The 113,279-nt window shown below is 62.0% G+C and carries 113 protein-coding genes and 1 pseudogene (2 of these 114 cut by a window edge); 70 read left to right on the top strand and 44 right to left on the bottom strand.

All coding sequences use genetic code 11. The features are described from left to right. From prfB to rimI, 7 genes are all read left to right on the top strand, one after another. Positions 1-309, top strand: a protein-coding gene (gene prfB, locus SR908_RS05955; RefSeq protein ID WP_097022208.1) for a peptide chain release factor 2; it begins 790 nt to the left of the window's first position. Within the gene, positions 1-309 belong to an annotated coding region that runs on past the window's edge; the region does not span the whole gene. Positions 310-407: 98 nt separating this feature from the next. Then, positions 408-1,916 (top strand): lysine--tRNA ligase, encoded by a 1,509-nt coding sequence (gene lysS, locus SR908_RS05950; RefSeq protein WP_246919154.1) that lies wholly within the window; start codon positions 408-410, stop codon positions 1,914-1,916. Between the two features lie 170 nt (positions 1,917-2,086). Further along, positions 2,087-2,473, top strand: a complete 387-nt coding sequence (locus tag SR908_RS05945) for a hypothetical protein (RefSeq protein ID WP_246919156.1) — start codon at positions 2,087-2,089, stop codon at positions 2,471-2,473. A gap of 106 nt (positions 2,474-2,579) precedes the next feature. Next, the gene (locus SR908_RS05940) at positions 2,580-3,959 is read left to right on the top strand and encodes an MFS transporter (RefSeq protein ID WP_246919158.1); all 1,380 of its coding nucleotides are present in this window, start codon (positions 2,580-2,582) and stop codon (positions 3,957-3,959) included. Between the two features lie 67 nt (positions 3,960-4,026). Then, positions 4,027-4,338, top strand: coding sequence for a BolA family protein (locus tag SR908_RS05935; RefSeq protein ID WP_097022205.1), 312 nt, complete (start codon positions 4,027-4,029; stop codon positions 4,336-4,338). Between the two features lies 1 nt (position 4,339). Next, positions 4,340-5,173: a hypothetical protein gene (locus SR908_RS05930; protein WP_246919159.1), complete on the top strand. Its 834-nt coding sequence runs from the start codon at positions 4,340-4,342 to the stop codon at positions 5,171-5,173. Further along, a complete protein-coding gene (gene rimI / locus SR908_RS05925) occupies positions 5,157-5,633 on the top strand; it encodes a ribosomal protein S18-alanine N-acetyltransferase (RefSeq protein ID WP_246919161.1) in 477 nt (158 codons plus the stop codon). The genes SR908_RS05930 and rimI overlap by 17 nt, the downstream gene beginning before the upstream one ends. A gap of 18 nt (positions 5,634-5,651) precedes the next feature. Here rimI and SR908_RS05920 read toward each other — a convergent pair whose 3' ends face one another. After that, entirely contained in the window at positions 5,652-5,861 is a 210-nt protein-coding gene (locus SR908_RS05920; RefSeq protein WP_097022202.1) for a cell division protein ZapB, read from the bottom strand. Positions 5,862-5,984: 123 nt separating this feature from the next. Then, the gene (gene rsmD / locus SR908_RS05915) at positions 5,985-6,764 is read right to left on the bottom strand and encodes a 16S rRNA (guanine(966)-N(2))-methyltransferase RsmD (protein WP_322527389.1); all 780 of its coding nucleotides are present in this window, start codon (positions 6,762-6,764) and stop codon (positions 5,985-5,987) included. On the opposite strand from rsmD, the gene ftsY reads away from it, so the two are divergent. The 4 genes from ftsY to rpoH all read left to right on the top strand — a co-directional run bounded on the left by ftsY (position 6,742) and on the right by rpoH (position 10,902). Next, positions 6,742-8,220: a signal recognition particle-docking protein FtsY gene (gene ftsY, locus SR908_RS05910; RefSeq protein ID WP_246919165.1), complete on the top strand. Its 1,479-nt coding sequence runs from the start codon at positions 6,742-6,744 to the stop codon at positions 8,218-8,220. The two genes, rsmD and ftsY, sit on opposite strands and share 23 nt — an antisense overlap. A gap of 4 nt (positions 8,221-8,224) precedes the next feature. Continuing rightward, on the top strand, positions 8,225-8,893 hold the full coding sequence (ftsE, locus tag SR908_RS05905; protein WP_040243093.1) for a cell division ATP-binding protein FtsE: 669 nt from the start codon (positions 8,225-8,227) through the stop codon (positions 8,891-8,893). Continuing rightward, positions 8,890-9,882 (top strand): permease-like cell division protein FtsX, encoded by a 993-nt coding sequence (gene ftsX, locus SR908_RS05900; RefSeq protein WP_246919168.1) that lies wholly within the window; start codon positions 8,890-8,892, stop codon positions 9,880-9,882. Before ftsE ends, ftsX begins: the two co-directional genes overlap by 4 nt. Before the next feature lie 153 nt (positions 9,883-10,035). Further along, the gene (gene rpoH, locus SR908_RS05895; protein WP_097022199.1) at positions 10,036-10,902 is read left to right on the top strand and encodes an RNA polymerase sigma factor RpoH; all 867 of its coding nucleotides are present in this window, start codon (positions 10,036-10,038) and stop codon (positions 10,900-10,902) included. Between the two features lie 93 nt (positions 10,903-10,995). On the opposite strand, the gene slmA is transcribed toward rpoH, so the two are convergent. From slmA to coaBC, 5 genes are all read right to left on the bottom strand, one after another. Continuing rightward, complete coding sequence (gene slmA, locus SR908_RS05890) at positions 10,996-11,613, bottom strand: nucleoid occlusion factor SlmA (protein ID WP_246919171.1); 618 nt, start codon at positions 11,611-11,613, stop codon at positions 10,996-10,998. Between the two features lie 104 nt (positions 11,614-11,717). Further along, positions 11,718-12,635: an acetylglutamate kinase gene (argB, locus tag SR908_RS05885; RefSeq protein ID WP_097022197.1), complete on the bottom strand. Its 918-nt coding sequence runs from the start codon at positions 12,633-12,635 to the stop codon at positions 11,718-11,720. 51 nt (positions 12,636-12,686) lie between these two features. Beyond that, positions 12,687-14,099, bottom strand: coding sequence for a phosphomannomutase/phosphoglucomutase (locus tag SR908_RS05880; RefSeq protein WP_246919174.1), 1,413 nt, complete (start codon positions 14,097-14,099; stop codon positions 12,687-12,689). Between the two features lie 72 nt (positions 14,100-14,171). Then, on the bottom strand, positions 14,172-14,648 hold the full coding sequence (gene dut / locus SR908_RS05875) for a dUTP diphosphatase (protein ID WP_097022196.1): 477 nt from the start codon (positions 14,646-14,648) through the stop codon (positions 14,172-14,174). A 13-nt stretch (positions 14,649-14,661) separates the two neighbouring features. Continuing rightward, the gene (gene coaBC, locus SR908_RS05870) at positions 14,662-15,936 is read right to left on the bottom strand and encodes a bifunctional phosphopantothenoylcysteine decarboxylase/phosphopantothenate--cysteine ligase CoaBC (RefSeq protein WP_246919177.1); all 1,275 of its coding nucleotides are present in this window, start codon (positions 15,934-15,936) and stop codon (positions 14,662-14,664) included. On the opposite strand from coaBC, the gene SR908_RS05865 reads away from it, so the two are divergent. The 11 genes from SR908_RS05865 (at position 15,935) to SR908_RS05815 (ending at position 25,635) form a co-directional block, all read left to right on the top strand. Continuing rightward, entirely contained in the window at positions 15,935-16,114 is a 180-nt protein-coding gene (locus SR908_RS05865) for a hypothetical protein (protein WP_246919180.1), read from the top strand. The two genes, coaBC and SR908_RS05865, sit on opposite strands and share 2 nt — an antisense overlap. Positions 16,115-16,228: 114 nt before the next feature. After that, positions 16,229-16,903: a RadC family protein gene (gene radC, locus SR908_RS05860; RefSeq protein WP_097022193.1), complete on the top strand. Its 675-nt coding sequence runs from the start codon at positions 16,229-16,231 to the stop codon at positions 16,901-16,903. A 170-nt stretch (positions 16,904-17,073) separates the two neighbouring features. Beyond that, complete coding sequence (gene rpmB / locus SR908_RS05855; RefSeq protein WP_075367734.1) at positions 17,074-17,310, top strand: 50S ribosomal protein L28; 237 nt, start codon at positions 17,074-17,076, stop codon at positions 17,308-17,310. Between the two features lie 30 nt (positions 17,311-17,340). Then, positions 17,341-17,496 (top strand): 50S ribosomal protein L33, encoded by a 156-nt coding sequence (rpmG, locus tag SR908_RS05850; RefSeq protein ID WP_011508261.1) that lies wholly within the window; start codon positions 17,341-17,343, stop codon positions 17,494-17,496. 98 nt (positions 17,497-17,594) lie between these two features. Continuing rightward, positions 17,595-18,410 (top strand): bifunctional DNA-formamidopyrimidine glycosylase/DNA-(apurinic or apyrimidinic site) lyase, encoded by an 816-nt coding sequence (gene mutM, locus SR908_RS05845; RefSeq protein WP_246919183.1) that lies wholly within the window; start codon positions 17,595-17,597, stop codon positions 18,408-18,410. A 40-nt stretch (positions 18,411-18,450) separates the two neighbouring features. Beyond that, positions 18,451-19,641: a class I SAM-dependent rRNA methyltransferase gene (locus SR908_RS05840; RefSeq protein ID WP_246919186.1), complete on the top strand. Its 1,191-nt coding sequence runs from the start codon at positions 18,451-18,453 to the stop codon at positions 19,639-19,641. Positions 19,642-19,643: 2 nt separating this feature from the next. Beyond that, the gene (locus SR908_RS05835) at positions 19,644-19,976 is read left to right on the top strand and encodes a putative signal transducing protein (RefSeq protein ID WP_246919189.1); all 333 of its coding nucleotides are present in this window, start codon (positions 19,644-19,646) and stop codon (positions 19,974-19,976) included. 186 nt (positions 19,977-20,162) lie between these two features. Then, positions 20,163-21,278 carry an alanine dehydrogenase gene (gene ald / locus SR908_RS05830; protein ID WP_246919192.1) on the top strand — a complete coding sequence of 372 codons (1,116 nt, stop codon included), beginning with the start codon at positions 20,163-20,165 and terminating at the stop codon, positions 21,276-21,278. 99 nt (positions 21,279-21,377) lie between these two features. Then, on the top strand, positions 21,378-22,391 hold the full coding sequence (locus SR908_RS05825) for a tryptophan--tRNA ligase (RefSeq protein WP_246919195.1): 1,014 nt from the start codon (positions 21,378-21,380) through the stop codon (positions 22,389-22,391). A gap of 179 nt (positions 22,392-22,570) precedes the next feature. Continuing rightward, complete coding sequence (locus tag SR908_RS05820; RefSeq protein ID WP_246919198.1) at positions 22,571-23,794, top strand: YeeE/YedE family protein; 1,224 nt, start codon at positions 22,571-22,573, stop codon at positions 23,792-23,794. 155 nt (positions 23,795-23,949) lie between these two features. Next, positions 23,950-25,635 carry an NAD-dependent malic enzyme gene (locus SR908_RS05815; RefSeq protein WP_246919201.1) on the top strand — a complete coding sequence of 562 codons (1,686 nt, stop codon included), beginning with the start codon at positions 23,950-23,952 and terminating at the stop codon, positions 25,633-25,635. Between the two features lie 88 nt (positions 25,636-25,723). Here SR908_RS05815 and acnA read toward each other — a convergent pair whose 3' ends face one another. Next, positions 25,724-28,456 (bottom strand): aconitate hydratase AcnA, encoded by a 2,733-nt coding sequence (acnA, locus tag SR908_RS05810; RefSeq protein WP_246919204.1) that lies wholly within the window; start codon positions 28,454-28,456, stop codon positions 25,724-25,726. 332 nt (positions 28,457-28,788) lie between these two features. On the opposite strand from acnA, the gene SR908_RS05805 reads away from it, so the two are divergent. The 5 genes from SR908_RS05805 to SR908_RS05785 all read left to right on the top strand — a co-directional run bounded on the left by SR908_RS05805 (position 28,789) and on the right by SR908_RS05785 (position 34,832). Next, complete coding sequence (locus SR908_RS05805) at positions 28,789-28,998, top strand: CPXCG motif-containing cysteine-rich protein (RefSeq protein ID WP_246919207.1); 210 nt, start codon at positions 28,789-28,791, stop codon at positions 28,996-28,998. 162 nt (positions 28,999-29,160) lie between these two features. Beyond that, positions 29,161-29,763: a peroxiredoxin gene (locus SR908_RS05800; RefSeq protein ID WP_097022185.1), complete on the top strand. Its 603-nt coding sequence runs from the start codon at positions 29,161-29,163 to the stop codon at positions 29,761-29,763. 161 nt (positions 29,764-29,924) lie between these two features. Next, a complete protein-coding gene (trxB, locus tag SR908_RS05795) occupies positions 29,925-30,878 on the top strand; it encodes a thioredoxin-disulfide reductase (protein ID WP_097022184.1) in 954 nt (317 codons plus the stop codon). 118 nt (positions 30,879-30,996) lie between these two features. After that, the gene (locus SR908_RS05790; protein WP_246919209.1) at positions 30,997-33,219 is read left to right on the top strand and encodes a tRNA(Met) cytidine acetyltransferase TmcA; all 2,223 of its coding nucleotides are present in this window, start codon (positions 30,997-30,999) and stop codon (positions 33,217-33,219) included. Between the two features lie 149 nt (positions 33,220-33,368). Continuing rightward, the gene (locus SR908_RS05785; protein WP_097022182.1) at positions 33,369-34,832 is read left to right on the top strand and encodes an aminoacyl-histidine dipeptidase; all 1,464 of its coding nucleotides are present in this window, start codon (positions 33,369-33,371) and stop codon (positions 34,830-34,832) included. Position 34,833: 1 nt separating this feature from the next. On the opposite strand, the gene SR908_RS05780 is transcribed toward SR908_RS05785, so the two are convergent. Both SR908_RS05780 and SR908_RS05775 read right to left on the bottom strand, forming a co-directional pair. Next, positions 34,834-35,928: an App1 family protein gene (locus SR908_RS05780; RefSeq protein ID WP_245846345.1), complete on the bottom strand. Its 1,095-nt coding sequence runs from the start codon at positions 35,926-35,928 to the stop codon at positions 34,834-34,836. Positions 35,929-36,020: 92 nt separating this feature from the next. Next, the gene (locus SR908_RS05775) at positions 36,021-36,584 is read right to left on the bottom strand and encodes a type 1 glutamine amidotransferase domain-containing protein (RefSeq protein ID WP_097022180.1); all 564 of its coding nucleotides are present in this window, start codon (positions 36,582-36,584) and stop codon (positions 36,021-36,023) included. A gap of 234 nt (positions 36,585-36,818) precedes the next feature. On the opposite strand from SR908_RS05775, the gene rmuC reads away from it, so the two are divergent. Next, positions 36,819-38,297: a DNA recombination protein RmuC gene (rmuC, locus tag SR908_RS05770; RefSeq protein WP_246919212.1), complete on the top strand. Its 1,479-nt coding sequence runs from the start codon at positions 36,819-36,821 to the stop codon at positions 38,295-38,297. A 57-nt stretch (positions 38,298-38,354) separates the two neighbouring features. Here the strand turns inward: rmuC and SR908_RS05765 are convergent, their stop codons facing one another. Beyond that, a complete protein-coding gene (locus SR908_RS05765; protein WP_097022178.1) occupies positions 38,355-38,828 on the bottom strand; it encodes a Dps family protein in 474 nt (157 codons plus the stop codon). A gap of 216 nt (positions 38,829-39,044) precedes the next feature. Further along, a complete protein-coding gene (locus SR908_RS05760) occupies positions 39,045-40,193 on the bottom strand; it encodes a glycerate kinase (RefSeq protein ID WP_246919215.1) in 1,149 nt (382 codons plus the stop codon). A 174-nt stretch (positions 40,194-40,367) separates the two neighbouring features. Here SR908_RS05760 and SR908_RS05755 point away from each other — a divergent pair, with 174 nt between their 5' ends. Both SR908_RS05755 and SR908_RS05750 read left to right on the top strand, forming a co-directional pair. After that, entirely contained in the window at positions 40,368-40,913 is a 546-nt protein-coding gene (locus SR908_RS05755) for a hypothetical protein (RefSeq protein ID WP_246919218.1), read from the top strand. Beyond that, positions 40,910-41,281 carry a hypothetical protein gene (locus SR908_RS05750; protein WP_246919221.1) on the top strand — a complete coding sequence of 124 codons (372 nt, stop codon included), beginning with the start codon at positions 40,910-40,912 and terminating at the stop codon, positions 41,279-41,281. The genes SR908_RS05755 and SR908_RS05750 overlap by 4 nt, the downstream gene beginning before the upstream one ends. 38 nt (positions 41,282-41,319) lie before the next feature. On the opposite strand, the gene SR908_RS05745 is transcribed toward SR908_RS05750, so the two are convergent. Continuing rightward, on the bottom strand, positions 41,320-41,736 hold the full coding sequence (locus tag SR908_RS05745) for an HIT domain-containing protein (RefSeq protein ID WP_246919224.1): 417 nt from the start codon (positions 41,734-41,736) through the stop codon (positions 41,320-41,322). A 111-nt stretch (positions 41,737-41,847) separates the two neighbouring features. On the opposite strand from SR908_RS05745, the gene SR908_RS05740 reads away from it, so the two are divergent. Beyond that, positions 41,848-41,979 (top strand): entericidin A/B family lipoprotein, encoded by a 132-nt coding sequence (locus SR908_RS05740; RefSeq protein ID WP_097022173.1) that lies wholly within the window; start codon positions 41,848-41,850, stop codon positions 41,977-41,979. 137 nt (positions 41,980-42,116) lie between these two features. Further along, a complete protein-coding gene (locus SR908_RS05735; protein WP_011508238.1) occupies positions 42,117-42,248 on the top strand; it encodes an entericidin A/B family lipoprotein in 132 nt (43 codons plus the stop codon). A gap of 134 nt (positions 42,249-42,382) precedes the next feature. Here SR908_RS05735 and SR908_RS05730 read toward each other — a convergent pair whose 3' ends face one another. The 4 genes from SR908_RS05730 to osmF are packed head-to-tail and all read right to left on the bottom strand — an operon-like array spanning position 42,383 to position 46,362. After that, a complete protein-coding gene (locus SR908_RS05730; RefSeq protein WP_246919227.1) occupies positions 42,383-43,153 on the bottom strand; it encodes an ABC transporter permease in 771 nt (256 codons plus the stop codon). Beyond that, complete coding sequence (locus tag SR908_RS05725; RefSeq protein ID WP_246919230.1) at positions 43,150-44,199, bottom strand: ABC transporter ATP-binding protein; 1,050 nt, start codon at positions 44,197-44,199, stop codon at positions 43,150-43,152. The genes SR908_RS05730 and SR908_RS05725 overlap by 4 nt, the downstream gene beginning before the upstream one ends. Before the next feature lie 9 nt (positions 44,200-44,208). Beyond that, positions 44,209-45,420 (bottom strand): ABC transporter permease, encoded by a 1,212-nt coding sequence (locus SR908_RS05720; RefSeq protein ID WP_246919233.1) that lies wholly within the window; start codon positions 45,418-45,420, stop codon positions 44,209-44,211. A gap of 9 nt (positions 45,421-45,429) precedes the next feature. Then, positions 45,430-46,362, bottom strand: a complete 933-nt coding sequence (gene osmF, locus SR908_RS05715; protein ID WP_246919235.1) for a glycine betaine ABC transporter substrate-binding protein OsmF — start codon at positions 46,360-46,362, stop codon at positions 45,430-45,432. 152 nt (positions 46,363-46,514) lie between these two features. Between osmF and SR908_RS05710 the strand changes: the two genes are divergently transcribed. Beyond that, positions 46,515-46,826, top strand: coding sequence for an I78 family peptidase inhibitor (locus SR908_RS05710; protein WP_097022168.1), 312 nt, complete (start codon positions 46,515-46,517; stop codon positions 46,824-46,826). Positions 46,827-46,837: 11 nt separating this feature from the next. Here the strand turns inward: SR908_RS05710 and SR908_RS05705 are convergent, their stop codons facing one another. Further along, positions 46,838-47,443: a LysE family translocator gene (locus SR908_RS05705; RefSeq protein WP_246919238.1), complete on the bottom strand. Its 606-nt coding sequence runs from the start codon at positions 47,441-47,443 to the stop codon at positions 46,838-46,840. 163 nt (positions 47,444-47,606) lie between these two features. Here SR908_RS05705 and SR908_RS05700 point away from each other — a divergent pair, with 163 nt between their 5' ends. Beyond that, entirely contained in the window at positions 47,607-48,644 is a 1,038-nt protein-coding gene (locus SR908_RS05700; protein ID WP_246919241.1) for a hypothetical protein, read from the top strand. A 12-nt stretch (positions 48,645-48,656) separates the two neighbouring features. On the opposite strand, the gene SR908_RS05695 is transcribed toward SR908_RS05700, so the two are convergent. The 6 genes from SR908_RS05695 to SR908_RS05670 form a co-directional block, all read right to left on the bottom strand. Beyond that, positions 48,657-49,661, bottom strand: a complete 1,005-nt coding sequence (locus SR908_RS05695) for an ion transporter (RefSeq protein WP_246919245.1) — start codon at positions 49,659-49,661, stop codon at positions 48,657-48,659. A gap of 82 nt (positions 49,662-49,743) precedes the next feature. Further along, positions 49,744-50,256: an acyl-CoA thioesterase gene (locus SR908_RS05690; protein ID WP_097022164.1), complete on the bottom strand. Its 513-nt coding sequence runs from the start codon at positions 50,254-50,256 to the stop codon at positions 49,744-49,746. A 46-nt stretch (positions 50,257-50,302) separates the two neighbouring features. Next, the gene (locus tag SR908_RS05685; RefSeq protein WP_246919248.1) at positions 50,303-51,649 is read right to left on the bottom strand and encodes an MATE family efflux transporter; all 1,347 of its coding nucleotides are present in this window, start codon (positions 51,647-51,649) and stop codon (positions 50,303-50,305) included. A gap of 124 nt (positions 51,650-51,773) precedes the next feature. Continuing rightward, positions 51,774-52,022, bottom strand: a complete 249-nt coding sequence (locus SR908_RS05680; protein ID WP_097022162.1) for a YfhL family 4Fe-4S dicluster ferredoxin — start codon at positions 52,020-52,022, stop codon at positions 51,774-51,776. Positions 52,023-52,034: 12 nt separating this feature from the next. Continuing rightward, positions 52,035-52,538 carry a pantetheine-phosphate adenylyltransferase gene (gene coaD / locus SR908_RS05675; protein WP_097022161.1) on the bottom strand — a complete coding sequence of 168 codons (504 nt, stop codon included), beginning with the start codon at positions 52,536-52,538 and terminating at the stop codon, positions 52,035-52,037. A 79-nt stretch (positions 52,539-52,617) separates the two neighbouring features. After that, complete coding sequence (locus SR908_RS05670; protein WP_246919251.1) at positions 52,618-54,561, bottom strand: beta-ketoacyl synthase; 1,944 nt, start codon at positions 54,559-54,561, stop codon at positions 52,618-52,620. Between the two features lie 254 nt (positions 54,562-54,815). On the opposite strand from SR908_RS05670, the gene trmB reads away from it, so the two are divergent. The 3 genes from trmB (at position 54,816) to dacB (ending at position 57,455) form a co-directional block, all read left to right on the top strand. Next, a complete protein-coding gene (trmB, locus tag SR908_RS05665; RefSeq protein ID WP_097022159.1) occupies positions 54,816-55,499 on the top strand; it encodes a tRNA (guanine(46)-N(7))-methyltransferase TrmB in 684 nt (227 codons plus the stop codon). 34 nt (positions 55,500-55,533) lie between these two features. Beyond that, positions 55,534-55,863: a DMT family transporter gene (locus tag SR908_RS05660; protein WP_097022158.1), complete on the top strand. Its 330-nt coding sequence runs from the start codon at positions 55,534-55,536 to the stop codon at positions 55,861-55,863. Between the two features lie 113 nt (positions 55,864-55,976). Next, positions 55,977-57,455, top strand: coding sequence for a D-alanyl-D-alanine carboxypeptidase/D-alanyl-D-alanine endopeptidase (dacB, locus tag SR908_RS05655; RefSeq protein WP_246919254.1), 1,479 nt, complete (start codon positions 55,977-55,979; stop codon positions 57,453-57,455). A 13-nt stretch (positions 57,456-57,468) separates the two neighbouring features. Here the strand turns inward: dacB and SR908_RS05650 are convergent, their stop codons facing one another. After that, on the bottom strand, positions 57,469-58,446 hold the full coding sequence (locus SR908_RS05650) for an MDR family oxidoreductase (protein WP_097022156.1): 978 nt from the start codon (positions 58,444-58,446) through the stop codon (positions 57,469-57,471). Between the two features lie 228 nt (positions 58,447-58,674). On the opposite strand from SR908_RS05650, the gene SR908_RS05645 reads away from it, so the two are divergent. From SR908_RS05645 to SR908_RS05615, 7 genes are all read left to right on the top strand, one after another. Continuing rightward, a complete protein-coding gene (locus SR908_RS05645) occupies positions 58,675-59,046 on the top strand; it encodes a diacylglycerol kinase (RefSeq protein ID WP_246919257.1) in 372 nt (123 codons plus the stop codon). A gap of 56 nt (positions 59,047-59,102) precedes the next feature. Beyond that, positions 59,103-59,282, top strand: coding sequence for a hypothetical protein (locus SR908_RS05640; RefSeq protein WP_246919260.1), 180 nt, complete (start codon positions 59,103-59,105; stop codon positions 59,280-59,282). 2 nt (positions 59,283-59,284) lie between these two features. Beyond that, positions 59,285-60,763: a sodium:solute symporter family protein gene (locus SR908_RS05635; RefSeq protein WP_246919263.1), complete on the top strand. Its 1,479-nt coding sequence runs from the start codon at positions 59,285-59,287 to the stop codon at positions 60,761-60,763. Between the two features lie 97 nt (positions 60,764-60,860). Beyond that, positions 60,861-63,905, top strand: coding sequence for a bifunctional [glutamate--ammonia ligase]-adenylyl-L-tyrosine phosphorylase/[glutamate--ammonia-ligase] adenylyltransferase (glnE, locus tag SR908_RS05630; RefSeq protein WP_246919266.1), 3,045 nt, complete (start codon positions 60,861-60,863; stop codon positions 63,903-63,905). Positions 63,906-64,119: 214 nt separating this feature from the next. After that, a complete protein-coding gene (locus SR908_RS05625; RefSeq protein ID WP_246919269.1) occupies positions 64,120-65,703 on the top strand; it encodes a peptide MFS transporter in 1,584 nt (527 codons plus the stop codon). Positions 65,704-65,706: 3 nt separating this feature from the next. Continuing rightward, a complete protein-coding gene (locus SR908_RS05620; protein ID WP_246919272.1) occupies positions 65,707-67,524 on the top strand; it encodes an aminopeptidase P family protein in 1,818 nt (605 codons plus the stop codon). A 143-nt stretch (positions 67,525-67,667) separates the two neighbouring features. Further along, complete coding sequence (locus SR908_RS05615; RefSeq protein WP_246919275.1) at positions 67,668-68,474, top strand: potassium channel family protein; 807 nt, start codon at positions 67,668-67,670, stop codon at positions 68,472-68,474. Positions 68,475-68,741: 267 nt separating this feature from the next. On the opposite strand, the gene SR908_RS05610 is transcribed toward SR908_RS05615, so the two are convergent. The 5 genes from SR908_RS05610 to SR908_RS05590 all read right to left on the bottom strand — a co-directional run bounded on the left by SR908_RS05610 (position 68,742) and on the right by SR908_RS05590 (position 76,042). Beyond that, complete coding sequence (locus SR908_RS05610; protein ID WP_246919277.1) at positions 68,742-71,585, bottom strand: valine--tRNA ligase; 2,844 nt, start codon at positions 71,583-71,585, stop codon at positions 68,742-68,744. Positions 71,586-71,686: 101 nt separating this feature from the next. Beyond that, entirely contained in the window at positions 71,687-72,139 is a 453-nt protein-coding gene (locus SR908_RS05605) for a DNA polymerase III subunit chi (RefSeq protein WP_246919280.1), read from the bottom strand. A gap of 304 nt (positions 72,140-72,443) precedes the next feature. Further along, positions 72,444-73,184 carry an SDR family oxidoreductase gene (locus SR908_RS05600; RefSeq protein WP_246919282.1) on the bottom strand — a complete coding sequence of 247 codons (741 nt, stop codon included), beginning with the start codon at positions 73,182-73,184 and terminating at the stop codon, positions 72,444-72,446. A gap of 112 nt (positions 73,185-73,296) precedes the next feature. After that, a complete protein-coding gene (locus SR908_RS05595) occupies positions 73,297-74,397 on the bottom strand; it encodes a branched-chain amino acid aminotransferase (protein WP_246919286.1) in 1,101 nt (366 codons plus the stop codon). 121 nt (positions 74,398-74,518) lie between these two features. Then, positions 74,519-76,042, bottom strand: a complete 1,524-nt coding sequence (locus tag SR908_RS05590; protein WP_246919289.1) for a leucyl aminopeptidase — start codon at positions 76,040-76,042, stop codon at positions 74,519-74,521. A gap of 208 nt (positions 76,043-76,250) precedes the next feature. Between SR908_RS05590 and lptF the strand changes: the two genes are divergently transcribed. Then, on the top strand, positions 76,251-77,333 hold the full coding sequence (gene lptF, locus SR908_RS05585) for an LPS export ABC transporter permease LptF (protein ID WP_246919292.1): 1,083 nt from the start codon (positions 76,251-76,253) through the stop codon (positions 77,331-77,333). Beyond that, on the top strand, positions 77,330-78,394 hold the full coding sequence (lptG, locus tag SR908_RS05580) for an LPS export ABC transporter permease LptG (RefSeq protein WP_097022143.1): 1,065 nt from the start codon (positions 77,330-77,332) through the stop codon (positions 78,392-78,394). Before lptF ends, lptG begins: the two co-directional genes overlap by 4 nt. Positions 78,395-78,516: 122 nt before the next feature. Here lptG and SR908_RS05575 read toward each other — a convergent pair whose 3' ends face one another. Both SR908_RS05575 and SR908_RS05570 read right to left on the bottom strand, forming a co-directional pair. Continuing rightward, the gene (locus tag SR908_RS05575; RefSeq protein WP_246919295.1) at positions 78,517-79,323 is read right to left on the bottom strand and encodes a hypothetical protein; all 807 of its coding nucleotides are present in this window, start codon (positions 79,321-79,323) and stop codon (positions 78,517-78,519) included. A gap of 231 nt (positions 79,324-79,554) precedes the next feature. After that, positions 79,555-80,517, bottom strand: coding sequence for an AraC family transcriptional regulator (locus SR908_RS05570; protein WP_246919297.1), 963 nt, complete (start codon positions 80,515-80,517; stop codon positions 79,555-79,557). 228 nt (positions 80,518-80,745) lie between these two features. Here SR908_RS05570 and exaC point away from each other — a divergent pair, with 228 nt between their 5' ends. Both exaC and adhP read left to right on the top strand, forming a co-directional pair. After that, a complete protein-coding gene (exaC, locus tag SR908_RS05565; RefSeq protein WP_246919300.1) occupies positions 80,746-82,266 on the top strand; it encodes an acetaldehyde dehydrogenase ExaC in 1,521 nt (506 codons plus the stop codon). Positions 82,267-82,398: 132 nt separating this feature from the next. Beyond that, the gene (adhP, locus tag SR908_RS05560; protein WP_246919302.1) at positions 82,399-83,427 is read left to right on the top strand and encodes an alcohol dehydrogenase AdhP; all 1,029 of its coding nucleotides are present in this window, start codon (positions 82,399-82,401) and stop codon (positions 83,425-83,427) included. Between the two features lie 129 nt (positions 83,428-83,556). On the opposite strand, the gene fabF is transcribed toward adhP, so the two are convergent. Then, complete coding sequence (gene fabF / locus SR908_RS05555; protein WP_246919306.1) at positions 83,557-84,822, bottom strand: beta-ketoacyl-ACP synthase II; 1,266 nt, start codon at positions 84,820-84,822, stop codon at positions 83,557-83,559. A gap of 147 nt (positions 84,823-84,969) precedes the next feature. Here fabF and SR908_RS05550 point away from each other — a divergent pair, with 147 nt between their 5' ends. Further along, positions 84,970-86,127, top strand: a complete 1,158-nt coding sequence (locus SR908_RS05550) for a transposase (RefSeq protein WP_246919309.1) — start codon at positions 84,970-84,972, stop codon at positions 86,125-86,127. Between the two features lie 174 nt (positions 86,128-86,301). Then, a complete protein-coding gene (locus SR908_RS05545) occupies positions 86,302-87,045 on the top strand; it encodes a TetR/AcrR family transcriptional regulator (RefSeq protein WP_246919312.1) in 744 nt (247 codons plus the stop codon). 197 nt (positions 87,046-87,242) lie between these two features. Here SR908_RS05545 and SR908_RS16750 read toward each other — a convergent pair whose 3' ends face one another. Beyond that, positions 87,243-87,395, bottom strand: a complete 153-nt coding sequence (locus tag SR908_RS16750; protein WP_378075560.1) for a phage integrase N-terminal SAM-like domain-containing protein — start codon at positions 87,393-87,395, stop codon at positions 87,243-87,245. A gap of 186 nt (positions 87,396-87,581) precedes the next feature. On the opposite strand from SR908_RS16750, the gene SR908_RS05540 reads away from it, so the two are divergent. From SR908_RS05540 to SR908_RS05525, 5 genes and pseudogenes are all read left to right on the top strand, one after another. Further along, on the top strand, positions 87,582-88,175 hold the full coding sequence (locus SR908_RS05540) for a hypothetical protein (RefSeq protein WP_246919316.1): 594 nt from the start codon (positions 87,582-87,584) through the stop codon (positions 88,173-88,175). Positions 88,176-88,259: 84 nt separating this feature from the next. Continuing rightward, positions 88,260-88,832, top strand: a complete 573-nt coding sequence (locus tag SR908_RS05535) for a pYEATS domain-containing protein (protein ID WP_246919319.1) — start codon at positions 88,260-88,262, stop codon at positions 88,830-88,832. Positions 88,833-88,918: 86 nt separating this feature from the next. Beyond that, complete coding sequence (locus SR908_RS05530; RefSeq protein WP_246919321.1) at positions 88,919-89,401, top strand: hypothetical protein; 483 nt, start codon at positions 88,919-88,921, stop codon at positions 89,399-89,401. Next, positions 89,382-89,585, top strand: a pseudogene (locus SR908_RS16745) (hypothetical protein); the annotation flags it as partial. The gene SR908_RS05530 and the pseudogene SR908_RS16745, both read left to right, overlap by 20 nt. A gap of 109 nt (positions 89,586-89,694) precedes the next feature. Next, positions 89,695-89,829 (top strand): hypothetical protein, encoded by a 135-nt coding sequence (locus SR908_RS05525; protein WP_281504709.1) that lies wholly within the window; start codon positions 89,695-89,697, stop codon positions 89,827-89,829. Between the two features lie 215 nt (positions 89,830-90,044). Here the strand turns inward: SR908_RS05525 and SR908_RS05520 are convergent, their stop codons facing one another. Beyond that, positions 90,045-90,299, bottom strand: coding sequence for a site-specific integrase (locus SR908_RS05520; RefSeq protein WP_246919324.1), 255 nt, complete (start codon positions 90,297-90,299; stop codon positions 90,045-90,047). A 791-nt stretch (positions 90,300-91,090) separates the two neighbouring features. Between SR908_RS05520 and SR908_RS05515 the strand changes: the two genes are divergently transcribed. The 7 genes from SR908_RS05515 (at position 91,091) to bfr (ending at position 96,712) form a co-directional block, all read left to right on the top strand. Further along, entirely contained in the window at positions 91,091-92,107 is a 1,017-nt protein-coding gene (locus tag SR908_RS05515) for a Kiwa anti-phage protein KwaB-like domain-containing protein (protein WP_246919327.1), read from the top strand. A 108-nt stretch (positions 92,108-92,215) separates the two neighbouring features. Beyond that, positions 92,216-92,659 carry a hypothetical protein gene (locus SR908_RS05510; RefSeq protein WP_246919330.1) on the top strand — a complete coding sequence of 148 codons (444 nt, stop codon included), beginning with the start codon at positions 92,216-92,218 and terminating at the stop codon, positions 92,657-92,659. 459 nt (positions 92,660-93,118) lie between these two features. After that, the gene (locus SR908_RS05505; RefSeq protein WP_246919333.1) at positions 93,119-93,925 is read left to right on the top strand and encodes a TIR domain-containing protein; all 807 of its coding nucleotides are present in this window, start codon (positions 93,119-93,121) and stop codon (positions 93,923-93,925) included. Between the two features lie 363 nt (positions 93,926-94,288). Further along, the gene (locus tag SR908_RS05495) at positions 94,289-94,849 is read left to right on the top strand and encodes a GNAT family N-acetyltransferase (protein WP_246919336.1); all 561 of its coding nucleotides are present in this window, start codon (positions 94,289-94,291) and stop codon (positions 94,847-94,849) included. A 31-nt stretch (positions 94,850-94,880) separates the two neighbouring features. Then, the gene (locus tag SR908_RS05490; protein ID WP_246919339.1) at positions 94,881-95,429 is read left to right on the top strand and encodes a nucleotidyltransferase family protein; all 549 of its coding nucleotides are present in this window, start codon (positions 94,881-94,883) and stop codon (positions 95,427-95,429) included. Positions 95,430-95,713: 284 nt separating this feature from the next. Next, positions 95,714-95,917: a (2Fe-2S)-binding protein gene (locus SR908_RS05485; RefSeq protein WP_040243348.1), complete on the top strand. Its 204-nt coding sequence runs from the start codon at positions 95,714-95,716 to the stop codon at positions 95,915-95,917. 315 nt (positions 95,918-96,232) lie between these two features. After that, the gene (gene bfr / locus SR908_RS05480) at positions 96,233-96,712 is read left to right on the top strand and encodes a bacterioferritin (RefSeq protein ID WP_246919343.1); all 480 of its coding nucleotides are present in this window, start codon (positions 96,233-96,235) and stop codon (positions 96,710-96,712) included. A gap of 81 nt (positions 96,713-96,793) precedes the next feature. On the opposite strand, the gene SR908_RS05475 is transcribed toward bfr, so the two are convergent. From SR908_RS05475 to SR908_RS05455, 5 genes are all read right to left on the bottom strand, one after another. Next, positions 96,794-97,888 carry a 5-(carboxyamino)imidazole ribonucleotide synthase gene (locus SR908_RS05475; protein WP_246919345.1) on the bottom strand — a complete coding sequence of 365 codons (1,095 nt, stop codon included), beginning with the start codon at positions 97,886-97,888 and terminating at the stop codon, positions 96,794-96,796. Beyond that, a complete protein-coding gene (gene purE, locus SR908_RS05470) occupies positions 97,889-98,398 on the bottom strand; it encodes a 5-(carboxyamino)imidazole ribonucleotide mutase (RefSeq protein ID WP_246919348.1) in 510 nt (169 codons plus the stop codon). 157 nt (positions 98,399-98,555) lie between these two features. After that, positions 98,556-98,786 (bottom strand): DUF1653 domain-containing protein, encoded by a 231-nt coding sequence (locus tag SR908_RS05465; protein WP_040242985.1) that lies wholly within the window; start codon positions 98,784-98,786, stop codon positions 98,556-98,558. Further along, on the bottom strand, positions 98,783-99,607 hold the full coding sequence (tcdA, locus tag SR908_RS05460; RefSeq protein WP_246919351.1) for a tRNA cyclic N6-threonylcarbamoyladenosine(37) synthase TcdA: 825 nt from the start codon (positions 99,605-99,607) through the stop codon (positions 98,783-98,785). Before tcdA ends, SR908_RS05465 begins: the two co-directional genes overlap by 4 nt. Positions 99,608-99,621: 14 nt before the next feature. Next, the gene (locus tag SR908_RS05455) at positions 99,622-100,407 is read right to left on the bottom strand and encodes a pseudouridine synthase (RefSeq protein ID WP_246895729.1); all 786 of its coding nucleotides are present in this window, start codon (positions 100,405-100,407) and stop codon (positions 99,622-99,624) included. Between the two features lie 65 nt (positions 100,408-100,472). Between SR908_RS05455 and SR908_RS05450 the strand changes: the two genes are divergently transcribed. The 4 genes from SR908_RS05450 (at position 100,473) to SR908_RS05435 (ending at position 104,013) form a co-directional block, all read left to right on the top strand. Continuing rightward, positions 100,473-101,360: an EamA family transporter gene (locus SR908_RS05450; protein WP_097022125.1), complete on the top strand. Its 888-nt coding sequence runs from the start codon at positions 100,473-100,475 to the stop codon at positions 101,358-101,360. A 59-nt stretch (positions 101,361-101,419) separates the two neighbouring features. Next, a complete protein-coding gene (locus SR908_RS05445; protein ID WP_246919354.1) occupies positions 101,420-102,148 on the top strand; it encodes an SIR2 family NAD-dependent protein deacylase in 729 nt (242 codons plus the stop codon). A 100-nt stretch (positions 102,149-102,248) separates the two neighbouring features. Beyond that, on the top strand, positions 102,249-103,199 hold the full coding sequence (locus tag SR908_RS05440) for a bile acid:sodium symporter family protein (RefSeq protein ID WP_075368352.1): 951 nt from the start codon (positions 102,249-102,251) through the stop codon (positions 103,197-103,199). A gap of 55 nt (positions 103,200-103,254) precedes the next feature. Next, a complete protein-coding gene (locus tag SR908_RS05435; protein ID WP_246919357.1) occupies positions 103,255-104,013 on the top strand; it encodes a tRNA-uridine aminocarboxypropyltransferase in 759 nt (252 codons plus the stop codon). Between the two features lie 128 nt (positions 104,014-104,141). On the opposite strand, the gene SR908_RS05430 is transcribed toward SR908_RS05435, so the two are convergent. Next, positions 104,142-105,125 carry an aldo/keto reductase gene (locus tag SR908_RS05430; protein ID WP_246919360.1) on the bottom strand — a complete coding sequence of 328 codons (984 nt, stop codon included), beginning with the start codon at positions 105,123-105,125 and terminating at the stop codon, positions 104,142-104,144. An 87-nt stretch (positions 105,126-105,212) separates the two neighbouring features. Between SR908_RS05430 and SR908_RS05425 the strand changes: the two genes are divergently transcribed. The 4 genes from SR908_RS05425 to SR908_RS05410 all read left to right on the top strand — a co-directional run bounded on the left by SR908_RS05425 (position 105,213) and on the right by SR908_RS05410 (position 109,858). Then, positions 105,213-106,115 carry a LysR family transcriptional regulator gene (locus SR908_RS05425; RefSeq protein ID WP_322527388.1) on the top strand — a complete coding sequence of 301 codons (903 nt, stop codon included), beginning with the start codon at positions 105,213-105,215 and terminating at the stop codon, positions 106,113-106,115. 57 nt (positions 106,116-106,172) lie between these two features. After that, the gene (locus tag SR908_RS05420; RefSeq protein ID WP_143748567.1) at positions 106,173-106,367 is read left to right on the top strand and encodes a hypothetical protein; all 195 of its coding nucleotides are present in this window, start codon (positions 106,173-106,175) and stop codon (positions 106,365-106,367) included. 119 nt (positions 106,368-106,486) lie between these two features. After that, the gene (locus SR908_RS05415; RefSeq protein WP_246919363.1) at positions 106,487-108,040 is read left to right on the top strand and encodes a BCCT family transporter; all 1,554 of its coding nucleotides are present in this window, start codon (positions 106,487-106,489) and stop codon (positions 108,038-108,040) included. A 264-nt stretch (positions 108,041-108,304) separates the two neighbouring features. Next, positions 108,305-109,858: a BCCT family transporter gene (locus tag SR908_RS05410; RefSeq protein ID WP_246919367.1), complete on the top strand. Its 1,554-nt coding sequence runs from the start codon at positions 108,305-108,307 to the stop codon at positions 109,856-109,858. Positions 109,859-109,962: 104 nt separating this feature from the next. On the opposite strand, the gene SR908_RS05405 is transcribed toward SR908_RS05410, so the two are convergent. The 3 genes from SR908_RS05405 to SR908_RS05395 all read right to left on the bottom strand — a co-directional run. Then, positions 109,963-110,823 (bottom strand): glycine betaine ABC transporter substrate-binding protein, encoded by an 861-nt coding sequence (locus tag SR908_RS05405; protein WP_246919368.1) that lies wholly within the window; start codon positions 110,821-110,823, stop codon positions 109,963-109,965. A gap of 124 nt (positions 110,824-110,947) precedes the next feature. Next, positions 110,948-111,949, bottom strand: coding sequence for an isopenicillin N synthase family dioxygenase (locus tag SR908_RS05400; RefSeq protein ID WP_246919372.1), 1,002 nt, complete (start codon positions 111,947-111,949; stop codon positions 110,948-110,950). Between the two features lie 56 nt (positions 111,950-112,005). After that, positions 112,006-113,279 carry the 3' portion of a M24 family metallopeptidase gene (locus tag SR908_RS05395; RefSeq protein ID WP_246919374.1) on the bottom strand. Its footprint extends 4 nt past the window's final position, so the window shows 1,274 of its 1,278 coding nt (coding positions 5-1,278); the start codon falls outside the window, past its right edge; the stop codon is at positions 112,006-112,008.

Here is a 113,279-nt window from a genome sequence, read left to right as displayed (position 1 = left end):
ACCCACGAACCCACGGGGATCGTGGTGGCATGCCAAGGCCAGCGCAGCCAGCATGCCAACCGCGACTTCGCCATGAAGCAGCTCAGGGCGAAGTTGTGGGAGCTGGAAATGGACAAGCGTAACGCCGCCAAGCAGGAAGCCGAGGACAACAAGTCGGATATCGGCTGGGGCAGTCAGATCCGCTCCTATGTGCTCGATGACCAGCGCATCAAGGATTTGCGCACGGGGGTGCAGTCCAGCAACTGCGAGAAAGTGCTCGACGGTGATCTGGATCAGTTCATCGAGGCAAGCCTGAAACAAGGGCTGTAGCCTCGCGCTTCGAGTCACGGGCGGTGAGCGATAGTCGATCCGCTTGCGCCCGTGGCCCATCGCTCGCAGCCCGTAGTTAATTCTTTACAGGTAACGATATGGCCAACCAAGACTCCTCTCAACACGACGAGAATCACCTGATCGCGGAACGCCGCGCCAAGTTGGCGGCACGTCGCGCCCAAGCCGCAGAAGAGGGCGGTAGCGCCTTTCCCAGCGATTTTCGCCGTGACAGTCTCGCTGCCGAATTGCAGGCCGAGCTGGGCGACAAGGACAAGGCCGAGCTGGAAACGCTCGACCGTCAGGCCTCGGTCGCTGGGCGCATCATGCGCCAGCGCGGGCCGTTCATCGTCATCCAGGACGTTTCCGACCAGATTCAGTTGTATGTCGACAAGAAAGGCCTGCCCGCCGAGGTGCTGGAGGACGTCAAAAGCTGGGACATCGGCGATATCGTCGCGGCGCGCGGGCCGGTGCACAAATCCGGCAAGGGCGATCTGTACGTGATGATGGGCGAGGCGCGCTTGCTGACCAAGAGCCTGCGCCCCCTGCCTGATAAGTTTCACGGCTTGACCGACACCGAAGCGCGCTATCGCCAGCGCTACGTCGACCTGATCATGAACCCCGAGTCGCGGCGTGTCTTCGAGGTGCGCTCGCGGGTGATCAGCGGCATTCGGCGCTTTTTGGTCGATCGCGGCTTCATGGAAGTCGAAACGCCGATGCTGCAGCAGATTCCCGGCGGCGCCACGGCACGGCCGTTCGTTACGCACCACAATGCGCTGGATATCGACATGTATCTGCGCGTTGCGCCGGAGCTGTATCTCAAGCGGCTGGTCGTCGGCGGCTTCGAGCGAGTCTTCGAGATCAACCGCAACTTTCGTAACGAGGGCTTGTCGACGCGTCATAATCCCGAGTTCACCATGCTCGAGTTCTACTGGGCCTATGCCGATTACCGTGACCTGCTCGACCTGACCGAGGCGATGATTCGCGACGTCGCCCACGACGTGCTTGGCACGACGACGGTCGAGTACCAGGGCACGAGCTACGAACTCGGCGAGCCTTTCCAGCGGCTTACCCTGCGTCAGGCGATTCTGGAATACGGCGACGGTATCGGCGAAGGCGATATCGATACCTTCGACGGTGCTCAGGCGACCTGCGAGCGTTTGAGGATTCCCGTCAAGCCGAACTGGGGCTTGGGCAAGCTGCAGACCGAGATCTTCGAGGCTGTCGCAGAAGACAAGCTCGATCAACCGACATTCATCACCGAATATCCGGCTGAAGTCAGCCCGCTGGCGCGGCGCAACGATACCAATCCTCACGTCACCGACCGCTTCGAGTTCTTCGTCGGTGGCCGCGAGATCGCTAACGGCTTCTCCGAGCTTAACGATGCCGAAGACCAGGCCGAGCGCTTCGCTGAGCAGGCGGCCGAGAAGGACGCGGGCGATCTGGAGGCGATGTACTACGATGCCGATTACGTCCGCGCGCTGGAATATGGCCTGCCGCCGACGGCGGGTGAGGGCATTGGTATCGACCGTCTGGTCATGCTGCTTACCGATAGCCCGTCGATCCGCGACGTGTTGTTGTTCCCGGCGATGCGTCCTTCCGCCGAGTGAAGGCGTTTTGCTAGTTTGGCATGGTACGTCACCTGCGCTTAGCATGGGCGGGCGAGAGTCGCCCATGGCGGGGCTGTTCGGCCGGGGTGGAAATTGTTGGTAAGGGGCGCTTCGAGCGCCCATAATGGCGGCGTTTTGGCGTCGCGCCCCGTCTGTCCAGGAGAATCCCGATGAAACTGCTTAACCGCTCCGCGCTGAGCGTCAAGCCGACCCAAGCGTTCGTTGACTGGATCAACTCGCTGGAGCCCACCGTCGGTGAGGACGATTTGACCCTCGACGATGTCGAGCGTGAGAGCACCATCTACCTTATCCCGGAAATGGACACACCCGAGGTGCTGGCCGACTATGTGCGCGAGCGCCACCTCGATCTGCTCGAGAACGAGCTGAGCGCTTGGGAAGAAGACTCGCGTCAATGGCCGGAACCGCTCGACTGGTCGTTATTCGAGGCATTTCTCATCGTCGAACACAGCTATCTGGCGCTGGATCTCGATGATGAAGTGCCGCTCGAGATTTCCGAGATCGACGATGGCTTGCTGCTTGAAACCGAAGAAGATTGACGCGTTCGGTGAGCGGTGTAGAGAGCCAGTACGCGGCGGCTATTGAACCGCCGGTGTGTCGCGGGACAAGAGCGTCGGTGAGGGCCAAAGGCGTGGCGACGTGCTGATGCGGCGTCTTTTTGTGACACGTCCCGGCGATGAAGGTTTGCCCGGTCCCCAGCGCCGCCAGGCGATGCTGGTGATGGTGCTGGGCACGTTGATGTCGGTACTCGATAACGGCATCGTCAATATCGCGTTGCCCACGCTGGCGCAAGAACTGGTGGTGAGCGAGTCGCGTGCAGTGTGGGTCACCAACGTCTATCAGTTGGTGTGTGCGGCTCTGTTGCTGGGGTTTGCCGCCTTGAGCCGGCTTATTGGGCGGCGACGCCTGTACTTGGGCGGCTTGGCGCTGTTCGTGTTGGCCTCGCTGTGCTGTGCGCTGTCGCGCAGTTTCGAGTGGCTGGTGGCATCGCGCATGCTGCAAGGCATCGGCGCCGCGGCGATGTTGAGCATCGGCCCGTCCATGTACCGCTTGATCTTCCCCTCGCGCCTGCTGGGCTCGGCCATCGGCATAGGCGCCCTGGTGGTGGCCTTCGGCATCGCCTTCGGCCCATCGCTGGGCGGCATCATCCTGCATTTCGCGAGTTGGCCGTGGTTGTTCGCCATCAACGTGCCGCTGGGGGTGCTGGCCCTGGTCCTGGGGATCCGCGCGCTACCGAGCGAGACGATCAAATCCCGGGGGTTCGATTGGCTGGGGGCTCTGCTGTCGGCTTCGATGCTCAGCGGTTTCGTGTTTTCGCTCGATCATATCGGCCACGGTGCGCGCGGTACGAGTGCCTGGTTGCCGTTACTGCTCAGCGTGCTGTGTCTGGTGCTGTTCGTGTGGCGTCAACGTCGTGCGGATGCACCTTTGGTGCCGTTGCCCATGTTTCGCGCCACGCGCTTTAGCATCGCCGCGATGATCTCGTTGATGGCCTTCGTCGCCCAGGGGATCACCTTCGTGGGGCTGCCGTTCATGTTCCAGACGGTGATGGGCGCGACGCCGCTCGAGGCCGCTCTGCTCTTTACCCCCTGGCCGTTGGCACTGATGCTGATGGGGCCGCTTTCGGGAAGGCTCGCCGACCGCTTCAATCCAACGTTGATCTCGTCGCTCGGCCTGGCGATCTTCCTGCTCGGGATGTTGAGCCTGGTAACTTTGACGGCCGAGTCCGGCGCCGTGTCGATTGCTTGGCGGGCAATGTTATGCGGGGTCGGCTATGGGCTGTTTCAGGCGCCCAACAACCGCGAAATGATCGGCAGCGTGGCGTTGACCTACAGCGCCAATGCCTCGGGCGTGCTGGCCTCGGTACGGACCTTCGGCCAGGCTTTGGGGACCGCCTCCGTGGGGCTGATGCTGGCGCTTTCCTGGGGGTCGCTGACGTATGCGCTATGGCTGGGCTGCGCCAGTGTGGTGGTGGCGTTGGCACTCAGCGTGTGGCGGATTCCACTGGCGCGTACCGAGGCGTGAGCGATGTTTATTCCTCCTCGCGGGAAAACGTTACAATAAAGCGCATCCGACATAGGAGGAAGGCGCCATGAATGTTCAGGCCCGTATCGAAGAGAAGCTGCAGTCACTCGACCCCGAGCATGCGGCGGTCGAGAACGAAAGCCACATGCACAATGTGCCGCCGGACTCCGAAACGCACTTCAAGGTGACGTTGGTCGCCGAGGGCTTCGCGGGTCTGATGCCGGTCAAACGCCATCAGCAGGTCTACGCGTTGCTCGCTGACGAGCTTTCCGGCCCGGTGCATGCCTTGGCTTTGCACCTCTATACACCCGAGGAATGGCAGCAGCGTGCCGCGGCGCGCCCGGACTCTCCTAATTGTCGAGGCGGCGGCGCAGGCTGATATGGTAGGCGACGTCCAGCGGTTGCAATATCTTGAGGCTATGGGGCTTGGCGCCTGGACCAGCCGTTATCGGCTGCCCAATGCGCTGCCTACGCCCGCGTGCGAATGGGAAGCGCCGCCGGTCGAAGCGCCGACGAGCCATGGTGCGCGCTTGCACGCGCTGCTCGATGATGCGGCGAAGGTACCGCCGACGCCACCTCCGGGGGAGACATCGTCGGGGGCGACGCCATCGCGAGATACCGACAAGCCGGCCGTGAATGCATCGGCACGGGCATTGCTGCTGGGCGATGCGTCGCCCTCGGTACCGGAGCCTGCCGCCGAGCCGGCAGCGCCGACCGCTGACACCGGCAAGGCCAAGGCGCACGCGGCGCTGCGCTATGACCTGCAAGTCGCGGCCTTGGAAGGGCGCTGGTTGCTGCTGGTGCCTGAGGTGAATGCGCCTGATCGTGCGGCGCGTGAGCTACTTGGCAACCTGATGCGTGCGGCCGGCATTACCGTGGACGCGGCGCTCGAGTTTCGCAGTTTTCAATGGCCGCTCGTCGATAACGCGCCGTCGACGGCGCCCCTGGACGAGGCGCGTGACGGCCTGCGTGCCTATCTCTCGGGTCAGGCGCGGCGCGGCTGGCGTCCCGAGCGGCTGTTGGTGTTCGGTCAGGACGCGACGCTGAACGAAGTGCTGGCCCTCGAAGAAGCGCGCAGCGAGACCTTAAGCTTGCCATGCTGGACGCTGCCGTCGCTGGAGGCACTTAAGTCATCTGCCGCCGCCAAGCGCGCATTGTGGCCGCAGCTCGCGGTTTGGCGCGAGGCCTGGGCCGGACATGACGATGCGTCTTGAGCGTCTCGCTGTGGCGCATCTGGATGCCGTGGAGGCGCTCGAGGCAGCGGGGCAGGTGCACCCCCGGAAGCGAGCGACCCTCGCGCGGGCACTCGCCGACGACACTCTGGAAGTCTGGGGGGCGTGGCGTGACGCAGCACTACTGGGGCATGCGGTGCTTGCCTGGTTGCCCTTCGAGGCCGAGCTGCAAGCGATTACCGTGGCGCCGCACGTGCGCCGCCAGGGCGTAGCAGGCATGTTGCTTGCGCATCTCGTGGCGCGCGCCCGGCAAGGCGGTGCCGAGCGCTTACTACTGGAAGTGCGCGCAAGCAACGCACCCGCCCTGGCGCTGTACCGTCAATACGGTTTCGACGAGGATGGGTGTCGGCACGGTTACTATCCCCCCGTCGAGACGAGGGGAGGCGAACGCGAAGCGGCGGTGCTGATGTCGACGTCTCTCAAGGCTCAAGCAGTCGACTGACGGCGCTTCCGTCTGTGGTTACTGGTTTTGAGAGTTATCGCTGGCGTCGTCTTCGATATCCTGGAACTTGCCTAGCAGGCCGTTAAGGCGGCGTTCCCATTCGTCACGCTCCTGCTTGAGGCGCGTGTTCTCTTCGCGCAGCTCTTCCGCCTCCATTTTCAGCATCTCGATGGTCTCGACAGCGTTCTGCACCTTCTGCTCGAGCTGGTTGAAAAGTTCGAGGCTCATGGACTTCTCCTACACGGTGGATGAGGCGATGCGGGTGGCACGGGCGAATCTTGCCGAGCCGTTGGCGGCTAGCGTACGCGCGCGGCGCGCGCGCGACAAGCGTCTCCAGGTCCCGACAGGGGGTCAGGCAGCGCGGTGGCGGCGATAAAGACGCCCGATGCCATCACCGGCGCGCACCTCGCGGTGCAGTTGCCAGTTCGCGGGCACTCGAGGCTCGCATTCATGCTCGATTTCCAGATAGATCAACGCCTCCTCACTTAGCCAGCCGTGTTCCTCCAGCGCTTGGCAGGTGTCGACGGCGTGGCCCTGACGAAAGGGGGGGTCGAGGAACACGATATCGAAGGGCGTGACGGGGCCGGCGAGAAATGCCATGGCGGCTTGGCGACGTACATGGCCGTTGGCGCCCAGCGTGGCGATATTGGCGCTCAGGCTGGCGGCGACGTCGCTGTCGGTCTCCACGAAAAGGGCCTGGGCGGCGCCGCGTGAGAGTGCCTCCAACCCTAGTGCACCGGTGCCGGCGTACAGGTCCAATACATGCGCACCGGCGAGCTCGAAGGCCAGCCAGTTGAACAGCGTCTCGCGGATACGGTCCGGTGTGGGGCGTAGGCCGGGCCGTTCGAGCACGGGCAGCTGTCGGCGGCGATAGTCGCCGCCGATGAGGCGTAAGCGCCCGCTCGCGCGTGACGGCGAGACGCGGCGTGAGCCATGGGCGGGACGCTTGGAGGAGGAACGACGTCGATTCATGATCGGCGGATTGTACCGCCACCCGCCGCACAGTGATAGGATGTGGCGATTCAGACACTTCAGGACGCCGGGCGTCATTCCCGCCGTGTCGCGGGGAGCGTGGCGCACGTCGTCCGCGTAGACGTAGATCACGCCCATGTTCGGTTTTTTAAAGCGCAAGAAGAAGCAAGAGTCTCCCTCCCAGGACGTCGATGAGTCGCAAGAGAACGCGGCGGCGCTCGACAATGAAGAGGGCGGCACCGGTCACGAGGAAGCGACCGACGACGAGACGCGCCGCGCCGTTGGAACGGTCGATCCCGACTCGGGCGAAGCGACCGAGATTGTCCCCGAGCCGTACGAAACTCAGGCCGCGCGGGAAGCCTTGGATGACCCCGAGGTAACGCCCCGCGACGGTGCCATGGGCGACGCCCGGCCGCTTGACCCCAATGCCGAGGCACTCGCCGAGGACGTCGCCCCCGATGCCGAGGCGACGCCGGCGTCTTCTCAGCCGGCTGCCGAATCGGAGACGATTGCCGAGCCCGAGCCCGAGCCCGAGCCCGAGCCCGAGCCCGAGCCCGAGCCCGACAAAGAGGATGAGGTGCGCACCGACGCGGCCGACACAGCGCCGCAGGCACCGACATCGTCGCAGGTTGATGAGCCGGCAAGCGTGGCGCAACCCCGGGAGCGCCCCAAGAAGAAGAGCTGGTTCGCGCGCATCAAGTCGGGACTCGGCAAGACACGCGCCAATTTCACCGAAGGGCTGGCGGGTCTGTTTCTGGGCAAGAAGCAGATCGACGATGAGTTGATGGAGGATCTCGAGACCCAACTGCTGATGGCGGATGTGGGGATCGAGGCGACCACCGAGATCATCGATCGCCTGACTGAGCGCGTCTCGCGCAAGGAATTGAAGGATCCGCAGGCGCTTTACTCAGCCTTGCAGGAAGAACTGCAGGATCTGCTCGACCCGGTCGCCCAGCCACTGGAATTGCCGCCCAAGGGCCAGGGGCCGTTCGTGATTCTGATGGTCGGCGTCAATGGCGTCGGCAAGACCACCACCATCGGCAAGCTGACGCAGCGTTTTCAGAACGAGGGACGCAGTGTGATGCTGGCCGCGGGCGATACCTTCCGTGCGGCGGCGGTGGAGCAGCTCAAGGTATGGGGGGACCGTAACCAGGTGCCGGTGGTGGCGCAGCATACCGGCGCCGATAGCGCTTCGGTCATCTATGATGCGCTCTCTGCCGCCAAGGCGCGCGGTGTCGACGTGCTGATCGCCGATACCGCCGGGCGTCTGCATAACAAGGGCCATCTGATGGAAGAGCTCAAGAAGGTGCGCCGCGTCATGGCCAAGCTCGACGAGCAGGCCCCGCATGAGGTGATGCTGGTGCTGGATGCCGGAACGGGCCAGAACGCGCTCTCCCAGGCCTCGACCTTCAACGAGGCGATACCCGTGACCGGCATCACCTTGACCAAGCTCGACGGTACCGCCAAAGGCGGTATCATCTTCGCCCTGGCTAAGCAGCTGGGCACGCCGATTCGTTTCATCGGTGTGGGCGAGACCCTCGATGACTTGCGACCGTTCGCTGCCGAGGATTTTGTCTCTGCGTTGTTCGAGCGCGACACGGGCGGAGACGCGTAGCGGTATGATCGTCTTCGAGCATGTCGGCAAACGTTACGGCGGGCGCTCCGAGGCCCTCGCCGATATCAACTTCCGGGTGGGGCGGGGCGAAATGTTGTTCCTCACCGGGCACTCGGGGGCTGGCAAGAGCTCGTTGCTGCGCTTGATCATGCGCTTGGAAAAGCCCTCGCGCGGTCGCGTACTGGTGGCCGGTCACGACCTCGATCGTTTTCACCTCAGTCAGATCCCTTACTACCGCCGCCAGATCGGAGTGGTCTTTCAGGACCACCAACTGCTCTTCGATCGCAGCGTTTTCGCCAATGTGGCGTTGCCGTTGGAGATTCAGGGCGTGGAGCCCCGCGAGTCGGCGCGGCGCGTGCGTGCCGCGTTGGATAAGGTGGGCCTGCTGTACCGGGAGACAGCGCTGCCCATCGAACTCTCGAGCGGTGAGCGCCAGCGCATCGGTATCGCGCGGGCGGTGGTCAACAAGCCATCGTTGCTGCTCGCTGACGAGCCCACCGGCAATCTCGACCCGCAGCTCTCCGCAGATATCATGCGGCTGTTCGAGGACTTCAACCGTATCGGCACCACGGTGATGGTCGCCAGTCATGACCTGGCCCTGATTACGCGCCTGCGGCACCGGGTCTTGCGCCTGCGTGAGGGTCGGCTGGTCGGCGACGAGGAGGCGGCATGACCCGACGAACGACGTCTCCGGAAAGCCAGCGTCCTGCGCGGCGTGGCGCCCGAGCCTCGCAGGTAGGTCTGGAAAGCCGCACGCGGGCATGGCTGCGTCATCATCGCGCGATGTTGCTCGATAGCGCCCAACGGCTCGCCAAACGCCCGCTGAGCAGCCTGTTGACCATGCTGGCGATCGCCATCGCCTTGGTGCTGCCCAGTGGGTTGTGGCTGGCGCTGGACAGCGCTCGATTGCTGGATGCCGAGCTCGATGAAAGCGCGACAGTAACTGTCTATCTCGATACGCGCCTCGATGAGCGCGCGGCGATGGATGTCGCTGAGCGACTGCGCGATCAGACGCCCGTGGCGGGGGCGCGGCTGGTGACTGCCGCCGAAGGCCTGGCCGAATTCCAGCAGGGTGTCGGGCTCGAGGATGCGCTGGCCTCGCTGGAAGACAACCCGCTGCCCGCGGCCGTGGTGGTCACCCCGGCCGACACCGATCCCGATTCGGTGCGTGTGCTGGCGAGCAATCTCGAAGCGGTCGATGGCGTCGATGAGGCGCGCGTCGATCTCGCTTGGCTGGAGCGCCTGCGGCGTCTGGCTGAATTGGGTCAACGTTTGGCCCTGGCGCTGGCGGGACTGTTCGGGTTGGGCGTGCTGCTGGTGGTTGGCAATACCATTCGCCTAGCAGTGGAGAGCCGCCGTCAGGAGATCGAGGTGGTGACCTTGATCGGGGCCACGCATGCGTTCGTACGCCGCCCGTTCCTGTATAGCGGTGCTTGGTACGGTCTGGGCGGTGGCGTGCTGGCGATCGTATTGCTGGTCCTGGGCGGCCACTGGCTGTCGGCGCCGGTCACCGCCTTGGCAGAAAGCTACGGGGCGCACTTCACGCTGCCGCGGCTAGGCCTCGGGGGATCGGCTTTGCTATGTTTTTGTAGTACACTGCTTGGCTGGCTGGGTGCTTGGTTAGCCGTCGGCCGTCATCTTGCCGACATCAAACCCCGCTAGTCTTGACAAGCCTGATGGCATGTATTGAACTTTCGTTCAAGTTAGCCTTCTAATGGGTTATGCGTGCTATCAGGCACATGATTCCTTTGCCGTGCAGCCGTGGATGTTGGATACGCCACGCAAGCAGGGTGAACAACCGATGGAGACATCTGCATGAGCAACAGTCTTCAGCCCGTGGGTCATCTTTCTCCCGGTCATGACCTGAATGGTTACATTCAGGCCGTCAATCGCATTGCTGTGCTGTCCTCCGACGAGGAGCGAGAGCTGGGCTTCCGTCTGTACGAACAAGGCGATCTCGAAGCGGCGCGGCGTCTGGTCATGTCGCACCTGCGTTTCGTGGTGCACATTGCGCGCAGCTATTCCGGCTATGGGTTGCCCCAGGCCGACTTGATTCAGGAAGGCAACGTCGGTCTGATGAAGGCCGTCAAGCGTTTCGACCCGAATCAGGGAGTGCGCTTGGTCTCGTTCGCCGTGCACTGGATCAAGGCCGAGATTCACGAATACGTGCTGCGCAACTGGCGCATCGTGAAGATCGCCACCACCAAGGCCCAGCGCAAGCTGTTCTTCAATCTGCGTGGTGCCAAGAAGCGCTTGGCGTGGCTCAATAACGATGAAGTCGATGCCATCGCCAAGGATCTCGACGTCAAGCCGCAGGTGGTGCGCGAGATGGAAGGCCGTCTCTCGGCGTTCGATGCCGGCTACGATGCCTCGCCCTCCGAAGATGAAGATCAGGGCTATCAGGCGCCGGTCCATTACCTCGACGATGAGCGCTACGATCCTGCCGCGCAGCTCGAAGCCGCAGACTGGGAAGAGGACTCTTCGCATCGCCTGCAGTCGGCGCTGGGTGAGCTCGATGAGCGTTCGCAGGATATCCTGAAGCGTCGCTGGCTTTCCGAGTCCAAGTCCACGCTGCATGAGTTGGCCGATGTGTACGGCGTTTCCGCCGAGCGTATTCGTCAGCTCGAGAAGAACGCCATGAAGAAGATCAAACAGCAGCTCGGTGACGCCTTCGCCGCCTGAGTTTGAGCGCTAACGCAAAGATCGTCGCAAGATGATCGCGCAAGCGAAATCAACAATGCCCGGCTATGCGCCGGGCATTGTCGTATGCAGCGTCTACACGTGGGCGGGGTGTGGCGTGGCGACCAGCAGGCGGGCGGAGAGCATCTGCCACTGATCTTCCCAATGCTCGGTGGGCAGGCGGCGGAAGTCACTGCGCACGTATTGCGTGATGCGCCCATCGGCGGTGGCCAGCAGCAGGTTAGCGGCGGCCGAGACCTGTAGCGTGGTGCGCAATCCTTCGTGAATTTCGGCTTCGCGCAGTATCTGCTTGAGCTGGGTTTCCAGGCGGTCGAAGAGCTGCGTCATGCGCACGCGCAAGCGCGCGGTCTCGCCGGTCAAGGCATCGCCACCGAGCAGCCGACACAGGCCGGGGTTCTTTTCGGCAAAGCCCAGCAGCAGTGTCAGAATATGATGGCAGCGCGCCTGTGCCTGCGGCTCCTCATCGAGAATGCGACGGATGCGTTCGAACAGCGTCTCCTCTATGAATTCGATCAGCCCTTCGAACATCCGCGCCTTGCTGGGGAAATGCCGGTAGAGGGCGGCTTCGCTGACGCCGACCTGGCGGGCCAGCGCGGCGGTCGTGATCCGCTTGCCGCTGTCCTCCTGCAACATCAGCGCCAGCGCCTGGAGGATCTGCTCCCGGCGAGTTTGCTTAGGTGTTTCCTGCGTCATCGATATTCTTCTATTGGAATCGTGTTAGCCCATCCTAATGGGCTGCCGGGGTGTCGACAAATCGTCGCGCATCACGGCGCACCGTCCCGGGTGCGAGGAGAGTGTCAGTCTGTGCCGCCTTCACTGGCGATGTCGGTGATCAGCGTGCCGACCCCGGCGTTGGTGAAAATCTCCAGTAGCGTGGCGTGCGGTACGCGACCGTCGATGATATGCGAACTGGCGACGCCGCCTTTGACGGCATCCAACGCGCAGCGAATCTTGGGAAGCATGCCGCCATGGATGGTGCCATCGCCGATCATGGCGTCCACCTGGGTGGTGGAAAGGCCGGTCATGACCTCGCCCTCTGCATTCATTAGCCCGGCGACGTTGGTCAGCAGCATTAGCTTCTCGGCACTCAGCGCTTCGGCGACCTTGCCGGCGACCAGGTCGGCGTTGATGTTGTAGCTATGGCCTTCAGCGTCGACGCCGATCGGGGCGATCACGGGGATGAAGTCGCGCGCGGTGAGCATCTCGATGAGATCGGTGGCGATGTGCTCGACTTCGCCGACATGGCCGATATCGATGATTTCCGGTGCGGTCATCTCCGGGCTCTGATGTTCGACGCGCAACTGGCGCGCGGTGATTTGTGCGCCGTCCTTGCCGGTCAAGCCGATGGCCTTGCCGCCGCTGCGGTTGATCAGGTTGACGATGCTCTTGTTGACCAGTCCACCGAGCACCATCTCGACCACGTCCATGGTCTCGGCATCGGTGACGCGCATGCCGCCGACGAAGCGCGACTCGATGTTCAGACGCTTGAGCAGATCGCCGATCTGCGGGCCGCCGCCATGCACCACTACCGGATTGATGCCGACTTCCTTCATCAACACCATGTCACGGGCGAAGGAGTCGATCAGCGTGTCCTCGGTCATGGCGTTGCCGCCGTACTTCACTACCACGGTCTTGCCGGAGAAACGCTGGATGTAAGGCAGCGCCTCCGACAGGATTTCGACCACGAGACGCGGGTCGCGTGCGTGTTCATTCATGAATGCTGTCTCCTTGAAAGCGGCCGGTGTTTGAGCACCGGCCGCCGAGCATCAGAAGGGGAGATCGGCCTCGGGGGCGACCTGCTTGAGGGCGTCGCGGAACTGGCCCTGAATGCGTGCCAGAGCTTCCTCGCTCTTGCCTTCGAAGCGCATTACCAACATTGGCGTGGTGTTGGATGCGCGGCACAGGCCCCAGCCGTCGGCATAGTCGACCCGGATGCCGTCGAGAGTGGTCTTCACACCATCCTCGCCGAAGTCGCCTTCCCGGGCGAGCTTGTCGACGATGGCAAATTTATTCTCGTCGCTGACCTTGGCATTGAGCTCCGGCGTGCTGAGATCCTGCGGGAAGCGCTCAAAGAAGGCGTCGGCATCCAGACCCTGCGTGGTACGTTGCTTGGTAAGGATTTCCAGCAGCCGCGCGGCGCCGTACAAGCCGTCGTCGAAGCCGTACCAGCGTTCCTTGAAAAAGATATGGCCACTCATTTCGCCAGCCAGCGCCGCGCCGGTTTCCTTCATGCGCGCCTTGATCAGCGAGTGCCCGGTGCGCCACATCTCCGGCGTGCCGCCGGCGTTCTCGACCACTTGGGCCAGGTTGCCGGTGCATTTGACGTCAAAGATGATACGCGCGCCGGGACTACGCTGGAGCAGGTCCTCGGCGAACGCCATCATCAGGCGGTCAGGGTAGATCACTTCGCCCTTGGGCGTGACCACGCCGAGACGGTCGCCGTCACCGTCGAAGGCCAGGCCGATGTCCGCGCCGGTTTCCTTGACGGTGCGGATCAAGTCCTCGAGGTTTTCCAGTTTGCCGGGATCGGGGTGGTGGTTGGGGAAATCGCCGTCGATATCGGCGAACAGCGGTATCATTTCCGCTCCCAGGCGCTCGATCAGTTGCGGGCCGAGTTCGCCAGCCACGCCGTTGCCGCAGTCGACCACGGCCTTGATCTTTCCGCTCAGGCTGACATCGCCGAGGATGCGTTCGAGATACGCCTCGCGCACATCCATTTCACGCAGGCTGCCTTCACCTTCCCCGAGCGCGTCGTCCTGAATGCGCTGATAAAGCGCGGTGATGGCGTCGCCGGAGAGCGTTTCGCCGCCCAGCACGATCTTGAAGCCGTTATAGTCGGGTGGGTTGTGGCTGCCCGTGACCATGACGCCGGAGCTGGTGCCCTCCAGCGTGTGTGTGGCGAAGTAGAGCACCGGCGTGGGTACCATGCCGATGTCTATCACATCGCGTCCTGCGCCGCGTAGGCCGCGAATCAGGGCCGCCTGCAGGCGCTTGCCCGAGTGGCGGCCGTCACGGGCGACGACTACGGTGGCTTCGTCGCGGCTGGCGGCTTCGGCACCGATAGCACGACCGATCAGCTCGACGCCTGCCTCGGTCAGGCTGTCGTCGACGATGCCGCGAATGTCATAGGCGCGGAAAATGGACGCGCTGATGGACGTATTGGGAGCTTGTTGGCTCATGGTGAATCCCTTCAAGTCGATGGCCATGTGGCCGTGAACATCGGGGCGACCGTCAGCGTCGCCCGCCCGAACTCAATGACGGCCGGAGTGGCCGAAGCCACCTCCGGCGCGCTCGCTGGCGGCGAAGTCCTCGACGATGTCGAGCTTGGCCTGTACCACGGGCACAAGCACATATTGTGCCAGACGCTCGCCCGGTTCCAGAACGAACGCCTGGTTGCCGCGGTTCCAGACCGAGATCATCAGCTCGCCTTGATAGTCGGAGTCGATCAGGCCGACGAGATTGCCCAGCACGATGCCATGCTTATGCCCCAGGCCGGAGCGCGGCAGGATCATGCCGGCAAGCCCTGGGTCGCCGATGTGCACGGCCAGGCCGGTGCGCACCAGCTCGCAGTCACCCGGCGCCAGAGTCAGCGGGCCATCGAGCAAGGCGCGCAGGTCCAGGCCGGCGCTGCCGGTGGTGGCGTAACCGGGAAGCGGGAAGTCGTGTACGCGTTCGTCCAGAATCTTCACCGACAAGGTCGTGTCGGAAGACAACGAGGCATCTGACATGGGAATGGGTCCGTCAGTCGTGCGCCGTGGGGGCGCGGTGGGCGTAAAGCGTCAACACCCGGCCGACGATGGCATCGGCCAGGGTGGTCTTGGGCTGTGGCGGCAACGCTTGACTGTCAGTGTCATCGCCGTCACGCCACAGCAATAGGGCGGCGTTGTCGTCGCTACCGAAGCCGAGCCCGGCCTGGGAGACATCGTTGGCGACAATCATGTCCATGCCTTTGCGGGCCAGCTTGTCGCGTGCATAGCGTTCTACGTCATGGGTCTCGGCGGCAAAGCCTACTACCAGCGGGCGCGGTGAACGGGTGGCGATGGTGGCCACGATGTCGGGATTCTTGACCAGCGTGAGCGTCAGCGTCTCGCTCGCGTCGGTTTTCTTGAGCTTGTGCTCGGCCACTGTTTCGGCGCGGTAGTCGGCGACCGCCGCGCAGCCGATGAAAATATCGCTCTCGGTGGCGGCGTGCTCGGCGGCGGCGAGCATCTCGCTGGCCGATGTCACATCGACGCGCTCGACATCCGGGGGCGTCGCCAGGGCGACCGGCCCGCTGATCAAGCGCACCTGGGCGCCACGTCGGGCCCAGGCACCCGCCAGGGCGTAGCCCATCTTGCCGGAACTGTGATTGGAGAGATAACGCACCGGGTCGAGCGCCTCATGGGTCGGCCCGGCGGTGATCGTCACCCGCAACGCCTCGGCATCGCGCACAGCCGGCGCGACGTCGGGCGCCGTGGCGCTAGGCGCATCCTCGGGCGCCATCGAAAGCTCGGCGATCAGCGCTTCCGGCTCGCGCATGCGCCCGGGCCCGACATCGCCACACGCCTGCTCACCGCCATCGGGGCCCAGCAGGCGCCAGCCCCAGCCACGTAGTCGCTCGACATTAGCCTGGGTCGCCGGGTGGGCCCACATCGCCTGATTCATCGCCGGCGCCATGACGCACTCTGCCCCGCTGGCCAGGCATAGCGTGGTGAGCAGGTCGTCGGCGTGACCGTGAGCCAGACGCGCCATCACATCGGCGGTGGCCGGCGCGACGAGGATCACTTCTGCCCAGCGTGCCAGCTCGATATGCCCCATGCCGGCTTCTGCCTCGGGGTCGAGCAGCGACGTGCGGACCGCTTCCCCCGTAAGGGCCTGAAGCGTCAGCGGGGTAATGAAGGCCTGCGCGCCTTCGGTCATGACCACACGCACGTCGCAGCCTGCCTTTTTCAAAAGGCGGGCGATCTGAGCGCTTTTGTAAGCAGCGATACCGGCGCTGATGCCGAGTAACACGCGCTTGCCGAAGAGTGTTGGCATGACGGGAATCCTGACCGTTTTGCAGGTCTTCCACCTTACCATCGTGCCCCGGTTTTGCGTAGCGGGCGCCGCTTCAAGCGCGCAGCTGTTTGATGGCGATCTCTATTCCCCGCAATTCTGCCAGCCCTTTGAGGCGTCCGATCAGCGGATAGCCGGGGCGGGCGCTGACGTCATGTGAATCATGCGATGCAACTTTGGTTGGGGTGATCGGCGTGTGACACTACTTTGTTATTAGATAATTCTGATATTGTGTGAGCGTGGTATGACATCAGAAATCTGAGGGGAACTGGCGATGGGGATCCGCGATTGGCCGGAAGGTGAGCGTCCGCGTGAAAAGTTGCTCACCCTGGGGGCGTCGGTGCTGTCGGATGCCGAATTGCTGGCAATCTTTCTGCGTGTGGGTGTGAAGGGGCGCTCGGCGGTGGATCTTGCGCGTGACCTGCTGGTCGCTTTCGGAGGTCTGCGGCCATTGCTGGAGGCGGAGCAGGAGCGCTTTTGCGCGGAGCATGGCTTGGGCGAGGCCAAGTATGTGCAGCTTCAAGCTTCGCTGGAGCTTTCTCGGCGGCACTTGGGGAGCTTGCTGGAACGTGGTGGTGCCCTGACTTCGCCGGCCTTGGTGCGCCAGTTCTTGACCTCGCAGTTGCGTCACTTGCCCCACGAGGCGTTCGCGGCATTGTTTCTGGATACGCAGCACCGCGTGATTCGCTTCGAGACGCTTTCGGAAGGCACGCTCGATAGTGCATCTGTCTACCCACGGGAGGTGTCGCGCCGGGCGCTGGCGCTCAACGCCGGGGCATTGATCTTTGCCCACAACCACCCTTCGGGGGTGGCAGAGCCAAGCGACGCCGATCGCCGGATCACCCAGCGGCTCAAGGAAGCGTTGGGGCTTTTCGAGATCCGTGTGCTGGATCATTTCGTCGTCGGCGATGGTGAGGTAATATCGTTTGCCGAACGCGGATGGCTGTGAGGCCGTGTCCGTGGTGCCAGGCTGGCCGTCCGTCGAGCCTCCGCAAGCTTGCGGCAAGGCTTGACGTCTGGTATAAAGTACGCCCTTTGAATCAGGGCAGAAGGCGGTAGCCTGCCATTCCCGGTTTGCCCGACAGGTTTTGAACAACTCGCCAGTGGTTGGAGGCTTCCATGTCCCAAGTATGTCAGGTTACCGGCAAGCGCCCGGTGACTGGTAACAATGTTTCTCACTCCCAGCGGAGAACACGTCGTCGCTTCTTGCCGAACTTGCACACCCATCGTTTCTGGGTGGAAGCCGAAAAGCGCTTCGTAAGGCTGCGCGTTTCCTCCAAGGGCATGCGCATCATCGACAAGAAAGGCATTGAAGAAGTGCTCAGCGATATTCGCAAGCGTGGTGATCGCGTCTAAACAGCGCGTCCAAACAGGGAGTAACGAGTCATGCGTGACAAGATCAAGATGGTGTCCAGTGCCGGAACCGGCCATTTCTACACCACCGACAAGAACAAGCGGAACACGCCGGACAAGCTCGAAATGAAAAAATTCGACCCGGTCGTCCGTAAGCACGTGATGTATAAGGAAGCGAAGATCAAGTGATCTTGGCTCTCCTTTGCCACAGGTGACGTTCACCTGTCAGAAAAACCCGGGTCGCTCCGGGTTTTTTTATGCCAGCAAGAAAGTGGCGGGAGACTAGCATGCCCGAACTCCCTGAAGTCGAGACGACACGTCGCGGTATTGCGCCCCATATAGAGGGGCGCGAGATTCGTGAAGTCATCGTGCGCCAGCCGCGTCTGCGCACTCCGGTGCCTGATGACCTGGTGGATACGCTCGTCGGTCAGCGAGTCGGTACGCTAGGGCGGCGCGCCAAGTATATGCTCATGCCTGTCGGCGAGCGTACCTTGTTATGGCATCTGGGAATGTCCGGAAGCCTGCGTGTGGCATGTCTCGGCGATATGCCGAGAAAGCATGATCATGTCGATCTGGTCATGGAGGATGGCGCGATTTTGCGTTATCACGACCCTCGGCGTTTCGGCTTCGTCGATTGGCTGCAGGGCTCGCTGCTCGATGACCCACGTTTGGCGCGGCTGGGGCCCGAGCCGTTGTCGCCGGATTTCGATGGCGAGCGTCTCTACCGGCTGTCACGCAAGCGGCGTGTTGCCGTCAAACCGTTCCTGATGAACAATGCCGTGGTGGTGGGGGTTGGCAATATCTACGCCAGCGAAGCGTTGTTTCTGGCGGGTATCGATCCTCGGCGTGCAGCGGGCCGTATCTCTCGCGAGCGCTATGAGCGACTGGCCGAGGCGGCACGCGAGGTGCTGGCGGCGGCGATTACGCAGGGCGGCACGACGCTTCGCGACTTCGTCAGCGGCACCGGTGAGCCCGGTTATTTCGCACAGCGCCTCAACGTCTATGGGCGGCAAGATACCCCCTGTCGGCGTTGCGGCGAGCTTCTACGCTTGGTTACGCTGGGGCAGCGGGCCAGCGTTTTTTGTCCCCACTGTCAGCGCTGAGCGCTTCGCGCCGCGCGATATCTTTGCCAAGAGGTTTTCCGTGACCGAACGTCTACGCCTCAAGAAAAACGCCGACCGGCGTCTCAAGGCGGGCCATTTATGGCTCTATTCCAACGAGATCGATATCGCGACCACGCCGCTGAAGGATTTCGAACCGGGCGCCCAGGCGGTCATCGAGGCCGCCAATGGCAAACCGATGGGCATCGCCTACGTCAATCCGCACTCGCTGATCTGCGCGCGTATCGTCTCGCGGGATGTCGATGTGCGTCTCGATCGTTCGCTATTGGTCCACCGCTTCAAACAGGCGTTGAGCCTGCGCGCGCGGATGTTCGCCAAGCCTTTCTATCGCCTGGTGCATGGTGAGGGCGACCTGTTGCCGGGGCTCATCGTCGATCGTTTCGATGACGTGCTGGTCGTGCAACTCAATACCGTGGGCATGGATCGGCTGCGCGATGAGATCGTCGTCGCGCTCGAGAAGGTGCTGGCACCGCGCGCCATCGTGTTCAAGAACGACTCCTCCGGGCGTCGTCAGGAACAGCTCGGCGACGAGGTCGAGGTGGCCTATGGTGAGTTGCCTGACCAGGTGCTGCTCGAGGAAAACGGCGTGCGCTTCGTGGTGCCGGTGCTCGATGGCCAGAAAACCGGTTGGTTTTTCGATCACCGCGCCAACCGGGCATGGCTCAATGGCCTGGTCGCCGGCAAGCGCGTGCTGGACGTGTTCAGCTATGTGGGCGGTTGGGGCGTCCAGGCGGCAGCGCACGGCGCCAGCGAGGTGCTATGCGTAGATAGCTCCGCTCAGGCCTTGGAGCGTGTGGCAGAGAATGCCGCGCTTAATGGCCTGGCCGAGCAAGTGGCCGTCGGTGAGGGCGAGGCCTTCGAGGCATTGGCAGCCCTCAAGGCGGAAGGCGAGCAGTTCGACGTGATCGTGCTCGACCCGCCGGCCTTCATCAAGAAGCGCAAAGACATCCCCAACGGCGAGCGCGCCTACTCGCGACTCAACCGTGAGGCGATTCGGCTGCTGGGGCGCGATGGCGTGCTGCTCTCGGCGTCCTGCTCGATGCATCTGGCGCCTGAGCGCTTGATGGAGTGTGTGCGAGGTGCGGTGCGCCATCAGGACCGTCACGGGCAGGTCATCTATCAGGGCCACCAAGGGCCGGATCATCCCGTGCATCCCGCGATTCCCGAGACCTCCTACCTCAAGGCAATGGGTGTGCGGGTTTTCCGCAACTGATCATGACGTTGGATAGCGTTCTCGTCTTTCGCCATCCCAACACGTTACTGGTCAACCACGTGCACAACGTGTTGGCCAGCGCCGGGTTGGTGCCCGTGCTGCGCAACATGACCCTTGGCGGTGGCGCCGGTGACCTGCCGCCCGGTGAATGCGAGCCGGAGGTCTGGGTGCCGGTGGGGCATCGCCAGCGCGCCGAGGCGTTGGTTGATGAGGCCCTCAACGGGCCTGCCGAGGATTGCCCGAACTGGCGTTGCCCTGCGTGCGGTGAATGGCTGGAAGGCGTCTTCGATACTTGTTGGCAGTGTGGCCAGGTACGTCCCAACTGCGGCGAGTAGGGTATGCATGGCATGGCCGGCGCAAATCGTTCGGCCATGGACGCTGTCGGCGTAAAGTTTTCTATAGAAGTGTTGCTTTATAGCACGTCATCCCGTTTTGTCTCCTACCTCCCTCCGATTCCTGTGCGTGTGCTGTAATGGATAGACGTTGAGCCTATTTTGATCACGTCGTGAAGCGGAGGCGCCATGAAAATTGCCGTACCCAAGGAAATCAAGAACCATGAATATCGTGTCGCCTTGACGCCAAGCGTGGTGCGCGAGCTTGTGGCACGCGGGCATCGCGTGGCAGTGCAGGCATCGGCAGGTGAGGGAGCCGGTTTCCCTGACGCTGAATATGAAGCGTCAGGGGCGCGTATCGAGCAAGATATCGACGCGCTATGGGATAACGCCGAGCTGATCGTCAAGGTGAAAGAGCCTCAGCCGGAGGAGGTCAAGCGCCTCAAGCCGAGCCATACGCTGTTCACCTACCTGCATTTGGCCGCCGAGGAGTCGCTGACACGGGGGCTGATGGACAGTGAAGCTACCTGCATCGCCTACGAGACGATCACCGACGAAGAAGGCGGTTTGCCGCTTCTGGCGCCGATGAGTTGCGTCGCCGGCCGTATGGCCATCCAGGCCGGTGCACATAGCCTGGAAAAAGCACAAGGCGGTGCGGGTATTCTGATTCCAGGGGTGCCCGGCGTGGCGCCGGCCAAGGTCACCGTGATCGGCGGTGGCGTGGTCGGGGAGAACGCCGCGCGCATGGCGCTGGGGCTGGGAGCGGATGTCACCGTGCTCGACAAGTCGCTGGAGCGGCTGGAAGTGCTCGATCATCGCTATCAAGGGCGTCTGAATACCGTGTACTCGACGGCGGATGCCTTGGAAACGGCGGCCCGCGAGTCGGATATCGTCGTCGGAGCGGTGCTAGTGCCAGGTGCGCAGGCGCCCAAATTGATCACCCGCAAGATGCTTGGTGATATGCGTCCGGGTAGTGTGCTGGTGGACGTGGCCATCGATCAGGGCGGCTGCTTCGAGACGAGTCGCGCGACGACCCATGCCGATCCTACCTATGTCGTGGATGGTGTGGTGCATTACTGCGTCGCCAACATGCCCGGCGCCGTGGCGCGCACTTCCACTCAAGCGTTGACCAACGCCACCTTGCCGTTCGTACTGGCATTGGCCGACAAAGGCTGGCAAGGCGCCCTGGCGGAAGATCCTCACTTCCTCAAGGGACTCAACGTGCATGCCGGACACATCACGCATCCGGCGGTGGCCCAGGCATTCGGTCTGGATGCGGTCGACCCCAAGAGCCTGATGGCATAGCGATGGACCAGGACGTTCCGGCTAGGCCCGGTCGCCTTGGCCGGGACGTCGTTGTACACTGGGCGGATTCTCACATTTTGTTGCGATCAGCCCAATTTCATGACCAAGACACGCGTTCTGACCGGCATCACCACCACCGGTACCCCGCATCTCGGCAACTATGTCGGGGCCATCAAACCGGCCATCGAGGCCAGCCAGCGTCCCGATGTGGATTCCTTCTACTTTCTTGCTGACCTGCATGCGTTGATCAAGTGTCAGGATCCTAAGCGCGTGCAGCAATCGCGCCTGGAAATCGCCGCCACCTGGCTGGCGCTGGGCCTGGATACCGACAACGCCGTTTTCTATCGTCAGTCGGACATTCCCGAAATCCCCGAGCTGACCTGGATGCTGTCCTGCGTCTGCGCCAAGGGGCTGATGAACCGCGCCCATGCCTACAAGGCGGCGATGGCCGAGAACGAAGAGCTCGGCCATCAGGATATGGATAAAGGCGTGAGCATGGGGCTGTTCGGTTACCCGGTGCTGATGGCGGCGGATATCCTGATGTTCAATGCCAATAAAGTCCCGGTGGGGCGCGACCAGATCCAGCATATCGAGATGGCGCGCGATATGGGCGGACGCTTCAACCATCTCTACAAGGGCCAGTATTTCACGCTGCCCGAAGCGGTGGTCGACGACAAGATGGAGGTATTGAACGGGCTCGATGGCCGCAAGATGTCCAAGAGTTACAACAACACCATCCCGCTGTTCGTCTCGGAGAAGAAGCTCCAGAAGCTGGTGCGCAAGATCAAGACCAACTCCCTGGAGCCCGGCGAGCCCAAGGATCCCGACAGCTGCACGCTGTTCCAGATCTTCTCGGCGTTTGCCTCCGCCGAAGAAACCGCCACCATGCGGGCCGACTACGAGAACGGCATCGGCTGGGGCGAAGCCAAGGACCGGGTCTTCGAATACCTCAACGCACATCTGAGTGAACCTCGCGAGCGGTATAACGCCCTGCTCGAGGATCCCGGGCATATCGAGAACGTGCTCAAGCAGGGCGCCGAAAAGGCACGCGCCGAGGCGCAACCCCTCATGGAGCGTGTGCGAGAGGTCGCTGGCCTGGGGCGTTTCGTGTAACGCCACATCTGCTTTTCTTATCGGCGCATCTTGCGCGCTGCCAAGGCCCGTGTCGTGAGACATGGGCCTTTTATATTGCCAAACGCTATAGCGTGAATGCGTTTTATGAATTTTTAAAAGGTCTGGGCAGACGCTAAGATAGACAACAATTTCCATTCAAACGATGACAGGAGGGTGTGATGCCTGACGCATCTAGCGTTTCGTCCGCTTCGCTGACGTCTCGTCGCGGCGTGCCACCGTTGGCATTGGCGGCGGCGATAGTCTTGCTCCTGGGCGCTCTGGCCGTAGGCACGGCTTTCGGGGTGGCCAAGGGGCTGCTCATGATCGTAGGGGGCGCCTTGGGCATGGTGCTCTATCATGCCGCGTTCGGCTTTACTTCCGCGTGGCGCGTGTTCATCACCGAGCGGCGCGGGCGAGGCCTGCGCGCGCAGATGGTCATGTTGGCCTTGGCGGTGGTGCTGTTCTTTCCTGCTCTCGGCGCGGGCACGCTGTTCGGTACACCGGTCTCTGGTTATATCTCGCCCATCGGGGTCTCGGTTCTAGTGGGGGCCTTCCTGTTCGGTCTGGGCATGCAATTGGGCGGTGGTTGCGCCTCGGGCACCTTGTTCACGGTGGGCGGCGGTAATGCGCGCATGGTGATTACCCTGGTTTTCTTCATTATCGGCTCCTTGGTCGGCACGGCGCATTTTGCCTGGTGGCAGACGTTGCCGGCGTTCCAGCCGACGTCGCTGCATGGCTTGTTCGGCGTGGGCGGCGGTATCGTCGTCAGCCTGACGTTGTTCGCCGCGATCGCAGCGTTGACGGTGGCCATGGAGAAGCGCCGGCACGGTCAGCTCGAACGGGCGCCGCAGGTCGAGGCCGGTCGCTCGCGCTGGCTGCAAGGCCCTTGGCCGCTATTGGCCGGCGCAGTGGGACTGGCGGTGCTCAATTTCATCACGCTGGCGCTCGCCGGACGCCCATGGGGCATTACCTCGGCATTCGCGCTGTGGGGCGCCAAGGGCTTCGAAGCCTTGGGCGGCGATGTCAGCGGTTGGGGGTATTGGCAGGCGGCCGGCAATGAGGCGGCCTTGAACGCCAACGTCTGGAGCGATATCACCACGGTCATGAACGTGGGCATCATTCTGGGGGCGATGGCCGCAGCGGCGCTGGCGGGCCGTTTCGCGCCGAAATTCAACATTCCGTTACGCTCCGTAGTAGCGGCAGCCATCGGCGGGTTCCTGCTGGGTTATGGGGCGCGCCTCGCGTTCGGGTGCAACATCGGCGCCTATTTCGGCGGCATTTCGTCGGGCAGCTTGCACGGCTGGCTGTGGTTGGTCGCGGCGTTTGCCGGCAACATGCTGGGCGTCAAATTGCGCCCGTTGTTCTTCTCAGGCCCTTCACGTCCCGTAACTCGCAGTGGCTGAGCCATAGAATCGATATGCGCAAATGATGCACGGCGTCCTTCGGGACGCCGTGCGTCTTTGTGGCGTGCGCGGGTGGCAAGGCGGCGTGATATAGTTAAGCTCGAGCCGTGCGGAGCCCTAGAGCTCCGAGTTCCGTCACCTGCGTGAGGCAAACGATGAGCGAAACATCCAAGCGTCCCCTTTATATTCCTTATGCCGGCCCCTCACTGCTGGAGATGCCGCTACTCAACAAGGGCAGCGCCTTTACCAGTGAAGAGCGTGTCGAGTTCAATTTGGTGGGCCTGTTGCCGCAGAATGTCGAGAGCATCGAAGAGCAACTCGAGCGCGCTTATCACCAATACACTCTTTGTCAGAACAACCTCGACAAGCACATTTATCTGCGGGCGATTCAGGACGACAACGAGACGCTGTTCTTCCGTCTACTGGAAGAGCATCTCGAGGAAATGCTGCCGATCATTTATACCCCCACGGTGGGGGAGGCATGCGAAGAGTTCTCCAATATTTACCGTAACCACCGCGGGCTCTTCATCTCTTATCCCGATCGTCACCGCATGGACGACATCCTGCGTAGCGCTACCAAGGACAAGGTGCGCGTGATCGTGGCCACCGACGGTGAGCGCATCCTGGGACTGGGCGATCAGGGCATCGGTGGCATGGGCATTCCCATCGGCAAACTGTCGCTTTATACCGCCTGTGGCGGCATCAGCCCGGCTTACACATTGCCCATCGTGCTCGATGTGGGCACTAACAATCAGAAACTGCTCGACGATCCCATGTACATGGGCTGGCGCCACCCGCGGGTCAGTCAGGAAGAGTACGACGAGTTCATCGGCATGTTCATGGAGGCGTTGCAACGGCGCTGGCCCAACGTGCTGTTGCAGTTCGAGGACTTCGCCCAGACCAACGCCATGCCGTTGCTCGAGCGTTATCGCGACCAGCTGTGCTGCTTCAACGACGACATCCAGGGTACGGCGGCGGTGTGCGTAGGTACGTTGCTGGCGGCCTGCAAGACCAAGGGCGAGGCGCTCAAGGATCAGACCATCGCGTTTCTCGGGGCCGGCTCGGCGGGCTGCGGTATTGCCGAGCAGATCGTCGTGGCGATGACCATGGAAGGCCTGAGTGAGGCCGAGGCGCGCCGTCGTGTCTACATGGTCGACCGTTTCGGATTGCTGACCAGTGACATGGACGGGCTCTACGACTTCCAGCAGCGTCTGGCGCATGAGACCGCCACCTTGAGCGATTGGGATACCCAGGCCCGTGACCTGCTCGACGTGGTGCGCAATGCCAAGCCCAGCGTGTTGATCGGGGTCTCCGGTCAGAGCGGCCTGTTCACCGAGGAAGTGATCAAGACGCTGCACGCCGGCTGTGCCCAGCCGCTGGTGATGCCGCTTTCCAATCCGACCTCCAAGGTCGAGGCTGTCCCCCAAGATCTTCTCGACTGGACCCAGGGCGAAGCGCTGGTGGCGACGGGCAGCCCCTTCCCGACGGTGCGCGTCGGCGAGCGCGACGTGGCGATCGCTCAGTGCAACAACGCCTATATCTTCCCAGGCATCGGCCTTGGGGTCGTGGCGACCAATGCGTCCCGTGTCACCGACAAGATGCTGATGGCGGCTTCCAATGCATTGGCCCAAGGCGCGCCCATCGTCAAGACCGGCAAGGGGGCTTTGTTGCCCTCGTTGGGTGACATCCGCGAGATCAGCAAGGACATCGCCTTCGCCGTCGCCAAGCAGGCTCAGGAGGAAGAAGTCGCGCTGTCCTCTAGCGATGAGGCGCTGTGGGACGCCATCGAACGTCACTTCTGGTATCCGCGTTATCGCGCCTATCGGCGCCGCGCCTTCTAAACGCACGCCTCTCGACCCATCGACAAAAAACACCCCGCCGGCAATGCCGACGGGGTGTTTCTCATGGCGCTAACTCAGCGCGAAGCGATCAAAGCATGCTACGCAGCACGTAGTGCAGGATGCCGCCGTGACGGTAATAGGCCATCTCGTTGGCGGTATCGATGCGGCACAGCGCTTCGATCTTCTTCTCACCTTTATCGGAGGCGATGGTCACCTTGACCTTGGCGCCGGGCTCGATATCGGCGATGCCCTCGATGGAGATCTTTTCGTCGCCGGTCATGCCGAGCGACTTGCGGTCCTCGCCCTCGGGGAATTGCAGCGGCAACACGCCCATACCGATCAGGTTGGAGCGGTGGATGCGCTCGTAGGATTCGGCGAGTACGGCGCGCACGCCCAGCAGGCGCGTGCCCTTGGCCGCCCAGTCGCGGCTCGAGCCGGTGCCGTATTCCTTGCCGGCAACCACGACCAGCGGCGTGTCTTGCTCGACGTATTTCATCGCCGCATCGTAGATCGCCATTTGCTCGCCGCTGGGCACATGGCGGGTATAGCCGCCGACGACGTCATCGAGCATCTCGTTTTTGATGCGTACGTTGGCGAAGGTGCCGCGCATCATCACTTCGTGATTGCCGCGCCGCGAGCCATAGGAGTTGAAATCCATGGGCTTGACGCCGTTTTCCTGCAGATAACGGCCGGCGGGGCTGTCCGGCTTGATCGCGCCGGCGGGCGAGATGTGGTCGGTGGTCACCGAGTCGCCGAACATGGCCAACACGTTGGCATCTTTGACGTCTTCCAACGGCGCAGGCTCCTTGCCCATGCCTTCGAAGAACGGCGGATGCTGGATGTAGGTGGACTTGTTGTTCCACGCATAGACATCGCTTTCCGGTACCTCGAGCGACTTCCAGATCTCATCACCCTCGAAGACCTCGCTGTACTCCTTGCGATACATCTCGGTCCGGACCTGTTCGACGGCTTCGGCGATTTCCGCCTGGCTGGGCCAGACATCCTTCAGGTACACCGGGTTGCCATCCTTGTCATTGCCCAGCGGATCCTTGGAAAGATCGATGCGCATGTTGCCGGCCAGGGCATACGCCACGACCAGGGGCGGTGATGCCAGCCAGTTGGTGGGCACCAGCGGATGGATACGGCCTTCGAAGTTGCGGTTGCCGGAGAGCACCGAGGCCACCGTCAGATCGCCTTCGTCGATGGCTTTCTCGATCGGCTCGTGCAAGGGGCCGGAGTTGCCGATGCAGGTGGTGCAGCCATAGCCGACCAGGTTGAAGCCCAGTTCGTTGAGGTCGCTCTGGGTACCGCTGGCGTCGAGGTAGTCAGTGACCACCTTGGAGCCCGGTGCCAGTGACGTCTTGACCCAAGGCTTGGTGGTGAGACCCTTCTCGACGGCCTTGCGTGCCAACAACCCGGCGGCCAGCATCACGCTGGGGTTAGAGGTGTTGGTGCACGAGGTGATAGCAGCGATGACCACGGCGCCGTGGTTGAGCTTGAAGTTTTCGCCATCGACCTCGCAGTGCTGGCTATCTTCATTCTCCACGCTTTCGTCGGTGCCCACGGCGGTCTGACCACCTTCAGATAGCCACTTGCCTTGTTCGGTAGGCGCGGCGTCCGGCTTGCGGTCGCTGAGAATTTTCTCGAAGGTAGACTTCATGTCGGTCAGTGCGACACGGTCCTGCGGACGCTTGGGCCCGGCCAGGCTGGACTCGACTTCGTTCATGTCGAGGTGCAGGACATCAGTGAAGATCGGCTCGGCACCAGGTTCGCGCCACAGCCCCTGCGCCTTGGTATACGCTTCGACGAGCTCGATCTGATGTTCGTCACGGCCGGTGAGCCGCATGTAGTTGAGGGTTTCCTCGTCGACCGGGAAGAAGCCGCAGGTGGCACCGTATTCGGGGGCCATGTTGCCGATGGTGGCGCGATCCGCCAACGGCAGGTCCTGGAGGCCATCGCCGTAGAATTCGACGAATTTACCGACCACGCCTTTCTGGCGAAGCATCTGAGTGACCGTCAGCACCAAGTCGGTGGCGGTGATGCCTTCGCGCAGCTTGCCGGTAAGCTTGAAGCCGATGACCTCGGGGATCAGCATCGAGACCGGCTGGCCAAGCATCGCGGCCTCGGCCTCGATACCGCCCACGCCCCAGCCAAGCACGCCCAGGCCGTTGATCATGGTGGTGTGGGAATCGGTGCCCACGAGGGTGTCCGGGTAGGCGAACGTCTTGCCGTTTTCTTCCTTCGTCCACACCGTCTTGCCCAGATACTCCAGGTTGACCTGGTGGCAGATACCGGTACCCGGCGGCACGACGCGGAAATTATCGAACGCCTGCTGGCCCCAACGCAGGAATTCGTAACGTTCCTGATTGCGCTCCATCTCGATGGCGACGTTGTCCTTGAACGACGACGGATCGCCGTAGTGATCGACCATCACCGAGTGGTCGATGACCAGATCGACGGGGGAGAGCGGGTTGATGCGATCGGCGGATTCGCCGAGACGCTTGACGGCGTCGCGCATGGCGGCCAGGTCAACGACCCCCGGGACACCGGTGAAGTCTTGCATCAACACGCGTGCCGGACGATAGCCGATTTCGCGCGTGGAGCGTCCTTCCTTCTGCCAGTCGACGAGTGCCTGCATGTCGTCGGGGGAGACGCTTTCATCGCCGCCGTAACGCAGTTGGTTCTCGAGCAACACCTTGAGTGTCATGGGCAGGCGCGAAGCGTCGCCGAACGCTTTGGCGGCCTTGTCCAGACTATAGTAATGGTAGGTATGATCGCCGACATCGAGTGTCGATAACGTGTTCTGTGGAGCTTCGGACATGGGCCCCCTCCTCATCAATGCTGGACGATTTTCATGGCGAACGCCGAACCACGCTGCCCTTGGTATGCTGGAAAGGTCTGGAGACCATCCGATGGCCCGGTTCGCCGCGAGTCAGGTTCCTTCGACAATGTCTACAATATCATCGATACCGGAGACATTGTCATGATAAGCCTTTATTTCAAGCTCGCCCATGTCACCAAGGTGGCAAGTCATGGCTTAAGTGGGGGATGCCTGTCTTGTGCGAGAATCTCGACGCCTTGGCTTGAAAGAGGGCAAGGGCGACCCGATATTTAGTCGGTAATGCGCCGTACTTGAGGACGCCAGGAGTCGGTATGAATGAAGAGATGTTGTTGTCATGGCCGGCGACGTGCCCTTATTGCGACGCATCTTTCGAGATGTTGATCGATAGCAGCGTGGGTAGCCACGCTACTTGGGAAGATTGTCCTCAGTGCTGCGCGCCAATTCAGGTGCGTGTGACAGTATCGCCGTTCAGCGGGGAGCTTGAGGACGTCATGCTAGGGCAAGACGACGACGTATTTTGAGCGCTTTCCTATGCCATACCGTTATGCCGGGAACAGCATATCGACTCGATAGGGAACGCCTATATTGCCCATTGGGGCAATCAAATTGGCATAAGAGAAGCCCGCCGGTAAGCTTGGTAGGCTTTTAGTATAGTCATCCACCCGACTTTTCAGGAGAAATGAATGAGCGTATTGGTTGGACGTCAGGTACCCGATTTCGAAGCGGCAGCGGTTCTGGGCGATGGCACCATCGTCGACGACTTCAAGCTGTCCGAAACCAACGGCAAGCTGCGCGTCATCTTTTTCTGGCCGCTGGACTTCACCTTCGTTTGCCCGTCAGAGATCATCGCGCACGATAATCGCCTGGCACAGTTCCGCGAGTTGGGCGTCGAAGTGATCGGTGTCTCCATCGACTCTCAGTTCACTCACCACGCATGGCGCAAGACCTCTCCCGAGAAGGGCGGCATTGGTGAAGTTGGCTTCCCGATGGTGGCTGACGTCAAGCACGAGATCACGCAAGCCTTCGGTATCGAGCACCCGGAAGCCGGCGTCGCCCTGCGCGCATCCTTCCTGATCGACGAAGACGGCGTCGTCCAGCACCAGACCATCAACAACCTGCCGCTGGGCCGCAACGTCGATGAGATGCTGCGCATGGTCAAGGCCCTCAAGTTCCACCAGAAGAACGGCGAAGTCTGCCCCGCTGGTTGGGACGAAGGCCAGGAAGGCATGAAAGACACCGCCGAAGGCGTCGCCAAGTACCTGGGCACGCACTCCGACGAACTGTAAGCGTTAACACGTTTGCAACGAAGGGCGGCCAATCGGCCGCCCTTTGCCGTGCCGACCAGCGTTTACAGTGAATGGTGTGTGGCCTGCGCGTGACGCGTGCATGCCACACAGCATTTTTGGTCCAACTGCCGGCCAGCGTATCCCGTAAGCGAGGTTTCCCCATGAGCGACGTGCGTCACGAACGATTGATTATTCTCGGTTCCGGCCCCGCCGGGTACACGGCGGCCGTCTATGCGGCACGTGCCAATCTCAAGCCGCTGCTGATTACCGGCATGCAGGCCGGCGGTCAGTTGACGACCACCACCGACGTGGACAACTGGCCGGGCGACGCCGAAGGCGTTCAAGGGCCGGAACTGATGGAGCGCATGCGTAGCCATGCCGAGCGGTTCGATACCGAGGTACTATTCGACCATATCAACGAAGTCGAGCTGCGTGAGCGCCCGTTCGTACTCAAGGGCGAAAACGGCACCTATACCTGCGATTCCTTGATCATCTCCACTGGTGCCAGCGCCCGTTACCTGGGGCTGCCGTCGGAAGAGAAATTCATGGGGCAGGGCGTGTCCGCCTGCGCGACCTGCGATGGTTTCTTCTATCGCGGTCAGGAAGTCGTGGTCATCGGCGGGGGTAACACTGCCGTCGAGGAAGCGCTGTATCTTTCCAATATCGCGACCAAGGTCACGCTGGTGCATCGCCGCGATAGTCTGCGTGCCGAGAAGATCCTGCAGGACAAGCTGTTCGACAAGGTCGAAAACGGCAACATGGAGGTCGTCTGGAATCACACGCTTGAAGAGGTGTTGGGTGACAACACCGGCGTCACCGGGGTGCGTTTGATCTCCACCGTTGATGGCGCTGCGCGTGAGATTCAGGCACCGGGGCTGTTCGTCGCCATCGGCCATTCGCCGAATACCGGTATCTTCGAAGGCCAACTGGACATGAACAGCGGCTATATTCGGGTCAAGTCTGGCCTCGATGGCAATGCCACCATGACCAGCGTGCCGGGTGTCTTCGCCGCCGGCGATGTGATGGATCACGTCTACCGTCAGGCGGTGACCTCCGCAGGTACTGGGTGCATGGCGGCTCTCGATGCCGAGCGCTATCTCGACGGCCTGGAGTAAGATCGCTTCGCCGCGCCGTGCGGTGACAGTCTGATGCCGACCACGCCCGCGCAGCCATGCGCGGGCGTGAGTGTTTGTGAGAAGCTGTCGAAGGCGATACCGGCAAGGGAGAAAACGCATGAATGCCCCCTCGGAGGACATGACGTCCTCCAGCGCATGGTTGGATGCCCTGGTCGACGCCTGCCGTGAACGTCGGCATCGCGGCGTGATCTGGATACCCGCGTCATCCGAATTGGCCCGGACGCGTGCGCTTTCCCTCTGGCAGGCTCGGGCGTGGCATGCCCCCTTGTGGGTCGGCGAGGCCGCCCCCGAGGCCGACATCGATGCGCTGTCCCCGCGTCAGGCCCGCACTCGCTTGGGGCGCGAGCATGACCTGGTCATCTTCGATGCCAATGCCGCGTTGGGTTTCGATCCGGACGCTTTCGGGGCGCTGAGCGGTACGTTGCGTGCCGGAGGACTGCTGGTCGTGTTGACGCCTGCCGAATGGGTCCACGGCCAGGTTAGTCCGGATGCTGACTATGCGCGTCTGGCGCATTGGCCTCATGCACCGGAGACGCTGACCGCCCATTACCTGGCGCGTCTGGCGCGGCACTTGCTCCGTGAGCCCAGCGTCTGGCATTGGTCTGATGAGCACGCCACGCCGTGCCCCGGTCGCCTGCCCGAGGCGAACGCGCCTGCAGAGGCTTTTCCTGACGACGTCTGTATTACTCATGATCAGCAAGAGGCCGTGCATCGACTGACGCGCTTGCGCCGTCGGCGCCCTGTGGTCCTGAGTGCCGATCGAGGGCGAGGCAAGTCGGCTGCGTTGGGCATCGCCGCCGCACGTCGGCTGGCGGCGGGGGAGACAACGTTGTGGGTCACCGCACCGCGTCGAGCGGCGGTGGAGCCGCTTTTCGAGCGCTTGGCGGCGCTGTATCCCCAAGGGCATCGTGCCGAGATGCGTTTTTACGTCACGCTTGAGGCGAGGCGGTGCGAGGTTCGTTTTCTCGCCCCGGATGCCGTAACGGCAGCGCTGAGCGAGTCGGGCGTGGATCGTCACGCGCCGCCGACGATGTTCGTCGACGAAGCAGCGGCCATTCCCACGCCACTGTTGGCACGTTGGCTGGACGCCTTCCCGCGTCTCGCTTTTGCCACCACCGTGCATGGTTACGAAGGCACCGGACGTGGCTTCCAGGTTCGTTTTTACGCCCGCCTTTCCCGCCGCACGCCCGACTGGCGCGAGATCCACCTGCGCGAGCCGGTGCGCTGGGCCGACGGTGATCCCCTCGAACGTCTTACCCGCGATATGCTGTTGCTCGATGCCGCGCCGGCCGACGATGGCGAGGTCGAAGCGGCGCTGGCCGCCGCGCCACTGCGCATTCGCTGGCTCGACCGCGAGGCACTGGCTCATGACGAGCACGCTCTCAAGACGTTGTTCGGTCTGCTGGTGCAGGCTCATTACCGCACCACGCCTGGCGATTTGCGCCAACTGCTCGACGGCCCCGATGTGCGACTCGCGGTGGCCTATGCCGGCGATACCTGCCTCGGGGTATGCCAGGTGCAGGCGGAGGGCGGTTTTCCCGCCGATCTCGCCGAGCGTGTCGTGCTCGGCGAGCGCCGCCCGCGCGGTCATCTGCTGGCGCAGTCGTTGGCTACGCACGGTGGCTGGCAGACGGCGCTGACATCGCGCTGGTGGCGCATCATGCGCATTGCCGTGCATCCCGCTGCGCGGCGGTGCGGTGTGGGGCGGGCACTGGTCGAAGCCGTGGCCACTGCGGCCCGCACGCATGACGTCGCGCACCTGGGCGTGAGTTTCGGCGCCGAGGCGATGCTGATCGCCTTCTGGCGGCGTTTGGGGTTCATCTCGCTGCGCTTGGGGCTGACCCGCGAAGCGGCGAGCGGTGAGCATGCCTTGATGATGGGGCAGTCGCTGACGTCCCCGGCGGGTGCGTCACTGGCGACCTGGTCGGATGACTTCCAGCATCTGCTGCCGAGCCTGCTTGCCTTCGAGTTGGCGCATTTGGAAACCGATGTCGTCACGGCGCTGCTGCACGAGGGAACGGCGCCCGAGGTGAATGCCGAGCTATGCGCACGCCTGGAGCGCTTCGCGCAGGGTGGCGGTGAGTTGGCGCTCGTGCGGCCCTGGCTGTGTCGGGCCTGGCTGGCCTGGTGGCGTCGTCAGCCGCAGGAAACCGCCGACGAGACGCCGGGCGAGGACACAAGAGCATTGCACGATTGGGCCGCGACATTGTTCCAGGGGCGTGATGACGAGGCGACGCGCGCGATGGGACGCCAAGCCCGAATCGCCCACTGGCGCCGCCTGGCGGGTCTCTTGAGTTGTCGCCTGAGGCCGACGCCATGACTGTCGCCGTCGGTGGACTTGCGTTGCGCGATGCAGCGCGTAAGGTGTCATGATGCTCGACACGTGCTGCGTCGCCATTCCTTGATCGTTTGTCGTTACCGGGAGACGTGGCGCGCGATGTCGGCGGCTCCCAACAGGAACGATTCCCCATGAACGATCACCTTCTGCAACTCTCTCCCGAACCGCTGTGGCGCCATTTCCGCACGTTGTGCAATACGCCGCGCCCCTCCGGTCATGAACAGCGCCTGGTCGAGACGCTCACCGCCTGGGCCGACGAACGCGGGTTGGCACATGAACGCGACGCCGCCGGTAACCTCAAGATTCGTAAGCCGGCCTCGCCGGGGTGCGAGGAGCTTCCCGGTGTCATCCTGCAGGGGCACCTGGATATGGTCGCCCAGGCCAATGCCGATCACCCTCACGATTTTACCCGTGATGCGCTCGACACGTACGTCGAAGACGGCTGGCTGCATGCTCGCGAGACCACTCTGGGCGCCGATAACGGTATGGGTGTGGCCGCCGCGTTGGCGATTCTCGAGGACGACACCCTGCGCCACGGTCCACTCGAGGCGTTGTTTACGCTGGAGGAAGAAGCCTCCATGCGTGGCGCGCTGGAACTCGACGAGGGCTGGCTGCAGGGGCGCTACTTGCTCAACCTCGACTCCGAGGATCGTGGCCAGGTCTACATCGGCTGCGCCGGCGGAGCCGATGTAGTCGTCGGCGCGCGGCTGCCCACGCGGGATCTCGGCGAGGACGAAATCGTGCGCCGTGTTGCCCTGACCGGGCTGGTGGGCGGCCATTCGGGCATCGATATCCACAAGGGGCGAGGCAACGCCAATCGCTTGTTGGTGCGGGTGCTGCGTGCCCTGGAACCGTTCGGCGCCTGCCTCGTCGCCTATCATGGTGGTACGCTGCGCAATGCGCTGCCGCGAGAGGCCTTCGCCAGCATCGCGCTGCCCGCCGACGAAGAGGACGCGGTCACGCAGCGGCTGGCCGAACTGGAGGCCGAACTTGCCAGCGAACTGGCGGGGGTCGACGAAGACGTGCAACTCACCCTCGAGTCTGCCGAGACCGATGCGCCACTCACCGAGGCCGCCAGCCGCCTGCTGATCGCGGCCCTGCATGTGGCACCATGCGGCGTCGAGCGTATGAGCGTTGAAGTGCCGGGCGTGGTGGAAACCTCCAACAACCTGGGTGTGGTCAAGCTCGAGGCCGGACGCTTTCATCTATGCGCCCTGGTACGATCGTTGCGCGATAGCGCCACACGGGATCTCGCCGACCGCTTCCGGGCATTGTTCTCGCTGATCGGTGCCGAGACACGGGTCGAGAATGCCTACCCCGGCTGGACGCCGGATCCCGAAAGCACGCTGCTGGCACGTTTTCGTCGTCTGCACCTCGAACAGACGGGGGTCGACCCGGACGTGAAAGTTATCCACGCCGGGTTGGAATGCGGCATTCTCGGGGGCAAGTATCCGCACCTGGAGATGATTTCCTTCGGCCCCTTGATCCGCGGTGCCCACTCGCCCGCAGAGCGCGTCGAACTCGACTCCGTGGGCGAGTTCTGGCAAGTGCTGCGCGCCGTGATCGAAGACCTGGCCACGGCGCGAGCGGCGTGAATCAGCGCGACGCCTGACGTACTGCTTCCAGCCCCGTCTCGGAGATATAGCCTCGGTCGCGCGCATGCGCGGCCATGGCGGCGCTGTCATCGCTCAGTAGAAGTTCGCAGTCGGTATGTTCGATCTCCTCGCGCAGCCGGGCGATGGCCGCTTCGCGGTCGGGCTTGCGGTCGACGCGACGAATGTAGATCGTCTTCACGCGATCCGGGTTTTCCTTGACGATACGCGTGTAGATTTCGGGATCGTGTTGGCCGCTGTCCCCGATCAACACACAGGGTAGCGTGTCGAACAGCGTGAGCATCTGCGTGATCAAGTCGTACTTGTGATCCTCGGCACGGCGCGGCCAGGGATGACGCCAGGAAATACCCCATTCGCGCAGGAACAGGATCGGCCCGACGGGAATGTGGTTGAGCTGAAAGAACGCCTCGAGTACCTCGTAGATGCTCCACGGACCGCGTGAGACATACAGGATCGGCCGCCGTGAGTCGCCCGCCGTTCCCGCATGCAAGGCCTGGTAAAGCTCGGCGACGCCGGGAAAGGCAGTGCGTCGATGCGCCTTCTCGACGAACAGGCGATACAGCATGCGCAGCTTGTCGGTGACGCCGGTGTACATCACCGTGTCGTCGATGTCGCTGATCACCATCAGGTCGGTATGCGGTGGCGGAATATAGACATCGGCGCGCGAGAGGACGTTGTCGCGGTCGGCCGTAATGACCTCGAGCTCGGCGCGATGCCAGGAAACGTGTTCGTCGAGTGGGCACTCCAGTGGCAGACGGACATCGAAATAGCCGTCGTGATCAGTGGTGACGGTGGCGCTGTTGTCGCCTAGGCGAATGTGTACCTCAGCATCGGCAAAGCCACGCCGCGCGAGTCGCCGGGTCACGTCCGCAGCGTCGCGAAGCGCCCCGCGCCTGGGGATGACGCGCGCCAGGCCCACCTGACGGAAGACCCGTCCCATCAGGAACACCTCGCGATGCGTGCCGTAACCACGGTAGGGATGGACGACCGGTCCGCCGCGACCGCTATCCGATTTCATCGGCCGCGCGAAGATTCGTAACAGGCTTTTGACGGCGAAATGCAGGCGTCGTGAAGGCATTCGAATGCCGCTTCGTGGGCCCTCGCCCTCGGCGGTACGCAAAACGTCCGCCTCCTGAGAGGCGGACGTCGATTGTGGTCGGTGGGGCGCCATCAGGCGTGTTGTCCGCTGTGGCGACCTTCGGCCAGCTCCTCGATCAGTTTGGCGTTGAAGGCGTCCATGTCCTTGGGTGTGCGACTGGTGACCAGGCCATTATCGACGACGACAGGCTCATCGACCCATTGAGCGCCAGCGTTCTTGAGATCTTGCCCCACGGAGGCGACCGAGGTCATCTTGCGCCCGTCGACGACACCGGCGTTGATCAGGATCCACGGCGCATGGCAGATCGCAGCCACTGGCTTGCCCGCCTCGAAGAAGCCACGCACAAAGGCGAGCGCTTTTTCGTTGAGACGGAGTTCGTCGGGATTGAAGAGCCCGCCGGGCAGTACCAGCGCGTGATAATCGGTGACGTCGACATCGCTCAAGGCTTTGTCGGCCTCGTAGATGTCGCCCCAGTCGGTTTCGGCCCAAGCACGGATACCTTTGCCTTCGGGGGTAACCACCTGCACCTCGACGCCCTGACTTTTCAAGGCGGCACGCGGCGCGGAAAGCTCGGATTCCTCGAACCCATCGGTGGCGAGGATAGCGACACGTTTACCTGACTGTGCTTGACTCATCGTGACCTCCTGGTCGTGATGCTTCATGGATGACAGCAGCCACCACCGGGCGATCCTAGTCCGGTATCAGGCGGCCTCACTAATTGAGTTTGGGCCATCGACGCGGGACTTCAAGCCCCGGGTCGCTTGCGTCGCGTCGCCGAGTGGGGGAAGGTGACGCGCGCGGAGTGTTTAATCGAGACTTTATCCCCGAACGTTTTAATCGAAAGTTTCTCAATCGCCGGTATCACGCCCATGTCCAGCACGATCCCCGCCGCTTATCTTCTCGCCCTTGCGGCCGTCCTGGCGCTTGCCACGTTGATGCTTGGCATGGCGTGGCGGCGTGAACGCACGCGTCGTGAGGCAGCCGAGCACGATGTCGAGCGCGAACAGCGTCACTATGCCGAGGTCGAGGAGACACGTGCCCGGCTGGAGCGCGAGCTGGCCCAAAGTGACGCCCAACTGGACGCCGTGCGCGAACAAAGCCTCGAGACCCGGCGCCTGCTGGGGCAGCGCGAGCACGATCTCGACGATCGTCAGGAGCAGCTTGCGGCGCTTCGTGAACGCCACGGTCGCCTGGAAACGCAGCTCGAACAGGAGCGCTCCCATCATGCCGAGAAGCTCGCCCTGCTCGAAGAGGCGCGGACACGTCTCACCCAGGACTTCGAGGCGTTGGCGGGGCGGATCTTCGAGGAACGACAGCAAACGTTCAATACCCAGAGCCGCGAGAATCTCGAGGCCATGCTGGCGCCATTTCGCGAGCAGGTCGGCGACTTCCGGGCGCGCCTGGAGGAAATTCACGGCCAATCGCTGCGTGAGCGCTCGACCCTCAAGACGCAGATCGAGCATCTGGCCACGCTGAACCGCCAGATCACGGAAGAAGCCGCCAACCTGACGCGGGCGCTCAAGGGCGACAAGAAGATGCAGGGCGATTGGGGCGAGGTAATACTCGAATCGGTGCTCGAACGCTCGGGACTGCGCCGCGACATCGAGTACAAGCGCGAGGTTTCGGTGGAAGGCGAGTCGGGACGTCAGCGCCCCGACGCGGTCATCTACCTGCCCGACAATCGCCACCTGATCGTCGACGCCAAGGTCTCGCTCAACGCCTATGTGCGCTACGTCAACGCCGAGGACGACGCTACGCGCGCGCAGGCATTGAAGGCGCATGTTCAGGCGGTGCGCGCGCATATCGACGCGCTCTCCGGGCGTGACTATCCGCATTTGCCGGGGCTCAACTCACCGGATTTCGTGTTCCTGTTCATGCCCGTCGAGCCGGCGTTCGCGGTCGCCTTCCAGCATGACGAAACGCTCTTTCAGGACGCCTTCTCTCGAGACATCGTGGTGGTCACGCCGACCACGCTGCTGGCGAGCCTGAGAACCGTGGCCAGCCTCTGGACACTGGAGCGCCAGAACGATAACGCTCGCGTCATCGCCGCACGGGCGGGCAAGTTGCTCGACAAGTTTCGTGGCTTCGTAGATAGCCTCGAGGACGTCGGCCGTCATCTGGAACGCGCCGACGGAAGCTATCGCCAGGCGATGGGGCGCCTGTCAACGGGGCAGGGGAGCCTGGTCAGCCAGGCGCTGATGCTCAAGCGTCTGGGCGTGCGCATGAAACGCGACCTGCCGACGCATCTGACCGATCAGGTGGACGCTGAGGAACTGGACGACATGGCGGATGACGACCCCGACACCGAGGAGACCTCTTCCGGTGACGAGGCGCGCGGGGAGCCCTAACGAAACCGCCCGGCACAAGGCCGGGCGGTATGATCGGACGGGGCTACTTGGCGGGACTCAGCCCAGGTAGGCGCTGAGCATCCACACGGTCTTTTCCTGCTCGCGGATGTAATCGCTCATCTGCGAGGCGGTGCCTTCGTCGTCGGCATCGGCAGCCATGGAGTTGAGCTCGCGCTGCAACTCAAGCAGTGCCTGATAACCCTGCACCAGGCCACGCACGCATTCGGTGCCCTCGTGCACGTGGGTGTCTTCCTGAATACGCGAGATCTTGGCGTAATCGCTGTAGGCATGCAGCGGCTCGTGCCCCAGCGTAAGAATGCGCTCGGCGACTTCATCCACCTTGGCGAGCAGGTCGGTATAGACTTCTTCGAATTTGGTATGCAGTTCGAAGAAATGCGGGCCTTTCACGTTCCAGTGGTAGCCGCGCGCGTTCATGTAGAAAATCTGGTAGTTGGCCAGTAGCTCGTTGAGCTTCTCGGCCAGTTGGTTGGCGCTGCTGGTATGTAACCCGATGGAATTGATGTCGGACATGAAAGCACTCCCTCGTAAAGCAATGGACGAACGTTGTCGGTAATCAAAATCGTCAATGGACCCAGTCTAGAGTGTCATCTGAGGATTGGGTAACGAATCTTTCCCATCGACGATATAGCGTCTCCATATGAAATGCCCATGACGCAGTGTTTTTTCAAGGGTTGAGGGTGCGTCATTGTGTCTGCGCCCGGCGATTAGGCACTTCTTAGACGAGGACTAGCGCGGTGTCTGCCGACCGGCAAGCTGCCACACACGCAGGAGGCTCTCAGCACGGTCGGCGAGCAGCTCTGAGGTGCGTCCTAGGGCTTCCGGCAGGGCCAGGGGGCCATCGGCTAACGCGAAGGCGGCCGCGATGCCCTCGTCGTGAACGGCCTGCCAGCCATCGCCGAGGCGCCCGGCGAGTGCGAGCGTGGGCACGCCGTGTCGTCGGGCGCGCCGGGCGATGCCCACTGGTGTCTTGCCGGCAAGGCTCTGGCCATCGAGCTGGCCTTCGCCGGTGAGCACCAGGTCGGCGTCTTCCAGCAGACGGTCGAAGTCGACCTGATCCATGACCAGGTCGATGCCGGGCTGCAGTCGTGCCCCTAGAAAAGCGGCCGCGGCGAAGCCCATGCCGCCAGCCGCGCCGGCGCCCGGTAGCGCGCGGTGATCCTTGCCGAGCGCGCTGGCGACGTGGTCGGCGAAATGTGCCAGGGCCGCGTCGAGCAGGGTAACATCCGTCGGTGTGGCGCCTTTCTGCGGTCCGAAGATCGCGCTGGCCCCGCGCTCGCCGAGCAAGGGGTTGTCGACATCCACGGCAGTATCCACCGTGAGCGCCGCCAGGCGCGGGTCCAGGTCGCTCAGGTCGAGTTCGGTCAGCCGGGCCAGTGCCGCGCCGCCGGGCGGCAGTGGTTGGCCCTCGGCATCGAGAAGTCGCGCACCCAGCGCCGCGAGCATCCCCGCGCCGGCATCGTTGGTGGCGCTGCCGCCCAGGGTGAGGATCAAATGCTCGGCCCCGGCATTGAGCGCATCGCGTATCAATTCGCCGACGCCCAGGGTGGTACTATGCAGCGCGGTGCGCTCGGCGTCGGTGAGCGCTTGCAAGCCGCTGGCCTCGGCGAGCTCGACATAGGCCGTGGCACTCGCGGCGTGCCATCCCCAACTGGCGTTGATGGGGCGCCCCAGAGCGTCGTGGACCTCGGTGACACGGCGTTCGGCTCCCGTGGCGGCCAGCAAGGCATCCAGGGTGCCTTCGCCACCGTCGCCCATGGGGCATTGGACTAGCTGTGCTTGGGGAAGGACGCGGGCGCAGCCCGTGGCGATGGCACCGGCGGCCTCGCGGGCCGAAAGGGCATCCTTGTAGCTATCCGGGGCGATGATGATCTTCATGAGCGAACCTCTATGCATGATCCAAACCCGAGGGCGTCGTGGTCGAATCGCCAGCCTAACGCATGCAGGCTTCAGGCGGGAGTCGCCCAGCATGCCACGCTGACGGAACCGTAGTGCTCAACTACGCTCTCAACGAGATGCCCGTGCGGGCGGTAACGGTGAGGCGAGAACGCGATGATGAAACCTCTTTTGCTGGTGGCGGCGATATTGGGGCTCGGAGGCTGCCAAAGCCTGGCCTCCTATGACCCGCTGGGTCGCGATGTGGCCTCGCCGTTGCCTGACGCGTGCCAGTGGTCGGCCCAGGGCGACGCCGAGGCACGGGTGAGGGCCACGGCCGATGCGCTGGAGACACAGGGATATCGTATCGAACAGACCGAGGTTGCGCTGGGCTTGGTGAGTGCCGAGCGGGCCAAGGCGCAACCGGGGCTAGGAGCCGTGGATCGACCGCCCTGGGGGCGCAGCGGTTTCTGGGGATACTATGGCATGGGCAGTCGCCATGGCTATTCGCTGGGGTACTCCCAGCGCTTCGGCGGTGATCCGGTGCGCCTGCAACGGATCTCGGTAGTGGCAGCCGAAGGCGTCGTGCGGGTGACACGCGATTCGCGCGTGGTCGATGCTAACGGTTATCTGATCGATGCGCGTCCGGACAACAGCGCGGCGTTCTGCGCCGCTCTACACGATGATATCGACGCACGCATGCGCGAGGGGAGCTCATCATGAGGCGACTGCTGGGCGTATTGCTCGTGGCATCGTTCGTGGTATTGAGCGTGGCCGGGTGCGCGACCACATCGGCGCCGCCGCAGACCCGGGCCTTGGTCGTGGCGGCCGAGCCCTCGACCGCGCTGGAAGCGGGGGTGGCGATGCTCACGGCACGCGGTTTCGTGATTCGTCGCGCCGATGTCGACCTGGGCGATGTCGAGGCCGTGCTGGCTGCGCGCCCCACGCTTGAGGTGCGCTACCGGCTCGAGGCGACCGAGCAGGGCACGCGCATCACGCTGTCGGGGCAGCGTGGCGGCCAGCCAGTCCCGCCCTATGTGTTCGATACGCTGTTGATCGATGTTCAAGAGCGGCTTGGCGAGCTGCCCTAGCCTTTGTACGAAAACTGCCTTGTGCGCCTACGCGCGTATCACGCGTATGACCTCAACAGGTCGCGCAGGGTCGTCAGGTGGGTATCCAGCTTTGCGGCGTCATACGGCTGCGGCGTGCCTTGTCCCCACACCGGCCCCGGCCAGGCCGCGTCGCTCTGGTGGCGGACGATGACATGCAGGTGCAACTGCGCGACCTGATTGCCGAGTGTGGCCAGGTTGAGCTTGTCGCCTGCATGGTGCGCCATCAAGCGGCGCCCCACCTCGGTGGCTTCCTGCCACATCGTGGCCTGATCGTCGGCGGAGAGTTCGTAGACTTCGCGGATATCGTCACGACGGGGGATCAGCACCAGCCAAGAATAACGCGCGTCGTCGTTCAGGCGCACCTGGCAAAGGGGCAGATCGGCGACGTAATGCGAGTCGGCCGCCAAGCGTGGATGCAGGGTGAAATCGGTCATGCGCGGCGCTCCTGAAAATCGTCGTAAAGTGGCTTGGCTATGCTAACGTTAGGTTACACGGCATAGGGCCGTGCCTTCCGCTAAGTGAGCGGTGTTTGCCGGAGAAAACGCATGAAGCGTACATCGATTGCGGTCTTGGGTCTTCTGCTGTTGGCGGTGCTGAGTGGTTGTAACACCATCCATGGTGCGGGCGAGGACATCGAACGTGGCGGTGAAGCGATGCAGGATGCCGCAACCAACTGAATCCTGGAAAGGATGCATAGCGCCGCCAGCTTTGCTACTTTGTGGTCGTTCCGCCGGTATGGCGGATAAGATTACCCAAGAAATGGGTTTGGACCCGCGGGAACGTTCCCGCTTGATACCGTGAAGGAGACACGACTATGAAACGGATGCTGGCTTTTTCCTTGTTGCTGATGTTCACCGCTGGTGCCATCAGTGGCTGCAACACGTTTGAAGGCGCAGGTGAAGATATCGAGCAAGGCGGTGAAGAAGTTCAAGAAGCTGCCGATTGACGCTTGCTCCCGCCGTCCCGCAGGGGCGGCGGTTCATCTATGCTGTTATCAGGCTTGCCCGCCCTTCCCTGATGACGCATGCCAAGCTGTTTTCCCTTCCGTTAGCAAGAATGCCCGACGAGGCGTGACCTTCGTTACGACGCCTTGCCACTCTCACCGAATGAAAAGCGTTGCTCCAAGCGTTCGAACGCCAAGTCGGTGACGATAGCCAGAAGCCCCACCAGTACCGCACCTTGAATCACGTAAGGCAGATTGTTGCCCACCAAGCCGGCGATGATAGGCGTGCCCAGTGTCTTGGCACCGACCGTGGAGCCGATCGTCGCTGTGCCGATGTTGATAATCACCGAGACGCGCACGCCGGCGATGATGACCCGCATCGCCAGGGGCAGTTCGATGCGCCACAGGATCTGCCAGGCGTTCATGCCGTTGCCGCGTGCGGCCTCGAGCGTTTGTGCGGGCACCGTGCCCAACCCAGCGACGGTGTTTTGCACCACCGGCAAGAGGCCGTAGAGCACCAGCGCCACCAAGGTGGGAACGAAGCCGAAACCGGCGACGGGCACGACGATGGCCAGCACTGCTGCCGGGGGGAAGGTCTGGCCGATGGCGGCCAGCGTCGAGACCAAGGGCTCGAACTCGCGCCCCGCCGGCCGCGTGACAAAAAGCCCCGCTGCAACGCCGACACTCACCGAGATGAGCGACGACACCAGCACCAGGGCGAGATGGGCGAGCGTCAGATTGAGAAAGCTCTCGCGCTGATACATCGCCGGATCTTGATCGGGAAACAACGCCCGAAACAGTGGCGCCAACTGCTCCATACCCACCACCAGCGCGATCAGCAAGACGCTGAGGGAGATCAGCAGGACAAGGCGCGAGGAGACGGGACGGGATAGTGCGCTGACGCTCATGGACGATGCCCCATGACGCCCGACATCGTCACTTCGCCCAACAGGCGCCCCTCGGCATCGAGCACCGGCAAGGCCGTCACGCGAAACCACACCATGCGTGACAGGGCCTCCTTCATCGACATCTCCGGCGTGGCGGTCCACTCCGGATTGACCACCGTACGGGCCGCTTGGGACTCGCCCAGACGGCCGCCCAGCAGTGCCATGGGACGGTCGTTGGCGTCCACCTGCCAGGTGATGGGCGCGCTGGCGATGGCGTTGTTGCGCGTGCGCTGGGCGGGCCGACAATATTCCTCGACCTGGCGCCGCGAGAGCAGCTTGAGGCCTAAGTCGGCGCGCCCGATGAAGTCCCGCACGAAATCGTTGGCGGGTGCGACCAGCAGCTCTGCCGGACGATCGTACTGCACCAACTGGCCGGCATTGAGCAGTGCCACGCGGGAGGCCAAGCGCAAGGCTTCGTCCATGTCATGGGTGACGAAGACGATGGTCTTCCCGGTTTGGCGGTGCACGCGTGCCAGCTCGGCTTGCAAGGTATCGCGCGTCAGAGGGTCGACGGCACCGAAGGGTTCATCCATCAGCAGCACGTCGGGGTCCGCGGCCAGCGCGCGGGCCACGCCGACACGCTGCGCCTGACCGCCCGAGAGTTGATGCGGATACTTGTCGTGAAGCCCGTCATCGTCGAGCTGAAAAAGTGCCAGCAATTCTTCGACGCGCGCAGCAATGCGTGACGATGGCCACTTGAGTAGCTTGGGCACGGTGGCGATGTTGTCCGCGACGCGCCAATGCGGGAACAGTCCGATCGACTGGATGGCATAGCCGATGCGGCGACGCAGGCGTTCCGGCGGCAGGGTGGTGATATCTTCGCCGCCCACCAGGATTTTCCCCTCGCTGTGCGCGATCAGGCGATTGATCATCTTCAGCGTGGTCGACTTGCCGCATCCCGATGGGCCAATGAGTACACAGAACTCGCCCTGTTCCACGGTCAGCGAGATGTCGTCGACGACGCGTGTCTCGCCATACCGCTTGGTCAATCCCTGAAGTTCGATCATCGGTGTTACCTATCGGCGGGTGCCGGCCGGCTTGCTCAGCACGACCAGCATCTGCAGCGTGAAATCGGCGATCACCGCCAGCACGATGGTCGGGATCGCGCCGAGCAGGACCAGGTCGATGGCATATTGGCCAAGGCCTTGGAAGATAAAGGCGCCCAGGCCCCCGGCACCGATCAGCGCCGCCACCACCGTCAGGCCGATGGCCTGCACAGTGACGATGCGCAGCCCCGAAAGCATGACCGGCAACGCTAAAGGGATCTCCACGCGCCACAGCACCTGGCGCGCGGTCATGCCCATGCCGCGTGCGGCCTCCACGGTGGCAGGCGGGACGCCCTTGAGCCCGGCGTAGGTATTGCGTACCACGGGTAGCAGCGCGTACATCACCAGCGCGATGATGGCCGGCGCGGCGCCGATGCCCTTGACGCCCCATTCGCCGAGCAATGGGAAGGCGTTGCCGAGTGCCGAAAGCGGCGCGACGAGCAGGGCGAACAGGGCAATCGAGGGAATCGTCTGGAAGAAATTGAGCACGCTGAACAGCGTCCCCTGCAAGCGTGCGCGGCGATGGGCCAGCAGGCCCAGTGGAACGCCGATGAGTAACGCCGGCCCCAGCGCGGAGCCCACCAGCACCAAGTGCGTGATGAACTGATCACTGAAGTTGTCGCGAATGTTGGCGTATTCCCGCATGATCGATAGATCGCTGAAATGACCGCTGGCGAACAATATCGCCACGCTTCCCCCCGCGATCAGCATGTAACCCAGACGCAGTAGCCAGCCGCTGGAGGCGCGCTGAAAAGCATCGATGGCCGCCAGGGCGCAGCAGAAGACCAGCACCCAGAAGGCTGACCCTTGCGAGACGCGCGCCGACGGCGATTTTTCGACCAGCGTGCGTTGCGCGTAGTCGCCCAGGCTATACAGCGTGATCATCAGCAGCCCCAGGCTGGCCAGCAAGACCACACCATGGGCGATCTCGCGCGGTAGCGGGCGTCGCAGCGCTGCTACGGCCAGCACCGCGCTCAGGGCTAGAAGAGCGATCACTTGCCAGGCTGATAACGCCTCGCTCAGGCCGACGGTTTGCCCGGAGGCCAAGCGGTTGGGCGACATCGTGGCGAAGGGCAATAGCCAAGCCGCCAGGAGCCCCGCACCTAGCAGCGTGGCCAGGACGCGATTGGCCACCAGGCGAGCGCTGGCCGCGTCGCTCGGGGGAACGTGAGAAACAGACATCGGCAGCCGTCAGTCGAGCAGGTCTTGTGATTCCAGGTAATCCTCGGCGACATCGCCGGCTGGTTCACCATCGACCTGAATGCGACGGTTGAGCGACTGTAAGGTTTCTCGGTCGAGCCCTTCGAAAACGGGCTCGAGCAGTTCGGGAATTTGCGGGTAGGCATCGAGCGTGGCTTGGCGGATCACCGGCGCCGGCTCGTAGACCATCTGTACGCCTTGAGTGTCGTCCATGACCTTGAGATCGGCAGCGGGGATGGCGCCGTCGGTGGCATAGACCATGGCGGCATTGGTGCCGCTGGTGTTCTCGGCGGCGGCGCGAATGGTCGCCGCCGTGTTGCCGCCGGAGAGGACTAGCAACTGGTCCTGGTCGAGCTTGAAATCGTAGGCACGCTGGAAGCTGGGCAAAGCGGCATCGCTTTCCACGAATTCGGCGGAGCCGGCCAGCTTGATCTCACCGCCATCGCGTATCCAGGCGGCGAAATCCTCCATGGTGGAGAGATCGTTCTCGTCGGCGACGTCACGGCGCAGCGCAATGGCCCAGGTATTGTTGGCTGGCGCCGGGGCGAGCCATACCAGGTCGTTGTTTTCCTTGTCGTAGGCGCGAATCTTCTCGTAACCCTCGCCTGCGCGTTTCCATGCGGCATCATCGGTGGTTTGCGTGAAAAACGCCCCGTTGCCGGTGTATTCGGGATACAGGTCGATCTCATCTTCGAGCAAGGCACTGCGCACGATGTTGGTCGGACCTAGCTGCAGTTCGTCCTCGACGGGAATGTCGGCATGCTCCAAACGCTTGACGATCATATTGCCGAGCAAGGAGCCCTCGGTATCGATCTTCGACGAGACGCGCACTGGCTCGTCGGCGAACGCCGGCGTCAATGACAACGCCAGCCCGGCGGCCAGGCCGAACACGGCGGTGGAGAAATACTTGAAGATTCCTTGCATGATTCCTGGCTCCTTGGAAATGACGGGCGACGTGACGTTCCAGCCTTGAGTCTAGCATTCTCGGCTCGCGCAGCGAGAGGGAATGCGCCTGGCCTCTAGCGCGCTGCTTGGATACGCTGTACCGCGAGTCAGCCGAACGAAGAGGAAACGACATGAGCAAATGCATTCTGGGCGGGGCAATGATGGCGCTGCTACTGGCGGGATGTACCGGCGGTCCGACGCCGGACGAGGCGCCCTCACCGCCGCCGATGTCGCAAGACGACGTCTGTGGCGCCGACGCGTTGCAAGACTACATCGGCCAGCATGCCGACGAAGCGACAGTGGCACAGTTGGAAACCGACAGTGATGCCGAGCGAGTTCGTGTCATCGGCCCCAACCAGGCGGTGACGATGGATTACCGGGCCGATCGTCTCAATGTCAAACTGGACGACCAGGATACGATCGATGAGCTGACCTGTGGCTGAGGAACCGGCACCTAGCGGAGGATAAAAAACACACAGGCGGCGGTGAGCACACCCATGACGACGTTGAAGCGTCGCCACGCTTGGGGCGTGGTTAGCCAGTGGCGGATGGCCATGCCGAACCCGGCCCATAGCGAGATGCATGGGAAAGCCACGATTTCGGCAAGCCCGGCCAGGAGTAAGGCATTCAGCCATACGGGGCCACCCTCGGGCAGAAAGCCCGCCATCAATGCCAGACCCATCACCCACGCCTTGGGATTGGCGAACTGAAACGCCGCCGCTTGCCAGAGACTCAGCGGTTTTGCCGCAGCATCGTCGCGGAACTCAGGCGGAGGTGCGGTGGCGATTTTCCAGGCCAAATACAGCAGATAGGCACTGCCGATCAGGCGTAGCGCGTTCTGTACCATCGGATAACGCTCGAAGAGCACCCCCAACCCTAGGGCGATGGCCGTAAACAATACGAAACAGCCCACTGCGATACCCAGTAGGTGCGGCAGGGTGCGTCGGTAGCCGTAATTGGCGCCCGAGGCGGTTAGCATGACGTTATTGGGACCCGGCGTGATGCTCATTGAAATCATGTACAGCGCAGCGGGGCCGAGCGAGATCCATCCTTCCAGCATGTCGTTCTCATGTGTTTATCGCCGGGAGCGTCATACTCCACGCAGATGGCTAGCTTGCCTGCTGACCCCCGGTGTCGCAAGCCGCCGGTATGCGTCGCCACGCGAGCGAATTTCGGGTTACGCTGAACGCGTTCATGAGTTACGCGATCAAGGAGGTCGCCCCATGCCGCATGCCGAGATTTTGCAAGAAGGGACCCTGCATTGCTTCCCCGCCGGGCTACGCGACGATGCGGGCAAGCTGGTCAACGTCGAAGTGTCGGCCGTCGTCTATGATGGCCAGCGTCTGATCCTGGCCAGCGACAAGCCGATTCCCGGTGACACACGTTCGGCTGTCTTCTCTGTCCCGATCACTGCTGCTGGCCCCGATGATCGCGGCCTGGAGTACTTCACGGCGGATGCCATCAAGCGGGCAGTCAAGTACGAGGACTTCGCGTTGACCGCCGACGGTCGCTACGTATTGGCGACCACTGGATTCGATCGCATCGACATGGAAAGCCATGCGCTCAATGCCTACAACCATTTATTGATCTGGCCGCTGGGCGAGCCCGAACAGGTACAAGTGGTCGATCCGGACCCGCGTGACGGCGTCGAAGGCTCACTGGAACTGCGCAACAAGCTCGACGGCGCCATTGGCTATCCGTATTACAAGATAGAAGGTCTGGCGGCGATTCCGGGAGAGCGCGGTGATGGGCTACTGCTTTTCGGTGTGCGTGAACAAGGCTATTCGCACGAAGACTTCGACTATGTGTGTCGTGTCGTGGGGGCGCACTACAGCACCAATGCCCATGGCAATCTGGTGTTCGTCGACAGGCTACGTGAGTTCTACCGCTTCGCGCCCCGGGAGCAGCCCGAGGTGCGCTATGACTGCGGCCTGTCCAGCTTGGAGTACGACCCACATCACCAGCGTCTGTTTCTATTGACGAGCTTCGAAGTCGAAGAGGAGGAAGAAGAGCGCATCGGTGGCTACCTTTGGGTCGTGTCACTAGAGGCATTCGCGGCGGGGCAAGCGCCGATGCTGGTTCGCACGATGGCTGGAGGCGCTCTGGAGTTCGAACACAAGGCGGAAGGCTTGGCGATTCTGGATAGCGAGCGCTTGTTCGTGGCCTACGACAATGATCGCGACATGTCGTTGGGCAGCATCGATGAACGTGACGAGCGCCACGCCTGCGAGGCGCCGTACACCATCTTGAGGCTCACCTGAGACCCTGCTGATTCACCGGAGGTCGAGTTCGTCTCGCCAGCGCTGTACGGCGATCTCGTCCTTGAGCATTTCCAGCGTTTCGATCAACACCTGCTCGGTGACGCGGTCGGTGCGCTGGTCGACGTATAGCCAGGCATCGATGCCGCTTCCAGCCAGATCGCCGATGAGGCTCTTGAAACGCGGCGAGCGTAGCCCATCGATGGCCTCGTGGACCACGCGGCTGGCAACGTCGCTCAGGCTGCGTTCCATGGCATGTGCCACATGCTCGCCCATGGGCAGGCGTCTCAGCCGGGTGAGCTCCTGATTTTCCTCGAGCGTGCGAGTGACCAGGGTCGCTACGTAGCGATGCACTTCCTGATGATTCTCGGCATAGCTCTTGTCGACGGTGGTTTCGAGGCGCCTGGCGATCTCGTCGACCAATGCCGCCTTGCGTGGCTGGATCACCTGTTCCGTGAGACGTTTGGTGAAGTCGTCACTGCGCTGGACTTCCTCCTGCAAGCTGCTCAGCAGGCGCGTTGCCACGCGATCGGAAAGCTCCTCCATGAGTACCCGGTAGTAGCGCTCGAAGAAGGCATATAGACGCCAGCGGCGGATGTCGATTGCCCCCAGACGCTGCAATCGAATCAGCAGCGAGATGAGGCGCAGTACACGCAGGAGGCGGAAGCCGCTGACCGGAATGCATCCCAGCACGTCATACCAGTGTACGAAGGGATAGAAGAACCAGCGTGCGTAGCGGCGCTCGGCGATGGCCATCGCCCAGCCGGCCAGGACATCGAGCAGGAAGATGCTCACGAAGACCAGGTCGATCGTCATGAAACGCTGGTGAATGGCGCTGTCATAAGCCTGGTGGAGGCTCGGCGCCAGCGCTTCGAGCCCGGCATTCAGCGGCGGCAAGAGAAACAGGCTATCGACGAGCAGCAGCAACAGGTTCGCCGAGACCAGCACCACGATGGCGATGTCCCAGACGAGATAAAGGCGCTCGCGTCGGTGCGAGTGGGAGGCGGAAGGTGCGCTCATCAAGTTCTCCGTCGGCGGCGCCGCGCCAAGGCGGCGGCGGGCGTCCTGCACGTTGTCACGCTATCAGTTTCACGGCGTCGCGTCAGGGCGCCTCGCGGGTCTCGTTGAGATGCGCCTGGGCACGCTGTTCCTCCTGCTCCTCTTGCTTGCGCATTTGCTTGCGTAACTTGGCTTTCTCGTAGCGCAGCTTCTGCAAGGGCGTGTCGAGCTGCAGTTGTGGCACGGGGTTGGGGTTACCATCGCTGTCCATCGCGACCATGGTCAGATAGCAGCTGTTGGTGTGGCGGATGACGCGGTCCTGGATCGACTCGGCGATGATCTTGATGCCGATCTCCATCGATGAGCGCCCCACATAGTTGACCGACGCCAGAAAGGTGACCAGCTCACCCACGAGAATTGGTTGTTTGAACCGTACCTGGTCCACCGACAGCGTGACGACATAGGAACCGGAATAACGGCTCGCGCAGGCATAGGCGACTTCGTCGAGCTTCTTGAGAATCGCGCCGCCATGTACCTTGCCGCTGAAGTTGGCCATGTCGGGCGTCATCAACACCGTCATGGTGAGTTCGTGCTGGCGGGGGAGGTCGTCGGTCATGCGGGCTCCATTGATTGAGACGTGACTGGCAAATGTGTACCACGTTTCATGCGTGATTGTCCGCGTGGTAAGAGTCCTGAGGTACAGTCCAACGCGTGCGCCGGTAGTGCAGATAGACGGCGGCGAGACTTGCCGAGCGCACCAGGGTGAAGGCCGTGAAGGCGAGCCACAGGCCATGATTGCCCAGCGGTTGCGTGAACCACCACACCGGCAGGTAGACGGCGAGTGCCAGCAGGATGGTATCGCGCATTTCGCGGGTCGCGGTGGCACCGATGAAGACGCCATCGAGAAGGTAGCTCCACACCGCGATGGCCGGCATGACGATCATCCAGGGCAGATACTCGCCCGCCGTGGCGCGCACGTCCGGGAGGTCGGTGAGCAGGGCGATCAGGTAGTCGCCGCCGAAGAAAAACGCCGCCATGGCGACGCCGGCGGTCATCAGTGAGAAGCGCGCCGCGGCGCGCACCGAGGCCCCGAACAGCGACCAGTCACGACGCCCCACGGCGCGGCCGGTCAAGGCCTCGGCGGCGTGAGCGAAGCCGTCCAACGCGTAGGACGTGATCATGATGAACTGCATCAGCACGGCGTTGGCGGCGAGTACCGTATCGCCCTGACTGGCGCCTTGGGCGGTGAAGAAGGCCATGGCGAACAGCAGCCCCAGCGTGCGCACGAACAGGTGCCGGTTGACCTGGAACAGCTCTGAGTAGGCGGCAAGGCGCAGCAGTCGCTGGCGCAGGAAGCGCCCCTTAAGCAGCTTCAATTGACGTGCCACCAGCCACAGGCCGGCGGCCAACGCCGTATAATCGGCGATCACCGTGGCCCAGGCGACGCCGTCGCTGGTCATGCCCAGGCCGACCACGAACAGCAGGTCGAGCACGATGTTGACGCTATTGGTCAGAACCATGATCGCCAGCGTGACACGCGAATTCTGCTGGCCGAGGAACCAGCCTAAAATCGCGTAATTGGCCATCACCGCCGGGGCCGAGAGGATGCGAATATGGGCATAGCTCGCCGCCAGTGACATGGCGGCCTCGCTGCCGTCGAGCAGGTAGAGGCCAAAGCTGATGAGCGGTTCGGCGAGCAGGATCAACATCACGCCGATGCCCAGCGCCAGCAACAACGATTGCCCCAGCAGGTTGCGTATGTCGCTGTCGTCCTCGCGTCCCATGGCCTGGGAGGTGAGGCCGGTGGTGCCCATGCGCAGGAAGCCGAATCCCCAGTAGAGAAAGCTGAACAGTGTCGCGCCAAGGGTCACGGCGGCCATGTAGCGCGAATCCGGCAGGTGCCCCACCACGGCGGTATCCACCAGTCCCAGCAATGGCACGGTGATATTGGAAAGAATGATCGGCCAGGCAAGCGGCCAGATGCGTGTCGGGGAGCGTGAAGTGGACACGAGATTCCATCGTTTGCGTTGGACGTTTACGCCTGGCGAGCCGCCCGCGAGACATGACAAGAACGGAGGGGTGCGGAGACTGCCCTCGCGGGCCGTCGACGCTTTGTATCGTGAATGGCCGCGCTCAGGCGGCGGTAATCAACCGATACTTGTGCATGAGCTGGTCGTGAGTTTCGCTGCGCTCGGGATCGAGAGGAATGCAGTCGACCGGGCATACCTGCTGGCACTGGGGCTCGTCGAAATGACCGACGCACTCGGTGCACAGGTTGGGGTCGATGACGTAAATCTCCTCACCCGCGGAAATGGCGCCATTGGGGCACTCGGGTTCGCAGACATCGCAGTTGATGCACTCATCGGTGATCATCAGGGCCATGTGAAGTGTCCTCTACTGCGTTTCGGGCGACGAGGGGTCTGGGGCGAAATGCCGGCTCAGTGCGTCGACTACGCAAGGGTGCACGAGCTTGGAGACATCTCCCCCGAGACGCGCGATCTCGCGCACGATGGTGGAAGAAATATACGAGTTTTCTATCGCGGGCGTCAGGAACAGACTCTCGATATGGGGCGCCTGGGCCCGGTTCATATTGGCCAATTGTAACTCATATTCGAAATCGGATACCGCTCTCAATCCCCGCAGGATGATGCGTGCCCCTTGCTGATCCAGCAACTGCGTCAGTAATCCGCTGAATCCGACGACCGTAACGTTGTCGAGATCGGCGATGATCTCTTCGATCAGCGCTACGCGGGTTTCCAGCGACAATGCGGGTTGCTTGCGCGGACTCGCGGCCACCGCCACCACGACCTTGTCGAACATGCGTGCGGCGCGCTCGATCAGGTCGTAATGACCATGGGTGATAGGGTCGAAGGTACCGGGGTAGACCACGATATTCATGGGTGCATCCTGTGCCGAGATACCAACAGGGTAGTGGTTGCCCAAGGCTGGCGGCAATCGTACCGCCGCCTGGGTGTGCCTATGACAGTCGGCCGTAGGGGTTGTCGACCGCCAGCGAGACGGGCTGATCGAAGCCGGGAATATGCAGCGTGTCGCGCGTCATCGAGAGTTCCGGCCCTTCGAGAACGCCTTCACCGAAGCGGTAGGTGACCTCGAAGTGGCCACTGTCGGATGTTGCCAGGTATGCCTCGGAAGCGGCTAGAGTCGTCTCGCGACGATGCTTCCAGTCGTCGATTGCGCGCTGGCCGTGGCGCTGGGTCAGTAGGCGCTCGGTGGCGGCCGGCGAGATGACCAGGCCGGTGGCGTTGTTGCCGCCGAATCCCTTGGCATTGATGAAAGCCGCATCGGCCTCGAAGGGGATCGGGTCGCGGAAGAAGCGCAGGCGCTCGGCGAAGACGTCATCGGCGACCGCATCGAGGGTGAAGATACCGGGAATTACACCGTGGGCGAAGGTGCCCAGTGCACTGGCCATCTGATCGCCCGCCGCGCCGCCTTGTGAATGGCCGACGAATGCCTTGACGGCGGTCACCGGCCACGACTCGATGCCATGCGCGCGCGCCACCATGTCGAACACGTGCGACTCGGTGGTGCGATTCTTGGGCGTGCTGGTGCCGTGCGCATGTAGATAGCTGCGCTGGCGTACCGACTCCTCGCCGAGCATGTCGCTGGCAAGACTGACCGCCTTGGCCAGGGTGATGTAATTGCCGATGCCCGGTGCGGAAATCGAGCGCTTCCAGCCATCGGCGTTGACGAAGACACCCGGCACGGCGCCGAGAATTTGGGCGCCGGTCTCGAGCGCCAGGGCATCGTCCATCAGCAGCAGGAACTGGGTCGACTCGGCAATGGTGAAGCCGCAGTTGCGTGCAAAGGGACGGCACGCGCGCTGATAGTCACTGTCGGTGAGTAGCGCCAAGGCGTCGAGCGCCTTGAGGCTTTCGTCGTCGGCCAACGCCCCCATGGTGCGGAAGCCCTCGACGATTTCCGGTGTGATCGGGGCATCGCTGGTGCCCACCATGACCACTCGGCGTCGGCCACTGCGAATGTCCTCGAGGCCCAAGCGCAAGTTATACAGAAAGCTGGCGCAGGCGCCGAGCGCTGCGCCGGTAGAGCCGACACTGCCCAGCACGTAGGCGTTGAGGAAGTCGGCGGGCATTTGCCCGTAGCCCAGCGGCATCTGTTTGGAGGTGGCGCGCGTGCCGCTGACGAAGCTTTGTAGCAGACCGCCCCAGCCTTCGTTGTCGAGCTGGCCGATGGAGTTGCCGGCGTAGACGGCGATGGCGTCCGGGTCGAGACGGTTGCGCAGCGCCGCCCAGTCGAGGCCGCTCTGGCCGAGGCAGTCGGAGGCGCCGAAGATGGTCATCGCCAAGCCGCGCGGATGGTGAACGCTGCGGTACAGGGTGTCCGGCGAAAAGCCGCTGGGCAGTTGCCCGGCCGAGCGTACCTGGGCGCTACGACGTTCGGGGAGCAGTACGTCCAGCGCACCGGGCGGGACCACGACTTCGACCATGCGTTTGTCGATCTCGCGCACCTGCCAGGTGGCCGGCACGTCGTTGGGAAGCTGGCGGCGGCGCACGCGAAAGGTCAGCTCGGTATCGAGGTTGAGCTGTGCGGCGCGATTGGCGGGGAGGCCCTCGCTGCCGAAACGCTCGTCCTCGATGCGGCGAATCAGGGTATGATCGAGCACATGTTGGCGATAGCGTGCGACGACGTCGGCGTCGCCGAGAATCTCGCCTTGCGGGTCCTGCCAGCCGCCGCCTTCCACGCGCGAAACGAGCTGCATCATGGCGGCCAGGGCGAGAATGGTTTGTGCCTGAAGGGTATCGGGCAAAGCGTCGAGAATCGTTCGGCGATAAGCTTGGTGGCCCGAGGTTCTGCCGGCGGCGTTAACACCGCCCATGCCGACGATCACCGGTAACTGTGACAAGCCGCGTTCCTCGTAATGCTGTGGATGACGATGCGTCATGATTCGTGGCCGGCACGCGTCGGCCGGATATGTCGCGCCCTCCCGTACGATATAGGATATAGATAGGGCGCGTGGCATCTTAATGAGCCTGGGAATGATAGCACCCGGGTGCGAGTGGCGTCATGCGAACACTGTCCGATAAAGTGGAAACGACACCAAATGCGATCCCCTTTACGGGGCGATGCCGTGACGCTCGGTCAAGCCCGGCAGTCTGCTAGAATGGCATTTTCGTTCAGTCGTTCACAGGGTCGCTCATGCATGCCAATTCCCGCGCCATCGTTACCCAGCAGACCGCGCCGCATGAGGATCTTTCGCGGCGTGTGTCGCGGGCGTTGACGCACCCCTGGCGAAAGCCGTTGGCATCGCACACGCGGATAGCGTTCGGCGCGGCGCGGACATGGTTGCATGAGCAGGATAAACCGTTGATTCTCGATGCGGGCTGTGGCGTAGGGGTCTCCACCCGGCGTCTGGCTGCGCGTTTTCCCGGTCATGCGGTGATCGGCATCGACCGTAGCGCCGATCGTCTTTCCCGTGAGCACGGCGAACTGCCCGACAACGCCCTGCTGGTGCGTGCCGATCTGGTGGATTTCTGGCGTTTGGCGTTACAAGAGGGGTGGCAGCCGGCACGTCATTATCTGCTCTATCCCAATCCGTACCCCAAAGCGTCACACCTCAAGATGCGCTGGCACGGCCACCCGGTTTTTCCGGCCCTGGCGGGACTCGGCGGCGAACTGGAAGCGCGCTCCAACTGGCGGCTCTATCTCGAGGAATTGGCCCTGGCGTTGGCGCAAGCCACGGGGTGCGAGCCGTGTCTCGAACCCTGCGAGCCGTCGGGCGAATATCTCACGCCTTTCGAACACAAATATCACGCCAGCGGCCAACCACTATGGCGACTGACGGCGACGCTGGCGCACCGCCCTGCGTTGTTGCCCACGTAGCGACAAGACAACACGGGCTTTCAGGAGACCGAATATGGTGTATGTATTTTTGGCCCTCGCGATCATCGCCGAGGTCGTGGCCACCAGCGCACTCAAGGCGTCCCAGGAGTTCACTCGCTTGTGGCCGAGCGTGACCGTGGTCGTGGGCTACGCCTTGGCGTTTTATATGCTCACGCTGGCGCTTCGCGATTTGCCGGTGGGTATCGCCTATGCGTTCTGGGCCGGGCTTGGCATCGTGCTGGTCACACTGATTGGGGTGGTGGTATATGGCGAGAAACCCGATTTACCCGCGATTCTCGGTCTGGGAATGATCATCGCCGGGGTTGCCATCATCCAGGTGTTTTCGCGTATGTCCTCGCATTAGGCGCTATCCGAAAAGTGCCTATGCTCGTGCGTGCGTGCGTCGCTATCGCACTCGACGAGGAGCCCTGCTAGCCTGGCGGACGATGTATGTTCGTCCAGGGAAGGAAAAAACTCATGCTGAGTAGGCTGTTCCAATGCCGACGCTTGCGCTCCTCGCAGCGTGTCGGGCGTCGTGTGCTTTCGCTTCTGGTCTTGATGGGCTTGCCGCTAGCCGCGCAGGCCGAGGGTTTCGACAACCTATCCTCGTTGGCAGATAAAGGCTTCGTGATCGGCGCTCAGGCGCAGTTGTTGGGTAGCGGTGAAAGCCTGGGTGCGCTCGATCCTACGCGGCGGCTTTCGCCGGCCTCGGTGACCAAGCTCTATACCGCCGCCGCGAGCCTCGACCGCTGGGGGCCGCAGCATCGTTTCACCACGCAGTTGATGGCCACCGGCGATGTCGATGCCCAGGGCGTGCTGCATGGCGATCTGGTGCTCGATGGCGGCGGCGACCCCGCCCTGACCAGCGAAAACCTATGGCGCCTGGTGCAACGCTTGCGTGAACGCGGCGTGCGTGCCGTCGATGGCCAATTGGTGGTCAGCCAATGGCGCTTTGGTCCAGTAACCTGCGTGACCACCGACCGCTGCAAGGCGCGCACGCGCTCCGACAATGCCTATAGCGCCTCATTGTCATCGGCGGCGGTGAATTACGGCAGTTGGTGCAATCGGGTCAAGCCCGGCGCAGCTGTGGGCGACGCAGCCTCCATCAGCGATTGCGCGACGGTGGCCCCTCTCATACGCCTCGATAATCAGGTCAAGACCGTGGCGCATGGCGGAGACACGCGCCTGAATGCCGAGCGCATCAGCAGCGAGCGCGGCGACACCTTGCGTGTCAGTGGGCAGATCGCGCGCGATAGCTTCTCGCGCGAAATCTATCGCGGCAGTTCCGATCCCGCCGAACAGACTGCCAAGACCTTGATGGCGTTGCTCGAGCAGGCAGGGGTCGAGGTCAAGGGCTACGCAACCAGCACGACACCGCCGCCGACCACCGCCAAGCGCTTGGCGGCGGTGGATGGCAAGCCGTTGCAGGAATTGCTGCTGCGCATGCTCAATTATTCCAATAACTTCATGGCCGATACCCTGGCGCTGGATCTCGTCGCCAAGCCGCGCGCCGAGCTAAAGGACGCCGGTGATGCCCTGATGCGATTCGCCCAAGAGCTGCCGGGCCACGGCGTGCCGACGCTCGCCAGCGGCAGTGGCCTGACTCCCGAGAACCGTGTCTCGGCCCGCGATCTCAATGCCTTGCTGGCAGCGATGTATCAGCACTCGGCGCTGTTTCCGACCTTCGTGGCCGGCCTGCAACTGCCGACCAACGGGCCCATGCATTTCATTCGCCGAGGCAGCGACACCTTCCAGCAGAGCGTCATGCTCAAGACCGGTACGCTCAACGAGCCGGTCACGGTGCGTGCGGTGGCCGGCTATTTCCGCACCCAAACCGGGCGTTGGGGCAGCTTCGCAGTGCTGGTCAACGGCACCTCGCAAACGCCGTATCTCGCTTGGCGACAAGTACTGCCCCTGGTAGCGGCGGACTTGACGAATATGATCGAGGCCCACTGAGAGCCCACATCCGCTAGCGTCGTGGATCGATGAGCACGCGCCCGTGGGTGCGGCCCTCGAGCATGGCGTGAGCCCGGTCGGGCACGTCGTCGAGGCCCACCTCCTCGACATGCATGTGCGAAAGCAATGCATTGGGCAGGGCGGCGATGCGTTGCCATGCCGCGCGGCGCCGGTCGAAGGGGATATACACGCTGTCCACGCCGAGCAGCGATACACCGCGCAGGATGAATGGCATCACCGTGGTCGGCAGCGCGGCGTCGCCCGCCAGCCCCACGGCGGCGACCTTGCCCGCGTAGTTCATTTGCGCCAGGAGGTTGGCCAGGATCTGGCCGCCGACGGTATCCACAGCGCCTGCCCACTGCGTCGATTCCAACGGCCGGCCGCGTGATTCGAAGTTGGCGCGGGACAGAATGGCGTGGGCACCAAGCGCTTCGAGCCAGGCGTTCTGCTCGGGCTTACCGGTGATGGCGTGAACCTCGAAACCTTCATGGGCGAGGATCGACACCGCCCAACTGCCCACGCCGCCGCTGGCGCCGGTAACCACGACCGGTCCATCGCCGGGCCCGAGGCCGGCTTCTTTCAGTCGCATCACACTAAGCATGGCGGTGAGTCCGGCGGTACCGAAGAGCATTGCCTGCCGAGTGCTGAGCGGTTGCGGGCAGGGCACCAGCCAGTCGGCATCGACGCGCATTGCTTCGGCGAAACCGCCCCAATGACGCTCGCCGACGCCCCAGCCGGTGAGGATCACGCGGTCATCGGCGGCGAAGCGTGCATCCGTGGAATCTGTCACCGTGCCGGCGAAATCGATCCCCGGCACCAACGGATACTCGCGCACGATCTTGCCATGGCCGGTGACCGCCATGGCGTCCTTGTAGTTGAGGTCCGAATAGTCGATCGCGACGCGTACCGCGCGCTCCGGCAATTGGCTTTCATCGAGTGTTTCGAGGCGGGCGCGGGGAGCGTCGTCATGGAGCATGAGTGCACGGGGCATGGAAGACTCCTGCGAATTTGGGTGAGGGCGCTGCGACGAGCGCGGGATTACTAGCCTAGCGTTGAGCCGCGTGTGTCGACAACGCGACCTTGGCGGGATACCGTCCGTCATTCGAGTGGCATTTCCCAGGGGCGCCACTTTGTTACTATCTCGGATCGACATGTGCGTTGCCCTTCTGGCCGTTGCGTGATCGGCCAGTGAGACCCCCTTAGTTGAGGATCGAGCGCGATGAAATCCCACCAGACCGGCTTGCGCCACTTGACCAGTTCCACGTGTTACTCGCTCAAGGGACTGCGTGCCGCGTTTCGCAACGAAGCGGCGTTTCGCCAGGAGGTGGGCATCTGCGTGATACTCCTGCCCCTGGCGTGGTGGATCGGCGCCACGCCGGTGGAATGGCTGCTGCTGGTGGGCAGTTGTGCGCTGGTGCTGATCGTCGAGTTGCTTAATAGCGCGGTGGAAACCGTCGTTGATCGCATCGGTCCCGAGCATCACGAGCTGTCCGGACGGGCCAAGGATATCGGGTCGGCGGCGGTGATGATCTCGCTGATCATGGCAGGCCTGACCTGGATCCTGCTGGCCTGGCAGAAATTCCTCGGCTGAGCCGTACTGTCGACGGGATCGGCTTTTCCACATTCAACCCTCATGCGAGGTGCCCCATGTCCCGACGCGTCGGTTTTGGATTGCTCGGCGTGCTGGTGGTGGCGGCCGTGATTGTCCCCTATACACTGCTGCGTGATGTTCAGGCCTGGTACGGCAGTATGCTCTTCTGGGGACTGATCGGTCTCGCCGTGATCGGTCTCAACCTGCTCGTTACCGCCGATTTCAAGGAGAAGTGAGGATGTCGTCGACGCTCGTGTGGACGTCGGTGCTGGTGTATGTCGTCGTCGCGTTGGGCGTGGCATGGCGTTCACGCGAGCGTGGTCCTGGTGGGGCGACCGACATGGCACACTATTTCCTCGGCGGGCGGCGCATGGGCGGGTTGGTGTCGGCGCTCAGCTACAGTGCGACGACCTACAGTGCGTTCATGATGGTGGGGCTCGCCGGGCTAACCTACGCTGGCGGGGTCGGGGCGCTGGGCTTTGAAATCGTCTACTTCGCCGGGGTCTCGTTGGTGGCGATATTCGGGCCGCGCTTCTGGGCGGTGGGCAAGGCATTCGGCTTCGTCACCCCCAGCGAGATGCTGGGACACCGCTATGCGAATCGTGGCGTGGCCGTCGCCACGGCGCTGGTCAGCAGCCTGTTTTTGATCCCTTATGCGGCGGTGCAACTGGCGGGCGTGGGGTATCTACTGAGTGGCATGACCGACGGTGCGATCGGCTTCACCACCGGCGTGGCGGTCGCCACCGTGCTGGCGCTGGTCTTCACCTTCATTGCCGGGATCCGCTCGGTGATGTGGACCGATGCGCTGCAGGCGCTGTTGATGATCGTCGCCTCGACGGCCGTGGCGCTGCTGGTGGTGGCCTCGTTGGGTGGTTTCGAGACGCTGTTCGCGACGCTTGCCGATGAGCATCCCGAGGCACTCACCGTGCCGGGCGCGGGCCTGTTCACGCCGGCGACCTTCCTCGGCCTGACGATTCCATGGTTCTTCTTCAGCCTTTCCAATCCCCAGGTTAGCCAGCGACTCTTCATGCCGGCCTCGCTCCAGGCCATGCGCCGCATGCTGCTGGGCTTTCTGTGCTTCGGCCTGGTATATACCGCCGTCTCGGTGCTGTGGGGCTTTTCGGCGCTGATCGCATTTCCCGATCTGGAGAACTCGGATCTTGCCACGCCGACCTTGCTGGCCTCCGCGCACGTGCCGCCGGTACTGGGTGTGCTGGTGATGGTCGGCATCCTGGCGGCGGCGGTCTCGACCATCGACTCGATCATGCTGACGCTGTCGTCGATGCTATCGAGAGACGTTTACGCGGTGGCCCGTCAAGGAAGCGACGAACGCCGCCAACTGTGGGTCGGCAAGGCCGTGTTACCGCTGATCGCGTTGTTGGCACTGGCGTTCGCCGAGTTGCGCCTCGATCTGATCGCGGTGCTCTCGGTCGCCGCCTCGACCGGCCTGGTAGTCACCGTACCGGCGCTTATCGGCGCCTTCTTCTGGCGGGGCGGCAGTGCGGCGGGCGCCCTGGCGAGCATCCTCGGCGGTGGCGCCTGGGTCGTGGCGCTGTATATCACCGGCGCCAAGCCACTAGGCTGGCCACCGGGCATCTGGGCGTTGCCGGTGGCGTGCGTGCTGTTTGTGGGTATTAGCCTGATCACGTCATCGCCGCGCCGCAGCGCTGAGGCGTTCATCGCCGCCGCCGAGCGTGGTTTGCCGTGGCGGCGATGAGGACCGCGTGTGTGTAGCTTCCAGGCGATCAGCTCCGCTAAGCTGGGGCCATCATGCTTGCCCGGCGTCTGATGCCGGGACGTTCCAGGAGAGTGTCATGGCCCTGCCCGAAGGATTCCTACCCGACGCCGATATTCCCGCACCGTTGCACGAGGCGCTGGGTGAAGCCACCGAGCGGCTCGACGATGCGCTGTGCCTGGCCGATCGCGTCGCTCAGGCGAAGCGGTCGTCGAGCGAAGCGGACGCCGATGCGGATATTGATGCCGAGGAGATGCCGAGTGCTACCTGGCTAGCGCTCTCGAACGTGCGCCGGGCCGAACTGGCGCGGGTCGTAGCACTTTCCGATTTCGCCACCGAGACGCTTGCGCGCGATCCTGGCTGGTTGCCGGTGCTGGATGCCGAAGGCGAACTGGATGAGTCGCCGTCGCGCGAGACCTGGGAGGCGGAACTCGCCGAGCGCCTCGAAGCCGCCGAAGATGAGGCAGCCATGCAGGCCGCGATACGCCGCTTCCGGCGGCTGCGCATGCTGGGCATCGTATGGCGCGATCTATGCCGCGCGCCGCGCGGTCAGGGCGATGAGGCTGGCATGTGGGGCACGGCACGTGATGTCAGCAGCCTGGCGGAGATCTGCCTCGATGGCGCGCTGGGCTGGCTCGAGGACTACTATGCGCCGCGCTGGGGGCAACCGGCTCTCCGGGCTGACGGCACACCGCAACGCTTGGTGGTACTGGGCATGGGCAAACTCGGTGCGGGCGAGCTCAATCTATCCTCGGATATCGATCTGATCTTCGCTTTCGCCGAAGAGGGCGAAACCCAGGGCGGTCGTCGGGCGCTCTCGCATCAGGAATATTTCACCAAGCTGGGCCAGAAACTCATCGGTGCGTTGGACGCGGTGACCGACGAAGGCATGGCGTTTCGTGTCGACATGCGCTTGCGCCCGCTCGGCGATGGCGGCCCGCTGGTCGGCAACTTCGCGACCCTGGCCAGCTACTATCAAGATCAAGGGCGCGAATGGGAACGCTACGCCATGCTCAAGGCGCGTCCAGTAGCCGGCGATCTCGAAGCCGGCGCCGAGCTGCTCGCCTCGCTGCGGCCGTTCGTGTATCGCAAATACCTGGATTTCGGCGCCATCGAATCGTTGCGCGAGATGAAGCGGCTCATCAATCGCGAGGTCAAGCGCAAGGGCATGGCCGACAACATCAAGCTTGGCCCCGGCGGTATTCGCGAGGTGGAATTCGTGGTTCAGGCGTTTCAGTTGATTCGTGGTGGGCGCGATACCGAACTCCAACTGACCTCGCTGGCGGCGGCCTTGCGTTGTCTGACGGACCTGGAGCTTCTGCCGGGCGAGGTGACCGATGCACTGCGGGTCGACTACGCCTTTCTGCGCGATCTCGAGCATGCCTTGCAGGCCCAGAAGGACCGCCAGACCCAGACCCTGCCGGAGGATAGCCTGGGGCGCGAGCGCTTGGCGCTGGCGCTCGATATGGCCGACTGGCCGGCGCTCGTTGCGCGCCTCGACGAAGCGCGAGGGCGAGTGCGTGAGCATTTCGACGCCGTTATCGCGCCGCCTGAGGAGGAAGACGATGAGCAAAGCCTGCCCGAGGATGCCTCACGTGAGGAACTGGGCGCGCTCTGGCGCGAGGAGCTGACTCCGGACGAGGCCCGCGAGACGCTGACGACGCTGGGGTGCGAGACGCCCGAGGCTACCTTCAAGCGGCTTGCCAGCTTGCATCGTTCGCGCGCCGTGGCGGCCATGCAACGCATCGGTTTCGAGCGTCTCGATGCCTTGATGCCGCTGCTGCTCGAGGCCGCCGGCGAGAGTCGTGCGCCGGATGTCGCGCTCGAGCGCGTCTTGCCGCTGATCGAGGCGGTGTTGCGGCGCACCGCATACCTGGCATTGCTGCGTGAGAACCCCGATGCGCTGCGTCAGTTGATTCGACTATGTGCTGCGAGCCCGTGGATCGCCGAGCAGTTGGCGCGCCATCCCGTGCTGCTCGATGAGTTGCTGCACCCCGCCACACTGTATTCGCCCGCCGACAAGGACGAACTCGCCGATGAACTGCGCCAGGCACTGGCGCGCATCCCCGAGGACGACGAAGAAGGCCAGCTCGACGCGCTGCGTATCTTCAAGCACGCCCAGGTGCTGCACGTCGCGGCCTCGGATATCGTCGGCGCGCGACCGTTGATGAAGGTCAGCGATTATCTCACCTTCATCGCCGAGGTGATTCTCGAGCAGATACTGGCGATGGCCTGGAAGCAGGTGACACGCAAGTACGGCCGTCCCTCGCGCCATCCCGGCGAGCACGAGAGCGACGACGCCAACTTCGCGATCATCGGTTACGGCAAGCTGGGCGGTATCGAATTGGGCTATGGCTCGGATCTGGATCTGGTGTTTTTGCATGATGCCGATCCCAAGGGCGTTACCGATGGCGCCAAGGCCCTCGATAATGCGGTCTTCTTCACGCGCCTCGGCCAGCGCATCATCCATTTGCTGACGGCCATGACGCCCAGCGGCGCGCTGTACGAGGTGGACATGCGCCTGCGTCCTTCCGGCAACGCCGGGTTGCTGGTGACGACGCTCGACGCCTTCGCCGACTATCAGCACCAACAAGCCTGGACCTGGGAGCACCAGGCGCTGGTGCGCTCACGCGCGATTGCGGGCAATACGGCGTTATGCGAGCGATTCGAGGTGGTGCGCCGCGAGGTGCTGAGTCAGCCGCGTGAGCCCGAGCAACTGCGCGAGTCGGTCGTCGCCATGCGCCGCAAGATGCGTACCCACCTGGGTAGCAGCGATCAGGCCGGACGCCGGGGAACGTTTCATCTCAAGCAGGATCCCGGCGGCATGGTGGATATCGAGTTCCTCTGTCAGTACGCGGTGCTGCGACTGGGCGATGAGGCGCCGGAGATGCTTGCCTTTAGTGACAACATGCGCATTCTCGAAACGCTGGAGGAAAGCGGCCGCCTTCCCGCCGAGCAGGCGCGCGAGTTGCGCGAGGCGTATCTCACCTATCGCGGCATCAGCCATCGTGCCTCGCTGGCCAAGGCCGGCAGCCAGGTCGATATCGCCGATATCGACGACCATCGCCGCCGGGTTCGCGCCATTTGGGCGCAATGGATGCAAGATGACGATGCCTCGCGATGAGCTGTGCTGGAAACAAGCTGTTACTTTTCGTGCTCACGATAATCCGGTGAATGGTTAGTACGACAAAAGTTGAGTATTGATCATTCGCGTGAAAACTTTATAGTCCGCCTCCGGCGATGGCATACGTGCCATCGCCGTTTTGTTTAGCCGCTCGCCCACAAGGCACGGCGAACGTCAGGCACAACCTGAAAGTTCTCAACGAGGCAGATAGTCAATGCGCTCTACCACGGATGTAGCATCGCCCCGCTCCGAAGAGGACCGGGGTTTCGCCGGTCACCCGCGAGCGCTGGGGCCGTTATTCTTCACCGAAATGTGGGAGCGCTTTTCCTACTACGGTATTCGCCCGCTTCTCGTACTGTTCATGGCCGCCACGGTCTTCGAGGGTGGGCTGGGCTTCACGCGTGAAACGGCTTCGGCCATCGTCGGTATCTATGCTGGCGCCGTCTATCTGTCGGCCTTGCCCGGAGGTTGGCTGGCGGACAATTGGCTGGGCCAGCGACGCGCCGTCTGGTACGGCTCGGTCCTCATTGCCTTGGGACACCTTTCCATCGCTTTTTCCGCCGTCTGGGGCGCGACCTGGTTTTTCATCGGGCTGGTGCTGATCGTGCTCGGCTCGGGGCTTTTCAAGTCCTGCATCTCGGTGATGGTGGGCAGCCTGTATGACCAGGGCGATGTGCGTCGCGACGGCGGCTTCGCCATCTTCTACATGGGGATTAACATCGGTGGCTTGCTGGCCCCGCTGTTCACCGGTCTATTGATGCGTGAATACGGCTGGCACTGGGGCTTCGGCATCGGTGGGTTGGGCATGTTGGTGGCCTTGCTGATCTTTCGCTTGTCGGCCATTCCCTCCATGCGCCGTGGTGACAGTCTGCGGGGTCGCGCTGCCAGTTGGGACGCGCCGTCGGTAAATCGTCGCGGCGTGGGCTATTACGTCGCTGGCTTGGCGATTGCGATGGCGGGTTTCATCGCCCTGGTGGCGAACGGCGTGATCACCTTGAACGCCGTGGCAATCGCCGAGGCCATGACCACGGTGATTATCGTCTGTGCGCTGGGATATTTCGTCTTTCTGTTTGGTTTTAGCGGGCTCGACAAGCAGGAGCGGGCGCGTATCGTCGTGTGTTTCATCCTGATCATGGCGGCAGCATTTTTCTGGGCGTCCTTCGAACAGCAACCGACGTCCTATAACCTGTTCGCCCACGACTACACCGACCGCATGTTGTTCGGCTGGGAAGTGCCGGCGGTGTGGTTTCAGTCGTTCAACCCGGTCTTCATCATCCTGCTGGGGCCGCTCTTCGGCTGGCTATGGCCGGCACTTGGTCGCCGTCGCTTGGAGCCCGGCAGTCCGGTGAAGTTCGTGCTCGGTCTGCTGTTCGCGGCCGGCGGCTTTGCCTTGATGATGTTCGCGGCGATGCGCGTGGCAGGCGGCATCGAGCAGGTCTCGCCGTTGTGGATCACCACCAGCTTGCTGTTGCTGACGATCGGCGAGCTGTGTCTGAGCCCGGTTGGTCTGTCGACCATGAGCGCGCTGGCGCCGACCAAGCTGCGCGGCCAACTGATGGGGTTGTGGTTCACCGCCTCGGCGTTGGGGAATCTGGTCGCCGGGTTGATCGGCGGACACGTCAATGCCGAGGAACTGGAACAGTTGCCGGCGTTGTTCGGTCGCTGCGCGGTGGCGCTGGTGCTGTGTGCCATCGTGTTGGCGCTGCTGACGCCGTTCATCAAGCGTATGCTTAAGGGTAATCCCACCGTCGATCCCGCCGGTGCTTCGTCTTCATCCAACGCCACCACCGGAGCCTGAGTCATGCCGCTGAGTGAATCTTCCCAAACGCCCGCCACCCGCCTGGCCGCGCTGCGCGAGGCCATGCGTGAACAAGGCATCGACGCCTGGTGGCTGCCATCGTCCGACCCGCACAGTTCCGAATATCTGCCGCATCACTGGCAGGGTCGCGCTTGGCTTTCGGGCTTCGATGGGTCGGTGGGGACGCTGGTGATCACCCAGCAGGCGGCCGGGCTATGGGTGGACAGTCGCTACTGGGTACAGGCCGAGCAGCAACTGGCTGGGAGCGGCATCGAATTGATGAAACTCCAGCCCGGCCAGGCGCAGCGGCCCATGCAGTGGCTCGCCGAGCAACTTCCCGCAGGCGCCACAGTAGGCTTCGACGGCGCTGTGGTGTCGGCGGCCAGCGTGCGCCAGATGGAAACGCATCTGGCGCCGAAGGGGATCCGCTGGGAAGGGCACCGGGATTTGCTCGATGCCATCTGGCCGGACCGCCCCGCGTTGCCCGAGGCGCCGGTGCGTGCCCATCCAAGCGATTACGTGGATACCGCACGGCGCGATAAGCTGGCGACGTTGCGTCAGGAAATGGAGGCCCAAGGCGCCGATACCCACCTGGTGTCGACCCTCGACGACATCGCCTGGCTGACCAATCTGCGCGGTTCGGATGTCGACTTCAATCCGGTGTTCTTATCGCATCTGCTCGTCGAGGCGACGCGTGCGACCTTGTTCGTCGCCCCGGGCAAATTGGATGACGCCTTGGCCGGCGAACTCGCCGACGACGGCATCGATGTCGCCGATTACGCGTTGGTGGCGGAGCATCTCGCTGGGCTGTCCGCCGACGCGTGCCTGTTGATCGACCCGGCGCGGGTCAGCCTGGCGCTGACGGAAGCCGTGCCGGAGGGCGTGACCGTCGTCGAGGCTTTCCAGCCGAGCACGCTTACCAAGAGCCGCAAGAGCGACCGTGACATCGAACACGTGCGCCATGCCATGGAGGAAGACGGCGCCGCGCTGTGCGCATTCTTCGCCTGGCTGGAAGACGCGTTGGCCAGTGACGAGACGGTGACCGAGCTGAACGTCGACGAACGGATCACCGCCGCACGCGCTGAGCGCGACGGCTTCGTCTCGAGGAGTTTCGCGACCATCGCCGCCTTCAACGCCAACGGGGCGCTGCCGCATTATCACGCCACGCCGGCGGCGCATTCCGTGATCGAAGGCGATGGTTTGCTGCTGATCGACTCGGGGGCCCAATACCTGGGCGGCACCACCGACATCACCCGTGTGGTGCCGGTGGGCGAGATCGACGCGGCGCACCGGCGCGATTTCACCCAGGTGCTCAAGGGCACTATCGCGCTGTCGCGTGCCCAGTTCCCGCGGGGCATCCCATCGGCGCAGTTAGATGCCATCGCCCGCGCACCACTATGGGCCGCGGGGATCGACTACGGCCATGGCACCGGGCACGGCGTGGGCTATTTCCTGAATGTCCATGAGGGGCCGCAGGTGATCGCGTGGTACGCCTCGCCGACGCCGCAATCGGCCATGCAACCCGGCATGATCACCTCGATCGAGCCGGGCGTCTATCGGCCGGGGCAGTGGGGCGTGCGCATCGAGAACCTGGTGGTCAATCGTTCGGCTCAGCCCAGTGACTTCGGCGAGTTCCTGTATTTTGAGACGCTCACGCTGTGCCCCATCGATACCCGAGCCATCGATATTGCACTGCTCGATGATGCGGAAATCGCCTGGCTCAACGCCTACCACGCGGAGGTTCGTCAACGCCTGATGCCCAAGGTCGAGGGGCCGGCTCGTGATTGGCTCGAGCGGCGTACGACGCCCATCGCCCGCTAAACGCTCGCCACACGTTAAGAAATGCCGGGCCCATGGGCTCGGCTTTTTTCTGACAATAGCCACCTGGCGGCCGATGTTCGAGAATGGGAAGGGGCGTGTCGCGTCCATCGTCATGAGCTATCTGGGCCACCAAGGAGACTCGTATGCCGGTCAGTCAGGAGCGTATCACGCCCTTCCAGCTTGTCGTTCTGGTGCTGTCCTTCTACGTGATTGGCGCCTTGTTGGCGGATCTTTTCCTGACGCTGCCGACCGAAGTCTCGCGGCTGCTGGGCTACATGGACTGGGTGGTGTGCGTGTTCTTCTTCGTGGATTTCTGCCTGCGCTTTCGCGCCGCTCCCGACAAGTGGCGCTACATGCGCTGGGGCTGGCTGGACCTGCTGGCCTGCATTCCGCCGGGACCGTTCCAAGGCGCGCGATTGTTCCGTGTCGTGCAGATGCTGCGGGTGATCCGCGCGCTGAAATCCGTGCACATGATCTGGCGGGTGCTGTTTCGCAATCGGGCCGAGGGCGTGTTTGCTTCGGCGGCGACCGCCACGCTGCTGCTGGTGGCTTTTGGCGCCATCACCATGCTACTGCTCGAGTCACCCCACCCGGAAAGCCCCATCAATACGGCGGAAGAGGCGCTGTGGTGGGCCTTCGTGACGGTGACCACGGTCGGCTATGGCGATTATTACCCGATCACCACGCTGGGCCGGGTGGTGGCGGTCTTTCTCATGGTCGGTGGCGTGGGGTTGTTCGGTAGCTTCGCGGCGTATATCGGCTCGCTGGTGGTGTCCGATGACAGCGAGCAGGAGTCCCGTCAGCACAAGGCAGATCGCGAGATGATGCGGCATCTCTCGCGGCAGATCGATAGCCTGAACGCCGAGGTTACGTCCCTGAGAACACTACTGGAAACGCGAGACTCGGAAGACGCCACGCGTCGGGCACCGGCGACGCGCGACAAGGATTGAAGAGAGCTATCGCTATCATGCTAACAATTTATTGGTGGCATGAGACGCGTAGGGATAAAGTAAGCGGCATCTGGTGCTCATCAGATGTTTCATCCCTGCATCGTTTCGCGATGCACCCCTAGTAGTACCCTGCCTCGACCCGCGCAGCCCCCTGGCGCGGGTTTTTTTATGTGCTGTGTCCCCTGACATGAAAACGCCCATGCGGCGTGAACCGCATGGGCGTTTTCGGTTTGCGCCGGCGTTGTCCCGACGTTGTGACAGCGGCGCTTACAGCGCGGCGATCTTGTCGCGTTGCTCGCTGAGGTGCTGACGGCTGGCCTGGGCGTCGGCGAGCTTGGCGCGCTCCTTCTCGACGACCTCGGCGGGGGCCTTGCTGATGAAGCCCTCGTTGCCGAGCTTCTTCTCGATGCCGCCGATGAACTTGTCCTGCTTGTCGATTTCCTTGGCCAGGCGGGCGAGTTCGGCGTCTTTGTCGATCAGCCCTGCCATAGGCACCAGCACTTCCATGTCGCCGACCAGTTGGGTGGCGGCGAGCGGGGCCTGGTCGGGGTCGTCGAGCCAGGTGATGCTCTCGAGCTTGGCCAGCTTGGAGAGGAATAGCCGATAGGCTTCCAGGCGTTCGCGGTCGGCTTCTGCGCCTTTGGTGAGCAGTGCCTCGAGCGGCTTGCCGGGCGCGATGTTCATCTCGGCGCGGATATTGCGCACGGCGATGATCACGCCCTTGAGCCACTCGATATCGCGCGTGGCGTTTTCGTCGATGCGGCTCTGGTCGGCCTGCGGCCAGGGTTGGGCCATGATCGAGTCATCACCGCCGGCATGCGTGCCGGCCAGGGGCGCGACGCGTTGCCAGATTTCCTCGCTGATGAACGGCATCATCGGATGCGCGAGGCGCAGGACGGTTTCCAGCACCCGCACCAGCGTGCGGCGCGTGCCACGCTTGGCGGCGGCAGTGGCGTTGTCGTCCCACAGCACCGGCTTGGAGAGTTCCAGGTACCAGTCGCAATACTCGTTCCAGACGAAGTCGTAGAGCGCCTGCGAGGCGTGGTCGAAGCGGAACTCCTCCATCGCGCGGGTCACCTGCGCCTCGGTCTGCTGCAGGCGCGAGACGATCCAGCGGTCGGCCAGCGACAGCTCCACTTCACCCTCGAGGCCGCAGTCCTCGCCCTCGGCGTTCATCAGCACGTAGCGCGAGGCGTTCCACAGCTTGTTGCAGAAGTTGCGGTAGCCATCCAGGCGGCCCATGTCGAACTTGATGTCGCGCCCGGTGGTCGCCTGCGAGAGGAAGGTGAAACGCAGCGCATCGGTGCCGTGGGGCTCGATGCCTTGCGGGAACTCGTCACGGGTGGCCTTGGCGATGGCCTTGGCCTTCTGCGGCTGCATCATGTTGCCGGTGCGCTTGTCGATCAGCGCGTCCAGGTCGATGCCGTCGATCAGGTCGATGGGATCGAGCACGTTGCCCTTGGACTTGGACATCTTCTGGCCCTGGCCGTCGCGTACCAGGCCATGCACGTAGACCTTCTTGAAGGGCACCTCGTCGGTGAACTTCAGGGTCATCATGATCATACGCGCGACCCAGAAGAAGATGATGTCGAAACCGGTGACCAGCACGCTGGAAGGGTGGAAGGTCTCGAGTTCCGGGGTCTGCTCCGGCCAGCCCAGGGTGCCGAAGGTCCACAGGCCTGAGCTGAACCAGGTATCGAGGACGTCTTCATCCTGGGTGAGGGCCACGTCGGCGGCGAGGCCGTATTTGTCGCGGGCTTCCTCGGCGCTGCGCGCCACGAAGACATTGCCATCCGCGTCGTACCAGGCCGGAATGCGATGCCCCCACCACAGTTGGCGCGAGATGCACCAGTCCTGGAGGTCGCGCATCCAGGCGAAATACATGTTCTCGTAGTTCTTGGGCACGAACTCGATATCGCCGTTCTCCACCGCGGCGATGGCCGGCTTGGCCAGTTCCTCGACGGCCACGAACCACTGATCGGTCAACAGCGGCTCGATGACGTCGCCGGAGCGGTCGCCATAGGGCAGGGTGTTGTTGACGTTTTCGATCTGCGCCAGCAGCCCGGCGGCCTGCATGTCGTCGACGATGGCCTGGCGCGCCGCGAAGCGGTCGAGCCCGACGTAGGCGGACGGCAGGGTAGTGTCGATATCGGCGAGCGGACGGCCCTGGATATCGAAGGCCTCGGCACGCGGCAGGATGCTGGCGTCCGGGGTGAAGACGTTGATCAGCGGCAATTGCTGACGGCGACCGACCTCGTAGTCGTTGAAGTCGTGCGCGGGGGTGATCTTCACGCAGCCCGAGCCCTTGTCCATGTCGGCGTGCTCGTCGGCGACGATGGGGATGCGGCGTCCGACCAGCGGCAGCTCGACGAACTTGCCGATCAGCGAGGCGTAGCGCGGATCCTCGGGATTGACGGCGACGCCGGTATCGCCGAGCAGCGTCTCTGGACGCGTGGTGGCGACCACGAGATGATCCTGGCCGTCATCGGTGGTCACTCCATCGGCCAGCGGGTAACGGAAATGCCAGAACTGGCCTTGCTGGTCCTTGTTCTCGACTTCCAGGTCGGAGATCGCGGTATGCAGCGTCGGGTCCCAGTTGACCAGGCGCTTGCCGCGATAGATGAGTCCCTCGTCGAACAGCCGTACGAAGACTTCCTGCACTGCCTTGTAGAAGCCATCGTCCATGGTGAAGCGCTCGCGGGACCAGTCGACGCTGGCGCCCATGCGGCGCAGCTGACGGGTGATATGGCCGCCGGACTCGTGCTTCCATTCCCAGATCTTGTCGGTGAAGGCGTCGCGCCCCAGGTCGTGACGACTCTTGCCGTCTTCCGCCGCGACCTTGCGTTCCACCAGCATCTGCGTGGCGATGCCGGCGTGGTCGGTGCCCACCTGCCACAGCGTGTTGTATTGCTGCATGCGGCGCCAGCGAATCAGGGTATCCATGATGGTGTCCTGAAAGGCGTGGCCCATGTGCAGGCTGCCGGTCACGTTGGGCGGCGGAATCATGATCGAGTAGGGCTCGCCCTGGCCGGCGGGGGCGAAACGGTTGGCGTCTTCCCAGCGCTGATACCAGCGCGCTTCGATCTGATCGGGTTGGTAGGTCTTGTCCATGGGCGTCGGTCGGCTCTTGAAATACGGTCAGCACGGCGCATGGCCGTGGCGAAAAATGCCGACAAGTATAACCCCGCAAGCGGGGTGACGTCATGGCGAGCTCAGCCCGCGGCGTTGCGTGAGGTGCCGGTGAGGTCGTTGGCTTTGACGGGGTAGCCGCGCTTTTTATAGGTCTGCCAGCAGGCGCGCTTGGCGGTCAGTACATCCTGATGCTGGTTGATGATCTCGGCGACGCGCTCGAAGCGTGAGAACCATTCGGGAATTTCGGGATGCAGGTTGAGCATCGCCTCCACACCGGGCGCCGGCGGCGTTTCCCAGCCCAGGGTGACGGGCGGCAGGGGCTCGACTTCGTCGACCAGCACCGCGTGGGGCAGGTAGCTTTCGGGCTTGAAGGTCCACAGCCGATCGTCGAGATCGCGCGCCATGGCCTCGTCCTCGGTGTGGATATGCAACCGATAACCCTTGCGGTGGATGGTCTCCGCCAGCCGGCAAGCGAAGTCCAACCGCGCGCCGAGCGTGGTGTCGGGCAAGATGTAGAAATCGACTTGAGTCATGGGCCCCTTCGGGGAGTCGTAAGTTGTAAGAGCGGCGCTACGCGCCTGGAAGCTGGAAGAAAGACAATCCCGGCTACGAGCTACGAGCTACGAGCTACGAGCTACGAGCTACGAGCTACGAGCTACGAGCTACGAAAGGTAGATTATCTGATTCTTTGGCTTACAGCCCAACACCCGAGCGATTGAGCGAGCTAGCCTCAGGCAAGGCGAATCCAGCTAAGCGAGCGCAGTTGAGGGTTCTTCAATGAGCATCGCGAAGCTGGATTCAACGCCGCCTGGGCGACGCGCAGCCAATCGATGGCGACTAAACGCCGCCGTCGATATCGATCAACGCCCCAGTAGTGAAGCCGGCCTCGGCCAGCCACAGCACGCCGTTGGCGATTTCCTCGGGCTCGCCGATGCGGCCCATGGGAATCACCGAGCCGGCGACATCGGGCTTGTCGGGGTTGCCGCCACTGGCGTGAATGGTGGTGCGAACCACGCCGGGACGCACGCCGTTGACCCGGATGCCTTCGCCGGCGACTTCCTTGGCGAGGCCTTCGGTCATGGTGTCGATGGCGCCCTTGGAGGCGGCGTAATCGACGTATTCGCTGGCACCGCCGAGGTGCGAGGCTGCCGACCCGACGTTGACGATGGCGCCGCCTTGTCCGCCGTGCTGGGTGGACATGCGCTTGATGGCCTCACGGGCGCAGATGAACGGGCCGGTCACGTTGATGCGCATCATGCGGTCGACACGTTCGAAGCTCATCTCGTCGACGCGGCTGATCTGGTCGACGATGCCGGCATTGTTGACCAGCACGTCGAGGCGCCCGAACTCGCGGTCGATGGTCTCGAACATGGCGACGATATCCGCCTCGTTGGCGACATCGGCCTGAATGGCGATGGCACGTCCGCCTGCCGCTTCGATGTCACTCACGACACCTTCGGCTGACGCCTTGTCGCTGCGATAGTTGATGGCAACGGAATAGCCCGCTTGCGCGGCGTGTTTGGCGGTGGCGGCACCGATGCCACGTCCGGCGCCGGTAATCAGCATCACTTTCGTCATCGTGACCTCCTTGCCGTAAAAAGCGGACGACACGGCCGGGCCGTGCCGTCGTATGAGGGACTCTTGTCAGGCTGATTCAGCCAGCCGAACCGATTCAGTCAGCCTAGGCGTCTCAGGCCAGGCGCGTCAGCCAGTTGCGCGTATCTTCGCTGCGGCCGTATTGCAGGTCGAGCAGTTCCTTGCGCAGGCGCTTGCCGACCTCGCCGCCGCTATCCGCCGTGAGGCGGATGCTCTCATCTTCGCTGCGCAGCTCGCCGACCGGGGTGATGACGGCGGCGGTGCCGCAGGCGAAGACCTCGGTGATCTCGCCGGAGGCCGCGCCGTCGCGCCATTCGTCGATACTGATGTGGCGTTCCTCGGGCGTCAGGCCCTGATCCCGGGCGAGCTCCAGGATGGAGTCACGGGTGACGCCTTCGAGGATGGTGCCGGTCAGCTTGGGCGTGACGATGCGCCCGTCCTTGAACACGAAGAACAGGTTCATGCCACCGAGTTCCTCGATCCACTTGTTCTCGGCGGCGTCGAGGAAGGCAACCTGGGCGCAGTCGTGCGCTTCGGCTTCCTTCTGGGCCGCCAACGAGGCCGCGTAGTTGCCGCCGCACTTGGCATAACCCGTACCGCCGGATGCGGCCCGCTTGTAATGCGAGGACAGCCAGATGGAGACCGGATTCACCCCACCCTTGAAGTACGCCGCCGCCGGCGAGGCGATGACGTAGTAATCGACCTCTTTGGAGGGCCGCACGCCGAGGAAGGTCTCGCTGGCGATCATGAACGGACGCAGGTAAAGGCTCGACTCCTCGGCGGCGCTGGCCGGCGTCGGTACCCAGACATTGTCCTGAGAGAGCAGTGCCTTGAGCGAGCCGATGAAGTCCTCGTCGGAGAGCTCGGGCAGTGCCAGGCGCCGCGCGGAGGCGCGGAAACGTTCGGCGTTCTTCTCGGGGCGGAAGGTCCATACCGAACCGTCGGCATGGCGGTAGGCCTTGATGCCCTCGAAGATTTCCTGGGCGTAATGCAAAACCGCCGCTGCCGGGTCCAGCGTCAACGGCCCGTAGGGGCGGACTTCGTGGCCATGCCAGCCGACATCGCTCGTCCAGCGGATATGAGCCATGTGATCGCTGAAATGACGACCGAAACCGGGGTTCTCGAGAATCGTCTCGCGCAGGGCGACATCCTTGGGATGCGCATTAGGCCGTATGTCGAAGCCTGAAGGGGTCACTGAAGTTCTCCGTCAAATCTGGCGCTCGGTCGGATGCCGAGAATGGCACAGGCGCGTCGGACGAGGAAAGTCCGACGCGCCTGATACTTACGTTAGCATGCAAATTGTTTGCTGCGAAGAGTCACTCGACGCTGGGACGCGTCTCGTTGGCCTCGGTTTCGCGGTCGAGCAAGTATTGGGTCAACAGGCCCACGGGGCGGCCGCTGGCGCCTTTCTTGTCACCCGAACTCCAGGCGGTACCGGCGATATCCAGGTGCGCCCAGGGATAGGCATCGGCGAAACGCGACAGGAAGCAGGCCGCCGTGATGGTGCCGGCTGGGCGACCGCCGATGTGGGCCAGGTCGGCGAAGTTGGAATCGAGCTGGCTCTGGTACTCGTCCCACAAGGGCAGGTGCCAGGCGCGGTCCCAGGCATTCTCGCCGGCGTCGAGCAGGTCCAGTGCGAGATCGTCGTCGTTGGACAGTAGCCCCGAGGCATGATGGCCCAGCGCGATGATCGCAGCGCCGGTCAGGGTGGCGATATCCACCACGCTGGCGGGCTTGAAGCGCTCGACGTAGCTCAGCGCGTCGCACAGCACCATGCGCCCTTCGGCGTCGGTGTTGAGGACCTCGACGTTGAGCCCCTTGAGGGTCTTGACGATGTCGCCGGGCTTGAAGGCGCGGCCATCGGGCATGTTCTCGGCGCTTGCCACTACGCCGATGATATTGATCTTGGGCTTTAGCGCGAGCACCGTCTTCATGGTGCCGAAGACGCTGGCGGCGCCGCACATGTCGAACTTCATCTCGTCCATGCCGGCTCCCGGCTTGAGCGAGATACCGCCGGAATCGAAGGTGATGCCCTTGCCGACGAGGACGTGCGGGGCTTCGTCCGGGTCCTCGGCGCCGCGATACTGCATGATGATCAGACGCGAGGGTTCTTCGCTGCCCTGACCGACAGAGAGCAGGGCGTTGGCGCCCAGCGCTTGCAAAGCCTCTTCGTCGAGGATTTCGACGTTCAGCGCGCCGTCGGCGTCTGCTGCCAATGTTTGCGCCTGCTCGGCGAGGTAACGCGGCGTGCAGACATTGCTGGGCAAGTTGCCTAGGGTACGCGTCAGCGAGACCCCTTCGCCGACGGCGGAACCGATGCGCGGGCCTAGCTCGGCCTGGGCCGTCTCATCCTGGTCGCTGACCAGCAGCGTCAGGCTCTTGAGGCGCGGTGCGGGGGCCGGCTGCGACTTGAAGTCGTCGAAGCGATAGCAGGCGCGATGCGCGGCTTCCAGTGTGACGCGCGCCTTCCAGGCGGTATCGCGTTCGCCGACCGGCACGTCGGTGAACGTAGCGGCTACGTCGTCGAGCGGTAGCTTGACGATGGTAGCGAAGGCGGCATCGAGAGCCTTGATGATCTGGCCTTCGCCACACTTGGCGCGCTCGCCGAGGCCGACGAGCAGCAGACGCTCGGCACCGAGCCCCGGTGCGAAGGGAATCAATTGCACATTGCCGAGGCTGGGGTCGAAGTCGCCCCGGTCGAGAAGCTGGCCGATCAGGCGCTCACTGGCGTCGTCGAGCTTGTCCGCCGCCGGCAGCAGGCCCCCATCCTTGAAGACGGGCACGATCAGGCATGCCGTTTCGACCTTGGCCGGGTTGACGTTGGTTACGGGGGATTCCATGAAGTCTCCACACGACTGAGCTGACATGACTTGTCTCGTGGCGAGACAAGTGTCCGGGTATTCTGGATAATGCCGACAAGGATGCCGGCGCTGAACGTACTCCAGTGTACGCAAAGCCGGAACGCAATGCATGGGGAGGGTGGTCGAAGGCTGCATTGGGCCCTGCAAGGGGTCGTCGTGGACAGGGAACCGACCCGGGAGAAGACGCTTGATCGTATTCCGCTATTTGACGCGCGAGATCCTCGCCACCATGGCTGCCGTGGCCGGCGTGCTATTGCTGGTGATCATGGGCAGTCGCTTCATTCGCTATTTCGGCGATGCCGCGCAAGGGGATATTCCCGCCAACATTCTCGGCACCCTGATGCTTTTCCACCTGCCCGGGTTCATGGAGCTGGTGCTGCCGCTGTCGTTTTTTCTCGGCATTCTGCTGGCGTTCGGGCAGCTTTATCTCAATAGCGAAATCACGGTGCTGGTGGCCTGCGGTATCAGCCCCAACCGGCTGTTGCGGGTGACGCTGTGGCCGGCAGTGCTGGTGGCAATATTGGTGGCAGTGTGCAGCCTGTGGCTCACCCCGAGCGGTGCCCGCCACAACGAGATGGTGCTCGAGGAACAGAAAAGCCGGCTCGATTTCTCGGTGCTGCAACCGGGGCGCTTTCAGGAGTTCGGCAGCGGGCGTACGGCCTACACCGAGAGCCTCGACGATGACCGCTCACGGATGGAAAACGTCTTCATCAGCGAGCGTCAGTCGCGTAGCAATGACACGCCGGAGACGGTGGTCACTCGGGCTGAAGGCGGTTACCAGACGGTCGACGAGGACACCGGCAGCCGATTCCTGGTGTTGACCGATGGTGAGCGTTACAGCGTCGAACCGGGTAATCGAGTCGCCGAGCGGTTGCAGTTCGATACTTATGCGGTGCGCCTATCGCGCGCCAGCGAGCGAGTCGATCTCGATGCCGCCGAGCTGACCTCGACCCCGCAGCTCATCGAGCGTGGTGATAACGAAGCCTGGGCCAACCTGCAGTGGCGGATTTCCATGCCGCTGATGGTGCCGATCCTCACCCTGCTGGCGCTGCCACTGTCGCGCGTCAATCCGCGTCAGGGGCGTTTCGCCAAGCTGATGCCGGCGATTTTCCTGCACATCAGTTATTTGAGTTTATTGCTGGCGGCACAGGACGCCATCTCACGTGGCTCGCTGGCGCCTTCCATCGGCATGTGGCCGATCCACTTGGGATATCTGCTGTTGGGGATCTGGATGACACGCCGTGATCAGCGCCGAGGGAGCCGCACATGATTTTCGACCGTTTCGATCGCTACATTGCGCGCAATGTGCTGGCGGCCATGCTGGTCGTGCAGGTCATGATCCTGGGGCTGGACCTGGTCATTTCCTATATCAACGATCTCGGTGATGTCGAGGGTAACTACGGCGCTCTGGATGTCTTTGTGTATCTCTTGATGCGCCTGCCGTGGCGGTTTTATCAGTATGCGCCGGTGGGCGTGCTGATTGGCGCGTTGATCGGCTTGGGCAGCATGGCCTCCAGCAACGAGTTGACGGTGATGCGCGCCTCCGGGCGTTCGCTGGTCCGCATTCTGTGGGGCGCCATGAAGCCGTTGGGGCTGGTGATCATCCTGACCATGGCGGTCAGCGAATGGGTTAGCCCGGTGACCGAGCAATACGCGGAAGCCTGGCGCCTGGAGCAGCTCGAGGGCGAGGGCGCGATTCTTTCCGAACGCGGTGGTTGGCAGCGCGAGGGCAATGACTTCTATCGCTTCGGCACCATCCGCGCGGATGATGTGGTCATCGATGTCACGCGCTATCACTTCGACGGCAACCGCTTGGTGAGTGCCGAGCATGCCGACCGTGCGGTCTGGGAAGAGGGTAGCTGGCAATGGCAAAACATCGAGGAAACGCGCTTCGAGGATGGGCGGACCGTCGTCGATACCACTGACAAGCGTACCTGGGAAACCTCGTTCACCCCTGAACAGCTCAACCGCCTGTTGCGTCCCTTGGAGAGCCAGTCACCCAGTGACTTATGGCGTTACGCCAGTTACCTGGGCAGCCAGGGGCTCGAGGCGACGCAGCCGCTTCTGTATTTCTGGCAGAAAATGCTGCTGCCCTTCACCCTGGCGGGCCTGATGCTGGTGGCCGCTTCGTTCGTGTTCGGTCCGCTGCGCACCGTGGCTGCCGGCACGCGAGTGTTCTACGGCATCATCGTCGGCGTCTCGTTCAAGTATCTGCAGGATCTGCTGGCGCCGGCATCGATGCTGTTTGGCTTCTCGCCGGTGTTCGCGGTACTGGTGCCTACCGTGGCGTGCTATGCGCTGGGCATCGTATTGCTCAGGCGTACCGGCTGAAGGAAGCGACACGCGAACCATAACGCAACGCCCCCGGCGCCGTATTCGGCACCGGGGGCGTTTTTCGTTGATTGCCGCCTGTCGCGCTTGCGATGTTTCAGGCGACAGTTTTCATACATAGCCTAGTCTGCGAGGGCGCGGTCTAGGCGCGCGAGGATGCCATCGACCTGGCGCGCGGGAACCACCAGGGCGTCGTCCAACGATGCCAGCGTATCGATGCGGTGCGGTAGTTGCGTGATCGCCAGCCCCATGCCCTCGTGGCATTCCCCATGTTGATAACGCACGAAGGAGAGCTCTCCCAGGGCGTCGCGGCCACCCAGGTCGAGGCGCGCCAGCTTGCTGAAGGCATCGACGCTATCGAACACCGGCGCGCGTGTCAGCGGCAGATGGGTCAAGTGCCAGGCCAGCCAGCCGTCGCCGAGGCGCTCGGCATCGTCGCGCAGGGCGCGAAACCAGAGCTGAACTTGTTCGAGGCGATAGCGTGCCCACGCGGGCTTATCCATCCACAGCACGTCGGTGCTCTGGGTCGTGGCGGCATCGAGCTGGCCGGGCATGTAGACCCATGACTCGGTGAGCTGTGCCAGGCCGGTGGGCAGCGGTTCTTCGAGCATGCGCTCGCTGAGCGAGCCTAGCGCCGAGTCGAGCTGGCTGGGCGCCTCCGAGTAGCCGACGTTATAGCGCCACACGCGTCCGGAAATCTCTTGAGTGACGATATGGTCTTCGTCGAGTGCCATATGGCTCATCAGGTCGCGAGCCTCCAGCGATGCGTCCGCGAGGCCGGCGCGGCGCGCTTCTATGCACAGGCGCTTGAGCATCGGGTTGAGTGGCAAGCGGTGGTAGTCGCCGTAGCACTGGCCGTCTTCCTGAAAGGGAGTGAGGTCGAGGTGCAGTCGCGGTGCGTCGCCGCTTTCGGCGTGACGTAACGTCATGATATCTCTCTTGTAAACACTATATGCATCGCAACGCGATGCAGGAAATGCCTACCCCGGTCACGAATTCCGCGTGACACCCGGTTTATGTATCACGAGGAATTCTTGCCTTGCGTAGGTAGAATAAAATTTCGTTATCTACTTTATCGGATTGGCATTGAAATGCAAGCACACTCCTTGAGGAGGCGCTGATAGAAGATGCGTTTTAGGCGTCTTTAGGGCGCCGCACGCTCAGGCAATGAGTAGACGGCGATAGTCGCCGGGCGTGAGGCCATAGGCCGCCTTGAAGCGCCGCGTAAAGTGGCTGAGGCTGCGGTAGCCCAGCGAGTAGCAGATCTCGGTAATAGGGGCGTCGGCCTCGCGAAGCCACTGGCGAGCGCGTGCCAGACGCAGGCGCTGCTGGTACTCGCCGGGGGTGTAGCCAACTTCGCGTTGGAATAGCCGATACAGGCGCGCCTTGCTCATGCAGGCCTCGCGGGCCAACTGCGCCCCGTCCAGAGGCAGCTCGGGGTGGCGTTCCAGCCAGGAAAGCGCCGCTGCGAGTCCGTGACGCGGCGGTGCCTGGCGGGCGTCGGCGAGCAGCAACTCGCGCGATTGGGTCCGCAGCAAACGTACGATCAACTCGTCGATGCCCAGCCCGATCAGCGCGTCGCGGTCGGGGTGATTCTCGCGGAAGAGCCCCATCAGGCGTTCGATAAGCGCCTGGGTGGTCGGGCTGTGCGGTACATGCAAGGCCTGAGGATGATAGCGCCACTCGCCGAGCTCCCTCTCGCGTGGCTGTGTCTGGTTGAGGCGTTCGCTAAGGGCGTGAATGCGCGCGGGATCAAGGTCGATGGTCAGGCAGGTAGTGGGCGCATCGGGGTGCGCATCGGGGAAGTCGATGCGCACTTCCTGGTGCGGCGCCAGCACGAAGCTCTCGCCCGGCAAGAAGGTTTCCGGCGTGTCGGTGGCGCCATTCATGACCTTGCGCCCTTGCAGCATGCCGCAGTAGAGCACCCGCTCGGCGCTCAGGGCGACATCCTGCGCGGGCCACCAGGTGTCGTAGATCGAAAGCTCCGCGTGCGGGCCGGCATAACAGATGCGATTCTCGATCAAGCGTCGCGTGCGGGGCGTGTCCGCCAGTTGCTCGAGCGTACGGGCGTTGTCCGCTCGGGGTGCCCGGGAGCGCGAATCGGGAGGCGTGACGGCATGCATGGCGAACTCCTCAGCGGTACCGACTGTGTGGGCGTGGATGTCGCCCGTTACCTGGCAGTGTAGGCAAATTCGGTATCTGAGACTGGCAGACAAACGTCGGAGACTGGCAGGCAAACCGACACCTGGCCGACACGCCATGCTGAAGGCAATGCGCAATCATTTTCCTCAAGGGGCCAGGGTCGCACATCAGACGATTCGCCCCGGCGCATTCGCCTAAGGAGACACGCCATGATTCACGCACGTCCCGGCACCCCGGGTGCCGTCGTCGACTTCAAGTCGCGTTACGAGAATTTCATCGGCGGCGAGTGGGTGGCGCCCGCCGACGGACGCTATCTGGATAACATCACCCCGGTCACCGGTGAGGTCTTCTGTCAGGTACCGCGCTCCTCCGCGGCGGATATCGACCGCGCCGTGAAAGCCGCGCAAAAGGCCGCGCCCGCCTGGGGCAAGATGGCGCCCGCCGAGCGCGCCAAGGTGCTGCTTCAGATTGCCGACCGGGTCGAGCAGAATATCGACAAGCTCGCCGTGGCCGAAACCTGGGACAACGGCAAGCCGATCCGTGAAACCAGCGGTGCCGACATCCCGCTGGTGGCGGATCACTTCCGCTATTTCGCTGGCTGCTTGCGCGCCCAGGAAGGCACCATCAGCGAAGTCGATGAGCACACCGTCGCTTATCACTACCACGAGCCCTACGGCGTGGTGGGCCAGATCATCCCCTGGAACTTCCCCATCCTCATGGCGACCTGGAAGCTGGCGCCTGCGCTTGCTGCCGGCAACTGCTCGGTGCTCAAGCCGGCCGAGCAGACGCCGGCCTCGATCAACATCTTCCTCGAACTCATCGCCGACCTGGTGCCGCCGGGCGTGATCAACGTGGTGCACGGTCTTGGTGAAGAAGCCGGCGAGGCGCTGACCACGCATGAAGGTGTTGCCAAGATCGCCTTCACCGGCTCCACGCCGGTGGGCAGCCATATCATGGCCAATGCCGCCAAGCGCATCGTCCCGGCCACGCTGGAGCTGGGCGGCAAGTCGCCCAACGTCTACTTCGAGGACGTGCTCTCGCATGGCGACGCCTTCGCCGAGAAGTGCATCGAAGGCCTGCTGATGACCTTCTTCAACCAGGGCGAAGTGTGCACTTGCCCCTCCCGCGCGCTGGTCCACGAGTCGATCTACGACGAGTTCATGGCCCGCGCCATCGAACGCGCCAAGACCATTCGTCAGGGCGATCCGCTGGACACCGAAACGCAGATCGGCGCGCAAGTCTCCAAGGAGCAGTACGACAAGATCCTCTCGTACATGGACATCGGCCGCGAGGAGGGCGCCGAATGCCTGCTGGGCGGCGGCAAGACCACGCTCGAGGGCGAGCTGGCCGGTGGTTTCTACGTGCAGCCCACCATTCTCAAGGGCCGCAACGACATGCGCGTCTTCCAGGAGGAAATCTTCGGCCCCACGCTCGCCATCACCACCTTCCGGGACGAAGAAGAAGCGCTGGCCATCGCCAACGATACCGAGTTCGGCCTAGGCGCCGGGGTCTGGACTCGCGACATGAATCGCGCCTATCGCATGGGCCGGGGCATTCAAGCCGGGCGCGTATGGACCAACTGCTACCACCAATACCCCGCGCACGCCGCCTTCGGCGGCTACAAGAAATCAGGCATCGGCCGCGAGACTCACAAACTGATGCTCGATCACTACCAGCAAGTGAAATGCGTGCTGGTCTCCTACAGCGACGACCCGATGGGGCTTTATTGAGCCTGGGCCGTTCGGGGCAGTGCCCCGAACGGCATTCCCGTTTTATCAATAGTGCAGTCACCGTTCCATTACGGCTTCGGCGAACTCAAAGGCGCGCAGCGTTCGGCTGCCCGCCAACCGAGGGAAATGACAATGGACAAGACGATGAAAGCTGCCGTGGTACGCCAGTTCGGCGAACCGCTGGCGATCGAGGAGGTCGCGACCCCGCGACCGCAGCAGGGTGAGATCCTGGTCAAGATAGCCGCCTCGGGCGTGTGCCACACTGATCTGCATGCCGCCCACGGCGACTGGCCAGTCAAACCCAGCCCACCCTTCATACCCGGTCACGAGGGCGTCGGCCATATCGTGGCGGTGGGCGAGGGGGTCAAGCACGTCAAGGAGGGTGACCGTGTCGGCGTGCCGTGGCTCTATTCTACCTGCGGCCATTGCGAACACTGTCTAGGGGGCTGGGAGACCCTGTGCGAGTCACAGCAGAACACCGGCTACTCGGTGAACGGCGGTTTCGCCGACTACACCTTGGCCGATGCCGGCTACGTGGGGCGGCTACCCGACAACGTTGACTTCCTGGAGATCGCGCCGGTGCTGTGTGCCGGCGTGACGGTCTACAAGGGACTCAAGATGACCGATGCCCGTCCTGGCCAGTGGGTGGTGATCTCGGGTATCGGCGGTCTCGGTCACATGGCGGTGCAATATGCCAAGGCCATGGGCTTTAACGTGGCCGCGGTGGATATCGACGACGGCAAGCTGGCGCTGGCCGAGCGCCTGGGGGCCACCGTTGTCGTCAATGCCTTGAAGGCCGATCCGGCCGAGACCCTCAAACGCGAGGTCGGCGGTGCTCATGGCGCGCTGGTCACCGCGGTGTCACCCAAGGCCTTCGATCAGGCCCAACGCATGCTGCGTCGCGGAGGCACCCTGGTGCTCAATGGCCTGCCGCCGGGCGACTTCCCGTTGCCGATCTTCGATACGGTGCTCAACGGCATCACCGTACGCGGCTCCATCGTCGGCACTCGACAAGACCTTCAGGAAGCGGTCGATTTCGCCGGTGAAGGCAAGGTCGAGGCCACCATCGCCACCGAGAAGCTGGAAAATATCAACGACGTCTTCCAGCGCATGATCGATGGCAAGATCGAAGGGCGGATCGTGTTGGACATGACGGGCTGAGCCGCCATGCCTTCGCTTCCACGTACTGAGTCGCGTCCGACTCATGCTTTGCCGCTTCCCCGGAAGCGGCATTTTTGTGGGTGATGGCTGAGCCTGATCCGAAGTGCCTGGACCGAGTCCGAAAAGCGCTCAGGCCTTGCTGACGATCAGCGCGGCATTCACCCCACCGAAGCCGAACCCATTGCAAAGCACGTGCCGGCAGCGGTGCTCGCGTGCCTCGCCCGAGACGAAGTTCAGATCGCTCAGGTCCGCGTCGACGTGTTCCAGATTCAGGGTCGGGGGCAGGCGATCCTGGATGGCCGCCAGGGCCGAGAAGATGCTCTCTACGCCGCCGGCGGCGCCGAGCAGGTGGCCGGTGGCCGACTTGGTGGCGGAGATCGGAATGCCGGGCAGAGCGTCACCAAACGCATTGCGTAATGATGCGATCTCCGCCCGGTCGCCGACTGGAGTCGAGGTGGCGTGGGCGTTGATGTGATCGATGGCCTCGGGCGCGAGCCCTGCCATCCGCAGCGCGGCCCGAATGGCGGCCGCGGCACCGGCGCCATCTTCCGGCCCGGCCGTGATGTGGTGGGCGTCCGCGCTGGTGCCATAGCCGCTGAGAAAGGCCAGCGGCGTTGCCCCGCGCGCCTCGGCGTGGGCCAGGGTCTCGATCACCAATAACCCCGCGCCTTCGCCCATGACGAAGCCGTTGCGGGCTTGATCGAAAGGACGCGACGCCTTGGCGGGCGCCTCCTGCTCGGTGGAGAGCGCCTTCATGGCATGGAAGCTGGCCAGCGAGAGCGGGTCGATACAGGCCTCAGCGCCACCCACCAGGGCCACCTCGGCCTCGCCGCTGCGGATCAGGCGCATGCCGTCGCCGATAGCTTGCACGCCCGCCGCGCAAGCCGTGACCGGGCAGCCCAACGGCCCGCGCAAGCCATAGCGAATCGACACATTGCCCGCCGCCAAGTTGGCCAGGAAGGCCGGCACGGTGAACGGCGAGAGTCGGCGATGGCCGCGCGTCGTTAGCGTATCCTGCGCCTGGGTGATGGTCGGGAAGCCGCCGATGCCGGAGCCCACGATGGTGGCGGTGGCCAATCGGTCCTCATCGCTTGATGGGAACCAGTTCGCCTGGGTCAGCGCCTCTTCGGCGGCGGCCATGGCATAAAGGCTGAACAGCTCCATCTTGCGGCGTTCCTTGGCATCGGCCACGCGGTCGGGGTCGAAGCCCGCTTCCGGGTCGCTCTCCATGCCGGGAACCGTGCCCGCGACCTTGATAGGCAGCTCGCCGGTCTCGAAGCGCGTGATCGAGGAAACGCCAGAGCGGCCGGCCAGCAGGCGCTCCCAACTGGCATTGACGCCGCAACCGAGGGGACTGACCATGCCCATGCCGGTGATAACGAGCGGTGATGACATGCGAGTGTCCTGAACTGTTGGAATTTACGCCACGCTAGCACCGGGCTTGATATGATCAAAATGCGCGTCAAACCTCGTACTTCTAGTGCAAAGCGCGTCACAGCGCCTCTATTTGACTGTCTAAATATAGCACTTTAATTTAAATGCATGGTTACCGTCTTGCGCGCATACCGCTATCGTTTTTACCCAACGCCCAAGCAGGTCGAGCAACTTGCCCGGACTTTTGGCTGCGTGCGCTACGTTTATAATCACTTTCTGCGCGAACGTACGGATTCTTGGTACGAGCGTCAGGAGCGCATGGGCTACAACGCCACCGCCAAGGCGCTCACAAGCCTCAAGAAGCAACCGGAGACGGCGTTTCTGGCTGAGGTATCCAATGTCTGCCTGCAACAGTCCCTACGACACTTGGATCGGGCCTTTGCCAATTTTTTCAAAGGCCAGGCGCGGTATCCTGCTTTCAAGAAGAAGCGTCGCAAGCAGTCGGCCACCTACATGGCCAACGGCTTTCGCTGGCGCGATGGTCAGCTCTGGCTAGCTAAGCAGCAAGATCCACTTAACATCCGCTGGAGCCGGCGCTTCTCGGGAGAGCCCACCAGCATCACCGTCAGCCTGGATACTGCCGGGCGTTACCACGTCAGCTTCCTGGTGGAGGAAGAACAGCTGGCGCTGCCGGTGACGCCGAAGATGGCCGGGATCGACCTGGGGCTGACGCACCGCGTCATCACCAGCGACGGTACCAAGTTCCCCAATCCGCGCTTCATCCGACAGACCGAGCGCAAGCTGGCCCACGCTCAGCGGGCGCTGTCGCGCAAGCGGCGCGGCTCGAGCAACCGGGCCAAGGCTCGGCTGAAGGTGGCACGGCTACATGCCAAGCGGGCCGACCAGCGCCGCGATGCCACCCACAAGCTCACCACGCAGCTCATTCACGAGAACCAAGTCATTGCTGCTGAGAGCTTGCAGGTCAAGAACCTGCTCCAGAACCGGTCACTGGCCAAGGCGATCAGCGATGTGGGGTGGCACCTACTCACCCTCCAGCTTACGTATAAGGCTGAATGGTACGGTCGCGATTTCGTTCAGATCGACAAGTGGTACCCCAGCTCAAAGCGCTGTTTTCATTGTGGCCATATTGCCGACAAGATGCCGCTGAACGTCCGTAACTGGGACTGCCCGGCTTGTGGCACCCAAGGTATCGACCGCGACGTCAACGCCGCCCGCAACATCTTGCAAGCTGGCAAGGCGATCCTGGCGAGGGCCGACAAGCTCCGCCATCACGAGAACACTACCGTGGGGCACACGGGAGGCTAGGCCTGTGGAGCCTGTGTAAGACCGGCGGTGCCATCACCGAAGGCAACGGGCAGTGAAGCAGGAACCGGGAAGGCGACAACCTGGGAATCCTCCGACTTCAGGCGGAGGGGATGCCAACAAGATAATATTCAGCGTGTATTCAGCACCTATTCTGAGTAGCAGCGTGAGGTCGCCATGTCCGACTCGACGAATCGCAAGGCCAGGTCGCGCGAGCGAATCCTTAAATCGGCCGTCGAACTGTTCAGCCGCCAAGGATTCGAGAAGGTCTCCATCGGCCAGATCATGAAACTGGCCAAGATGACCCACGGCGCCTTCTATGCACACTTCGCCTCCAAGGAAGCGCTGTACCACGCCTCGGTGCGAGACACCTTGGAAAGCAGTCGCGCGGCCAGGCTGGTCAAGGGGCCGCTTTCGGTGAAGCACCTCACGGAACTGGTCTCCAACTGCTGGAATCTCCAGGAGCTGGAACGCAAGCACCAACCCGGGCCGGAGACCGTGCTGTTCAACGAGATCGGCAACGAGAACGCCGAGATCCGCACGCTCTTCGAAGCCTCCTACCTGCGGATGAAGAAGATGCTGGAAACTCGACTCATCGCCTCAGCCGCCTCAAGAAACTCCCCTTCGAACCCGACCGCGACGTCATCGCCGACAAGTCCCGCGTCATTCTCGCCTCCCTGGTGGGCGCCGTGGCCCTCGCCAAGAGCCTGCCCGGCGAGCAAGAACGCCAGCACATCCTCGAAGCCGCCCAACGCAACATCCTGCAGATGCTCGGCGTCGATCAGGACGAACTGGACAGCATGCTCGGCGACGTCAGCCAGTAGCGACAGTACTCCCAGCGTGAAATGCCTTGCGCTTTATTCTTTCGTGGGCATTGCTCTCCCTGTAACGGCTGGTTACGGTACAGCAAAGGCTACTTAAGAAGACTTATGACCAAGCAGTACGCAGAGACTATCGCATGGATGACAGCCGCTCATCGCCACATGCACAGGTAGGGGCGGTAGCGTTTCTATAATTCCACTCTCATCCCAATAGGCCCCGCACTTCGGTAAAGCTTTTCCCAGTACATGCCGATAGAGGAAACAAGAGCATTGGGGGCTGATTCTGCGTGGCCGCTGTCACATAGCGCTGTAGCGCAAGATGCTCCAAAAAGTCTTCACCTCGGAGCCACCCATGCTGGCGGGATGACGCAAGCCATTGAAGCGAATGAAATAACGTATCCAGTAGCAGTAAGCCTCCACGGTGTGAGGGCTGTAGCGTTTTATTCTCAACCCCAATGAAGCTCGCAAGCACGCGAACCCTGCATAACGCGCCTCATTATGCTTAGTGTGTTGTGAAATCAATGGGTTTAGGTGCGAAAAAGCGGGCTTGATAAGATTTCTTGAACGCGCGCGCTCGTTCAAGTGACAAAACAAGCGCGCTATCTAATACCTGTTAAGTTTACATCGGGATCGGTCATGGATGAAAAAATACGAGCATCCTGGGAACGGACTCTTCACCCAGAAACCCTCAAAACCAACATCATTACAGCATCAATATTCTCGATGGCTTTCGAAATGCTGAAAAGCAGCATTGTAGAAAAGATCGAAGGTTTCTTTACGAACGGGTTTGATCAGGATGGACCGATTATCAGCCAAGAATACAAAGAAAAGGTTCTTTCCCTGAATAGAAGTCCCGTCTACGCGTCATTGAGGTGGCTGCAGGTAATGGACGCCATCAATGATGAGGACATGGGGAAATTTGAACACGTTAAAAAGTGCCGTAACACGCTGACACACGAAATGCTTTCTTTCGCTTCCAGTGGGGTAGATTTCGACGTTGCGGAAGCATTCAACGAAATGGTGGCGCTGTTACGAAAGATCGAAATGTGGTGGTTCGAGCATTTTGAAATGGCAATAGATCCGGAATCCTATCCAGACGATTTAGATCTGGATCAGGTGATTCCTGGGCCAGTCTGGAGCCTCCAAATGCTTATAGATGTTGCCCTGGGACCAGAGGAAGAGGCTGAGAAGTATTATGATCTGTTTGTGGCAGCCGCAGACAAAACTTAACCAGTGGGTGAAGCCGACCGGTACTACACTGCGCTCCGTCCCGGCGGCTTACCCAAGGCGTTAGCTGCTTCGAGGTATGACTAAATGAATGATTGGGTACCACTGCTGCAGTCCTTAGCTTGGGTCGGATTAATCCTTTACCTGGTTCATTCCTTCACTTCTCAGCTGCAGCAGTTGTTTGACGCAGTTCGACAAAGAATTCGCGCTGGGAGCTCTTTTAGGGCTGGGCCGGTAGAGCTTGGCGCCGATCTGAAGAACCTCGAGCGTGTGTCCCCTAGCGGTCCGGACGCTAACCCCCCGGAGGATGACTGGTCAAAGGAACGCGACGAAATTTACAAAAGTAACTGCGGCCTATTTCTAACACATATCATTGAGCCGTCGGATGAAGAGGGTCAGGAATATGACATCTTCATATACCTCATAAGACACAAATCCCAGTATTTCGATGATATCGAAAAGGCAGAGTTCTTTCTCGGCAAGTACTGGGACAATAAGGTCTTCACCGAAACTCCCAAGGACGGATTGCTTGGTGTTGCCACATCTGCATATGGACCATTCCTCTGTACGTGTCGTGTCACGATGGGAGACGGAAGCGTTGTTCGGCTGAGCCGCTACATTGATTTTGAGATGGGACGCGTCTTTGAAGGTCGCAGCTAACGAATCGCTCAAGTACGTTCCGGCCCTGTCGGGCCTCCACCGGACGCACCAAAGGTGCGCCGCTTAGCTCAGACGTTAGGAGCACAATGAAAGCCATCGAGAAATGGGCAGATCGCATCTACTCCGAAAGTGACTTTGGAAGGAGTATTGCTACTTCACTGACCGGCGTAGTTGGCTTAGCCATTTACATTCTTATAAATGACTGGGTTATCGCTGCTTTTGCATCGATTATCGCTTTCCCTATTATTCGAATAGTAGCTACAAGTTTCAATGACTCATACAAGAGAGAAAGAGAGCGAAGGGTTGACGAAGAGTGCGCTTCTTACCTTTTCGGCAAGCTTAGTGGCCAAGAGCTAGAGGTGGTTCAGTCGTTTGTTAAGGCTGGCGGGAGCGTTCTTACTTGGAGTCAAGTAAATGGGTTGCCTGTCCGCTCATCGGCGATTGAATCAATGATTTCTCGCGAACTCATGTGGCCTTCAGTAATGGCGGATGGTATGAAGGAAACCTTCGTTTTAGATACAAAAATATTTGATCTAGGAGTACGGAAGTATGGCCGTAAAAGCTCCTAAAAAACACGTCAAATGCGACGTGGACTTCCCCCGGTTTAGTAGACACGCATCGATAACTCCCGCGGAGGAGAAACCGATGCCCGTAATAATCACGGGGAAGAAGACGCATCGTTACAGCACTGAGTTCAAGGTGAAGGTGGCCGAGTGGAGCCATCAGGCTCACCGAAGCGTCCAAGGGGTAGCGGAAGCGCTGGATATTCACCCGTTCATGCTGTCACGCTGGCGAAAGGAGTATCGAGAGGAATACCATCGACGACAAGTCCTGCTTCATCCTCGCCTCTCTGGTGGGCGCGGTGGCCCTTGCCAAGAGCCTGCCCGGCGAGCAAGAGCGCCAGCACATCCTCGAAGCCGTCCAGCGCAACATCCTGCAGATGCTCGGCGTCGATCAGGACGAACTGGACAGAATGCTGGGCGACGTCAGCCAGTAGCTCCACCCCCCCAGCGTGAAATGCCTTGCGCTTTATCCTTTCGTGGGCATTGCTCTCCCTGTAACGGCTGGTTACGGTACAGCAAAGACTACTTAAGAAGACTTATGACCAAGCAGTACGCAGAGACTATCGCATGGATGACAGCCGCTCATCGCCCCATGCACAGGTAGGGGGTAGCGTTCCTGAAGGTCCTGCCCAGGTCTCAGCCCAGCTGGCTACGCACTCTGGTAAAGCTTCTCCCAGTACATGCCGATAGAGAACATAAGAGCTTCCCAGGCCTGATTCTGCGTGGCCGCTGTCACATAGCGCTGTACCGCAAGACGCTCCAGGAAATTCTTCACCGCGGGGCCTTCCATGCTGGCGGGATGACGCAAGCCATTGAAGCGAATGACATAACGTATCATGTAGCAGTAAGTCTTCATGGTGCGAGGGCTGTAGCGCTTCACCCTCAACCCCAATAAAGCTTGCAAGTACGCGAATCCTGCATAACGCGCCGAATTATTATGGATACTATTTAAAATTCATGGGTAAGATGCGCAATGGTGAGCTGGATAAGATTATTGAACGCGCGTGCTCATTCACGGGATAAATTGAGCGTGCTAACTAATACTTGTAATAAATCGAAAACTTTGGACAACGGGCATGGGTGAAAGAAGGTATGAGTTAAAACCAGGTGCAAAACTGACGCTATTTCTTGTGTCCTATATACCTTTGTTTTTGATAATGTGTTTTACGCAATTATATGAATATCGTGACCACCTAGTTTGGGGAGGTTTAAGCTATGATTATCTATTAAATTATATTCGCTACTTTGGGGCAGTCACGGTCCTTGTGTTGATGTCTTTTTTCGGCCTATTTGGACTCCGTTTTTTATTACCAAACATAAAGAGGAGGGCAAGATCGAGCGGTGTTTTAGTAAGGGTTGTTGATATAGAGAATAAAAATAGTGAGTCTATATCGTACCTTTTTACATATGTTATTCCTTTTGTGTTTCAAGATCTGTCAAGCATTACAAATGTATTTGCAGTTAGCGTTCTACTTTTGGTTACTTATCTTATATATTCGAATTCATCAATGCTTCTCATTAACCCTACTATAAGTATGTTTTATTCCTTGTATCTAATTGAATATGAAGATATGTCAAGCAAAAGAAAGCGAAAAGGCATGATTTTATCTAGAAGCAAATTCCTAGAAGAGGATGACGAAATAAAAATTAGAAGCATGGGGCATAAGCTTTATTTTGCAGTGGAAGGAGAGAAAAGTGATAGTTAATGACAAGTTGTCTAAAGCAAGGTCAATATTGGAAGACAAGTCTTTATCTTTGAACCTGTTCTTTGTTACAAGAGAAGTAAAAGACGGAATCGCCAAGTCTGCAAAGGTAGTCGATAAATACTGTTTTAAAGCTTGGAGGTCTGATGTTTCTCCAGAGTTAGAAGAGTTTTTTGTCAAAAATTTAGCAAAGCAGCTTGATAAGGTGATGGAGTCAGAGAGCTATGACCTAGTGCCTTATGATGTGATCTCTGATGATCTGCCAAACAAGCTTTATGCATATGCTTTGAATAATGCTCTATCATTTTCAGATGTTGTTAATAATCAAATAATTCCAGGCTCAAGCAACTCTATAACATCTCTTTCTGACGTTAAAAATAATCTGTGGGCTTACTGCTTGAAAATCACAGGCCCTAAAGGTTGTTTTTTGATGTTTAGAAAGTTATCGAAAGGCAAAGTCGTAACGGACCAAAGTCAAACGATAAAAGAAAAGGTTTCTTCATATTTTGATTCTACTACTGCTGAACTAAAAGCTTCGCTTCAGGAAAGTATAACTTTTGATGATAAGCTGGATTGCATCTTTGTTGATGAAGAGTTTTTTGTTTTTAAGAAATCAGGGTTTGAAAATATTGTTGGCTTAGAAGAAGAGTTTCATGAAGCGGCCAATGATGTGATCGATATCGTTAAAGCCACTGAGCTGATAGAGGGTGCTGAGCATATAGAGGCTTTGCTAAAAGAAAGTAAGTCTTTGCTGAAAACACTGTCTAACATTGCGAAGAAAGGGCATCATCATAAGCTTAATCCGGAAGAAATAGACAAGATGAAAGATGTTCTTCACAAGTTTGAAGGAAAAGAGTTGAAGACAACTGAAGAAGGAAAGCTTCTGTTGGAAGATAAAAATGACGTCGGTTATTTTGTTAAGCTGCTTAACGATTACTACAAGCAAGGTATGGTTTCCGGTGATTTTTATGGGACTAATGGTGGACGTTTGTTGCCAGTCAACTACTAATTCATAACAAGCGGAGGCACAGCGACGGTTTTTTCTTTGCGGCTTTGCCTTCACTACAAAGCCGCGCGTGCTGCGGGCGTTAAGTACTGAAGAGGGAGCTGAGCTTCGATGAACTTAGAGATTTTGTCTTGGCTACCTAAGTTTTTTGCCGAAACTGCGTACAAGGTGTTCTCCTTGTCGAGTGCAGAAAATAAGGCGAGAAAGATTCGATTCGCAGATCTTCTAGAGAGAATCGCGGCATGTATAGAAGCTATCGGGATGTCTGTTTCTCAAGGAGAGCATCCCGTTCAGCAGTGTGCTGAGCTAACAGAATATATTACGAAAATACAGTCGCTATCTGAAGAAATAGTAGATAAGAAAACGTCAGATAAGCTTTTCTTCTGGCTTTACCATGTCGAAGCTGTTCCTGGCGTTGCGGTTATTGACATGAAAAGGGGGCTAGTGCTGGAATCAAAGCCGCCTTGGTCAAAGAGCAAAAGACATTTGCAGAGCCAAAGGGTTCTGGAAATTTCTGGCAGTTTGAAAGCCACGGCTAATTTACTCCGAGTCTAGCTACGTACTTAACAAGCAGCGGCAGGCGGACCAAATTTCCGCTCCTTCGTCGCTCCAATTTGCCCGCTGCGCTGGGCGTTAGGTAATAAGGGAGAAAAAGATGGGAAATGCGTATCTCACACCCAAAAATACGTACGTAGGAAGTTTCCCCGAGCTTGCTCCGAATGGTGAGTATGTCGGCGGACAGCCTAATCTTGCACCAGACGGGACTTATGTAGGTGGCAGGCCTCAACTAGCGCCGAATGGAAAGTATGTAGGCGGAAGGCCGCAACGAGCGCCGGACGGCACGTATGTTGGCGGCAATCCTATTCTCGCGCCCGATGGAACCTATGTCGGCGACGGACGCGATTGAGCTACCTAACGAACCGCTACCGCTCCGCCGCTTAGTTCTGCGTTGAGCACGAAGTGCATCGAAACCCTCATGTGGAGGGCTTGCGCTAAGGGCAAGGAAGAGTATCTGTGAGTATAGAGTTTCTAGACAATGACTTTGAGAAGGTAAGCTACCTTCATAACCTACTCGTGGCTCATGCGACAGGCAAGGAGGCGGATTCGCAAGAGTACGAACGGCTGCGGCATGAATTGCTCAGCAACGGCAAGGTTGCCCCGTTGCTACCAGGCTGGATAAAGCTTCATCGGAACCTAGAGTCGTTCTGGGGATTCATCCAGCCCAAGTTTTCAACGTACGCTGAACGTCGCACCTTTCTTTCTGAGCAGTTTACTCCGGCCCTTGATGCCCTTGAGTTTGGGCAGGAGGCTCTAGCGCCTCAGCCTCAGCCTCCAACCTCTAAGCCCACGGTTGAGGTCACGCCCACACCGCGGAACAAGCGGAAAGTGTTTATTGTCCATGGGCGCGACAACGAGGCCAAGCAAGAGGTTGGTCGCTTTGTTGAGGGGTTAGGCCTTCAGGCAATCATTCTTCATGAGCAAGCAAGCTCAGGAATGACAATCATCGAGAAGATCGAGCGCTACGCGAGTGATGCGGACTTCGCTATCGTGCTATACACAGCGTGCGATCATGGGCGTGGTGTCCCCGAGTCGAATGTTCCGCCGCGATTGAGGGCTCGGCAGAATGTAGTCTTCGAGCACGGCTACCTAATGGCAAAGCTTGGAAGGGAAAATGTATGCGCTTTAGTTAAGGGCGAAATCGAGACTCCCAACGACATCAGCGGCGTTGTTTACGTTTCTTTGGATTTGAACGGCGCATGGCGAATGGAGGTTGCGCGAGAGCTACGCGCTTGCGGCTATAACATTGCCCTTCCCTGGTAAATCTGGTATTTCGGGAGCCACGCCTGTCGATCCAACCAAGCGAACGCCCAACTATTGCGTGAACCCGACAAGGCCTTCCGCTGCGCTCCAGGCCTTGCGGGTTACGCCAGCGTTAAATAGTCACACCTTGGCCGCAAATTCTGAGTGCAACACCTGATCGAATCGGTAAGGTGTTGCGCCACTGGTTTTCTCGTCCGGCTATGCGTCAATTGTTCAATAGGATCTGTGCTGGGTTTCTTGGAAGTGCGGGGGTTGGGCTGCTACTGGCTCGTCGTGAGTGAACTAGCCAGCCGCGTCAGGCGAACGTCCCTGACGGGTCGTCGCTTCGCTTTATAAGATCGCCTGTGCGCTTCGCGATGCCATATGGAGAACGAATTGTTTGTTAGTGAAGCCATTGAGCTGCAACTTCTCGACAAGAAGCACGTGGATGAGCTGTTTCGGCTCGTGGATACGAACCGAGAGCACCTGCGGGAGTGGTTGCCCTGGATTGATGCGAATACGTCTCCGACGGATACCGAATCCTTCGTTAACTCGGCTATCAGCCAGCGTGAAGCCGGCAAGGGACCGCAGTATGCGGTTTTCCATGAGGCAACCATGTGTGGTGTGTGCGGGTTTCACCCCTTTGACGTCACGAACAAGATCGGTGGCATCGGGTATTGGTTAAGCCAGGCTTATACAGGCAAAGGGATCATGACCTCGTCAGTGAAGGCGCTGATCGGCACTGGCTTCCAGGAGTACGGCTTGAATCGCATCGAGGTGGCATGCGCCACGGGAAACGGAAGCAGCCGTGCCATTCCAGAGCGCTTGGGCTTTACGTTTGAAGGGGTGCTCCGTGAGCGTGAGCACCTATACGGTAGGTATGTCGATCATGCCATCTACTCGATGCTGGCATCGGAATTCTCGCTGAACAAAGCGTTGCACTGAACAAGTCGGTGAACGAGGCATCAGGTATCCAATGGACTACGAAGCACAGATCAAAAAATGGATAGAGCAGGACGCAGAACGCATGGAGGCGCTTTCTATAGCTGCTGACCTGTGCCTGCCGGATTGGTGCCTTGCCGCGGGGTTTGTGCGCAACCTTGCTTGGGACAAGGTGCATGGTTTTTCGGCCGCGACAGCTCTCAACGATATCGATTTGATCTACTTCGATCCGAAGGATATTGCTGAGGCTAGGGATCGGCGTATAGAGGCGAAGCTCAGAAGCACCTCTGCTTTTCCGTGGTCGGTAAAGAACCAAGCGAGAATGCATGAGCGCAACGTCGATGATCCCTATACGTCAACCACCAATGCCATGAGCTACTGGGTCGAAGTCGAGACAGCCGTCGGCGCTACACTGGATGCCAGCAGGGAGGTTGTCTTAGTCGCTCCCTTTGGCGTCGAGCCTTTGTTCAATTTCACCATCACCTTGAACCCTAAAAGGCCAAAGCCCGCTGATTTTAGGAAACGCGTAGCAGGGAAAGGGTGGCAGGAAATCTGGCCAGAACTAACGGTGGTAGATGCCTAGCCATACGCAGCATCGGGCAAGCCGCCGTGCATAGCGTTATCCCCCTACATCTCCCTCCTTCAAGTTAGGGGTGCGCCACGTGCTGTTGAGGCGACAAAAAACCGCCCAATCCCTTCCATCCCAGCCCACTCAGCACTTCTCCGTTTCGCTCCACTTTTCAGCCACTTGGCTTCACGTTAGCCGAAAGTCGGGCATCGGCCGAGCGAAAAGATAGTGATTGGGGGTTGAAAGTCTTTATGCGAATCATTTACATTCACTATCAGAGCGATCAGCGAGGTGATGGAATGTACGTGTGCATATGCCGAGGCGTGACCGACAATGCCATTCGCGAGGCCGTTGAAGACGGTGCGCGTAGTTGGAGAGAAGTGCGTGAGCGCACCGAGTGTGCGACTCAGTGTGGCCGCTGTGCCTGCACGGCCAAGGCCATCACGCGTGATGCCATCACCCAGGAAATGATGCCGAGCGCGGATCTCGCCTACGCCGTCTAGCCGTTGCATCGCCTATAAAACGCTTCGCTGCGTACCAATCATCGCCAAGCGCCGCTATCCCATTGGGTAGCGGCGTTTTCGTGTGCTGGGCCGGCATTTCGTACACAACCTGGGCGCGAACGGAGTGGCAATCGTTCTCGCCTGTTATTTCCAATCCTTCACAAATGCGGCGTTTTCGCGGCAAGATATTGTCTTAATTCGACTTTTTCGGCGAAATAGTCGATACTCCCTGTATCCCATGGCGGTGGCGGCCGGGCCGTGTCTGGCTGGCCATTTCGCCTTAATACCAAATGAATCTGCAAGGGAGACGTGACGATGAAAGGTGATGCCAAGGTCATTCAGTACCTCAACACCGCACTGGGCAACGAGTTGGTGGCGATCAACCAGTACTTCTTGCACGCCAAGATGTACAAGGATTGGGGCTTGGCCAAGCTTGGCAAATGGGAATATGACGAATCCATCGAAGAGATGCGTCATGCCGATGAGCTGATCGAGCGCATCCTGTTCCTCGAGGGCATTCCCAACCTGCAGGATCTGGGCAAGCTGCACATCGGCGAGAACACCAAGGAAATGCTCGAGTGCGACCTCGCCATCGAGAAGACGGGCTGGCAGGACCTGGTCGACGCCATCGCCTATTGCGAGGAAGTGCGCGACTACGTCAGCCGTGACCTGTTCCGCCGCATCCTCAACGACGAGGAAGAACACATCGATACGATCGAGACCGAACTCGGCCTGATCGACAAGGTGGGAATCCAGAACTACCTGCAGCAGCAGATGAGTGCCGACGACGAGTGATCGCGTCGTGGTCATGCTGATACAAGATGCCCGCCAATTGGCGGGCATCTTGCGTTACGGCGGATGAAACGAGGCGAAGCCTTAGCCCAGGTCGTTGACCAGTAGCGCTTCGATATCGGCGGTGCGTTCGGCCAGCGTGGCCTCGTCGGGGGCGAGCACCGTGACATGGCCGATCTTGCGGCCGGGACGGGGCGCCTTGTGGTAGTCGTGCAGGTGCGCGCCGGCAACGCTGAGCACGGCGTCACGCTCGGGGAAGGCGCCGATGATATTGAGCATGGCGCAGGGCACGAGGCGCGTGGTGTCGCCGAGCGGCCATCCGGCGATGGCGCGCAGGTGGTTCTCGAACTGGCTGGTGGTCGCGCCTTCGATGCTCCAGTGCCCGGAATTATGCACGCGGGGGGCGATTTCGTTGGCCAGCAGCTCGCCGTCGCGGGTGACGAAGAACTCGAAGGCCATGACGCCGACGTAATCCAATTCTTCGAGCACGCGCGTGGCGTAATCGGTGGCTTGGGCCTGTTGCGGGTGACCGGGCTGCGGTTCGGCGCGATGCAGAATGCCCTGACGATGCTCGTTGCGCGACAGCGGCCAGACCCGCACTTCGCCGTCGCGACCACGCACGGCGATGGCCGAGACTTCGTGATCGAAGTCGATGAAGCCTTCCATGATAAGCGGCACATCGCCTAGCTCGGCGACGCTACCGGGGACGTCCTCGGCGTTGCGCAGCACCTTCTGGCCCTTGCCGTCGTAACCCAGGGTGCGCGTCTTGAGCACCGCCGGCAGGCCGATCTCGGTCACTGCGCGCTCCAGGTCGGCCTGGTTTTCGATCAGCGCGATGGGCGCGATGGCGATGTCCAGCGACTGGAACAGCGATTTCTCGGCGCCACGGTCGCGTGCGGTTTCCAGCGCCTTGGCCGGCGGGAAGGCCGGGCGCTGCTCGGCGAGCTGGGCCAGGGCCATCGTCGAGACGTTCTCGAATTCGAAGGTGAGGACGTCGCTGGACTCGATCAGCGCCTGATGCGCCTCGTCGTCGTCCCACTCAGCGCAGATATGGACGCCGTGGATGGCGGCGCAGGCCTGGGTCGACGGGTCGAGAAAGGTGAAACGCATGTCCAGCGGCGCGCCTGCTTGCGCCAGCATCCGACCCAGTTGGCCGCCGCCCACGATACCGATATTCATTCATGTCTCCTGCGTGTCGTCGGTGGGACGCGGGTCAGGCGCGTCGAGCACCTTTTGTGTCTGTGCGTCGCGATAGGTTTCCAGCGCCTGACGAATATCCGGATACTTGTTGCCCAGCATGGCGGCGGCGAGCAGGGCGGCGTTGATGGCGCCGGCCCGGCCGATGGCCAGGGTGCCGGTGGGAATGCCCGCCGGCATCTGGACGATGGAGAGTAGCGAGTCGACGCCGCTGAGCATGCTCGACTGCACGGGCACGCCGAGCACCGGTAGGGGTGTCTTGGCAGCGGCCATGCCGGGCAGATGCGCGGCACCGCCGGCCCCGGCGATGATGACTTCCAGCCCGCGGTCGGCAGCGCCGGCGGCATAGTCGAACAGCAGATCCGGCGTACGGTGGGCCGAGACGACCTTGACCTCGTACTCGATCCCCAGTGCCTCAAGCGTGTCGACGGTATGACACAGGGTCGCCCAGTCGGACTTCGAGCCCATGATGACACCAACCAGTGCGCTCATGCTTTCTCCCCTTCGGATGTGTGGCAACGTCATGGCGTCGCGCGAAACGAGAAGCGCGGCATTATAGCATTGCAGGCCGCGTGGAGCAGCGACGTACTCTTTCCAAGTACGCTCCGGCTCCAACGTACGCCCCGGCATATGCTCCGACGTACGCCGCTCAGCGGAAGGCGGCTTCGAGTTCGAAGCGCGGCACCGGCTCGCCGGCGACTTCGACGGTTTCGCAGAACATCGTCAGGGGGCGCACCCAGAGGCCATAGTCGCCGTATAGCGCGCGATAGACCACCAGCGGCTCTTCGGTTTCGCTGTGATGTGCGACGCCCAGCACTTCATAGCTGGCGCCCTTGTAATGACGATAGATGCCGGGGACCGGGCGTGTCTCATGGCTCATGAGGGTATCTCCGTAACGTGGGAATCGGCCGGTTCGCGCTCGGCTTTGGCGGCGAGCCGTGCGAGCGTGCGCGAGGCGGCCACGAAGCCGAAGCTCCCGGTGACGAAGGTGGCCGCACCGACGCCGGAAGCGCAGTCGAGACGCGTGGACTCGCCATTGCCGGGTTTTTGCTGACAGACCTCGCCATCGGCGCCGGGGTAGACGAGCTGCTCGTCAGAGTAGACGCATTCGACACTGAAGCGTCGCTTGGGATTGCGCGAGAAGCCGAAATCCCGCCGTAGGCGCGCGCGCACCTTGGCCAGCAGCGGGTCGTGCTCGGTACGTGTCAGGTCGGCGACGCGGATACGCGTGGGGTCGGTCTGGCCGCCCGCCGCGCCGGTGACGGTCAGGCCGATCTTGCGGCGCTTGCACCAGGCGATCAACGCGCTCTTGGCGATGACGCTGTCGATGGCGTCGATGACGTGGTCGGCGTCCTGGGGCAGGCGCTCGGCGAGGTTGGTCGGCGTCACGAAGGCGGTGTCGGCATGTACAGTGATACCCGGTTGAATGGCGCGACAGCGCTCGGCCATCACCTCGACCTTGGGCCGGCCGATGGTGCCGTCCAGCGCGTGCAACTGGCGGTTGACGTTGGACACGCAGACATCGTCGAGATCGATCAATGTCAGGGTGCCGATGCCGGCGCGGGCCAGGGCTTCCACGGCCCAGCTGCCGACGCCACCCACGCCGATGACCACCACGTGCGCACGGCGGAAGAACGCGGCGGCTTGGGCGCCATACAGTCGGCGGATGCCGCCGAAGCGGAAATCATAATCGTCGTGCATGTGATCTTTCCTCGTTACCGGTCGTGGCCGGTGGGCCATAGCGAAGCAGGGCGCGTCGCGTGCCAATCGACGCGTGTCGCCGGGGCGTGGCCCTGCCAACCGAAGCGCGCGAACAGTGTGTGCATGTCGTCGGCCAGGGGTGCATCGAGTTGCAGCGTGCGCGCTTGCTCGGGGTGCCAGATCGTCATGCCCACGGCCGCCAGCAACAGGCGCGGGCTTTCCAGATGATCGCGGAAGAAGCGGTTGTGGGCGCCCTTGCCGTGTTTGGCGTCACCGATGATCGGGTAGCCACGCCGCGAAAGGTGGCGGCGAATCTGATGCCGTCGGCCGGTCCAGGGCTGTGCTTCCATCAAGGAATAGCGCACCTGGGGGTAACGGTCGATGCGCACCGGCAGTTCGACGCTATCCAGGCGGCGCACGGCGGTCCAGGCGGCAAGCTCGGGCATTTCCGACTTGGGGCGTTTGCCGTCTTCCTCGCGCAGGCCGTAATCGAGCACATCTTGCTCTGGGCCGACGCCCCGGACCACCGCCAAGTACCGCTTATGGACGCGATGCGCGGTGAATTCCTCGCCCAGCGCCTTGGCCATCTCTGGGTCGAGGGCGAATAGCAACAGCCCCGAGGTGGGCCGGTCGAGCCGGTGCACCGGATAGACGTGGCGCCCTAGCTGATTGCGCAGGGTTTGCAGGGCGAATACCTGCGCATCGGCGGCGATCGCACTGCGGTGAACGAGCATGCCCGAGGGCTTATGCACGGCAACCATGCGCTCGTCCTGATAAAGTATGGGCAATTCCGACGTCATGAAGGGGCCTTCGGCTCGCTCGAAGGGCGCCTATTGTCGATCTTGCCACCAAGGATGTACAGCCGATGATGCTAGGGGTCGTCACGGGCCTATTGGGTGCTCTGTGTCAGGCGATTTATTATTTCGTAGCCGCCTATGTAGGCAGCCGTTACACGCTATCCACGCGCGCCATGCTGGTGTTTTCCCATCTGTTGATGGGCGGCGTCTCGTTGCTGGGGGTGGCGCTGCTGCTCCCGGGCAGCGGTGCGCGCCTGGAAGCGGTATGGTTGCCGCTGCTGGCGATGAACGTGTGCTACCTCGGAGGCCAGGCGGCGCTTTTTCGTGCGCTGCGGCGCGACGTGGCGTCGCGCGTCTCGCCGCTGCTGGGCCTCAAGGTCGTGCTGCTGGCCGGCGTGACGGCGCTGGCGGCGGAGCAGGCGTTGAGCGTGCTGCAGTGGGCGGCGGTGATCCTGTGTGGCGGCGCGGCGCTTGCCATGAGCCTGGCGGGCGGACGGCTCAAGCCCTCGGCGGCGGGCTGGATCCTGGTTGCGGTGGCCGGTTATTCGGGCTGCGATCTGGGCGTGGTCGCGCTGACCCGCGGCATCGAGGTGCCGGGCCTACACGGCGCGTTGCTGTCGGTGTTTCTGGCGTATAGCGTGGCCGGCCTGCTGGTGGCCCCGGTGGGCATCGGGCTCTCCAAGCGCCAGTGGCGCAAGGCGCTCAAGACATGGCCGGTGGCGTCTGCGTGGCTGGTGTCGATGCTGCTGATGTTCATCGCCTTCAATATTCTGGGCGCGGTCCACGGCAATATCATCCAGTCGTCGCGGGGCATCCTGTCGATCGCCCTGGCGTTGCTGGCCACGCGGTTAGGCGTGGGCCTGGCCGATCCGCTCAAGCGCGGGCGCGTGTTCTATCAGCGTCTGGCGTGCGCGGTGGTGATGGCGGGCGCCATCGTGTTATTTCAGTTGGGTTGAATCACACACATCTCCTCGAACAACATCCACTTCCTTGAACCACATAACGCGAGGTAGGCATGAGCGAGCATCAGGCACCGCATCTCGTTGTCCTCACCGGGGCGGGTATCAGCGCCGAGAGCGGCCTGAAGACGTTCCGCGACGGCGACGGTCTGTGGGAAAACCATCGCGTGGAGGATGTCGCCACGCCCGAGGCCTTCAACCGCGATCCTGAAAGCGTGCTGCGCTTCTACGACGAGCGCCGCGCGCAGACGCGTCAGGCATCGCCCAACGCCGCGCATCACGCTCTGGCTGAACTCGAACGAGCCGGGTTTCGCGTCAGCGTCATCACTCAGAATATCGATGACCTGCACGAGCGGGCTGGATCGCGCGATGTGCTGCATCTGCATGGCGAGATTCTCATGGCGCGCTCGAGTGCCGACCCTAGCTTGCGCTACCCGGTGGGGCGGCAGGGCATTCGGATGGGTGAGTTATGCGACAAGGGCAGCCAACTACGTCCGGACGTGGTGTGGTTCGGCGAGCCGGTGCCGCGTTACGCCCAGGCCTGCGACGTGGTCGCCGAAGCGGATTTCGTGCTGGTGGTGGGCACATCGCTGGCGGTGATGCCGGCGGCGATGCTGCTCGATCAAGCGCCGATGGAGGCACCATGCTTGCTCGTCGACCCTCAGGCAGAGGCTCTCGCGCCGCGTGGCGTGCGCGCCATTTCGCAACCGGCGAGCCAGGGCGTGCCGCCGCTGATCGAGCATTGGCGTCACGCGGGCGCGCTGTGGATGCCGGACTGGGCCTGACGCCGAGGCGCTTCGCCTGCGCCACGTTTTACGGCACACTATTGCCTCCCTTCGATACAACAAGGTGCATAAAGCACCGACGAAACACGCTAGGACACTCATGCCAATCTTCGAACGTATCAATCGTCTGTTTCCCGTCTGGGCCATCTTGTTGGCGGTCATCGCCGCCCTGGTGCCGGAGCTTTTTACCGGCTTGGCCGGCTATATCAAGGCGCTACTGGTGATCATCATGTTCGCCATGGGGCTGACGCTCACCAAGGGCGACTTCGCACGCGTGGTGAAGTCGCCCAAGCCCATCGCCGTGGGCGTCATCCTGCAGTTTCTGGTCATGCCGCTGGCGGCACTGCTGGTCTCTCGGGTGCTGGGCCTGTCGCCCGAACTGACCATCGGCATGGTGCTGGTGGGTGCCACGGCGGGCGGAACTTCCTCCAATGTGATGACCTGGTTGGCTGGCGGCCATGTGGCGCTGTCGGTGTCGATGACCATGGTCTCGACGCTGATCTCGGTGGTCGCCACGCCGTTGATCACCTTGCTGCTGTTGGGCCAGAGCATCGATGTGCCGGTGCTGGGCATGCTGCTGAGCATCGCTCAGTTGGTGGTTGCGCCCATCGTGCTGGGCGTGGTGATTCATCACCTGCTGGGTACGCACATTCAACGTGTGGAACCGGCCTTGGCCACACTGGCCATGGCGTCCATCGTATTGATCATCGCCATCGTGGTGGCGCTCAATGCCGGACGCTTGAGCACGCTGGGACCCATCGTGGCGCTGGCGGTCATCGCGCATAACGGCATCGGCCTCGCGGCGGGGTACGGTCTGGCGCGGGCGCTGCGCTTCGACACGCGTACCGCGCGCACCATCGCCTTCGAGGTCGGCCTGCAAAATTCAGGGTTGGCGGTGACGCTGGCGAATCAATTCTTCACCGCAGGCGCGGCGCTGCCCGGCGCCTTGTTCTCTGTGTGGCACAACGTTTCCGGTTCGCTGCTGGCGGGTTACTGGAAGCGCCGGCATGCTTCGAACGCGCCGCCCGCAGCCTCGACACCGCGTGGATGAAAGCCCGGCCGGGCATGCTAGAATGCCCGGCCTTTTCGACCCAGCCTGATGTCTCATGCATGAATCCCACGATGCGCCGGCCGATTCAGCCACGACGGTCTCCGGTTATGACCCCGACGCGCCGCGCAAGCCGTTCAATGCGCGCGGCAGCTTCGTCTCGCGTTGTCCGGAGTGCCGGCTGCCCAAGCTCAACTGCTTGTGTCCGTACCGTGTGGCAGCCGAGAGCCGCGTACGTTTCTGGCTTTTGACGCATCCCATCGAGCATTACAAGCCGACCAATACCGGTCGTTTGATTAGCCATATCCTGCCCGAAACCCAAGTCTTCACCTGGTATCGCACCGAACCCGACCCGCGGCTTCTGGCGCTGCTCGAGGACGACCGCTTTGCGCCGTTCATCGTCTTTCCCGACGACCAGGCGGATTACGCCGAGCGCGTGGTGGGTCCCGAGGCCGTCGACGCAGCACTGGCTGGCTCGCGCACGCCGGTATTCATCCTTCTCGACGGCACCTGGCGCCAGGCGCGGCGGATCTTTCGGCGTAGCGAGTACCTGGCCTCGCTCCCGGTGCTACCGCTCAAGACATCACGCCTGACGCGCTACCGACTGCGCAAAGCGGCCTCCAGCGAGCATCTATGCACCGCCGAAGTCGCCGCCGAGCTGTTGCGCATCAGCGGCGACACCGACGCCTCGGCGATCCTCGACGACTACTTCGAGGTGTTCAACGAAAACTACGCCTCCAGTCGGCGCCATCGTCAGGTCGAGGCACCTTCCGGCGCGATGCAACGTTTGCTCGAGCGACGCGAGTCATACGTGTAGCGCTTCGCTTACCTTTTCGCCGATGCAGTCCACGTTGCCGCCCGCACAGCCTTTGATTCATTCCACTGAGGCGTGGGTTGCCGCAGGCCCAGTCCAAGGGCCATTACGGCAACCGCAGGGCATGGCACTCATACATTCACTCCTTTCATGCCCTCCAAGGTATAGCGCTCGCCTACCACCGGCAGTGATGCCGTGGCCGTTTCGAGTTGACGCTGCTCTTCGACGCTAAGACTGATGTTCGCTGCGGCGACATTCTCTTCGATATAGCGCAGCTGTTTGGTGCCGGGAATCGGTACGATGTCGGGTCCCTTGGACAAGAGCCAAGCCAGCGAAAGCTGCGCCGGGCTGCAGCCTTTCTGTGCCGCCACCTCGGCGATCACATCAGCGATTCGGCGGTTGGCGTCAATCGCCCCTTCTGTGAAACGCGGCAGATTGGGGCGGAAGTCACCCTCGCCGAACTCTGCCGTATCCTGAAACCGCCCGGTCAGAAACCCGCGACCGAGTGGTGAGTAAGGCACGAAACCGATGCCTAACTCGCGACAGGCGGGTAGCACTTCTCGCTCTACTTCGCGGGTCCATAGAGAATATTCTGTCTGTACCGCAGTAATCGGGTGAACCGCATGAGCCCGACGTAGCGTTGCGGCGCTGACCTCACATAGGCCAATACGGGCGATCTTCCCTGACTGAACAAGACGTTCGAGCCCACCAATTGTTTCTTCGATTGGTTCTTCAGGGTTGATGCGATGGACGTAATAAAGATCGATTTGCTCAACGCCTAGCCGGCGAAGCGAGGCTTCACAAGCCTTGCGTGCATAGTCGGCACTGTTGTCCAGGCTACGCTTATATTCCCCAGGGTTGCGTACAATGCCAAACTTGCTCGCAATGCGAATCTGAGCCTTGCTGCGGGCCAGAAAACGACCGATAAGTTCTTCGTTGTGATGCGGCCCATACATGTCTGCCGTATCGAAAAAGTCGACACCAAGCTCGACAGCCCGCTCCAGTACGCGCAACGATTCACTGTCATCTCGAGGCCCATAGAATTCGCTCATTCCCATGCATCCCAAGCCGATGGCCGAAACCGAGAAGTCGTTGCCAAGCGTTCGTTTTTCCATGATCTGTCTCCTTGAGTGCCGGAGTGGCAGCGTGGCACTATCCAGATATGAAAAAAACGAACGTTTTAGGTAAAGAGGTTTCCGATTTTGAAAAACAGATGCCTCGGGGGCCTAGTCTGGGATGATACCCGCGCATTTCTTGCCGTAGCGCGCTGCGGTACTTTGAGCGCCGCTGCATCGCAGCTCAACCTAGGGATCGCGACACTCTCACGGCGTATCGAGCGACTCGAAACTGCCTTGAAGCTCCCACTCTTCGTGCGTCAGCAATCGGGATACCAGTTAACTGAGGACGGTGCCGATCTCATAGAGAAGGCGGAAGCCTTGGAAGCGGCTGCGCAAGCCTTTACATCGGAAGCAGACCTTCAAACTCAGATGAGCGGCCAAGTGCGACTGGCGACGGCCGAAAATCTGGCTACCGAGTTGATACTGCCGGCGCTCCCGGAGTTTCGCGCGCAATACCCCGAGCTATTGGTTGAAGTGGTGACCGACATCTCGACCACTAACCTGCATCGACGAGATGCCGACCTTGCGGTGCGGATGGTCCGGCCTGAAAGGGGCAATGTCACGCTACGCCGTCTCGGCACCTTGGGCTACGGGCTTTATTGCAGCCCCGGCTACGAGTCACGACGCGAGGCTACCCCCGACCTGGGTGACTATGACACGGATACCTTTATCACTTGGGGTGAGATGCAGTCGCACCTGCCTGCCGCTCAATGGGTGGAGCAAATCCTGCGTGGGCGCACACCAGCGCTGACCACCACCTCACTTGCCGCACAGGTGGCGGCAGCTAAGGCGGGGCTCGGGCTTGCGGTGCTACCGCACTTCATCGCTCGCGATGCGGGGCTAGTCTGCGTTGACTCGGACATTGGGGTCGACCAACCAATCTATCTTGTCATCCAAACAGACCTTGCAAGATCGCGGCGCATCAGAGCACTAGCCGACTTCTTAACGGATCTGGTAGCCCGAAATCGCGAGCGGTTGAGCGGGTAAGTTTCCCAGCTTCCTTCTTTCCCTGATTTGGCAGTTCTTGGTAACTCGACGGAATTGATGAGTCTTAGCATTTACTTCTCGTTGAGAGCCTCACTTAGCGGAACGGATCGTCGTCATTACACGGCGGTTCGCCGCAAGCTGATGGCGCACTGGCTTTCCGAGCTATTGGCCGAGAACCACTACCTCGCGATGCAACGTTTGCTCGAGCGCCATGGTGATGCGGATGGTGCGGGCGATGTGAACCGCACATGATCGGCGACCTTGTCTGCTTTTATGGCGCTGGACGCCCCCGATGTTGAAATTTCGATTTGCCGTCTAAGACCAAGGTCGGTAGGGTGCGCCCCTCACTCGATGACCGGAACCAAGACCAGATGACTCAAGACAACACGAGTGCCACGCGCTCGGGGATTCGCTATGGCGACCCGACGGTGCTGGGGCTGACGATTGGCTTTATCGTGTTATTCGTGGCGTTCTCGCTGACCGATCCCGAGGGCATGACGGCGGTGATCGGTGCCGGGTTCGCCTGGACGGCGAAGACGTTGGGCGCCTATTTCCAACTCCTGCTGCTGCTGACCTTCCTGATCGCCGTGGGCGTGGCCGCCTCGCCGGCAGGCCGCGCGCGCATCGGTAATCTTGAGCGACCGGACATGGGCACCTTCAAGTGGGTGTCGATCATTTTGTGCACCCTGCTGGCCGGGGGCGGTGTGTTCTTCGCCGCCGGTGAGCCGGTCTATCATTTCGTGGTCACGCCGCCGGCATTTTCCAGCGAGGCGGGCACCGCCGCGGCCGTGCCCAATGCACTGGCGCAGTCCTTCATGCACTGGGGCTTTCTGGCCTGGGCGGTGCTCGGCACCCTGGCGGCCATCGTGCTGTCGCATCACCATTACGACCGTGGCCTGCCGCTGCAGCCGCGTACCCTGTTGGCGCCGCTGTTGGGTGAGGAACGCATGCGCGGCGTGTTCGGCGGCGTGGTGGACGCGGTCTGCGTCATCGCCGTGGTCGCCGGTACCGTGGGCCCCATCGGCTTTCTGGCGACCCAGATGAGCTTCGGCCTGCATACGCTGTTCGGCGTCGCCGAGGGCTACGGCACGCAACTGGTGATTCTTCTCGTGCTGGGCGGTGTCTATGTGACCTCGGCGATCACCGGGGTCGACCGGGGCATTCAGATGCTGAGCCGTTTCAATGTCATGCTGGCATTGGCGATCGGCGCCACGATCCTGCTTCTGGGGCCGACGCAGTTCCTGTTCGATAGCTGGTTCCAGGGCTTTGGGACTTATGTGGGATCGTTCTTCGAGATGGCGACCATGACCTCGCAGACCGCGCCGGACTGGTGGATGAAGTGGTGGACGGTGTTCTTCTTCGCCTGGTTCATCGGCTACGCGCCGTTGATGGCGATCTTCGTGGCGCGCATCTCGCGGGGACGCACCATTCGCCAGATGATCGTGGCCGTGGCCGTGCTCGCCCCCGTGGCCACTTCGGTGTGGTTCACGCTGTTGGGTGGCTCGGGCATCTTCTACCAGATGAGCGGCGCTATCGATCTTAGCGAAGCGCTCAACAACTTCCAGTTCGATGTCGCGACGTTGACGGTGGCCCAGGCGCTACCGGGCGGTAAGTTGATGGCACTGGCGGTGCTGGTGCTGACCACGATCTTCGTGGCCACTACCGGCGATTCCATGAGCTATGCGATCTCCGTGGTCAACGCCGGTCATGACGAGCCCCAGCCCGCGCTTCGCGCGTTCTGGGGCGTGGCCATGGCGTTGATGGCGGCGATTCTGTTGTACATGGGCGCAGGGCAGATCAGCGTCTTGCAGCAGTTCATCGTGATCACCGCGATCCCCGTGTCGCTGGTGTTGCTGCCCTCGCTGTGGCTGGGGCCGCGCGCCGCGCAGGCCATGGCCAAACGTCAGGGAATCGTCGCCTCGTAACCGACGGCCGATGCCTTGCATGTAAAGCGCCCCGGCATGTTGCGTGCCGGGGCGCTTGTCGTTGGACGCAGGGTTTTTACTCGCTACGCCCCGCCATTCGTTGATCACCTGAGTAGACGGTGCGAACGATGTGAATGGCACATGATCGGCGACCTTGTCTTCTTTTGCGGCGCCGGACGCGCCCGATGTTGAAATTTCGATTTGCCGTGTTCGACGAAGGTCGGTAGTGTGCGCGCCTCACGCGACGATCGGAACTGGACATTGATGACTCAACACGATGCGAGCGCCACGCGCTCGGGCACGCATTTTGGCGACCCGACGGTGATGGGGCTGACGATCGGCTTCATCATCCTGTTTGTGGTCTTGTCACTGATCGACGCCGACGCCATGACCGCAGCGATAGGCGTGGGATTCGCCTGGACGGCGAAGAATCTGGGGGCCTATTTCCAACTGCTGTTGTTGCTGACCTTCTTTATTGCCGTGGGCGTGGCCATGTCATCTGCGGGTCGCGCGCGCATCGGCAATCTCGAACAGCCGGATATGAGCACCTTCAAGTGGGTGTCGATCATCCTGTGCACGCTGCTGGGCGGCGGCGGTGTATTCTTTGCTGCCGGCGAGCCTATCTATCATTTCGTGGTGACGCCGCCGGCGTTTTCCAGTGAGCCGGGTACGCCGGCGGCGGTGCCCAATGCGTTGGCACAGGCCTTCATGCACTGGGGATTTCAGGCCTGGTCGGTGCTGGGTACTTTGGCGGCTATCGTATTGTCGCATCATCACTACGATCGTGGCCTGCCGTTGCAACCGCGCACGCTGTTGGCGCCGTTACTGGGCGAGGCACGCATGCGCGGTGTCTTGGGTGGCGTGGTGGATGCCGTCTGCGTCATCGCCGTGGTGGCCGGTACCGTAGGCCCCATCGGCTTTTTGGCCACGCAGATGAATTTCGGTCTGCATACCCTGTTCGGCGTGACCGAGGGCTATGGCACCCAGTTGATGATCCTCGTCGTGTTGGGCGGGGTCTACGTGAGTTCAGCGATCACCGGCATCGACCGGGGCATCCAGTTTTTGAGCCGCTGCAATGTCATGCTGGCATTGGGCATCGGCGCCGTGATTCTGCTTTTCGGGCCGACCCAATTCCTGTTCGATAGCTGGTTCCAGGGCTTCGGTACATCTCTGGGGTCATTCTTCGAAATGTCTACCATGACTTCGCAGACGGCGCCGGACTGGTGGATGAAGTGGTGGACGGTGTTCTTCTTCGCCTGGTTCATCGGCTACGCACCGCTGATGGCGATCTTCGTGGCACGCATCTCGCGGGGCCGCACCATCCGTCAACTGGTCGTCGCCGTGGCCGTGCTCGCCCCGGTGGCCACCTCGGTGTGGTTCACGCTGTTGGGCGGCTCGGGGATTTTCTACCAGATGAGCGGTGCCATCGATCTGAGCGAAGCGCTTCAAAACTTCCAGTTCGATGTTGCCACGCTGGCGGTGGCCCAGGCGTTGCCGGGCGGCAGCCTGATGGCGCTGGCGATTCTGCTGCTGACGACGATCTTCGTGGCGACTACCGGCGATTCCATGAGTTATGCGGTTTCTGTGGTCAACGCCGGCCATGACGACCCCCAGCCGGCGCTGCGTGCGTTCTGGGGCGTGGCCATGGCGTTAATGGCGGCGATTCTGCTGTACATGGGCGCGGGACAGATCAGCGTATTGCAGCAGTTCATCGTGATTACGGCGTTCCCAGTGTCATTGGTACTGTTGCCTACGCTGTGGCTGGGGCCGCGCGCTGCGCAAGCCATGGCCAAGCGCCAGGGGATCGTCACGTCGTAACCGACGTTCGATGCCTTGCACGAAAAAGCGCCCCGGCATGCGATATGCCGGGGCGCTTGTCGTTGTGGACGAGGCATCTTGGGCGAGGCGTTGTGACTAGCAGGTCATTCGCCGGCGGCGAGCCACTCGTCGACGAGGTCCTGGTTGTCTTCGATCCACGTCTGCGCGCCCTCGACGGGATCGCCGGCCTGTTCGATCTCGGCCATCAGGCCGCCCAGGCTGTCATCGTCCATGTGCCAGGCGTTGAGCACCTCGGTGAGCCAAGGGTCGTCCTCGGTGAAGCCCGGGCGCGAGAACCAGTAGATGGTTTCGTTGTCGCCGTAAACGTTCTTGGGATCCTCGAGGTACTTGAGGTCGTACTCGGCAAAGGCCCAGTGCGGACTCCACAGCGTCACGACGATTGGCTCTTCCTGCTGGTAGGCCGCATCCAGCGCGGCCATCATGGCCGGCCCGGAGCTGTTGACCTGTTCCATGGGGAGTTCGTATGCGTCGATGGCCTCGTCGGTCAGGCCGGCGATCGCCGAGCCGGAGTCGATGCCCAGAATGCTGGGGCTGCCCTGGTAGCCGTAGTCCTCGGCTTGCGCCTTGAGTTCCGGGATGGTGTCGATGTCGGCATAGCTCGGCACTACCAGGCCGAGCCCGGTGCCTTCGTACCAGGCGCCGTTGATTTCGAGCTGGTCCTTGTAGGGCTCGAGGTAGCGCGCGTCGGTGTTGGGGAGCCAGATTTCGAGCGAGATGTCGAAGTCGTTGTTGGCAAGGCCGCTGTAGAGGGCGTTCTTGCTGACATCGGAGAGCTCGACATCGTAGTCGTAGCGGTTCTCGAGGATGAGCTTCCACATGTTGGCGACCGCGACGTTCTCGGCCCAGTTGTTGGTGCCGATCACCAGCGTCTTGTCCTCGGCTTGGGCGGTCGTGGCGGCCGTGAAGATTGCCGCGGCGGCCAGGGAGCACAAAGTCGTTTTCATGTTGTCATTCCTCGGTGGGTGGTAAAAAAAAGCAAGCGTCTATAAAGCATGACCCGGTCAGGGTGGCGACGTTGTCGTCGCGTCGTTCGGTCGCCGGGGACGGTCCGGCGATGCCGATTCAGTGTCAGTCTCGTGCGGCGGGCGCGCGTTCCAGCCCCTGGAATTCGACGAAGGCCTGCATGCGCTGCCATAGCCGGTCGCCGTAGATATAGCCGCCGTCGCCATCGGCGTTCGGGGCCTCGATGGTGGCCTCGACCGCGGGCTCGAAGAAAAACGGAATCGAGTGCCGTGAGCGGGTGCCGCCGACGATACGATGCTCCGTGGCTTGAATGCGTCCGCCGGACCAGTCCGACAGCAGGCGGCCGAAGTTGACCACCAGGGCGTTCTCACGGGGCGGCACTTCTTCCCAGTCACCGCTTGGGGTGCGCACTTGCAGCCCGCCGACCTGGTCCTGCCACAGCAGCGTGATGAAGCCGTTGTCGCAGTGCGGAACGCCGACCAGCCAGCGCCGCGTATCGCCGCTACCGTCGACGGCCGGCATGGCGGCCAGTGTCTCGGCGGGGCGCTCGGGGTAATGGATCAGGCGCAGCGTCGAGTTGCCGTGGGCGAAGGGCCGCGTGAGTGTCTCGCGCGGCATACCGAGGCCCTCGGCCAGCGCCCCGGCGATCACGCCGCCGAGCGATTCCATGGCTTCATAGTAGGTGGCGACATCCGCCGACCAACCCGATAGTTCGGATTCCGTCGGCTGCGGCGTGGGTTCGCGCAGCGGGTCGCCGCTCTGGGTATCCGCTCGCTCGGGGTGAGCAACGTCCGGGCCGAGGTCGATGCCTTCCTTCCAGGTCGGGTCCTCGTTCTGGGGCGGAAAGTAGCCGCGATAGACATTGCGGTTGGCCGGCTCGAACTTGTGCCGCGCCAGCTGCTGCTTGTGCGTCGCATCGAGTTCGAAGAAACGCAGCAAGCGGGCGTGAATGTCAGCGGCGAGCCCTAGTTGCGACGGGGCGATGCCCACAGTCATGAAGCCGGAGTCGCAGGCGGCATCGACGATGGCCTGGCGCGTCTCGTCGCGCGCCGGGTCGTCGGCGAGTAACGGCGTCAGGTCGATATGCGGAATCAGCGTCTGGCTCATGAGGGTCCCTTGTGACGAATGGACGAAGCGGTTGTCCGGCGGCGTTGGCTGACGTGTCACTCGGCCAGCAATCGCGCATCGAGATGATAGTCGGAAAGCAATTCGACCTGACCGTCGTCGCGAATGTAAAGCTGCTCCTCGAGCTTGACGCCTTCGCCACCGTCTTCGTGGCCGATGTAGCTCTCCACGCAGAGCGTCATGCCCGGCTGCATGATGCCGTCGTAGCCCTTGTCGTCGATGTCCTCGCGGTGAACGATATACGGATATTCGCCGGTCATGCCGACGCCGTGGGCCAGCGCAAAATAGCGGCGCGCCTTGTAGGGCTGGGGGATCTGCCAAGCCTTCTCGGCGTACTCCTTGAACGACATGCCCGGTGCGATCAGGGCCATGTTATGGCGCACCTGGTCGAAGGCCATGCGATAGAGCTCGCGCTGGGTAGACGTCGCCTTGCCATCGCCGCACAGGAAGGTCCGCGAGAAATCGGCGTAGTAGCCATACCGGCCGACCACGTCGGTATCCAGCGCGACCAGCTCGCCGGCCTGCATCGCTCTATTGGAGCACTCCTGGAACCAGGGGTTGGTGCGCGGCCCGGAGTTCATCAGCCGCGTTTCGACATAGTCGGCGTCGGTGGCGATGATGTGCTGGTGCAGCTGCGACCAAACCTCGTTCTCCGTGGCGCCGGGACGAATCGCCGCTTCCAGCTTGCGTACGCCATTCTCTACCGCGCGCAGTGAGCTGCGCACCATCTTTATTTCGTTGGGCACCTTGATGGCGCGTGCCCGTTCCAGCGGAATCTGGGCATCGCAGATTTGCCAGCCGTGTTCGACCAGCGCGAAGGCTGCGTGCGAAGTGGCGCTTTCGATGGCCACCTTGTCGCCTTTTTGGCCGCCACACTGGCGCACCAAGTCGTCGATTTCTGCCGCCCAGGCTTGGGTGGTCTGCTGCAGATTATCTTCACAGAAGTAATAGGAAATCGCCGTCGCTGGACGTGTCTCGTCGATGCCGGGCAAGCCTTCGGTCAGGTGACTGCAGCCGGAGAATTCGAACATCACCACCGGGCCTTCTGCCGGCACGAAGGCGTAACGCGCTGGATTGCGCGCCGAGTAGACCTGCATGTTGCGGGCGCCGGTGGCGTAGCGCACATGGGTCGGGTCGAACAGCACGGCGGCGACGATATCGCGTTTCTTCAACTCCGCCCGGGTACGTGCCAAGCGATCCAGAAGAATCTGCTGGATTTCTGACTGCGTCGGTTCGCACTCGGCGGGATCGTGCGTCGGCGCCAGGATATCGGTGCCTTCCAGCAGGGAAGGCAGTGTGGATGACAAGCGGG

This window comes from Chromohalobacter canadensis, from assembly GCF_034479555.1.
GTDB lineage: Bacteria > Pseudomonadota > Gammaproteobacteria > Pseudomonadales > Halomonadaceae > Chromohalobacter > Chromohalobacter canadensis.
This window is presented reverse-complemented; position numbering and strand designations above follow the sequence as displayed.

Coding starts and splice junctions, on each gene's coding strand:
- SR908_RS05405 (WP_246919368.1), bottom strand. CDS start 110,823: ATGAAAACGACTTTGTGCTCCCTGGCCGCCGCGGCAATCTTCACGGCC.
- acnA (WP_246919204.1), bottom strand. CDS start 28,456: ATGTCCGAAGCTCCACAGAACACGTTATCGACACTCGATGTCGGCGAT.
- dut (WP_097022196.1), bottom strand. CDS start 14,648: ATGTCAGATGCCTCGTTGTCTTCCGACACGACCTTGTCGGTGAAGATT.
- tcdA (WP_246919351.1), bottom strand. CDS start 99,607: ATGCACGACGATTATGATTTCCGCTTCGGCGGCATCCGCCGACTGTAT.
- SR908_RS05650 (WP_097022156.1), bottom strand. CDS start 58,446: ATGCCCCGTGCACTCATGCTCCATGACGACGCTCCCCGCGCCCGCCTC.
- SR908_RS05835 (WP_246919189.1), top strand. CDS start 19,644: ATGACGTTGGATAGCGTTCTCGTCTTTCGCCATCCCAACACGTTACTG.
- SR908_RS05700 (WP_246919241.1), top strand. CDS start 47,607: ATGCCGCATGCCGAGATTTTGCAAGAAGGGACCCTGCATTGCTTCCCC.
- SR908_RS05605 (WP_246919280.1), bottom strand. CDS start 72,139: ATGACTCAAGTCGATTTCTACATCTTGCCCGACACCACGCTCGGCGCG.
- SR908_RS05435 (WP_246919357.1), top strand. CDS start 103,255: ATGCATGAATCCCACGATGCGCCGGCCGATTCAGCCACGACGGTCTCC.
- SR908_RS05465 (WP_040242985.1), bottom strand. CDS start 98,786: ATGAGCCATGAGACACGCCCGGTCCCCGGCATCTATCGTCATTACAAG.
- ftsX (WP_246919168.1), top strand. CDS start 8,890: ATGACCCGACGAACGACGTCTCCGGAAAGCCAGCGTCCTGCGCGGCGT.
- SR908_RS05750 (WP_246919221.1), top strand. CDS start 40,910: ATGAGGCGACTGCTGGGCGTATTGCTCGTGGCATCGTTCGTGGTATTG.
- SR908_RS05945 (WP_246919156.1), top strand. CDS start 2,087: ATGAAACTGCTTAACCGCTCCGCGCTGAGCGTCAAGCCGACCCAAGCG.
- SR908_RS05865 (WP_246919180.1), top strand. CDS start 15,935: ATGACGGGAATCCTGACCGTTTTGCAGGTCTTCCACCTTACCATCGTG.
- slmA (WP_246919171.1), bottom strand. CDS start 11,613: ATGACGCAGGAAACACCTAAGCAAACTCGCCGGGAGCAGATCCTCCAG.
- SR908_RS05570 (WP_246919297.1), bottom strand. CDS start 80,517: ATGCATGCCGTCACGCCTCCCGATTCGCGCTCCCGGGCACCCCGAGCG.
- SR908_RS05705 (WP_246919238.1), bottom strand. CDS start 47,443: ATGCTGGAAGGATGGATCTCGCTCGGCCCCGCTGCGCTGTACATGATT.
- rmuC (WP_246919212.1), top strand. CDS start 36,819: ATGTCCAGCACGATCCCCGCCGCTTATCTTCTCGCCCTTGCGGCCGTC.
- SR908_RS05410 (WP_246919367.1), top strand. CDS start 108,305: ATGACTCAACACGATGCGAGCGCCACGCGCTCGGGCACGCATTTTGGC.
- SR908_RS05540 (WP_246919316.1), top strand. CDS start 87,582: ATGGATGAAAAAATACGAGCATCCTGGGAACGGACTCTTCACCCAGAA.
- SR908_RS05680 (WP_097022162.1), bottom strand. CDS start 52,022: ATGGCCCTGATGATCACCGATGAGTGCATCAACTGCGATGTCTGCGAA.
- SR908_RS05440 (WP_075368352.1), top strand. CDS start 102,249: ATGCCAATCTTCGAACGTATCAATCGTCTGTTTCCCGTCTGGGCCATC.
- SR908_RS05710 (WP_097022168.1), top strand. CDS start 46,515: ATGAGCAAATGCATTCTGGGCGGGGCAATGATGGCGCTGCTACTGGCG.
- SR908_RS05755 (WP_246919218.1), top strand. CDS start 40,368: ATGATGAAACCTCTTTTGCTGGTGGCGGCGATATTGGGGCTCGGAGGC.
- SR908_RS05725 (WP_246919230.1), bottom strand. CDS start 44,199: ATGATCGAACTTCAGGGATTGACCAAGCGGTATGGCGAGACACGCGTC.
- SR908_RS05790 (WP_246919209.1), top strand. CDS start 30,997: ATGAATGCCCCCTCGGAGGACATGACGTCCTCCAGCGCATGGTTGGAT.
- SR908_RS05430 (WP_246919360.1), bottom strand. CDS start 105,125: ATGGAAAAACGAACGCTTGGCAACGACTTCTCGGTTTCGGCCATCGGC.
- glnE (WP_246919266.1), top strand. CDS start 60,861: ATGGCCCTGCCCGAAGGATTCCTACCCGACGCCGATATTCCCGCACCG.
- SR908_RS05535 (WP_246919319.1), top strand. CDS start 88,260: ATGAATGATTGGGTACCACTGCTGCAGTCCTTAGCTTGGGTCGGATTA.
- lptG (WP_097022143.1), top strand. CDS start 77,330: ATGATTTTCGACCGTTTCGATCGCTACATTGCGCGCAATGTGCTGGCG.
- SR908_RS05420 (WP_143748567.1), top strand. CDS start 106,173: ATGAGTCTTAGCATTTACTTCTCGTTGAGAGCCTCACTTAGCGGAACG.
- SR908_RS05495 (WP_246919336.1), top strand. CDS start 94,289: ATGGAGAACGAATTGTTTGTTAGTGAAGCCATTGAGCTGCAACTTCTC.
- SR908_RS05805 (WP_246919207.1), top strand. CDS start 28,789: ATGAATGAAGAGATGTTGTTGTCATGGCCGGCGACGTGCCCTTATTGC.
- radC (WP_097022193.1), top strand. CDS start 16,229: ATGGGGATCCGCGATTGGCCGGAAGGTGAGCGTCCGCGTGAAAAGTTG.
- ftsY (WP_246919165.1), top strand. CDS start 6,742: ATGTTCGGTTTTTTAAAGCGCAAGAAGAAGCAAGAGTCTCCCTCCCAG.
- SR908_RS05825 (WP_246919195.1), top strand. CDS start 21,378: ATGACCAAGACACGCGTTCTGACCGGCATCACCACCACCGGTACCCCG.
- SR908_RS05530 (WP_246919321.1), top strand. CDS start 88,919: ATGAAAGCCATCGAGAAATGGGCAGATCGCATCTACTCCGAAAGTGAC.
- SR908_RS05820 (WP_246919198.1), top strand. CDS start 22,571: ATGCCTGACGCATCTAGCGTTTCGTCCGCTTCGCTGACGTCTCGTCGC.
- rpmB (WP_075367734.1), top strand. CDS start 17,074: ATGTCCCAAGTATGTCAGGTTACCGGCAAGCGCCCGGTGACTGGTAAC.
- exaC (WP_246919300.1), top strand. CDS start 80,746: ATGATTCACGCACGTCCCGGCACCCCGGGTGCCGTCGTCGACTTCAAG.
- SR908_RS05670 (WP_246919251.1), bottom strand. CDS start 54,561: ATGACGCATCGTCATCCACAGCATTACGAGGAACGCGGCTTGTCACAG.
- SR908_RS05920 (WP_097022202.1), bottom strand. CDS start 5,861: ATGAGCCTCGAACTTTTCAACCAGCTCGAGCAGAAGGTGCAGAACGCT.
- SR908_RS05775 (WP_097022180.1), bottom strand. CDS start 36,584: ATGAGTCAAGCACAGTCAGGTAAACGTGTCGCTATCCTCGCCACCGAT.
- adhP (WP_246919302.1), top strand. CDS start 82,399: ATGGACAAGACGATGAAAGCTGCCGTGGTACGCCAGTTCGGCGAACCG.
- bfr (WP_246919343.1), top strand. CDS start 96,233: ATGAAAGGTGATGCCAAGGTCATTCAGTACCTCAACACCGCACTGGGC.
- SR908_RS05695 (WP_246919245.1), bottom strand. CDS start 49,661: ATGAGCGCACCTTCCGCCTCCCACTCGCACCGACGCGAGCGCCTTTAT.
- SR908_RS05475 (WP_246919345.1), bottom strand. CDS start 97,888: ATGAATATCGGTATCGTGGGCGGCGGCCAACTGGGTCGGATGCTGGCG.
- SR908_RS05510 (WP_246919330.1), top strand. CDS start 92,216: ATGAACTTAGAGATTTTGTCTTGGCTACCTAAGTTTTTTGCCGAAACT.
- SR908_RS05815 (WP_246919201.1), top strand. CDS start 23,950: ATGAGCGAAACATCCAAGCGTCCCCTTTATATTCCTTATGCCGGCCCC.
- SR908_RS05940 (WP_246919158.1), top strand. CDS start 2,580: ATGCGGCGTCTTTTTGTGACACGTCCCGGCGATGAAGGTTTGCCCGGT.
- mutM (WP_246919183.1), top strand. CDS start 17,595: ATGCCCGAACTCCCTGAAGTCGAGACGACACGTCGCGGTATTGCGCCC.
- coaD (WP_097022161.1), bottom strand. CDS start 52,538: ATGAATATCGTGGTCTACCCCGGTACCTTCGACCCTATCACCCATGGT.
- SR908_RS05785 (WP_097022182.1), top strand. CDS start 33,369: ATGAACGATCACCTTCTGCAACTCTCTCCCGAACCGCTGTGGCGCCAT.
- rpoH (WP_097022199.1), top strand. CDS start 10,036: ATGAGCAACAGTCTTCAGCCCGTGGGTCATCTTTCTCCCGGTCATGAC.
- argB (WP_097022197.1), bottom strand. CDS start 12,635: ATGAATGAACACGCACGCGACCCGCGTCTCGTGGTCGAAATCCTGTCG.
- SR908_RS05450 (WP_097022125.1), top strand. CDS start 100,473: ATGATGCTAGGGGTCGTCACGGGCCTATTGGGTGCTCTGTGTCAGGCG.
- SR908_RS05720 (WP_246919233.1), bottom strand. CDS start 45,420: ATGTCTGTTTCTCACGTTCCCCCGAGCGACGCGGCCAGCGCTCGCCTG.
- SR908_RS05590 (WP_246919289.1), bottom strand. CDS start 76,042: ATGGAATCCCCCGTAACCAACGTCAACCCGGCCAAGGTCGAAACGGCA.
- SR908_RS05455 (WP_246895729.1), bottom strand. CDS start 100,407: ATGACGTCGGAATTGCCCATACTTTATCAGGACGAGCGCATGGTTGCC.
- SR908_RS05760 (WP_246919215.1), bottom strand. CDS start 40,193: ATGAAGATCATCATCGCCCCGGATAGCTACAAGGATGCCCTTTCGGCC.
- SR908_RS05660 (WP_097022158.1), top strand. CDS start 55,534: ATGGTGTATGTATTTTTGGCCCTCGCGATCATCGCCGAGGTCGTGGCC.
- trmB (WP_097022159.1), top strand. CDS start 54,816: ATGCATGCCAATTCCCGCGCCATCGTTACCCAGCAGACCGCGCCGCAT.
- SR908_RS05600 (WP_246919282.1), bottom strand. CDS start 73,184: ATGACGAAAGTGATGCTGATTACCGGCGCCGGACGTGGCATCGGTGCC.
- SR908_RS05735 (WP_011508238.1), top strand. CDS start 42,117: ATGAAACGGATGCTGGCTTTTTCCTTGTTGCTGATGTTCACCGCTGGT.
- SR908_RS05730 (WP_246919227.1), bottom strand. CDS start 43,153: ATGAGCGTCAGCGCACTATCCCGTCCCGTCTCCTCGCGCCTTGTCCTG.
- SR908_RS05930 (WP_246919159.1), top strand. CDS start 4,340: ATGGTAGGCGACGTCCAGCGGTTGCAATATCTTGAGGCTATGGGGCTT.
- SR908_RS05485 (WP_040243348.1), top strand. CDS start 95,714: ATGTACGTGTGCATATGCCGAGGCGTGACCGACAATGCCATTCGCGAG.
- SR908_RS05490 (WP_246919339.1), top strand. CDS start 94,881: ATGGACTACGAAGCACAGATCAAAAAATGGATAGAGCAGGACGCAGAA.
- SR908_RS05625 (WP_246919269.1), top strand. CDS start 64,120: ATGCGCTCTACCACGGATGTAGCATCGCCCCGCTCCGAAGAGGACCGG.
- SR908_RS05765 (WP_097022178.1), bottom strand. CDS start 38,828: ATGTCCGACATCAATTCCATCGGGTTACATACCAGCAGCGCCAACCAA.
- SR908_RS05545 (WP_246919312.1), top strand. CDS start 86,302: ATGTCCGACTCGACGAATCGCAAGGCCAGGTCGCGCGAGCGAATCCTT.
- SR908_RS05690 (WP_097022164.1), bottom strand. CDS start 50,256: ATGACCGACGACCTCCCCCGCCAGCACGAACTCACCATGACGGTGTTG.
- SR908_RS05880 (WP_246919174.1), bottom strand. CDS start 14,099: ATGAGCCAACAAGCTCCCAATACGTCCATCAGCGCGTCCATTTTCCGC.
- dacB (WP_246919254.1), top strand. CDS start 55,977: ATGCTGAGTAGGCTGTTCCAATGCCGACGCTTGCGCTCCTCGCAGCGT.
- SR908_RS05640 (WP_246919260.1), top strand. CDS start 59,103: ATGTCCCGACGCGTCGGTTTTGGATTGCTCGGCGTGCTGGTGGTGGCG.
- coaBC (WP_246919177.1), bottom strand. CDS start 15,936: ATGCCAACACTCTTCGGCAAGCGCGTGTTACTCGGCATCAGCGCCGGT.
- SR908_RS05645 (WP_246919257.1), top strand. CDS start 58,675: ATGAAATCCCACCAGACCGGCTTGCGCCACTTGACCAGTTCCACGTGT.
- purE (WP_246919348.1), bottom strand. CDS start 98,398: ATGAGCGCACTGGTTGGTGTCATCATGGGCTCGAAGTCCGACTGGGCG.
- lysS (WP_246919154.1), top strand. CDS start 408: ATGGCCAACCAAGACTCCTCTCAACACGACGAGAATCACCTGATCGCG.
- SR908_RS05575 (WP_246919295.1), bottom strand. CDS start 79,323: ATGACGTTACGTCACGCCGAAAGCGGCGACGCACCGCGACTGCACCTC.
- SR908_RS05740 (WP_097022173.1), top strand. CDS start 41,848: ATGAAGCGTACATCGATTGCGGTCTTGGGTCTTCTGCTGTTGGCGGTG.
- SR908_RS05935 (WP_097022205.1), top strand. CDS start 4,027: ATGAATGTTCAGGCCCGTATCGAAGAGAAGCTGCAGTCACTCGACCCC.
- SR908_RS05780 (WP_245846345.1), bottom strand. CDS start 35,928: ATGCCTTCACGACGCCTGCATTTCGCCGTCAAAAGCCTGTTACGAATC.
- ald (WP_246919192.1), top strand. CDS start 20,163: ATGAAAATTGCCGTACCCAAGGAAATCAAGAACCATGAATATCGTGTC.
- SR908_RS05635 (WP_246919263.1), top strand. CDS start 59,285: ATGTCGTCGACGCTCGTGTGGACGTCGGTGCTGGTGTATGTCGTCGTC.
- osmF (WP_246919235.1), bottom strand. CDS start 46,362: ATGCAAGGAATCTTCAAGTATTTCTCCACCGCCGTGTTCGGCCTGGCC.
- SR908_RS05550 (WP_246919309.1), top strand. CDS start 84,970: ATGGTTACCGTCTTGCGCGCATACCGCTATCGTTTTTACCCAACGCCC.
- SR908_RS05610 (WP_246919277.1), bottom strand. CDS start 71,585: ATGGACAAGACCTACCAACCCGATCAGATCGAAGCGCGCTGGTATCAG.
- SR908_RS05400 (WP_246919372.1), bottom strand. CDS start 111,949: ATGAGCCAGACGCTGATTCCGCATATCGACCTGACGCCGTTACTCGCC.
- rpmG (WP_011508261.1), top strand. CDS start 17,341: ATGCGTGACAAGATCAAGATGGTGTCCAGTGCCGGAACCGGCCATTTC.
- ftsE (WP_040243093.1), top strand. CDS start 8,225: ATGATCGTCTTCGAGCATGTCGGCAAACGTTACGGCGGGCGCTCCGAG.
- SR908_RS05620 (WP_246919272.1), top strand. CDS start 65,707: ATGCCGCTGAGTGAATCTTCCCAAACGCCCGCCACCCGCCTGGCCGCG.
- SR908_RS05445 (WP_246919354.1), top strand. CDS start 101,420: ATGAGCGAGCATCAGGCACCGCATCTCGTTGTCCTCACCGGGGCGGGT.
- rimI (WP_246919161.1), top strand. CDS start 5,157: ATGACGATGCGTCTTGAGCGTCTCGCTGTGGCGCATCTGGATGCCGTG.
- SR908_RS05415 (WP_246919363.1), top strand. CDS start 106,487: ATGACTCAAGACAACACGAGTGCCACGCGCTCGGGGATTCGCTATGGC.
- trxB (WP_097022184.1), top strand. CDS start 29,925: ATGAGCGACGTGCGTCACGAACGATTGATTATTCTCGGTTCCGGCCCC.
- SR908_RS05745 (WP_246919224.1), bottom strand. CDS start 41,736: ATGACCGATTTCACCCTGCATCCACGCTTGGCGGCCGACTCGCATTAC.
- fabF (WP_246919306.1), bottom strand. CDS start 84,822: ATGTCATCACCGCTCGTTATCACCGGCATGGGCATGGTCAGTCCCCTC.
- SR908_RS05615 (WP_246919275.1), top strand. CDS start 67,668: ATGCCGGTCAGTCAGGAGCGTATCACGCCCTTCCAGCTTGTCGTTCTG.
- SR908_RS05800 (WP_097022185.1), top strand. CDS start 29,161: ATGAGCGTATTGGTTGGACGTCAGGTACCCGATTTCGAAGCGGCAGCG.